The sequence below is a fragment of the Janthinobacterium sp. JC611 genome, from assembly GCF_018682595.1.
Classification (GTDB): domain Bacteria; phylum Pseudomonadota; class Gammaproteobacteria; order Burkholderiales; family Burkholderiaceae_D; genus Janthinobacterium.
Map to the genome: position 1 here is coordinate 115,344 of NZ_JAFLJN010000002.1, position 85,068 is coordinate 200,411.

The following is an 85,068-nucleotide window of genomic DNA, read 5'->3' on the forward strand; positions in this document are numbered from 1 at the left end:
CCGTCGACCGATGGCAAGTTGCGCGTGCTGGGCTTGGGCTCGTCCCTGCTATGGGCCGCCACGCCGCCTGCGCAGGCACAGGTGGCGCTGCCCGGCATCGACTGGATGCGCATGACCAAGCCCGGCACCGGCATGGGTTATTTGGTACCCAGCTTGGGCATCATTGACCGCCATCCACCGGATATTCTGGTCATTGATGAAAACCTGCTGTTGCCCGATCAAAACAACGTGATCATGGATGAACTACGGCAGGATCTCATATTAGCAAGCAAGGGACTGGCCTTCCAGCTTACAGGAAACGTACAACTGGCACCGCGACAGGCATATGTCGCACTGCTTGACCAACGCGAGCCTTTTGAGTGCGCCACCTTCCCAGCCCATACGCAGCGACGCGAAACTCTCAAGAATGCCGCCAATCTGCAACTCGTATTTAACAACGCAGCCATCAACCGGCAGCTAACTGAGCACCTGCAACGCCTGGCACAACGGGGTGTACGCATCGTGCTGCTTGAACTACGCCGCTCCGAACTGGTCGAGCAAACGACCGCGACGGAAAAACAACGCTGGTTGTCACGTTTACAGAAAGCACTGCCCCCGGGCCGCCATATTCGCTACCTCAGCTCACCGATTTACGTACAGCAAAACTTGCATTGCGACGGCAGCCATTTGAATGCCGCCGGCGCCCGTCTGTTTGCGCCCTGGTGGCAAGCCCAATTACAGCAACTGCGGGACGAACGTTAATATGGTGTGGATGACAACCTTCGGCATACTGAGCATGCTGGTGCTGATCCCGCTCTACTGGCGCTTGCCGCCTGCATGGCGGCCCTGGCTGCTGACGCTGGGCGGCGCCATTTTGCTAGGGCATGACGGTTGGAGCAGCATGGCAGCCTGGAGCGCCTTGCTGGCCTGGCTGGCCTTCATCTGCGGCCCGCAATGGCGCCGCCCGGCGCTGATGCAGGCGCTGGGCCTGGCCGGCGTGCTGCTCGCCTTTCTCGCTTACCAGTACGCCAAAGCCAGCCATGGCCTGGCCGCCTGGCTGGGCTACGCTTTCGTATCGCTGAAAGCCTGGCATCTGATCGCCGAACATGGCGGCGGCATCGCGCGCGATGGCCGCGCCGGCACGACCCTGGGCTATTTGCTGTTCCCGCCTACCCTGGCCGTCGGTCCAGTCCAGCGCTACGACGCCTTCCGCCTGGAATTGCTGCGCGCGCGCTGGGACGGGCAACTTGCCTCGCAAGCGCTGCGGCGCATGTTGTACGGCTATTGCAAGGTGGTCTTGCTAGCTGGATATATCCTCAACTTCAAGCTCAATGGCCTTCAACTGACGACGGGGCATGCCTGGCTCGAGGCCTACCTGCCTCTGCTGAGGTATGGCTTGAACCTGTATTGGCAATTTTCGGGCTATTGCGATATCGCCATCGGCTTCGCGGCGCTGCTGGGCATGCGCGTGCCGGAAAACTTCCATTTTCCGTTCGCCGCGCGCAACTTGCCCGATTTCTGGCGCCGCTGGCACATCACGGTATCGGAATGGTGCCGCGATTTCGTCTTCCGGCCCATCCTGACGCGCACGCGGCACTATCTGTTTGCCAGCCTGGGCAGCATGATCGTGCTGGGCTTATGGCATGAGTTGTCGCCGCGCTACCTGGCCTGGGGCCTGTTCCACGGCGCCGGCCTGGCCATCGTCCACCTGTGGGGAAAGTATATGCCATGGGCCGAGCTGTTGCGCCGCTACGCCCTGTGGCGTGCCTTCAGCTGGTTTCTGACCCTGCAATTTGTCATACTGAGCTTCGCGCTGACGTCGACGCCGGATCTGAAAACGGCCTGGTCTTGCCTGACGGTGCTGTTCGCGCCACTGTTACCTGGGAGTTAAGGTGTACCAATTTCTCTTGCGCTACCTGCCCGCACCGCTCGTGCACGGCCTCTTCACGCTATGGTATGGGGGACTGTTGCTGTTGTTGTGGCTGAAATGGCCACTGGCGCTGGGGACGGGATTTCGTTATGGGCAACTGTAGACGGGAACCGATGCAGGCATCGGCCCCGTTACCGCTTACAGCAAGACCATATTATCGCGATGAATCAGTTCATGGCCTTCCATGTAGCCGAGGATGGACTCGATCTCGGTGGAAGGCTTGCGCATGATGCGGCGCGCTTCGCCGCTCGTGTAGTTCGACAGGCCGCGCGCCACGGCCACGCCGGCCGCATCGACGCAGGTGATGACGGCGCCGCGGCCGAACTCGCCGTTTACGCCCGTCACGCCGATCGGCAGCAGGGATTTGCCTTCCTGGCGCAGCTTTTGCACGGCGCCCGCATCGAGCACGACGGCGCCGGCCGTGTGCAGATGATCGGCCATCCACTGCTTGCGTGCCGTCAATTGCCCCGTTTGCGCCAGCAACTGCGTGCCGATCGCTTCGCCCTGGGCCAGGCGGCTGAGCACGTCGCTGTCGCGGCCCCAGGCGATGATCGTATGGGCGCCGGACTTGGCGGCCCGCTTGGCGGCGAGGATTTTCGTCAGCATGCCGCCACGTCCCAGGCTGCTGCCGGCCCCGCCCGCCATCGCCTCCAGGGCCGGATCGCCGGCGATGCCTTGCGTGATCAGATAGGCGTTCGGGTCCTTGCGCGGGTCGGCCGAGAACAGGCCGTGCTGGTCCGTCAGGATGACCAGCGCATCGGCCTCGATCAGGTTGGCGACCAGCGCGCCCAGGGTGTCGTTGTCGCCGAACTTGATTTCATCGGTGACGACGGTGTCGTTTTCATTGATGATCGGCACCACGCCCAGGCGCAGCAGGGTCGTCAGGGTGGAGCGGGCATTCAGGTAGCGTTCGCGGTCGGCCAGGTCGGCGTGCGTGAGCAGCACTTGCGCCGTGCCGAGGCTGTGGGCGCGGAAGCTGCTTTCATAGATTTGCGCCAGGCCCATCTGGCCGACGGCGGCGCAGGCCTGCAATTCGTGGATATCGGTGGGGCGCTGCTCGAAACCGAGGCGCAGCATGCCTTCGGCGATGGCGCCGGAACTGACCAGCACCACTTCCTTGCCGAGGGCGCGCAAGCCGGAAATCTGCGCGGCCCAGCGCGCGATGGCGGCATGGTCGAGTCCGCGGCCATCGTTGGTGACCAGCGAAGAGCCGACTTTGATGATGATACGGTTAGCTTTTTGAATCACGGAATCCATGGGGCGGCGCTCTTCACTTGATAGACGTCAGCGCGCAGGACGCAGCAACAGCAAGGCCAGCCCCGCCGTCAGCTCCATTGCGCACATGAACAACACAAAACCCTGGGGCAAGCCGAAGCTGATGGCCGCGAACAAACGGCCGGCGGGCTGCGCCAGGACGAACATTGCTGTGATATCGCCGAGGACAGGCGCTTCGCCCTGCCGTGCCGCGAACAGCGCCAGGAGCGCGGTAGCACCCCAGACACCGACATGCGTGGCGTAGAACTGGCTGTAGCCATTGACGCCATTGAGGAAGATGCCCATGCCGGCCGCCATTGCATCGGCGAACAGCAGGCAGGCGACCGCGCTCAGCCCGTAAGCATACGCGATCAGATGCAATACACGGCGCTGCCACGCTTGCTTGCGCGCGGGCGTGACAGCGATCGTCAGTACTGGCATCAGGGTAAAGCCTTAGTCAAGAATCTTGAAACGCGGGTCATCCGGGTCGATCGACGAGATACCGCGTGCTTCTTCGGTCATCTGCGTTTCCTCGGCACGGCTTTCGCTGTGTTTCTTCTCTTCCAGATGTTGATAAATCGCATTCACCAGTTCCGGGCAACCCTGATGGTTCAGTGCGGAAATCTCGAAGACGGGCCCCTTCCAGGCGAAGCGCTTGAGGAAATCCTTGACGATCTTCTTGCGCTCTTCTTCCGGCACCATGTCGAGCTTGTTCAACACCAGCCAGCGCGGCTTGTCGACCAGCGACTCGTCGTACTTCTTCAATTCCTTCACCAGCGCCTTGGCTTCCTTCACAGGATCGACGTTGGTTTCAAACGGCGCCAGGTCGACGATGTGCAACAGCAGACCCGTGCGCTGCAAGTGGCGCAGGAATTGATGGCCCAGGCCCGCGCCTTCGGAAGCGCCTTCGATCAAGCCGGGAATATCGGCGATCACAAAACTCTTCTCGTGCGACACGCGCACCACGCCCAAGTTCGGGTGCAGGGTGGTAAATGGGTAATCGGCAACTTTCGGGCGCGCATTCGAGACGGCCGAAATGAAGGTGGACTTGCCCGCGTTCGGCATGCCCAGCAGGCCCACGTCGGCCAGGACTTTCAGTTCCAGGCGCAGTTCGCGACGTTCGCCTTCCTTGCCCTCGCCTTTTTGGCGTGGTGCGCGGTTGGTCGAGGATTTGAAGTGGATATTACCCCAGCCGCCCTCTCCGCCCTTGGCCAGCAGTTCGATCTGGCCGTGTTCGGTCAAATCGGCCAGGATTTCGCCGCTCGCGTTGTCGATGATCAAGGTGCCGACCGGCATGCGCAGGTGGATGTCATCGGCGCCCTTGCCATAGCAATCTGCGCCACGGCCAGGCTCGCCATTGCGAGCCTTGTGCATTTTGGAGAAACGGAAATCGACGAGCGTGTTGACATTACGGTCGGCGACAGCCCAGATGGACCCGCCCTTGCCGCCATCGCCGCCATCGGGACCGCCGAAAGGCCGGAATTTTTCACGGCAGAAAGATGCGCAGCCGTTGCCGCCATCGCCCGCGATGACTTCGATTTTTGCTTCGTCGATAAACTTCATAATTTTGCCGCCATAAAACTAAAAAGGCTCTACCTTGGGCAGAGCCTTTCGATTGAAGGCTTGCGCCTTACATCATGCGATCATTGCGGAGCGAACTGGCGCTCCGCGCTGAATTACGCTGGTACTGCTTCGTTTGGTACAACGGTCACGAATTGCTTCGAGCCGGCACCTTTGACAACGAACTTCACTTTGCCCGCGATCAGCGCGAACAGCGTGTGGTCCTTGCCCATGCCTACGCCTTCGCCGGCGCGCACTGGGGTGCCGCGTTGACGAATGATGATGCCGCCAGCGTTGATAGCTTGGCCGCCGTAGACTTTAACGCCCAGACGTTTTGATTCTGAATCACGGCCGTTTCGCGTTGTGCCGCCGCCTTTTTTATGTGCCATTTAAGACTCCTTGATAGCTGATTATGTAGACAAACTGCGTCAAACAGCGGCGATTAGCCGTTGATCGAAACGATTTGGATTTCGGTAAAATTCTGGCGATGGCCTTGATGCTTTTGGTAGTGCTTACGACGACGCATCTTGAAAATTTTGACCTTATCATGGCGACCATGCGCCACAACCGTAACCAGTACCGTTGCACCTTCGACCAATGGAGCACCAAACTTGATGCTGTCGCCCGCGCCTACTGCGAGAACTTGATCGATGGTGATTTCGGAACCAATGTCTGCCGGTATCTGTTCTACTTTAAGTTTTTCGCCAGCGACAACTTTGTATTGTTTGCCACCGGTTTTTATGACCGCGTACATGATTTGAAACCTCATCAAATGTTGAAAGAATTTGTCCCACTGCCATGAAAAGCAAGCCGTGCACAACAGGGGGAACCAGCGATTATACACGGACTGAGAAATTGCGTCAAAAACTATTCACAAAGCCTGACGATCGTGGTATGTCGACAACCTGACCATCATGTCAGGCTTGCGCCAGGCGGACAGGGGAACGCGCGCCAGTGCCAAGCAGATCAATCAATTGCTCTACAGTCATAGGCAAACATCACGCACGCGCAAGCCTTGTCGTATAATCGCGGCACCCACAATCTAATGCAGGTTCGCCTTGTCTGACGCTAACAAACACGTTAACCAAAACACCATCGTGCAAACGATTGCCGCCGATATGGACGCAGTCAATACGGTGATCCGCCAGAAGTTGCACTCCGATGTGATTCTGATCAACCAGATCGCCGAATACATCATCAGCGCGGGCGGCAAACGTATCCGTCCCGTGCTGATCTTGCTGGTGGCCAATGCCCACGCCTATCGCGGCACGGCGCACCATGAACTGGCCGCCGTGGTCGAATTCATCCATACCGCCACCCTGCTGCACGACGACGTCGTCGATGAATCGTCGATGCGCCGCGGACGCCAGACAGCCAACGCCCTGTTCGGCAATGCCGCTTCGGTGCTGGTGGGCGACTTCCTGCACTCGCGCTCGTTCCAGCTGATGGTGTCGCTCAATAATATGCGCGTCATGCAAATCCTGTCCGACGCCACCAACGTGATCGCCGAAGGCGAAGTGCTGCAGCTGCTGAACATGCACGATCCGGACGTGACGCAGGAAAGCTACCTGAACGTCATCCGCTCGAAGACGGCCAAGCTGTTCGAAGCGTCGGCGCAACTGGGCGCCCTGATCGCCGGCGCCAGCGAAGACGATATCGAAGCGGCCGCCGAATACGGCCGCTCGCTGGGTACGGCCTTCCAGCTGATCGACGACGTGCTCGACTATGCAGGCGACGCCGCCGAAATCGGCAAGAACGTGGGCGACGACTTGCGCGAAGGCAAACCGACGATGCCGCTGATCTGGCTGATGGAAAACGGTACGCCGGAACAACGCGAACTGGTGCGCAGCTGCATCGAGCAAGGCGACGAACAGCATTTCGATGCCGTCCTGACGGCCATCACCAGCAGCGGCGCCCTCGACTACACGCGCCAGCAGGCGGAAATCGCCGGCCAGCGCGCCGCCGACGCCATCGCCGGCTGGCCGGACAGCGTCTACAAGCAGTCGATGCTGCAACTGTGCTCGTTTGCCGTGGCTCGCAATCACTGATCGTGTTTTAATATAAGCAATCAGAAACGGCGCCAGTGGCGCCGTTTTTCATGCTCCGCTGCCGCGCTCATGCTCCATCGCCGCGCCCGCCAATGCCTGCACGATGGCCGGCGCCGCTTCCAGCCGCTCGCTGTAGCGGCTGCCCAGGTAATCGCGGCGGTCGCGCACCAGCAAGGTGAATTTATACAGTTCCTCCATCACGTCGACCAGGCGCTCGTAGTACGGCGACGGCTTCATGCGGCCGTCATCGTCGAATTCCTGGTACGCCTTGGCCACCGACGACTGGTTCGGGATCGTCACCATGCGCATCCAGCGTCCCAGCACGCGCAAGCCGTTGACGGCATTGAACGATTGCGAGCCGCCCGACACTTGCATCACAGCCAGGGTACGGCCCTGTGTCGGCCGCACGCTGCCCGTTTCCAGCGGCAACCAGTCGATCTGCGACTTAAAGACGCCCGTGACGGCGCCATGGCGTTCGGGGCTGCACCACACCTGCCCTTCCGACCAGAGCGACAGCGCGCGCAATTCCTGCACTTTCGGATGGTCGGGCGACACGCTGTCGACCATCGGCAAGCCGTGCGGATCGAACACGCGCGTCTCGGCGCCGAAGTGGCGCAGGATGCGCTCCGCTTCCAGCGTCAGCAGCTTGCTGTACGAGCGTTCGCGCAAGGAACCGTACAGCAGCAACATGCGCGGCGCGTGGGTGGACACGTTAACCGGTGCCAATTTATCCAGGCTGGGCAAGTCCAGGTGCGCGGCGCTGATGTTCGGTAAATCCTCCATCTCAGACCACCGGCTTGCCGTCGGCGTCCACCACGGCCTGGCCATCTTCCTTGGCGAACGCGCCTTGCTGCGGCAGCGGCAGGATCTCCAGTACTTTTTCCGACGGCCGGCACAGGCGCACGCCCAGTTCCGTCACGACGATGGGGCGGTTGATCAAAATAGGATGGGCTTGCATGGCGTCCAGCAGGGCCGCGTCGCTCAGTTCAGGATTGGCCAGGCCCAGTTCGTCGTACAGGGCGCCCTTGTCGCGCATGACGCCGCGCACGGACAGGCCGGCACGCTTGATCAGATCGACCAGTTCCTCGCGCGAAGGGGGATGCTTGACGTAATCGATGATGACGGGCTCGACGCCCGTATTGCGGATCAGCGCCAGGGTATTGCGCGAGGTGCCGCACGCCGTGTTGTGATAGATCGTGATCGTCATGTCGTCGTTTCCTTCAATAAATGTGGTTCGCTGACGCAGCAAGGCGCGCCAGCGCAGCAGTTCTCGGTCAAAAAGGCCAGCAAGCCGTTCATTCCCGCATAGTTGGCGGCGTAGATGATGGAGCGTCCCGTCTTGCTCGCCGTCACCAGATTGGCATGCGCCAGTTCTTTCAGGTGAAACGACAGTGACGAGGGCGCAATCGCCAGCGCCTCGGCGATCTTCGTCGCGGCCATGCCTTGCGGCCCCGCTTGCACCAGCAGGCGGAACACGGCCAGCCGCGATTCCTGTGCCAGCGCAGCCAGAGCCGCGATGGCGGCGGCATTCGTCAGCGGCGGCGCGCCGCTGGCTATTGTCTTTTCATTTTCCATACTTCAATAATAGTCGAATTATTGAACCATTTCAAGCGACACGCCTTGGCTACATATTTTACGTAACCCAGCGCACCGACCGTCGTGGCCTATCGGTCTACCTTGACGAAAAATTACCGCGACTGGCATCCCATGACACGCCCGACACCCCTGAAAATCCTCGGCTGGAGCCTGGCCGCCCTGCTGGCCCTGATCCTCCTCCTCGTCATTCTCGTGCTGACCTTCGACTGGAACCGCGCCCGCCCCTACATCAACGAGAAGGTATCGGCAAGCACGGGCCGTACCTTCGTCATCGGCGGCGACCTGCACGTCAAATGGCAGCAAGGGTTGCAGACGGAACCGGGCTGGCGACGCTACGTGCCGCGGCCCGTCATCAGCGCGCAGGATGTACGCATGAGCAATCCGGACTGGGTCACGATCGGCCCGCAGCTGGCCAGCGCCAAACGCATCGACGTGGCCCTGCATCCGCTCCCCTTGCTGCAGCACAAGGTGGTGCTGACGGACCTGGCGCTGGAGGCGCCGCAGATCGCCCTGCAGCGCCGCGCCGACGGCAGCAACAGCTGGACCCTGAAAGACAACGGCCCGTCGGCATGGGACGTGGAAATCCAGCGCATGGCCTTCGGCGACGGCGCCATCCGCTACCTCGACGAGGGCATCGCGCTGGACGTGCGCGCCAAGGTCAGCTCGACGGCGCCGGACGCGACGCCGGGCGGCGCGCCCGTGGAAAAATACGGCATCGCATTCACCCTGGGCGGCAGCTACCGCCAGGCGCCCGTGACGGGCGGCGGCAAGGCGGGCGCCGTGCTGTCCCTGACCGACAAGCACACCGTGTATCCGGTGCAGGCGCATGCCGTGCTGGGCAAGAACAAGGCCAGCATTGATGGCACCTTGACGGATCCGCGCTCCTTGTCGGGCATCGATTTGCAGCTAAGCCTGGCTGGCGCCAGCATGGCCGACCTGTATCCGCTGACGGGCGTGCTGCTGCCGGAAACCCCGGACTACGCCACCAGGGGCCGTTTGCTGGGCAAGAAGGACGGCGCCAGCTGGAACTGGACATACCAGGACTTCAAGGGCACGGTGGGCCAGAGCGACCTGGCCGGCACCTTGCAGTATTTGCCGCGCCAGCCGCGTCCCCTGCTGCGCGGCGAAGTGACGTCGCAGCAATTGCGCCTGGAAGACCTGGGGCCCAGCATCGGCGCCGACAGCAATGCGCAGAAACAGGCGCGCGGCAAGGCGCCCGTGCAACCCGACGGCAAAGCCTTGCCGGTGGAACAGTTCAATACGAGCAAATGGAATGCGCTCGACGCCGACGTGAAATTCACGGGCAAGAAACTGGTGCGCACGCACGATATCCCGCTCAAGGACATCCTCGCCAACATCCGCATGCAGGACAAGGTGCTGAGTCTGACGCCACTCAATTTCGGCATGGCCGGCGGCGACATCACTTCGAACATCACGCTCGATGGCCGCCAAAAGACCATCGCCGCGCAAGCCAAGGTGGCGGCGCGCCGCCTCAAGATACGCGAACTGTTTCCCAAGCTGCAATCGATGCAAGCGAGCTTCGGCGAAGTGTATGGCGATGCGGCGCTCACGGGCCACGGCAATTCCATCTCGGCCATACTGGCCAGCGCAAATGGCGAACTGGCGGCCACCGTCAGCGAGGGCTCCGTCAGCCAGTTCATGCTGGAACTGGCCGGGCTGAACCTGGCCAATGCCGTCTTCGTGAAAATCTTTGGCGACAAGCAAGTCCACCTGAACTGCCTGGCCAGCGATTTCGCCGTCAAGAATGGCCAGGCCGACGTGCGCCGCTTCGTGCTCGACACGGACACGGCCGTGGTGAATATCACGGGCAACGTCAACCTGGCGAACGAAACCCTGGACCTCGACGTGCGCCCCCGTACCAAGGGGCCACGCATCATCACCCTGCGTACGCCGCTGTACGCGAAAGGCACGTTCAAGCACCCGGACGTGGGCCCGCAAAAAGGCCCGCTGGCCCTGAAAGCGGGCGCCGCCGCGGCACTGGCGACCATCGTCACGCCGCTGGCCGCCCTGCTGCCGCTGATCAACGTCGACAAAGCCCCCGACACGGACTGCGCCGCCGTCATGGCGCAAGCGAACGCCACGCGCAAGGCGCCGACTTCGCCGGCAACGCATGCACCGGCAAAAAAGGTCAGCGAAGCGGACATCCAGAAAGCCCAGCAAGAGAAGAAGCAATAGACCTTGATGCAGCCGCTTGAAACCCACGCCGCCATCTGCTGTAATGAAGGAATGCGGGGTGTGGCTCAGCCTGGTAGAGCGCTGCGTTCGGGACGCAGAGGCCGGAGGTTCGAATCCTCTCACCCCGACCAACATTCCCGCCCCTTGACCCACGCGTTGGCGTGTTGCCGGGAAGTATGATATTAATTGCATCATTAATATCCTGCTCACTTCTCGCGCAAGGGCCTGACCGATGTCTTTCCTGATAGTTCTGGCCGCTCTGGCCTTCCTGATGCTGGCCGCCTACCGCGGCTACAGCGTGATCCTGTTTGCGCCCGTCGCCGCGCTGGGCGCCGTGCTGCTGACCGATCCATCGGCCGTGCCGGCCGTCTTCAGCGGCATCTTCATGGAAAAGATGGTGGGCTTTATCAAGCTGTATTTCCCCGTCTTTTTGCTCGGCGCCGTGTTCGGTAAACTCATCGAGCTGTCCGGTTTTTCCCAGTCCATCGTCGTGGCGGCCATCCGCTATATCGGCAGTGCGCGCGCCAATGCCGTGATCGTCGCCGTGTGCGCGGCCCTGACTTACGGCGGCGTGTCGCTGTTCGTGGTGGTGTTTGCCGTGTATCCGTTCGCGGCCGAGCTGTACCGCCAGAGCAATATCCCCAAGCGGCTGATGCCGGGCGCCATCGCCCTGGGCGCCTTTTCCTTCACCATGGATACCCTGCCCGGCACGCCGCAGATCCAGAACATCATTCCCACCACCTTTTTCAACACGACCGGCTGGGCCGCACCGTGGCTGGGCAGCATCGGCGCCGTGCTGACGGTGATCATGGGACTGGCCTTCCTCGAATGGCGCCGGCGTTCCGTCATGGCGACGGGCGAAGGTTACGGAGTGGAAGCGGAACAGGCCAAGACCGGTGGCGGCGACTTGCCCCATCCGCTGCTGTCGCTGGCGCCTCTGGTACTCGTCGGCGTGGCCAACTTTGCGCTGACCAAGCTGATTCCCCACTGGTATGGCGCCAGCTACGTGCTCACCGCCGAGGCCCTGCCGGGCTTGCATGCGCCCGTGTCGACGTCGATCGCCGCCGTGACCGGCATCTGGGCCGTGGAAGGCGCCTTATTGCTGGGTATCTTGCTCGTGTGCGTGACGGCCTTCGGGCGTATCCGCGCCGCCTTTGCCGAAGGCACCAGGGCGGCCGTCGGCGGCGCGCTGCTGGCGGCCATGAACACGGCCTCCGAATATGGCTTCGGCGGCGTCATCGCGGCCCTGCCCGGGTTCCTTGCCGTCAGCAATACCTTGCGCAGCGTGCCCGATCCCCTCGTCAACGCGGCCGTTTCCGTGACGACGCTGGCCGGCATCACGGGATCGGCCTCGGGCGGCATGAGCATCGCGCTGGCCGCCATGTCGGACAGCTTCATCCAGGCGGCGCAGCAGGCGCACATTCCGCTCGAAGTCATGCACCGCGTGGTGGCCATGGCCAGCGGCGGCATGGATACCTTGCCGCACAATGGCGCCGTGATCACCCTGCTGGCCGTCACGGGCCTCACGCACCGCCAGTCCTACCGCGACATTTTCGGCATCACCGTCATCAAGACGGTGGCCGTGTTCCTCGTCATTGCCCTGTATTACCTGACGGGTCTGGTATGACGGCTGGGCAAGCTACAGCCGCGACGACGATGCCGGCTTGGCCACCGCTTGCGCCGGCTTGAACACATGGCTGATGCCCATGCTCAGCAGCGGACCGGCCAGCGCCAGGTAGGAACTGTCCACGCCGTACGGATTGCCGGCCAGGAACCAGCCAATGGTGGCGATCACGGAGACGATCACGCCGACGAAGGCGCCGCGCGGCGTGCCGAACTTCGGCGCATAGAAGGCCATCAGCACCAGCACGGCCAGGGTGGCGCGCAGGGCCTTGCCGAGGAAGGCGATCATCAGCAGTTTTTCCGCATACAGCGCCAGCACCAGCGGCAGCAGGCCGGCAACGACGATGGCGATGCGCAGGAACATCAGCGATTTCGCGTCGTTCTTCGCCTTGTTGTACCAGGGATCATAAAAATCCTTCATCGCCAGGGTGGCCGATGCCAGTGTGGTGGCGGAAATGCCGCCGAACAGGGCGCCGGCCAGGCCGACGATCATGATGCTGGCGGAAAACGCCGGCATGTGCGCGATCAATGTCGGAAAGGCGTCGATCGACTTCATGCCTGGATACAGCACAGCGCTGCACATGCCGATCAGGGCCGCCATCAGGCCGAACGGAATCATCAGCGACGACACGTAATAGCAGGCGCGCTTGGCCACGGCCGGGTTGTCCGTGCTGACGAGGGCCTGGATCACGTATTGCGTGGCGAAGATGGAACCGATGCCGCCAATCATCCAGGCGATGATCTGGCCCCAGCCGATCTCGACCCAGTTGAACATCTTGGCCGGCAGCTGCGCCTGCAGCGCGCCGATGCCGCCGCTCGCTTCCAGCGCATACGCCAGCGCCAGGATCACGCCCAGGTACTTGACGATGGAGTGGGCGAAATTGGTGTACACCACCGAGCGCATGCCGCCCAGGCTGACATAGATCACGGTGATGGCGCCCACCAGCAAAATGGCCACTGTCTTGTTGATGTGCAACACGGCCGCCAGCACGGCGCCGCCGCTCGCGTACAGGGCCACGGCAACGATGCTCAGCGCGACGATGGTGAGGATGGACGCCGCATAACGCACGGGTTCGCCGTACGTTTGCGCAAGGATGCCGGAAATCGTCGACTGCCCGCTTTCCTTGTATTTTTTGACCAGCACGATGGCCAGCAACAAGAAGCCCAGCGACAGCGCCACCAGGTTCCAGGCGGCGGAAATGCCCAGTTCATAGCCCTTCTGGGCCGTGCCGATGCTCACCGAACTGCCGATGAATTCCGACAGCAGCAATGCGCCGATCAGGAAGGCCGGATAATTGCGCCCGCCCGCCGTCATGCCCTCGGCGCTGTTGGCATGCTTGCGCACGCTATACGTAATGTACGACATGAGGGCGAAATAGCCCACCGTGACCGCGGCGATAATCATCAATCTGTTTTCCATCTGTCTACTCCAAGTCTGCTTTTCTTCTTATTATTTTTTAAAAAGCTTCCCCTGCCGCATGCCGGTCTTGCCGGTGGCGGTGCTCAGGGGCAAAGCGAAATCTTACCCTGCCGGCGACGATACAAAGGCGCGCAACTCGGCCGTGAATGCCTGCGCCGCCTCGACGTTCGACAAATGCGACGCGGGCACCTCGGCCAGCTGCGCGCCTGCCAACCGCTGCTGCAACCAGCGCGCATCGTCCACCGTGGTGACGGGATCGTGCCCGCCGGCGATGAGCAGGGTGGGCACCGCGATCGTGGCCACCTGCGCGCGCAAGTCCGCCTGCGCCAGCGCCGCGCAGCAAGCCGCATAGCCTTCGGCATCCTGCCGGCGCAAGGTGGCGATCATGCGCGCCACCGTGGCCGCTTCCCGCGCGATGAAGGCGGGCGTGAACCAGCGCGCGGCGGCGCCGTCGGCCACGCCATCCATGCCGTCGCGGCGCACCTGCTGCGCACGCGCCAACCAGGCGTCGGCCGCGCCGATGCGCGCCGCCGTGTTGGCCAGCACGAGGTGCGTCAGGCGCCGCGGCTGGTGGATGCCCAGCCACTGGCCCGTCAGGCCGCCCATCGAGATGCCGCAGAACGCGGCGCGGGCGATATCGAGGTGGTCGAGCAGCGCCAGCACGTCCAGGCCCAGCCGCTCGATGCCGAACGGCGCACCGCCGCAGACGGACTGGCCGTGGCCGCGCGTGTCGTAGCGCACGACATAAAAGTCGCTGGCCAGGTCCGCCACCTGGCGATCCCACATGGACAGGTCCGTACCCAGGGAATTCGACAGGACCAGGCAGGGCTTGCCGCGCTCGCCATCGGTGCGGTAATGCAGCAGCGTATCGTCCCTGTTCCAGGTGGTCACGACTATCCCCGTATCCGTGTGTTTCATGGCGTGTCTCCTTGGCTCTTGCCGCATCGTGGGTCAGGCATCGCCGTCGCGCACCGACGAAGGATGGCGGCACAGCGGCATCACGTCGATCTGCATGTAAGGGAACAGCGGCAAGGAAGTGAGCAAGTTGTGCAACTCGTCCACGCTGTCCACGTCGAAGACGCTGATGTTGGCGTACTGGCCGGCGATGCGCCACAGGTGGCGCCATTTGCCCTCGTGCTGCAGGCGCTGCGCCAGTTCCCTCTCCGTCTGCTTGAGCTGCGCCGCCTGTTCGGCGGGCATGTCCAATGGCAGGTTCACGTTCATGCGTACATGGAATAACATGGTCTCTCCTTATTGACGCTGCATGGCGCGTAGTTTGTCCATATCGATCTCCACGCCCAGGCCCGGGCCCGTCGGCACTTGCAGCATGAAGTCGCGGTACACGAGCGGCTCGCGCAAGACTTCCTGCGTCAGCAGCAGTGGCCCGAACAGCTCCGTGCCCCAGGCCAGTTCCGCAAACGTGGAACACACGTGGGCCGTGGCGGCCGTGCCGACGCCGCCTTCGAGCATGGTGCCGCCGTACAGGCCCACGCCGGCCAGGCGCGCCACGGTGGCCACTTCCAGCGCCGGCAGCAAGCCGCCCGACTGGGTGATTTTCACCGCATACACGTCGGCCGCATCGGCCTGCGCCAGCGCCAGCGCGTCGGCGGGACCATGCAAGGCTTCGTCGGCCATGATGGCCACGTCGAAGCGCTGCTTCAGGCGCGCCAGCGCGGCGCGGTTGCCCGCCTTGACGGGCTGCTCGATCAGGTCGATGCCGCCCGCTTCCAGCGCGGCGATGCCGCGCACGGCGTCCGTCTCGCTCCATGCCTGGTTGACGTCGACGCGCACGCTGGCCCGTTCGCCCAGCGCCCGCTTGATCTCCAGCACGTGGGCCACGTCGTCCATCACGTCGCGCAAGCCGATCTTCAGCTTGAAGATGCGGTGGCGGCGCAAGTCCAGCATTTTTTCCCCTTCGGCGATATCGCGCGCGGTGTCGCCGCTGGCCAGCACCCAGGCCACGGACAGCGCGTCGCGCACGCGCCCGCCCAGCAATTCCGACAGCGGCACGTTCAGTCGGCGCGCCTGCGCGTCCAGCAGCGCCGTCTCGATCGCGCACTTGGCGAAGCGGTTGCCCTGGATGGCCTTGCGCACCCTGGCCATGGCCTTGGCCACTGCGCTCGCTTCCATGCCGACCAGCAGCGGCGCGATATAGGTATCGATATTCGTCTTGATGCTTTCCGGGCTTTCGCCGCCGTAGCCCAAGCCGCCGATGGTGGTCGCTTCGCCCCAGCCGATGATGCCGTCGGCGCAACGCAGCCGCACCAGCACCAGGGTTTGCGTGTTCATGGTGGCGACGGACATCCGGTGCGGACGGATGGTTGGCACATCGACCAGGTAGGTCTCGATATTTTGAATCATATTTATTCCGTATAATCCTGTGGAGTGGAGACACGATATTCCCCGAACGTTCCCACGTCCAACACCGAGTTGGTATCAAACCTATACCTGGAAGGTATGAAGATGGAATTACGGCACTTGCGCTACTTCGTCGCGGTCGCAGAGGAAAGGAACTTCACGCGGGCGGCCGCGCGCCTGCACATCGCGCAGCCGCCGCTGAGCCGGCAGATGCAGCAACTGGAAGAAACCCTGGGCGTGGCGCTGATCGAAAAGGGCTCGCGGCCGCTGCGGCTGACGGAAGCGGGCGAGTTTTTCCTGGCCCATGCGCGCCCGCTGCTCGACCAGGTGCGCGACCTGCAGGCGATGACGCAGCGCGTGGGCAAGCTGGAACGCACCCTGTCGATCGGCTTCGTCGCCTCGACCCTGTATGGGGAATTGCCCGACATCGTGCACCGTTTTTGCGAGCGCCATCCCGAGGTCGACGTGACCTTGCATGAAATGACGACGGTGCAGCAGCTCAAGGCCCTGAAGGAAGGCCGCATCGACGTGGGTTTCGGGCGCCTGAAAAGCGAAGACCCCAGCATCCGCCGCATCCTGCTGCGCGAGGAGCGCCTGGTGGTGGCCCTGCCGCCCGGCCACCGGCTGGCCAAGGGGGAAGGCGGATTGCGCCTGACGGACCTGGTGCACGAAACCCTGCTCGTGTATCCGAAAGCGCCCCGCCCCAGCTTTGCCGACCAGGTGCTGGGCATGTTCAGCGAAGGCAATGTCACGCCCGGCCCCGTCACGGAAGTGCGCGAACTGCAGATTTCCATGGGACTGGTGGCGGCTGGCCAGGGCATTTCCATCGTGCCGGAAAGCGTGCAAGCCATGCATCACCGGAACGTCGTGTACCGCAAGCTGGACGACAAGCATGCGTTCTCGCCCATCTTATTCAGCATGCGGCATATGGACCGCTCGCCGGAGCTGGACAACCTCCTCGCCGCCGTGTACTCGATCTACGATGAACACGGCATCGCGCACGTCAAGGAAAGCCTGTCGCAGTGATTACGCGGCGTCGGCCAGCAATTCGGGGCGCAGCGCGCGGATGCGCAGCTCCGTGAAATAACCGCCCGCCTCGTTGTAGCGCAGGTAGTGGCGGCCGCAGTCCAGGCAGCGGGCCACCTGGCTCAGGTTGGCGGGATAGTAGCGCGGCGCGATGGGCGCGTCGGCGCTGTCGTAGCGCGTGCCGCGCGGGTGATACTCGTCAAACGTCGGTTCCTCGTACGGGTCTTCGCGCAGGGTGCCGACCTCCTCGAATCGGTCCAGTTCCAGCGAGGTGGGCAGGCGCTGCCAGGCGTCCAGCGGGACGGCGCAGCAGCTGCATGGTTTGGTCACCAGCGCCGACGCGGCGGCCAGTGCGGACAGGGCGGGAAAGTCGATGAATTTCATGTTCAGCCAAGACAAAGGGGCGGCCTTTGGCAACGAGCCTGGCCGCGCCCCTTATTCTAGCGCAGCCACATGCGGCCGACACGCGGCCCGCATTTTGCCAGGCCCAGCTCCAGCAGCATCAGCATGCACGCGGAAATGAGCAGCAGCGGCATCAGCGCGCACATGAGCGCCGCCACCAGCCAGGCCAGCGCGGAGGGCGAGGTCCAGGCGCCGGGCAGCAGCTTGGGTAAACCCAGCGAGCCTGGCAAGCGGCGCTTGAAAAACATCACCCAGCCCGACACGAGCGAGAACAGCACGCTGGCGCCGAACAGCAGCAGCAAGGCCTGGTTCCACCAGCCGAATTCGCCGCGGTGGAACGGAATGCCGATGGCCGTGGCCTTGCCGAACGCCGTCTGCGCCTGCCACCCCGCATAGTACAAAGACTGGCCGCTGTAGGCGTCGAATTGCAGGTCGAAGCGCAAGGTGGGCTGGCTGCGGTCGGCCATGGTGGCGCGCCACACGTCGTCCTGGCTGGCCGGCGCCGTCAGCTGCACGGCGATGGCGGGCGCGTGGCTGCGCGCCACCTGCCAGGCGCCCTGCCAGTCGAGCGGAGTACCTTCCTCGCGCGAATGCAGGCCGCGCGGCACGGGCGGCGGCGCCTGGCCGCTGACGTCGCGCAGCGCGCGGATGCGCGCGCCCGATTGCTGGCTCCACGTCAGCCCCGTCGTCAGAATCACGACACTGACGACGCCGAGCGCCACGCCGAGAAACGCGTGCCACTGGCGCCAGCCATTGCGGCCCCGCGCGCCCCGCTTCGGCAAGCCCGATTGGGCGCCGCGCGGCCACCACAGCACCACGCCCGTCACCAGCATTACCATCAGCCAGCTCGCGGCCAGCTCGATCATCCAGCGCCAGCCATCGTTTTGCAGCAGGCGCGAATGCAGCTTCTTCGCCCAGTTGCCGAAGCGCTCGCCGCTCGCCAGCGTACCGAGTACGCGCACGTCATACGGATTCACATACACGATGATGGCTTGCGCGGGCAGGCCGAACTTCGGTTTGGCCGGCGCGGCATGTCCGCCATGGCCCGCATGTTCATCCCGCGCGCCGCCGGGCGGCGCGAACGCCACCTGCACCGCGTCGTCCTGCTGGAACGGCGGCACCACGTGCTGCACTGCCCAGCCGCGCGGCGCCGCCCGTTCCGCCGCCGCCACGGCGGCGTCCAGCGGCAGCATCGAGCCTTGCGGCGCCACGTGATCGAGATGCTGGTACAGCCTTGCCTCGATCTGCGGCGTGAACACGTACAAAATACCCGTCAGGGTGGCCACCAGGGCAAACGGCGAGGCGATCAGCGCGGCCCAGAAGTGGATGCGCCAGTACAGGCTTTTGCGGCGCGCGATAAGAAAGGTGTGATCGTCCATGACCATCCTCACAGTGCGTTGAAGGTATAGCCCAGGCCCAGCATCACGCTGCGCGGCGCGCCGGGCGTGTACTGATTCTGGTTGTTCGGTGCATAGCTGCCCGCGCCCGCATAGCTGCTGCTGGCCAAATCGGCATAGCGCTTATCCATCACATTGCGCACCTGCGCCCACGCTTCCAGGCCGCGTGCGAGCTGGTAGCTGGCGCGCAGGTTCAGCAAGGCGTGGCCCTGGTACTCCACCGTGTTGGCATTGTTCATCCAGTAGCGGCCCTGGTGCACGGCTTCGAGCGCGATACGCGCGCCCGCCACGGGCTTGTAGCCGATCTCGATCGAGGTGATGTCGCGCGGCGCCTGCGGCATGGCGCGGCCGCTGTAATCGAGAGTACTGGAGAGCTGGTAGCGCAGGTAGCGGTGGCGCGCGATGGCCGTGGCGAAGCGCGCGTCGAACGGGCCGCTGTCGTAGTTCAGGCCCAGCTCCAGGCCTTCGCTGCGCGTGCGTCCCGCATTGCGGTTTTCGCTGTTGCCCGGCGAGAGCGTGTAGCTGACGATAGTGTCGCGCCCGTCGAGCCGGTACAGGGCCGTGTCGAGTTTCAGGCGGCCCTGCAAGAAGGCCCAGCGCAAGCCCAGCTCATAGTTGTTGTAGACGGACGGCTGCAGGTCGGCGATGCCCGTCTTGCCATACAGCTGGCTGACCTCGGGCGGCGTGAAGCCCTGGCTGACGTTGGCATACGCGCTGCCCGCATGGCCAATGGCATAGGTGGCGCCCAGCTTCGGGCTGACATGCGAAAAGCTGCGCGACTCGTCGGGCGCGCCATAATTGACGCTGCCGCCCGGTGCCAGCCTGTTATGGTAGTCGTAGCGGATGGCGTCGGAACGGCCGCCCAGCACCACGCGCGTGCCGGCCAGCGGAGAAAATTCCCATTGCGCGAAGACGGCCGTGTTGAGGATATCCGTCTGGTAGTCGCGCACGCCCTGCGGATTGGACGCATTGGCCAGCGTGTAGCGCAGGTAGCGGCCCGTGGCGGCATCGCGCACGATGGACAGGTTATCACTGACAAAGGGATTGTCGCTCTTGTCCACGTAGACGCCGGCGATCAGGCGCGAGCGCAGCCACGCGAATTCCTGCTGGTGCTTCACATCCAGGCCCAGCGAATCGACGTGATTGTTGTTGATGACGCCCTTGCACAGCATGCCCAAGCAGCTGCCGATCGAATACGCGGGAATCTGCCCATGGTCGTTCTTGCGCGTAAACACGGTGACGGTGCTGGCGCCATGGGCCGTCGTCGCGCCCTCCCACGCCAGGTTCATGCGCGTGGTCTTGTCCTTGCGGTAGGTAAACGTGTTCAGGCTCTTGCCGGGATTGCTGCGGTAATCGTTCTCGAACAGGCTGCCCGTCATGGCCGCATCGAGATCCGTGTGGACGATGGTGGCGCGCAGCTGCGACGTGGGGCTGAGCGCATAGTCGGCGCGCAGCGAGAACGAATCCTTGTCGCCATAGCTGTACTCTTGCCAGTTGTCGCGCGAACGGCGCGAACTGTAGTGGGAAAAGCGCAGTCCCAGCGGGCCCCAGGTATCGCTGGCGGACGTGTCGTAGCGGGTGAAGCCGGCCACGCTGTCGCGTCGCACGCCCACCCTGGCCGTCGGCGTGGCGCTGGCGCCGGCCGTGAGGAAATTGACGGCGCCGCCGACCGCATTGCTGCCGTACAGCGAGGAGGCGGCGCCCTTCACCACTTCCACGCCGCTGGCGCCCGCCATGTTCATCTCGTTGAGCGAGTTGTGGTTGAAGACGCCCAGCGGGCGGATGGGAATGCCGTCCTCCAGGTACTGGTAGACGGCATTCGTGCCGATGGGCTGGCGGATGCTCATGCTGTGCTGCTCGTTGCCCAGGTCATTCCAGTACACGCCGGCGATGCGGTTGAGGATATCGCCCATGGTCTTGGGCTTGTCGCATTCCAGCGTCTTCGCGTTGACGACGCCGATGGCCTGCGGCGTCTCGGACAACCACGCTTGCGCGCGCGAGCCGGAGACGACGACGGTGTCGATGGCGTGGTCGGTGTGGTCAAGTTGCTGCGCCTGCGCGCACGGATAAGCCAGGGCGACGGCCAGCACCAATGATGTCTTGTTCATGTGATTCTCGTATAAGTGTGCGGATGCGGCGCGTCACACCGCGAGGTGGACAGCGCCAACATTGAAAAACAAAAGAACTTAGACGAGGCTTGGCGGCGCGCGCGACTGCGCGGCGGACCAGATGAACAGCGGTGCGGGAGACCGGTAGTACAGGGCCGGGAAAATGGCCGTGCCGCTGGCCACAAGCAGCGGCAGCACGGGGCTGGCGGGCGGCAGGCCGACGGAACCCGCATGCGTGGAACAGAAGGCGCAGTGCTCCATCTGCATGGCCTTGCCGCCAGACTTGCCATCGGCGGCGCCATCATCATCGACCTGAACGAAGCGGATGCCGGCCACCGAGCAGATTTCCGCCCAGCCGGAGCCCGACTCCTGCTTGGCGTTGGCGACGGCCCGGGAAATCGATGGCGCGAGCGCCGCCAGCAGGATCGCGAAACAGGCGATCCAGGCGGCAAAGCGGCGCGTGAACAAGGTCATTCCCATGGCCGCATTTTACCAGCGGCCGCCGGGACTGGGTAGCGCAAAGCGGCTCAGGCAGCCGGGCAGGCGGCGTTGCCGTTGTCAAAAGCACGCACCACGCTCGCCGTACCGGTGGCGATGCGGTTCACGGCGCGGCGGTGCCCCAGCACCAGCTCATCGTAGCCGGCGCCCACCTTTTCACTGGCTATCGTGCGGCAAGTGACCACCTTGTTGCTGGCCAGCTGGCGCACGCTCCACACGGCGTCGATCAGCGCGTACTGGCCCATCACCGACTCGAAGCGCTGCACATTGGTGCTGATGCGGTATACGGGCAGGTTGTCCGGATGCGGCGTGCGGAACACGTCGATGGCGCCCAGGTCGTTCGTCACGGCCGTCGACAGGGCCTGGCCGATCTCGCCGGCCAGCGGTCCCGCCCAGCGCTGCTGCTCCAGCAATTCGATGCGGCCCGATGGCGCCGTCACGACAAACTGGTTGCGGCTCACCTGCTGCGGCACGCTGACGGCCAGCACCTCCACATAGTATTTCACCGGCTTGGCCGGCTGCGCGTCGGCGCCGCCGCTGAGCGTATAGAAATGCTCGGGCTGGGGCGTGGAGCAGGCGCCCAGCAGGCTGGCCATCATCAAAAGCGCAAGAATTGGCTGCTTCATTTTTTCTCATCTCCTTTTTTACCGCGGATCAGGGACTCGGGGTGGCGTTCCAGGTAATCCGACAGGGCATTGAGCGATTGCAGGGTTTGCGTCAGCTGCTGCAAGGCCTGGCGCACGTCCGACTGCAGCGGCGAATCCTTTTGCAGCACCTGCTCGGCCGTGCCGAAGGTCTGTTTCGCCGCCGTCAGGGTATCGCGCATTTCCGGCACCACCTGGCCATCGAGCTGCTTGAACAGGGTATTGGCCTGCTTGATGGTGGCGTTCAGGTTGTTGCCGATCTCCGCGTACGGCACCTGATCGAGCTTGCGGGCGATGCTGGCGATCTGCGTCTGCAGTTCATCGAGGGTATTCGGCACGGTCGGCACTTCCAGCGGATACCTGTTCGGATCGAGCGCCACCTTCGGCGCTTTCGGGAAGAAGTCCAGCGCGATGTACAGCTGGCTGGTGAGCAGGTTGCCCGTGCGTAGCTGGGCGCGCAGGCCGCGGCTGACCATGCGTTCGAGCAGCTGATGACCGGCCGAGCCTTCCTCATCGTCGACGGCGGCCTTGAAGCGCATGCCCAGGCGGGCCGGGTACAGGTTGACGGTGACGGGCATGCGGAAGTTCTTCTTCACGGGATCGAATTCGATGCCTACCGAACGCACCTCGCCCAATACGATGCCGCGGAAATCCACCGTGGCGCCAGGCTGCAAGCCGCGCAGGGACTGGTCGAAATAGAACACGGTCGTAATCGCTTCGCCATCGGGCTCGCGCATGGCGCTGGCCTCGTCGGCCGCCAGGCGGAAATTGGTATTGGCCGGCGCCGGCTCTTCGGGCTTGCGGCCATTTTCCGCCTCGAAGGCGATGCCGCCCACCAGCATGGCCGCCAGCGATTGCGTATTCAATTTGAAGCCGTTCGAATCGAGGCGCACGTCAACGCCGCTGGCATGCCACCAGCGCGCATTCTTGCCGACGAACTGGTCGTACGGCGCATTCACGAAGACCGACATGGTGATGCCGTTGCCATCCTTGTCCAGCGCGAAGCTGACCACCTTGCCCACCCGCAGGCGGTGGAAGAACAGGGGCGAACCCACGTCGACGGAACCGAGGCTGTCCGCATGCAAGGTGTACAGCTTGCCCTTCTGGTCGCCGGCCACGGCGGGCGGACTCTCCATGCCGACGAAATTGTCCTTCTTCTGCTCCGACTTGCCCGTGTCGACGCCGATGTAGGCGCCCGACAGCAAGGTGCCCAGCCCCGTCACGCCGCTGGCGCCGATCTGCGGGCGCACCACCCAGAAACGCGAATCGGCGGTGGCGAAGCGGCGCGCTTCCTTGCTCATGTCGATCGTCACCAGCACCTTGCTCAAGTCGTCGCCCAGGGTGATGGCGCGCACCTGGCCGATGTCGACATCCTTGTACTTGACCTTGGTCTTGCCCGGCTCCAGGCCTTCGGCGCTCTTGAAGCTGACCGTCACCGTGGGTCCCTGGTCGAGGATGGACTTGGCCGCCAGGCCGGCGCCGATCAGCGCGGCCAGCAGCGGAATGAGCCACACCAGCGATGGCAGCCAGCGGCTGCCCTGTTCCACATCGGGTTCCGGCAACGGGGGGACGCCCTGGCCACCCGTTTCGGCAAGACCGCCCGCTTCTTTGTCAGACATGCTGTTCTCCAATCACTGTATTGTTTCCGGTATTTGCCACCACCACGGGTTCTTCCTCGCCAGGCGCCTGCCCGTCGACGGGGTCCCAGATCAGGCGCGGGTCGAACTGCATCGCCGCCAGCATGGTCAGCACCACCACGGCGCCAAAGGCCAGCGCGCCGGGACCGGCCGTGATCACGGCCAGCGACTTGAAGCGCACCAGCGCCACCGTCAGGGTGACGACAAAGATGTCGAGCATGGACCAGCGGCCGATGAATTCGACCATGCGGTACAAGATGGTGCGCTGGCGCGGCCGCCAGCGCGAACGCCGCTGGGCGGTGAACGCCAGCAGCGCCAGCACGCCCAGCTTGAGCATGGGGACGACCACGCTGGCGATGAAAATGATGATGGCCAGGCCCTTCGAGCCGCTGCTCCAGAACAGCACCACGCCGCTCATGATGGTGTCGTCCTGCGCGCCGAACAGCGATTGCGTCACCATCACGGGCAGCAGGTTGGCGGGAATGTAGAGGATCATGGCGGCGATCAGCAAGGCCCAGGTGCGGTTGATGCTGTCCGGCTTGCGCACGTGCAGGCCCGTGCCGCAGCGCACGCACGCCAGGTGCCTGCCCTTGCCCAGCGGCGGCGCCACCAGGCCGCAGGCGTGGCAAGGCAGCACCTTCTCGCCCGGCGCGAAAGCCTTGTAGCGGATGCCGGGCAGCGCTTGCCGGGTCAGGTCGTCGCCCAGGTTCCACAGGGCCTTCGGGTCGAACGAGACGACGATGGCCAGCATCAGGGTCAGCGCGCCAAACGCGAACAAGCCCGGTTGCGGCAGCACCGTGGCCAGGCTGGTCATCTTGACGACGGTGATCAGGATGCCGATCATCAGCACCTCCGTCATGCCCCATTCGCGCGCCGTCTGCACGGCGCGCAGCACGCGGTTGAAGCCCGGCACCTTCACGCCGCCGCGCAGGCCCAGCGCCACATACAGCAGCGAACCGAGTTCGATGGCGGGAAAGAGGATGGTAAACAGGAACACCATCGTCGCCACGATATGCATCTGCTCGGACCACAGCACGCGGATGGAACCGAGCAAGGTGGCGCTGGACGTCAGGCCATTGACGTCGAGTTCGACGATGGGGAAAAACTGGGCGATCAGGAAAACGAAGGCGGCGCCCAGGGTCAGCGCCACCACCTTGGTCAATTCGGCCGATGCGCCGCGCGCATGCGCGCCACGATACAGCACCGAGCGGCAACGGATGCAGCGCGCCTTTTCGCGGGGACGCAGCGGACGTTTGCGGTACAGCACGCCGCAGTCATGACAGCTAATCAGGTCGTATCGGTGCACAGTGTGAAGTTTGCCGGCGCGGCAAAGCGCGACTATCCCATGTCAATGCCAGCCATCATGACAGAGTTGGCATTTTCCTGCACTAAGGCACTATTCTTTTTCACGCCCCCGCAACAGCGCCTCCACGGCGCGGCCGATTTGCAGCACTTGATCGTCGGCGCCCGCCAGGGCGCAAATGCCCAGGCCCACGGGCAGTTCGCCGTCGGCATGGCACGGCAGCGACAGCGCGCAGCCATCGAGGAAGTTGATCACGCTGGCGTTGCGCAGCGCCAGGCCATTCGTGGCGAAGAAGGTGGCGTCGTCCGCGTCCAGCGGCGCGACTTGCGGCGCGAGAATCGCCACGCTGGGCATCAGCCAGGCGTCGAACGGCGCCAGACGCTGTTTGGCGACGGCGATCAGGCGCGCGCGCGCATCGAGCAGGTCGATGTAGTCGGCCGCGCCCTGCTGCTGGCCGCGGCGGATGCGCGCCGCCACGCGCTGGTCGTACTGCGCGCCCTTTTCTTCAAGCAGCCCCCTGTGCCAGTGCCAGGCTTCCGCCGCCACCAGGCCGCCGCCGCCATTGATGCCCGGCAGTTCCAGCAGTTCCGGGAAATCGAACTGTTCGACTTGGGCGCCAGCTTGCCGCAGCTTGTCCAGCGCGGCGTCGAAAGCCTGCTGGACCTGCGGCTCCACGTGCGTGCCGACGTAGTCCAGGGTAAAGCCGAAACGCAAGCCCTTTAATGCCGATGCGCCGTCGGCGATCTCATGGCCCGACAGCGCCGCGTACAGAATGGCGCAGCAATCGACGCTGTGCGCGATGGGGCCGGCCGAATCGAGGGAGCGCGACAAGGGCAGCGTGCCGGCCAGCGGCACGGAAGCGGCCGTCGGCTTGAAACCCGTCAAGCCGCAAAAGGCGGACGGGATGCGGATCGAGCCGCCCGTGTCCGTGCCCAGCGCGCCGGCCGCCATGTCCAGCGCCACCGTCACGGCGCCGCCCGAGGTGGAGCCGCCCGCCACGCGCGCGCCGTCGTGCGGGTTGCGCGGCGTGCCGTAATGGGGATTCAGGCCCAGGCCGGAAAACGCGAATTCGCTCATGTTGGTGCGCCCCAGCAGGATGGCGCCGGCCGCGCGCAGGCGCGCCACGGCAAGCGCATCGGCGTCGGCGGGCGGCGCGTCGGCCAGCGCCAGCGAGGCGGCGCTGCTGACCTGCCCCCTGACGTCGAACAGGTCCTTGATCGAGATGGGCACGCCGGCCAGCGGCGAAGGCACCCAGCCGGCGGCGCGCGCCGCGTCGCTGGCGCGGGCCTCTGCCAGGGCCTGTGCGCCATCGACACTGACATAGGCGTGGCCGCCCTGCGCCCGGTGCGCCTCGGCGCGCGCCAGCATCTGCTCCGTCAGCGCCACGCTGGTGATGCGGCCGGCGGCCAGGTCAAGCGCCAGTTCCCTTATCGTCCTCTTGCCAGTCAACTCCATGCTGCCTCCTCGATTTTCCAGGCATGCATCTTACCGGATGCAAGCGGCAAGGCCGCCGTCTCGTCAAGCGGCCAGGAAGTCCAGCAAGGTCAGGGCGACGATCTTGCTGGCCTTGCGCAAGTCGTCCAGCGCCAGGCGCTCGTCGGCCTTCTTCGCGTTCGATTCAGGCACCGTGCGTGGGCCGGCGCCATACAGCACGGCGGGGATGCCCCGTTCGCCATACAGGCGCGCATCCGCATACAGGGGCGTGCCGACGGCGGGAATCGTCTCGCCGAGGATGGCTTGCGCATTTTTCTGCAGGCTGCCGACCAGTTGCTCGGAACCGGGCAAGGGCCGTAGCGCGTGCGACAGCAGCAGGCGGCGGATCTCGATGCGGATGCCGGGTTCGCCCCGCACGGCGTCCTCGATCAGCGCGCGCACCTGCGCTTCCACCGCCACCGGGTCTTCTTCCGGGATCATGCGCCGGTCCATCTTCATGACGACCTTGCCCGGCACCACATTGGTGTTCGTGCCGCCGTCGATGCGGCCCACCAGCATGGTGGGCGAGTCGATCCCCGCCACCTTGGACTTGATCTTCTTCAGCTCCGGCAGCTGGCCATAGATGGCGTTGAGGATCTTGTTGGCCGCCTGCAGCGCGTCGTGTCCCGTCTCCGGCATGGAACCATGGCCCGACTTGCCGTGCACGGTGATTTCCAGCTGCAGGCAGGCGTTGTGCGCCGTCACGATGCCGTAGCTGAAACCGGCGGCGATGACGAAATCGGGCTTCGTCAGCTGCTGTTCCAGCAGCCAGCCCGGTCCCAGCAAGCCGCCGAATTCCTCGTCGTAGGTGAAATGCAGTTCCAGCTGGCCCTTGAGCGGTATGCCCAGCGCTTCCAGGGCGCGCGCGGCGAATACATAGGTGGCGAAATCGCCTTTCGACACGGCCGTCGCGCGGCCGTAGATATAGCCGCCGTCGATCTGGCCGCCATACGGCGGATAGGTCCAGTTGTCGCCGGGCGGCACCACGTCGCCATGCGCATTCAGGGCCACGGTCGGCCCGCCCGCGCCGTACGGGCGGCGCACGATCAGGTTGGTGATGCTTTGCATGCCATACGCCTCGACCTGGTCCGCTGGCACCGCGTGCTGCTCGGCGTTCCAGCCATACGCCTGCAGCAACCGCGCCACCAGCTCCGCATGCGGCGCGTTGTTGCCGGGCGGGGTATCCGTCGGCTGCCGCACCACCTGCTGTAAAAAGGCGACTTCTTCGTCGAAGTGTTCGTCGATCCAGGCCGTGATTCGTTCCGCGTGCGTAGTCATTTTGCTCCTTGCATGGTCAGTTGCAGCCAGGCGCCCAGTTCGCTGCGCTCGGCCTCCGTCATATTGGTCAGGTTCCCGATCGGCATGGCCTTCAATTCGATGGCCTGCTTGTAGATTTGCGCCGCGTGCTGGCGGATTTCCGTTTCATTATCCAGCATCATGCCGGCCGGCGCCGTGGCGAAACCCGCTTGCGTGGGCCGGGCTGAATGGCAGGTGGCGCAGCGCTGGGCGATGATGGCATGCACGCTCTTGAACTGCGCGGCCGGATCCACCGCCGGCGCGGCCGCCATGGCCACGGGCGCTTTCGGCGCGATGGCGATAGCTATGGCCAGCAGCAGGGCCACGCCGATGGCCGGGTAGCGCCACTCCACGCGCCCCTTGTGGCGCAGGTTGAAGAAGTGGCGGATGAAGACGCCGGCCGCCATGATCAGCGCCAGCACCAGCCACGCATGGTCGTTGCGGTAGGTCATCGCGTAGTGGTTGCTGATCATGATGAACAGCACGGGCAAGGTAAAGTAATTGTTATGCACGCTGCGCTGCTTGGCCTTCTGGCCGTGCTTCGGATCGGGCAGCTTGCCGGCGGCCATGGCTTCGACCATCTTGCGCTGGCCGGGAATGATCAGCATCAGCACATTGGCCACCATGATGGTGCCGATCATGGCGCCCACGTGGATGTAGGCGGCGCGCCCGCTGAGCAAATGCGTGAGCACATACGCGGCGCAGACGATCAGCGCGAACACCGTCACGCCGAACCACAATTCATATTGCGCCAGCTTCGAGCGGCACAGCAGGTCGTACACGGTCCAGCCGATGACGAGGGTGGCGATGCCGATGCCCACGGCCTGGCCGCTGGAAATGTCGGCCACGGCTTTGTCGATCATCATGGCCTGGGCATTGAAGTAGTAGGCGATGGTCAAGAGCGCAAAGCCGGACAGCCAGGTCGAATACGCTTCCCACTTGAACCAGTGCAGTTCCTTCGGCAGTTCGGCGGGCGCCACCAGGTATTTTTGCGGGTTGTAGAAGCCGCCGCCATGCACGGCCCACAGCTCTCCCGACACGCCCTTCTTCGCCAGCTCGGAACCGGGCGCGGGCGGTCGGATCGAGTTGTCGAGCCAGACGAAATAAAAGGAAGCACCGATCCAGGCGATGCCCGTGATGACGTGCAGCCAGCGGACGATCAGGTTCAGCCACTCCAGGCCGTACGGGATCAGGTAGGCAACTACTTCCATAAATTTCCTCTCGTCAGACCGAACCAATATTCGTGCCAATCTACACAAGATAAACGGATTTACCGCCCACCACATGAAAAATATCGTATATTTGACATATTCAAATCGATATACAACAGAGGCGCCGCCACATGTCCAGCCTGCCGCAACACCTCGACCTGCACCTGATCCGCATCCTCTACCTGCTGCTGGTGGAAAAGAATGTCTCGCGCGTGGCGCTCAAGCTCAATCAGCCGCAGCCTTCGATTTCCGCCTCCTTGCGCAAGCTGCGCGAACTGACGGGCGACCCGCTGCTCGTGCGCGGCGCGCGCGGCATGGTGCCCACCCAGCATGGCGAAAGCCTGCTCAATCCGGCCAAACGCATCCTCGACCAGACGGAGAGCCTGTTCGTCAAGAAGACGCCGTTCGTGGCGCAGGAAGAGGCGCGCACCTTCCATATCGCCGCGCCCGACTACCTGGACAGCCAGTTCCTGCCCAACGTGGTGGCCCTGCTGCGCCGCGGTTCGCCGAAAAGCCGCGTCGTGCTGCACAGCCTGGGGCCGGGCATCGACCATATCCGCCAACTGTCCGACGGGGGCCTGGACCTGGTCATCGCCAACTGGGACGAGCCGCCCGCGCACCTGCACATCTCGAAGCTGTTCGAAGACCCCATCATCTGCGCCATGCATGCGGAAAACGCCTATGCGCGGCGCACGGCCAGCGACGCCATGACGCTCGACGATTATCTGAGCCTGCCCCACGTGGCGCCGTCGCAGATGATGCCCGGCTACCACGGCGTGATCGATTCCTTCCTCGAACGGCAAAACCTGCAGCGCAACGTGGTGGTGGAATCGGCGTACTTCGGCCTGATCCCCTACATGCTGACGCAGACGGACCTGGTGCTCACCACGGGCCGGCAATTCATGCGCTTCTATGAAAAGACGCTGCCGCTGAAAACGTATACCGTGCCATTGAAGTTCCCGCCCATGCGCTTTTACCAGCTGTGGCACCAGCGCGTGCACCAGGCGCCCGAGCACAAATGGCTGCGCGACCAGGTCAGCGCGGCCGCCAAGGCGCTGGTGCAGCGATAGCCGCTATCAGCACGCGCATATAATAGAGACAGGAACGGGGCGCTATCATCACCGCTTGCATGATCGGAAAACCATGACCACCCTTTCAGACCTGAACGCCGGCAGCCAGGCCGATTTTATCGCCCACCTGCATGGCATCTATGAACATTCGCCCTGGATCGCCCGGCGCGCGGCCCCCGTCCGGCCGTTCGCCAGCCTGACGGCGCTCAAGACGGAACTGCAGCGCGTGCTGGCGCAAGCCTCGCCCGAAGAGCAGCTGGGCCTGATACGCGCCCACCCCGAGCTGGCCGGCAAGGCCGCCATCGCGGGGCAGCTGACGGCGGAATCGACGCGCGAGCAGGCCAAGTCCGGCCTGAACCTGTGCAGCGCCGACGAATTCGCCACCTTGCAGCGCCTCAATAGCGAGTACAACGCCAGGTTCGGCTTTCCCTTCATCCTGGCCGTCAAGGGACCGACGGGCGAAGGCTTGACGCGCCAGGACATCATCGCCACGTTTGCGCGGCGCCTGAAAAACCGCCATGCCGATGAACTGGCCGAATCGCTGCGGCAGATCAAGCGCATCGCCGAGCTGCGCCTGAACGACCTGTTCGACGTGCGCCTGGAATTCGGTCCGGCCATCATGCAGCAGGCGGAAACCCTGGCCGGCTGGAGCGACAGCGACTACAACCTGACCTGCGCCTACCTGACGCCGGCGCACCGGAAAACGGCCGCGCAGCTGGCCGACTGGATGCGCGAGGCGGGCATGCAGGTGCGCATCGACGCCGTCGGCAATGTAGTCGGACGCTACCTTTCCGACACGCCAGGCGCGAAGACCCTGATGACGGGCTCGCATTACGACACGGTGCGCAACGGCGGCAAGTACGATGGCCGGCTGGGCATCGTGCTGCCGATCGCCGTCGTGCGCCACCTGCATGAACGGGGTGAAAAACTGCCGTTCCACGTCGAAATCGTCGGCTTCGCCGAAGAGGAAGGCGTGCGCTTCAAGAGTACGTTCTTGGGCAGCACGGCCGTCACGGGCAGGTTCGACGTGTCGCTGCTGGAGCAGCTCGATATGGATGGCGTGAGCATGCGCGACGCGCTGGCCGCCGCAGGTCACGAGGCCAGCGCCATCGGCGCCATCGCGCGCGATCCGGCCGACTTGCTCGGCTATGTGGAAGTGCATATCGAACAGGGCCCCGTGCTGCTCGAACGCGACCTGCCGCTGGGGATCGTCACGGCGATCGCCGGCAGCTCGCGCTACCTCGTGACCTTGGGCGGCGTGGCCAGCCACGCGGGCACCACGCCCATGACCATGCGCAAGGACGCGGCCAGCGCGGCGGCCGAAATCATCCTGCTGGTGGAACGGCGCTGCAGCGAGGGCGAGGCGCTGGTGGGCACGGTGGGCCAGCTGCACGTGCCCAACGGCTCCGTCAACGTGATCGCCGGCGCCTGCACCCTGTCGCTCGACATCCGCGCGGCCGTTGATGCCGTGCGCCAGGCGGCCGTCGACGATATTCTCGACGGCATCGCCGCCATCTGCGCGCGGCGCCAGATCGACTATCAGCTCGAACTGCTGCTGTCGGCGCATGCGGCGCCGTGCGCGCCGTGGCTGATGGCGCAGCTGGCGCAGGCCGTGGAATCGGTGGGCATCGCCCCGTATGCGCTGCTGTCGGGCGCCGGCCACGACGCCATGGCGATGGCCGCCATCACCGACGTGGCCATGCTGTTTACCCGCTGCGGCAATGGCGGTATCAGCCACAATCCGCTGGAAACCATGACGGCCGACGACGCCGACATCGCGGCGCGCGCGCTGCTGGCCTTTTTGCGCAACTTCCAGCCAAAACCGTAGGGTTACACGGCCACCGCCCGCTCCAGCATCGCGTGCAGCAGCACGTTGCAGCCCGCTTCCAGGTGTTCGGGCCTGGCGTCCTCGATTTCATTGTGGCTGATGCCGTCCTTGCACGGCACGAAGATCATGCCGGCCGGCGCCAGGCGGGCCGCGTAGATGGCGTCGTGGCCGGCGCCGGAGACCACGTCCATCACGGAGTAGCCCAGCTTTTCCGTCGCGTTGCGCACGGCGCCCACGCAATCGGGGTGGAACGGGCACGGCGGATAGTAGGAGACTCTTTCCAATGAAATGCCCAGCCCAGTCCTGTCGCGCGTGGCGTCGATGAAGGCCGTGATCTCGCCATGCATGGTGTCGAGCAGCTCATCGTTCACGTTGCGCAGGTCGATGCTGAATTTGACTTCGCCGGGAATCACGTTGCGGCTGTTCGGGAAGACCTGCACCATGCCCACCGTGCCGCGCCCGTATGGCGGGTAGCGGTTGGCGATGGCGACGACTTCCTGCATGATGCTGGTGGCCACCTGCAGCGCATCCTTGCGCAAGCCCATGGGCGTCGGTCCCGCATGCGCTTCCATGCCCGTCACCACGCAGTCGTACCACGACAGTCCCATCACGGCCGGCACCACGCCGATCACCTTGTCGGCGTCTTCCAGCACGGGACCCTGCTCGATATGCGTTTCAAAGTAGGCGCCGATGGGATGGTGGCCCGGCACCTGCTCGCCCTTGTATCCGATGCGCGCCAGCTCCTCGCCCACCGTTTTCCCTTCCGTGTCCTTCGCCGCGTAGGCGGTTTCGAGCGAAAAGGCGCCGCAGAACACGCCCGAACCCATCATCACGGGCACGAAGCGCGAGCCTTCCTCGTTGGTCCAGAAGGCCACTTCGATGGGCGCCCGCGTCTTGATCTGCAAATCGTTCAGGGTGCGCACCACTTCCAGGCCGGCCAGCACGCCGTAATTGCCGTCGAACTTGCCGCCCGTGGGCTGCGTATCGATATGGCTGCCCGTCATCACGGGCGGCAGGGTGTTGTCCGTGCCGTCGCGGCGCATGAAGACATTGCCGATCTGGTCGATGGTGATGCTCATGCCGGCCTCCCTGCCCCAGCTTACCACCAGGTCGCGGCCTTCCTTGTCGAGGTCCGTCAGGGCCAGGCGCTTGACGCCGCCCTTCGCTGTCGCGCCGATCTGCGCCAGTTCCATCAGGGCCGCCCACAATCGTTCGCCATTGATACGCAATACATCCATCGTCAACTCCTTATGCGGCGGTGGCGGAAAAGGCGGGCCGTTCAACATAGCGCCCGGCTCCTTCGACGGCCATCAATTCGCCCTGGTGGAACACCACCTTGCCGGCGGCAATCGTGGTGCTGGGGATGCCGCGCACGGTGCGCCCTTCGAAGACGTTGAAGCCTCCCCTGGCGAACTGCGTGGCGGCGGAAATGGTGCGCGTGCCTTGCGGGTCCCACAGCACGATGTCGGCGTCGCTGCCTGCCGCGATGACGCCCTTGCGTGGATACATATTGAAGATCTGCGCCGCATTCGTCGACGAGACCTTGACGAATTCGGACGGCGTCAGCATGCCCGAATTGACGCCCGCGTCCCAGACGACGGCCATGCGTTCCTCCACGCCGCCGCAGCCGTTCGGGATGCGCGTGAAGTCATCCTTGCCGGCCGCCTTCTGCTCGGCGCAAAAGGTGCAATGGTCGGTGGCCGTCGTGTGCAGGTTGCCGCTTTGCAGGCCGTGCCACAGGGCCGATTGATGGTGCTTGCCGCGAAACGGCGGGCTCATGACGTGGCCGGCCACGTAGTCGAAATCCTCGCCCTGGTAGACGCTGTCGTCGATCACCAGGTGGCCGGCCAGCGCTTCGCCATACACGCGCTGGCCGTTGGCGCGCGCCCGCGTGATGGCGTCCAGCGATTCGGCGCACGAAACGTGCACGATGTACACGGGGGTATGTAAGACGTTGGCGATGGCGATGGCGCGGTTGGCCGCCTCCGCCTCGACTGCTGGTGGACGAGACAGCGGGTGCGCCTGCGGCCCGGTAATCCCCTTCTTCAGCAAGGCTTGCTGCAACTGGAAAACCAGCTCGCCGTTTTCCGCATGCACGGTGGGCAGCGCGCCCAGCTCCAGCGAGCGGCTAAAGCTTTTCACCAGGGTTTCATCGTCGGCCATGATGGCGTTCTTGTAGGCCATGAAGTGCTTGAAGCTGTTCACGCCATGTTCGCGCACCAGCACTCCCATCTCTGCATGTACCTGCTCGCTCCACCAGGTGATCGCCACATGGAAGGTATAGTCGCCGGCGGCCTTGGCCGACCATGCGCGCCACTGGTGATAGGCCTCGATCAGCGACTGCTTCGGCGCGGGAATGACGAAGTCCATGATGGTGGTGGTGCCGCCGGCCAGACCCGCCGCCGTGCCCGTGAAAAAATCGTCGGACGTCACGGTGCCCATGAAAGGCAAATTCATGTGCGTGTGGGTGTCTATCCCGCCCGGCATCACGTACAGGCCGCCCGCGTCGATCACCGTGGCGCCGGCGGGAGCCACCAGGTTCTCGCCGACGGCGGCGATGGTGTCGCCCTCGATCAGCACATCGGCGCGAAACGCCCGGTCGGCGTTGACGACGGTGCCGCCACGTATCAGTGTAGTCATCTTGTCTCCTTCTCGAAAAGATCAGGACTGCGGCGCCTGCTGCGCGTGCGCCACGGCCTTGCCCTTCATCATGGCGCCGTATACGACCGCGGCGATGGCCACGCCCACGAACCAGGCGTAGGTGTAGATGGTTTTAAACCCTTCGGCCACGCCGGGAAACGCCGTGGGAAAGGCCGCGTTCAAAAAGCCAGGGATGTTCGGCAGCACGGCGATGACGAAGGCGATCAGGGCCGCCGTGTTCCAGCCATTGCCATACGAGTAGACGCCATCGTTGCGGTACAGCTGCCTGACGTCGAGCTGCGTCTTGCGCACGAAATAATAATCGACGATGAGGATGCCGGCGATGGGGCCCAGCAGAGCCGAGTAGCCGATCAGCCACGTGAAGATATAGCCCTGCGTCGATTCGAGCACCTTCCACGGCATCATGACGATGGCGATGAAGGCCGTGATGTAGCCGCCCATCTTGTATGAAATCTGCTTCGGCGCCAGCGAGGAAAAATCGTACGCCGGGCCCACCAGGTTGGCCGCCAGGTTGACGCTGACCGTGTCGATCAAGAGGATGATCAGGGCGATCAGCACGGCCGCGCCCGTCATGCGGCTGGCCAGGTCGACGGGGTCCCAGATGGCCTTGCCGTACATGACGACGGAACCCGCCGTGACGATCACGGCCAGCATGGCCAGCAATCCCATCGGCACCGGCAAGCCGATCGACTGGCCGATCACCTGGTCGCGCTGCGTCTTGGCGAAGCGCGTGAAGTCGGGGATGTTCAAGGCCAGGGTGGCCCAGAAGCCCACCATGGCGGTGAGCGACGGCCAGAAGACGCTCCAGAACTGGCCCGCCTTTTTACCGCCGGGGATGAATTGCGATGGCTGGTCCAGCAGGCTGGCCACGCCGCCCGCCTTGCTGTGCACCCAGTACAGCAGCACGAAGCAGATGAGGATTTTCAGCGGCGCCGTATAGGTTTCGAGCTTGCGGATCGACTCCATGCCGTGCAGGATGTAATAGAACTGGATGGCCCAGAAAGCCAGGAAGCACAGCAGCTGGCTGCCATTGATGCCCAGGCCCGCGATCTTCTCGCCGCCCAGCTCATGGCCCACCAGCACGCCCATCAGGGTGTAGATCATCTGGCCGCCGAACCAGGTCTGGATGCCATACCAGCCGCAGGCGACGATGGCGCGCATCAGGGCCGGCAAGCGCGCGCCCATGGTGCCGAACGAGGCGCGCGCCAGCACCGCATACGGGATGCCGTACTTGGTGCCCGCGTGGCCGATCAGCAGCATGGGCAAGAGCACGATGGCGTTGGCGAGAAATACCGTGAGCACGGCCTGGTAACCGGACATGCCGCTGTCGATCAGGCTGGCCGACAGGGTGTAGGCGGGAATGCACATCACCATGCCCACCCACAGCGCGGCGAAGTGGTACCAGCGCCAGGTGCGCTGCGCCGCCGTGGTGGGCGCCAGGTCTTCATTCCAGAGTTGCGTGTTGCCTGAATAGTCGTGGTTCACAGGGTTGCTCCATCGGTTGGGAGGTTGGGCGTTTTAAAAACGGCTGCGGCCTAGCTTACTGCAAAGTTGGGCAACTGTTTATAAAATATACGTACGCAAAAAGCATGCCCTATGCCGTCTCCGCCAACGCCCGTGGATTCCTGGGATCCTGCGTCCAGTTCATGTATGGCTTGCCCGTGGCTTGCGGCACCATCGTGATGCAGCCCTGCACCGGACAGGTGATTTCGCACAGGTTGCAGCCCACGCATTCCTCCTTGATCACTTCATAGGTGCGCGTGCCGGCGGCGTCGATCAGCTGCGCAATCGACTGGTGCGAGGTGTCTTCGCAAGCCACATAGCACTTGCCGCACTTGATGCAGTCGTCCTGGTTGATCTGCGCGATCACCTGGTAATTCATGTCCAGGTATTTCCAGTCCGTCGTGTTGGCCACGGCCTTGCCGGAAAAGTCGCTGATGCGCGCATAGCCCTTCTCGTCCATCCAGCGCGACAGGCCATCCTTCATCTCGTCGACGATACGGAAACCATGCAGCATGGCGGCCGTGCACACCTGCACGCAGCCGGCGCCCAGGGCGAGGAATTCGGCCGCGTCGCGCCAGTTGCCGATGCCGCCGATGCCGGAAATGGGCAAGCCGCGCGTCTGCGGATCGCGGGCGATTTCCGCCACCATGTTCAAGGCGATGGGCTTGACGGCTGCGCCGCAATAGCCGCCGTGCGTGCTGGCGCCGCCCACGATGGGCAAGGCCACCATGCGGTCCAGGTCCAGCGAGGTGATCGAGTTGATGGTGTTGATCAGCGAGACGGCGTCCGCGCCGCCCGCCTTGGCCGCGCGCGCCGGCATGCGCACGTCCGTGATGTTGGGCGTGAGCTTGACGATGACGGGGAGTTTGCTGTGCTTCTTGCACCAGGCGGTCACCATCTGCACATACTCGGGCACCTGGCCCACGGCCGCGCCCATGCCCCGCTCCGGCATGCCGTGCGGACAGCCGAAATTGAGTTCAATGCCGTCCGCCCCTGTTGCCTCGACCTTGGGCAGGATGTCGGCCCAGTAGTGCTCTTCGCAGGGCAGCATCAGCGAGACGATCATGGCGCGGTCGGGCCAGTCCTTTTTCACCTGCGTGATTTCGCGCAGGTTGATTGCCAAAGAGCGGTCGGTGATCAGTTCGATGTTATTGAAGCCCACCACTTCGCGGTTCTTGCCGTACAGGGCGGAATAGCGCGACGAGACGTTGACGGCGGCAGGGTCTTCACCGAGCGTCTTCCACACGACGCCGCCCCACCCCGCCTCAAAGGCGCGCACCACGTTATAAGCCTTGTCGGTCGGCGGCGCGGACGCCAGCCAGAAGGGATTCGGCGCCTTGATGCCGCAAAATTCGATGCTGAGATCAGCCATTATGCAGCCTCCGCTTTGGAAAGAAGATCGTGATGGATGGCCAGTGCGGCCAGCTTGCCATGCTGGACGGCTTGCACCGTCAAGTCCTGTCCCGGCGCCACGCAGTCGCCGCCCGCGTAGATCCCGGGCAGTACCGTGCGAAAACCTGCGTCGACGGCGATCTTGTCGCCTGCGCGTTGCAGGAGCGACGCCATCGGATCATGCAGCACGTCCGTGTCGAGGCTCTGGCCGATGGCCTTGAAGACGGCGTCGGCCGCCACGTCGAAGGTTTCACCGGTGCCCGCCAGGCGCGTGCCCTGCATGCGTGTCTTCTCGAAGCGCATGCCGGCCACCTTGCCCTCGCCATCGAGCAGCACCTGCCGCGGCTGGGCCCACGTCAGCATGCGCACCTGGTTGGCCTTGGCGATCTCCTGTTCGTGATGCGTGGCCGTCATGGCGTCGAAACCGCGCCGGTACACGAGGGTGACTTCCTCGGCGCCCAGGCGCTGGATTTGCACGGCCATGTCGATGGCCGTATTCCCCGCGCCAATCACAAGCGCCCGTTTCGGCACGGGCAGCGCGGCCAGGTCGTCCGCCTGGCGCAGCGCGCTGATGTAGTCGACGGCGGCCAGCAAGCCCGGCGCCTCCTCGCCCGTCAAGCCCAGCTTGCGGCTGGCGCCCAGGCCGAGGCCCAGGAAGACGGCGTCGTACTGCGCATGCAGGTCGCGCAGCTGCAGGTTCTCGCCCAGCGCCTGCCGACATCGGATCTCGATGCCGCCGATGCCCAGCAGGAAGTCGATTTCCTTTTGCGCGAAATCGTCCGTCAGCTTGTATTTGGCGATGCCGTATTCATTCAGGCCGCCCGCCTTGCCTTCCTTCTCGAAGATCACCACGTCGTGGCCCAGCATCGCCAGGCGGTGCGCGCACGACAGGCCCGCCGGTCCCGCGCCGACGATGGCGATCGTCTTGCCCGTGCCTGCCGCCCGTTTGAAAGGGTGCGCCGCGAACTGCATGTGGTCGACGGCGTAGCGCTGCAACAGGCCAATCTTGACGGGTTGGCCTTCCGCGTCGTGGTTGCGCACGCAGACGTCTTCACACAGGATTTCCGTGGGACAGACGCGGGCGCAGCTGCCGCCCAGGATGTTCTGCTTCAGGATACCGGCGGCGGCGCCGTTGATGTTCTTGTCGTGGATGTTGCGGATGAAGCTGGCCACGTCGATTTCCGACGGACAGATACGGCTGCACGGCGCGTCGTAGCAGTACAGGCAGCGGGCGCTTTCGATGGCGGCCTGGCGCGCCGTCAGGGGCGGCGCCAGGTCCGTGAAATGCCCCGCCAGTTCGGCGTTGGGCAGGGCGGGATGCGGCAAATAGTTGAGAGACTCGATCATCGCGTTTTCCTTCTTTTGGCCTGCGGTGGACTGTTAGTGTGAAACCGTCACTTCATCTGGGGAAAAGCAAATTCCACGCCTGCGCTTGCCGTGTTCGGCCAGCGCTGCATCACGGCCTTGTGGCGCGTGTAGAAGCGCACGCCTTCGGGGCCATACGCATGGTGGTCGCCAAACATGCTGCGCTTCCAGCCGCCAAAGCTGTTGAAGGCCATCGGCACGGGCAGGGGGATGTTGACGCCCACCATGCCGACCTGGATCTGGCGCACGAATTCGCGCGCCACGCCGCCGTCGCGCGTGTAGATGGCCACGCCGTTGCCATACTCGTTGGCGTTGATCAGCTCCACCGCATGCACCACGTCAGGACAGCGCAGCACGCACAGCACGGGGCCGAAAATCTCTTCCTTGTAGATGCTCATGTCGCGCGTGACGTGGTCGAACAGGGTGCCGCCGACAAAGAAGCCATTCTCGCGGCCCGGCACCACATGGTTGCGGCCATCGACCACCAACGTCGCGCCCTGCTGCACGCCCGAGGCGATGAGTTTTTCGATGCGCTGCTTGGCGGCCAGCGACACGACCGGTCCCATTTCCGCGCCATCGGCCATGCCGTCGCGCACTTTCAGTGCGGCCGTGCGCGTCGCCAGTGCGTCGATCAACTTGTCGCCCGCGTCGCCCACGGCCACGACGACGGAGATGGCCATGCAGCGTTCGCCCGCCGAACCGTAGGCCGCGCCGATCAGCGCATCGACCGTCATGTCCATGTCTGCGTCGGGCATCACCACCATGTGGTTTTTCGCGCCGCCCAGCGCTTGCACGCGCTTGCCGCTGGCGCTGCCGCGCGCATAGATGTATTCGGCGATGGGCGTGGAACCGACAAAGCTGATCGCCTGCACGACCGGGTGGTCGAGCAAGGCGTCGACCGTCACCTTGTCGCCCTGCACCACGTTGAAGACGCCGTCGGGCAGGCCGGCCTCCTTCAGCAATTTGGCGTGCAGCAGGGAGGCGGACGGATCGCGCTCGGACGGTTTCAGGACGAAGGTATTGCCGCAGGCGATGGCGACGGGGAACATCCACATCGGCACCATCACGGGAAAATTGAATGGCGTGATGCCGGCCACCACACCGAGCGCCTGGCGCATGGACCAGGCGTCGATGCCGCGCGAAATCTGGTCCGTGAATTCGCCTTTCAGCAATTGCGGGATGCCGACGGCAAATTCCACCATCTCGATGCCGCGCGCCACCTCGCCCTGGGCGTCGGCGAAGGTCTTGCCATGCTCGCGCGTGAGCATGGCGGCAAACTCGTCCGTATGCTGCTGGCACAGCTGCAGGTAGCGGAACAGCACGCGCGCGCGCGTCAGCGGCGGCGTGGCCGACCAGGAGGGAAAGGCGGCGGCCGCCGCCTGCACGGCAGAGTCGACGTCTTCGCTGGTGCCCAGCGCCACCCGGGCGACGGGTACGCCCAACGCGGGGTTGTAGACGTCGCCATAGCGGCCGCTATTCGTGTCGACTTTGGCGCCGTTGATGTAGTGGGTGATGGTGTCGAGCGTGTTCATGGTGTTCCTTAGTCGAGATTTTTGAGTACCTTGGCCAGCTTGCCGAACAGCTCGTCGATATGCTGTTTTTCCAGCACCAGCGGCGGCGACAGGGCGATGATGTCGCCCGTCGTACGTATCAGCACGCCGTCGGCGAAGGCTTGCTTGAAGGCCTTGAAGGCGCGCGCACCGGGTTTGCCGGCGATGGGGGCGAGTTCGATGCCGGCGATCAGGCCGATGCTGCGCAAGTCGATCACGTGCGGCAAGCCTTTCAGGGAATGCACGGCGTCGCTCCAATACGCCTGCATACTTTTCGCGTGGCCCAGGATGTCCTGCTCCTCGAACACTTGCAAGGTGGCCAGCGAGGCGGCGCAAGCCAGCGGGTGGCCGGAATACGTGTAGCCGTGGAACAGTTCGATGCCGGGCGGCGCGTCCATGAAGGCGTCGTGGATGTATTTTTTGCTGAACACGGCGCCCATCGGCACCATGCCGTTGGTCAGGCCCTTGGCCGTCGTCATCAGGTCCGGCTCGACGTCGAAATAATCGGCGGCGAACGGCGTCGTCATGCGGCCGAATCCCGTGATCACTTCATCGAAGATCAGGAGGATGCCGTGCTTGGTGCACAGCTCGCGCAAGCGTTTCAGATAGCCTTTCGGCGGGATCAGCACGCCCGTGGAGCCGGCCACCGGTTCGACGATGACGGCGGCAATCGTCGAGGCGTCGTGCAGGGCGACGATGCGTTCCAGTTCATCGGCCAGGTGGGTGCCGTATTCGGGCTCGCCCACCGTGTAGGCGTTCTTGTCGAGGTTATGCGTGTGCGGCAGGTGGTCCACGCCGGGCAGCAAGGGGCCGAAGGTCTTGCGGTTGCCGCCGATGCCGCCCACGGAAATGCCGCCGAAGCCCACGCCGTGGTAGCCGCGTTCGCGGCCGATCAGGCGCGTGCGCGCCCCCTCGCCGCGCGCCCGGTGGTAGGCCAGCGCGATCTTCAAGGCCGTGTCGACGGCTTCGGAACCGGAGTTGGTGTAGAAAACGTGGCCGAACTTATGCCCCGTGTAGTCCATCAGTTTTTCCGCCAGGTCGAAGGCGGCCGGATGGCCCATCTGGAAGGTGGGCGCGAAGTCGAGCTGGCCCACCATGTCGCGGATGGCGCCGACGATCTTCGGCTGTGCATGGCCGCACGGCACGCACCACAGGCCGGCCGTGCCATCGAGGATGGCGTTGCCATCGACGTCCTTGTAGTACATGCCTTCGGCCGACACCAGCAGGCGAGGGTTGGCCTTGAAATCGCGGTTGTTCGTAAACGGCATCCAGAATGCCGACATCGATTCCGGCCTTGTTTCGTTCATGACCTTCTCCTTGGGATGGGCTGGCGCGGAGCCAGGATCGTTTTTGACGAAGCGTAAAATAATTTACCAGTTGGCAAAAAGCTGATGTAATAATAGACAGGCCATCCCCAATGGCACAGATACACAAACGGCAAAGTATCCCAACCGTACAGGTCGAAAAACCAATACAGTTTTTTTTGCGCAAGGCAGCATAAGGAGCCACCGGTGACGCACGACGTGAAACAGGACGAGGGCGAAGGTAACGCCAGTGGCTGGCCCGTGCTGGACATCGACCGCCAGAAAAAGGGCGGCCTCGTTGAGCAGATCGTCATCGCCATCAGCGTCATGGTGGGCAGCCGCGCCCTGCGCATCGGCACGCGCATGCCCTCCGTGCGCCAGTTCGCCCGCTGCAATGGCGTGTCGACTTTTACCGTCGTCGAATCGTATGACCGCCTGGTCAACCTGGGCCTGCTGTCGTCGCGGCGCGGTTCCGGCTACTTCGTCGCGCGCCACGATGTCGCCGCCTCACCGCAGGCAGCCCTCATTGCCAGCACCCTTGCCAGCCCCACCGCCATCGACGCCCTCACGCCGGACCTGTATTCGGGCGTGTCCGACGCCCTGCCCGTGGGCGCGGGCTGGCTGCCGCCCGAGATGTATGGCGAAGCGACCGTGCTCGATGCCGTGCGCCAGGCCATGCGCATTCCCGCCAGCCGGCTGCGCGGCTACGGCCACCCGCTGGGCTTTCCCTCGCTGCGCCAGCACCTGGCCGCCAGCTTGTCGGAAGAGCTGTTCCAGGTGGAGCCGGACCAGGTCTTGCTGACGCATGGCGCCACGCACGCCTTTGACCTGATCCTGCGCAGCCTGACCAAGCCGGGCGACACGGTGCTGGTGGAAGACCCCGGCTACAGCAATCTGCAGTCGCTGATCCGCCACCACGGCTGCATCCCCGTCGGCATTGCGCGGGGCGAGGCGGGGCTCGATCTCGAAGCGCTGGCCGTTGAAGCCGCGCGCACGCAGCCCAAGCTGATGTTCGTCAACACGGTGCTGCAAAATCCGCTCGGCACCTCGCTCAGCCAGGCGCAGGCGCACCGCCTGCTGGCGCTGGCCGAGCAATTCGATTTCTGGCTGGTGGAAGACGATATCTACCGCGAACTGGCGGCGCGCGGCGACGCGTCGCTGGCGGCCATGGACGGCTTGCGCCGCGTGATCCGCGTGGGCAGTTTTTCCAAGACCCTGTCGCCCGTGCTGCGCGTGGGGTCGATCTGCGCCTCGCCGCCGCTGGTGGCCGAACTGGTGCGAGTGAAAATGCTGGCGGGACTGACGACGTCGGAAATCAACGAGCGCGCCGTCTACCACGCCGTCTCCGCGCGGCCCTACAAGCGCATGGTGGAACGCCTGGTGGCGCAGCTCGAGGCGGCCCGCGAGCGCAGCATCGACTGCCTGGCGCAGGCGGGCATGGCGCCCGTGGCGCGTCCGCGCGGCGGCATGTTCGTCAGCGCCGGCTGGCCCGACGTGCAGACGCCGGAGTGGAATGGCAAGATCATCGCCGACATGGCCTTGAAGGCCGGCATCCTGCTGTCGCCGAACGAATTTTTCATGCTGCGCGCGCCCGAGACGGTGTGGTTCCGCTTCAACGTGGCCTACACCGATACCCCTGTGCTGCAGGCCTTCCTGCAAACGATCCGCCCACGCTGAGGAACCCGCCATGGCCAGCGACAAATCCCCTGCCCTTTCCATGAAAAATACCGGCGGCCGGCGCCTGCAAAACCGCGACCGCCTGGAGGCGGACATCCTGGAGCAAGCCGTGCGCGTGTTCGCGCAAAGCGGCTATGAGGGCGCGTCGATCGCCACCATCGCCGAGCGGGCCGGCCTGTCGAAGCAAAACCTGATGTATTACTTCCCGTCCAAGCAGTTGCTGTACCAGCGCGTGCTCGACGACGTGCTCGACGACTGGCTGGCGCGCATGGAATCGCTGGCCAATGAACACGACGAGCCGCGCGACGTGCTGCGCGCGTACATCGGCGCCAAGCTGCGTTTTTCGCGCGAACAGCCGTGGGCTTCGCGCGTGTATGCGCTGGAGGTGATCAATGGCGCGCCCCTGTACGGTGCGCAGATACGCGACAGGGTCGTGCCCCTGCTGCGCAAGGATATCGCCGTCTTCGAAGCCTGGATCGCGGCCGGCAAGATCGCGCCCGTCAACGCCACGCACCTGATGTTCGCCATCTGGGCCATGACGCAATCGTATGCGGATTTTTCGCCGCAGATGGCCCTGGTGCTGGAACGCAAGCAGCTCACGCGCAAGGATTACGAGGATGCGGAAACCCTGATCGCGCACATGGTGCTGGCGGCCGTGTCCATGCCGCCGGCAGGCGAAAAAAAACCGCCCTGCAAGGCGGTTTCCTGAACAGCGCGAACGCTTAGGCTGCCGTCCTTCCCTTGCGGCGGCGCGCCATGAAGCCAACCAGGCCCAGGCCTGCCAACAGCATCGCATAGGTTTCCGGTTCGGGCACGGCCGAGACATAACCGGCCACGTTGGTGGCGTTGAAATAATGGTTGGCGTTAACCTGGATGTTCGAAGCCCAGTTACCCACCACCACGTTGCCGTTGATCTGGCCATTGCCGCCGGCCAGGGTCGCCAGCGGCGCCAGGATGCTGCCGTACAGGCCCACGCCATTCAAGGTGATGCTTTGCGCTTCATAGAAGTTGTACAGCACATTGTATTTGCTGAAATCGCCGTAGCCGCCGGACAGGTTCACATTCTTGCCGCTGATATTGAGGATCAAGGTGTCGTTCGTGTGCAGGTTGCTGAACTTGAAGTTGTTCACCGAGCCCAACGTCGCGGAAGTCAGGTCGAACACTTGCACGCTGCCCGTGCCGCCCTTCAGGGTCATGCCGCCGTAGGCCACGGAGCTGCTGCCCGTGGACGCCACTTTCGCCAGCGAGGTCGAGGTGTTTTTCAGTTGGGCCGAGGTGGAGGCGAACGCGACGGGCGAGGTGCTCGTCTTCGTGGCTGTGTTCAGGCCCACGCTGCTCGTCGTCGTGCTGCCGCCCACATAGTAATTGCCGTTCTTGATGGAACCGGAGCTGTAGTTCAGGTTGCCGCCAACGACCAGCGCATAGCCGCTATTACCATGCGTGACGTAGGCGTCCTTGTTCTTGTCATTGATCGAATAGCTCGACGCCGACAGGTTACCGGCCACCAGCACGCCGCCTTCGACATCGCTGCTGGACGCGCTGAAGTTGCTCAGGGAATACAAATTGGCGCCACCGATACCCAGATCGACAACACCGGCTTGCGCGGCGCCGGCAGCGAACACGGTCGACAGAACGAGAAGGAGTGGCAATTTAGGCATGCTTGGCATTTTTATTTCCAAAAAGAAAATTAACTTGACGCCAGAATATCATATCTATTTGATTTGAGATGTCTCAAATCAACAACTTTTATAATAATTATGCAAACACAATTGCAAAATAAGAATCATTCTCCCGGCGCCGCCCGTAGAACGCCCGGGCCATCCGGATGACGCTTTGAACAGGCGGGAGAACAGCCGTCGGTTCCGCCCTTTCAATATTGCTTAGAAGCGCAGCCAACTTGGTGATACGATCGCGGCAGCGCCAGACCAGGCCAGCCCACAGAATATGAAATCATAAGGATGAAGCACGCATGAAACGATTGTCCCTAGGCGCACTGATGCTGGCATATGCCTGCGGCGCGCACGCCGATGTTGTGAGCATGATCGATAAGCAGCCGCTCAGCGAAACCTGGCTCAACGCGGGCTTTTATTCGTATCACTTTCAGCGCGACAAGAATCTGAACGACAGCAATCCGGGCCTGGGCGCCGAATACCGCTTTTCCACCGTCGCGTCGGTCACGGCAGGGCGCTTCTACAATAGCGACCGCGCCTATTCGAACTACCTGGGCGTGTACTACCAGCCGATCAAGGTGGGCCCGCTGCGCGTCGGCGCCGTCGTTGGCGGCTTCAGCGGCTATCCGAAGATGCGCGATGGCGGCTGGTTCCCTGCCCTGGTGCCCACCATCAGCTATGAATACCAGCGCGTGGGCGTGAATATCGCCATCGTGCCATCCTATAAGGACCGCCTGTATGGCGCCCTCAGTTTCCAGTTGAAACTCAAGGTGTTTGAATAACCGTTTGTCCCGGTTTGTCGCCGTTCGGTCCGCCATTCCTGCCATTCGTCGCATACGCGATATCTGCCAGCGGGGTTTTGCCTATAGTGGATGCATCGCCAGCCTGCATACGGCAGCGGCATCCACACGACAGGAGAACGGCATGAAAGACATCAATCCGGCACCGGGCAGCACTTCCTTCAGCGCTTTCTGGGACGAGCTGTGCGCTTACACGCGCCAGGGCATGGCCGCCCTGCGCGCCATGTCCTGGCCCATGCTGCTGGCGTGCTGCCTGGGCCTGGCGTTCCTGATCACCATCTTGCCGCTGGCCATCATGCTGTTTGCCCTCGTCATGCTGCTGAAATGGGCCAGCAACAGCGACGATGCCGGCGCGGACGAAAAAACACCGGGCTCGCAGCAGTCGCCGCAATAAAATTTGCGGCGTGGCAAGAGTGCAATGATTGTTCTATGGCACTATGAAGGGGCGCGGCACTGACGGGCATCAAAGCCCTCCCGACGGATGGTATTGAGACGGAACGCTACGCAAGATTGACAATCGAAGTTACTCCCCCTCAGCCATAGGAGTTTTCTGATGACCACGACTGCAAGAACGACCACCGCGACGACCATCCCCTGCCTGCGCTACCGCGACGCGCCCGCCGCCATTGAATGGCTGTGCAAGGCGCTCGGCTTTGAAAAACAATTGATCGTACCCGACGGCAACGGTGGCGTCGCCCATGCGCAACTCAGCTTCGGCAATGGCATGGTCATGGTGGCGCCAGCCATCGACAGCGACTATGGCCGCCTGATGAAACTGCCCGGCGACGTCGGCGGCGCCAACACGCAAAACTGCTACCTGGTCGTCAGCGACGCCGATGCCGTCTACCGCAGCGCGCGCGAAGCCGGCGCCGAAATCGTCCTCGACATCAAGGATGAAGATTACGGCGGACGGGGCTTCACTTGCCGCGACCCGGAAGGCCATATCTGGAGCCTGGGCACCTACGATCCATGGTAAAACGGAGAACGATGATCATCAGCACCCTCGCCGCCGCCAGCCTTGCGCTGATCGGCGGCTTCCTGTCCGCCCCCGTCCTCGTCGACGAGCACCTCAACCGTGTCCATCCTCCGTCTGGCAAGGCCCCATCGACAGCTGCTCTGGCCCTGCACCAGAGCCTGTGGATCGCCGACCTGCACGCGGACAGCCTGCTGTGGCAACGCAATCTGAACCGAGACAGCCAGCGCGGCCATGTCGACTTTCCCCGCCTGCAGCGAGCCAACGTGGCGCTGCAAGCCTTTTCCGTCGTCACCAAGACGCCGCGCAAGATGAATATCGAGCGCAATGGCAGCGACACGGACAACATCACGGCGCTGGTGGTGGCGCAAGGCTTGCCGCCCGCCACCTGGAACAGCCTGCTGGCGCGCGCCAGCTACCAGGCCGACGAACTGCGCCAGCAAGCGGCGAAAAGCCAAGGCAAGGTGCGGGTCATCGGCAGCCGCGCCCAACTGCGCAGCTTCATCGCCGCGCGCGAGTACGATCCTAGCCTGCTCGCCGGCTGGCTGACCCTGGAAGGCGCGCATGCGCTCGAAGGCAAGCTGGACAACCTCGATACCTTGTACCGGGCCGGCTACCGCATGGCCGCGCCCACGCATTTCTTCGACACGGAACTGTCCGGCTCCCAGCACGGCTTGAAGAAAGGCGGATTGACGCCGCTGGGCCGGCAATGGCTGCGCGCCATGGAGCAGCGCAAGATGATCGTCGACCTGGCACACGCCTCGCCGGCCACCATCGACGACGTCTTGACGTTGGCGAAACGCCCCGTGATGGTGTCGCACACGGGCGTGCGCGGCACCTGCGCCAATGGGCGCAACCTCAGCGACGCGCACTTGAAGCGCATCGCCGCCCAGGGCGGCCTGGTGGGCATCGGTTTCTGGAATACGGCCGTCTGCGGCAAGGACGTGGCGTCCATCGCGCGCGCCATCGGCTACACGGTAAAACTGATCGGCGCCGAACACGTGGCCTATGGCTCGGACTTCGACGGCGCCGTCACCACGGCCATCGACGCCACCGGCTTGCCGCGATTGACGCAGGCCCTGCTCGACGCAGGCTTGTCGGAAGCGCAGATCCGCCGCGTGGCGGGCGAAAACGTGCGCGACTTTTTACTGAAAAACCTGCCCGACGACGACGCCTAGGCTAGCCTAGCGCCTGGACCAGGGCCGGGCTCGCCACCTGGCGCGGCCGGATGCGTATCAGCTTGCGGTACAGCGGCGGCATCGTCTCGCACAGCGCCAGCAGCGCGTCTTGCGCCATGGCCGGGCGCACGTACTGGAATTGCGCCGGATTATTCTCCGGCAGCGCCCCTTCCATGGTGGAGCCGTAGGCGCCCAGGGTCATGAAACTGGCGGCGCCATCGTCCGGGCCGATGGCCAGCACGAAGGTGCCGTGCTTGGGGTGGCCCAGGTAGCTTTTGATCTCTTCCTGCAGCGCCGGCGCCGCATGCGCCATCAACTCAAAACGCAGCTGCGCGTACTGGCGCGTGCATTCCATGAACGGCGTGCGGATGGCCGATTGCGCCATTTTTCCCGGCATGCACAGCAGCAGGTTGCCGAAGGAATCGAGCAAGGCGGCCGCGTCGCCCTGGCCGCCATCGCGCACATCCTGCTCCATGGCCGCCTGCAGGAACGGCGCCAGGCCCGCATCGGGCGCATGCGGCGCGCAGCGGTAAGTCAGGGCGTCGGGATAGCGGCGGCGCAGGGCGCGCACCACGGCATGCTCGGACGGCAAGGTGGCCGGATCGCGCAGCTGCACGTCGTCGCCGGCGTTCAGCAGCTGCATCACCTGCGCCGAGGTCGCTTCGAACACGAGCGAGCACAATGCCTGCGTCGCCTCGTGGATGCTCTTGCCGATGAAAAAGGATTTGGGCGCGGCGCCGGACGGCGGGCGCGCGTACTCGGTGGCGCCGCGCACGGCCGGATAACAAAAGCTGCGGTCAGCCTGCGCCCGCAGCGGCGCCGGCAAGGCCGCGAAGGTGGCGGCGCCATCGTAATTGATGCCCGCCTTGACGTCGGGGGCGGCCACCACCACGTTGAAACCGGCCGCCAGAATCGCCCCCGTGCACATGCAGCAGGGGTCGAGCGAGGTGACGATGGTCAGTTCGCCCGGCGGCGGCAAGGGCGTGCCCTTGGCCCGCTCGGCGAAATACCAGTCCACCAGCTGGCGCTCGCCATGCGCGGTGGGGTCGAACACCAGGCCCTGGCGCACGACGTTGTTGTGCATCGATTGCAGCACGTTGCCGGCGCCATCGAGCAGCACGCCGCCCACGCCGAAGGTACCCTGCGTCTTGGCCGCCATGGCTTCGGCCGCGGCAATCGCCACGGCCGCCTGGATGTCGATCGTCTTGTTCAAGCGGATCCTGTTACTTCATGTCCAGGTCGGAATTGCCGAAGCCGTGCGGCAGCAGCCAGCCCGCCGTCACTTCCATGACATCGTTTTTCAGATTCGTCAGGATCACCGGCAGGTCGGCGCCGCCCAGCTCGAACATCACCTGGCGGCAGGCGCCGCATGGCGAGATCGGTTCCGCCGTGTCGCCCGTGACGGCCAGTTTGGCGAAGTCGCCTGGTTTACAGCCATGCGCGATGGCGCTGAAAAACGCCGTGCGCTCGGCGCAGTTGCACAGGCCATACGCGGCGTTTTCCACATTACAGCCACGGAAGACGCGGCCATCCTTGCACAGCAGCGCCGCGCCTACTTTAAAGCGCGAGTATGGCGCGTAGGCCAGTTCGCGGCCGGCATTGGCTTCGGCGATCAGTTCTTGGTTGTTCATTTTTTCTGCAATACCTTTGAAATCATTAAGGCCGGGGTCAGACCCTCAACACCGCTGACACATAGCTCAGCGCTATCGCAAACGGGGGTCTGACCCCAGTGTTACTTTACGGACGAATGGTACGGTAAATCACCGGATTGCCCGCCAGCGCCACCGCGCCGATGGCATATGCTTCCTGGATTTCCCTGACGGCTTGCTGCGCCGCCGCCTCCGTGCGCGCGTGCACCATGGCCAGCGGCTGGCCGACGGATACCTGCTCGCCCAGGCCAACGAGGTCCGTCAGGCCGACGGCGAAATCGATGCTGTCCGTCGGCCGGCGGCGGCCACCGCCCAGGGCGACGACGGCCAGGCCGATGGCGCGGCAATCGCGCACATTGGCGTAACCGGACGACAGCGCCGGCGCCGGCACGATGAACGGCGCCGGTTCCAGGTGCTTGTCCGGATGCTCGAGCAGGTCCGCCGGGCCGCCCAGGGCGGACACCATGCGCGCGAAGCGTTCGGCCGCCGCGCCCGAATCGAGGGCCGCCGTCAATCTCACGCGCGCCTCCTCTTCGGAGACAGCCAGGCCGCCCAGCACCAGCATCTCGGCGCACAGCGCCAGGGTCACTTCGTGCAGACGCGCGGGACGCGAACGGCCCGTCAGGTAATCCATGGCGCCGCGCACTTCCAGCGCATTGCCCGCGTAAGGCGCCAGCGATTCGTTCATGTCCGTCAGGATCGCCGAGGTCTGCATGCCCGCGCCATTGCCGACGGCGACGATGCTCTCGGCCAGCTCCACCGATTTATCGTAAGTCGGCATGAAGGCGCCCGTGCCCACCTTGACGTCCATCACCAGCGCGTCCAGGCCCGCCGACAGTTTCTTCGACAGGATGGAGCCGGTGATCATGGCCACCGATTCCACGGTGGCGGTGACGTCGCGGATGCTGTAGAAACGCTTGTCGGCCGGCGCCAGCTGCGCCGTCTGGCCGATGATGGCCACGCCAACTTCCTTGACCACCTTGCGGAACAATGCATTGTCCGGCACCGTGCAATAGCCGGGAATGGCGTCGAACTTGTCCAGCGTGCCGCCCGTGTGGCCCAGGCCGCGGCCCGAGATCATCGGCACGTAGCCGCCGCATGCCGCGACCATGGGACCCAGCAGCAGGGAGACGACGTCGCCCACGCCGCCCGTCGAATGCTTGTCGACGACGGGGCCAGGCAGGTTCAGCGCACGCCAGTCCAGCACCTGGCCGGAATCGCGCATGGCCAGGGTGAACGCCACGCGCTCGTCCATGTTCATGTCATTGAAATAGACGGCCATGCCCAGCGCCGCGATCTGGCCTTCGCTGACGCTGCCGTCCGTGATGCCGCGCACGAAAAACTGGATTTCCTCGGCGCTCAGCACGCCCTTGTCGCGCTTCTTGCGGATGATTTCCTGGGTTAACAACATGGAATAACTCCAATCATGAGATCTGAGGTCAGTCCCTGCGGATCTGACCCCAGCTTTGTAACGCTAGTGACTTATCAGACGCCGTAAGGAATCCACACGTTTTTCACTTGCGACGCATGCGCCAGCACGGCGCGGCCACCGCTTTGCGCGGCGCTGTACCAGTCGCGGCCCTTGGCGCCGCCGACCCAGGTGCGCTTCAGCGTGCCGGCCGACAGGCGCTCGACTTCCGCGCAACCTTCAGCGGAACCGTCATGGCGCCAGACGGCGTCGATGTCGGCGTGCGTGGCCAGCGTGCGCGCCAGTTCATCGGCGTTGCCGCTGATGATGTTGACGACGCCGCCCGGCAGGTCGGACGTGTCGAACACCTGGTACAGGTCCAGCGCGGAGAGCGGATGCGCTTCCGACGGCACCACCACCACGCGGTTGCCCAGCGCGATGGCCGGCGCCACCAGCGAAATAAAGCCCAGCAAAGGCGCTTCGTTCGGGCAGACGATGCCGATCACGCCGACCGCTTCGTTCAGCGCCACGGTGATGCCCTTCGTCGGCGGCTGGTGCGCCAGGCCGTCGTACTTGTCGGCCCAGGCGGCGTAGTAGAACAGGCGTTCGATCGAGGCCTGCACTTCCTTCTCGGGATTTTTACTGCCCGTCATGGCGGCGATGCGGGCGGCAAATTCGTCGGCGCGCGCGGCCAGGTTTTCGGCGATGTAGTACAGCACTTGCGCGCGGTTGTGCGCCGTGGCGCTGGTCCAGCCGGAAGCCTTGTGGGCCGCTTCGACGGCGTTGCGGATATCCTTGCGGCTGCCCACGCCCACTTCGGCCAGCAAGGCGCCGTTCGCGCCAAAGACGGGCGCGCTGTAGGCGCCGTCAGGGCGCGCCTGCTTGCCGCCGATGTACATCTTGGCCGTGCGGTCGATGGCGAACGGGCCGGCGGCCACCGGCTTCGCATTGCCCTTGGCTTTCGCTTCCACCACCGGCAAGGCCGGACGCGCATCTTCGGCCAGGGCCGTCATGTATTCCAGCATGCCTTCGCGGCCGCCTTCGCGGCCGAAGCCCGATTCGCGGTAGCCGCCGAAGCCGCACGCCGCGTCGAACTGGTTGGCGCTGTTGATCCACACCACGCCAGCCTTGATGGCCGGTGCGATATCGAGGGCCAGGCTGATCGACTCGGTCCACACGCTGGCGGCCAGGCCGTACACCGTGTTGTTCGCCAGCTGCACCGCCTCTGGCGGCGTGCGGAAGCTCATCGCCACCAGCACCGGGCCGAAGATTTCAGCCTGTGCCACGGCGGCCGACGTCGACGCGCCCGTGATCAGCGTCGGCGGGAACCAGGAGCCGTCTGCCGGCAATTCGCACGCCGGTTGCCATACGTCGCAGCCTTCGGCGCGGGCCGAATCGACCAGCGCGGCGATGCGCTGGCGCTGCACCGGGTCGACCAGCGCGCCCACGTCCATCGATTTGTCCAGCGGCGAGCCGAGACGCAGGTTTTCCATGCGCGCGCGTACCTTGTTCAGGAAGCGTTCCTGGATCGATTCCTGCACCAGCAGGCGCGAACCGGCGCAGCACACTTGTCCCTGGTTGAACCAGATCGAATCGACCAGGCCTTCCACGGCGCCGTCCAGGTCCGCGTCTTCAAAGACGATGAACGGCGACTTGCCGCCCAATTCGAGCGACAGCTTCTTGCCGCTGCCGGCCGTCACCTCGCGAATCAAACGGCCCACTTCCGTCGACCCCGTGAACGCGATCTTGTCGACGCCGGGATGGTTGACGATGGCCGAGCCCACGCGGCCATCGCCGGTGACGATGTTGACGACGCCGGCCGGCACGCCCGCCTGCACGCACAGTTCGGCGAACAGCATGGCGGTCAGCGACGTGAATTCGGCCGGTTTGAAGACCACCGTGTTGCCGGCCGCCAGGGCCGGGGCGATTTTCCACGACAGCATCAGCAGGGGGAAATTCCACGGCACGATCTGGCCCACCACGCCCACGGCGCGGTAGTCGGCGAATTCTTCCGACTGCAGCTGCGCCCAGCCGGCGTGATGGTAGAAATGGCGCGCGGCCAGCGGCAGGTCGATGTCGCGCGTTTCGCGGATGGTCTTGCCGTTGTCCAGGGTTTCCAGCACGGCGAACAGGCGCGCATGCTTTTGCAGCAGACGGGCCAGCGCGTACATGACTTTCGCGCGGCCATGGCCGCCCATGCCTTGCCAGACGGGCAGCGCGCGGCGCGCCGCCGCCACGGCGCGTTCGACGTCGGCATCGCTCGCCTGCGTCAGCTCGGCCAGTTGCGTGCCGTCGGCAGGATTGGTCGAGGCGAACAGCTCGGCCGGCTCGCTCCAGGCGTTGTCGATGAACAGGCCGAACTTGCGCTGGTGGCCGTCGAGCCACGCCTGTGCTTCTTTTTGACTTTCGGGAGCAGGGCCGTAGTCCATAGTAGTGAGAATCTCGTTAATTGTAGGCATGACGAATGTTCTTTAAGGTTGTGCGTGACGATGATTGGCCGAGTAGCTGCCGGTGACGTAGTGCTCGAGCTGGCGCTCGATGTCGGTCAGCAGGCTGGAAGCGCCGATGCGGAACAGGTGCGGCTGCAGCCATTCGTTGCCCAGTTCTTCCTTCATCAGGGTCAGGTATTGCAGCGCGCTCTTGGCCGAGCTGACGCCGCCGGCCGGCTTGAAGCCCACCTGAAAACCCGTCTGCTCGTGGTATTCGCGGATCGTGCGCACCATCGTCAGGGCCACGGGGATGGTGGCGTTGACGCCCTCTTTGCCGGTGGACGTCTTGATGAAATCGGCGCCGGCCATCATGCAGACCCACGAGGCCTTGGCCACGTTTTCCATGGTCAGCAAGTCGCCCGTGGCGAGAATCGCCTTCACGTGCGCTTCGCCGCACGCCTTGCGGTAAGCCAGCATTTCATCGTACAGCACTTGCCAGTTGCCGTTCAGGACGTGCTGGCGCGTGATGACGATATCGATCTCGGAAGCGCCGGCGGCGACCGACAGTTCGATCTCGCGCAGCTTCGTTTCCATGCTCGTCAGGCCGGCCGGGAAACCCGTCGACACGGCGGCGATAGGCAGGCGGCCCTGGATGACTTTCACGGCTGGCTGGATCATCTCGTGGTACACGCACACGGCGCCGGTGCTCAACTGCGTCAAGCCCAACGCCTCCATCAGGTCGGCGCGCAGCGGGCGCATGGCCTTCATGCACAGGCGTTCCACGCGGCCCGGCGTATCGTCGCCGCCCAGGGTGGTCAGGTCGATCATCTGGATTGCTCTGACCAGCCAGGCGGCCTGGTATTCCTTTTTCACCGTACGGCGGTTCGCCAGGCTGGCCGCGCGGCGGTCCGTCGCGGCGCGGTTGACGCGGATCTGGTTGATCCAGCCCAGGTCGAGGCCTACGGCCTCGTTACGCTTGAATTCGGGGTGCATGAGTGTCATAACAAGCTGGTTCCATTAGCAAGTGGTGGTACGCCAAGGTGCTTGGCGAGGGTTTGGCCAATATCGGAGAAGGTCTCGGAAATACCCAGTGCGCGCGGGGCGACGCCGGGGCCGAAGAAGATCATCGGAATGTGTTCGCGGGTGTGGTCGGAGCCGTGCCAGGTCGGGTCGCAGCCATGGTCGGCGGTGATCACGACCAGGTCGCCTTCCTTGAGCTTGGCCATGAATTCCGGCAGGCGACCATCCATTTCGCGCAGCGCGTCGGCATAGCCTTCGACGTTGCGGCGGTGGCCGAACGCCTGGTCGAAATCGACGAAGTTCACGAACGTGAGCGACTTGTCCTGCACTTCGTCGGCCGTCTTCAACAGCGCTTCGAACAGCGCCATGTTGTCGACGCCTTTGACGACGCGCGAGATGCCCTGGGTGGCGAAAATGTCGCTGATCTTGCCCAGGCCGACGACTTCGCCGCCCGCATCCTTGACGTGGTCGAGCAGGGTCTTGCTTGGTGGCGCCACCGCATAATCGTGGCGGTTGGACGTGCGCGTGTAGTTGCCATTGCTGCCGGTGAAAGGGCGGGCGATGACGCGGCCGATGTTGTACGGCTCGACCAGCTTGAAGGCCATTTCGCACACTTCGTACAGGCGTTCGAGGCCGAACGATTCTTCGTGCGCGGCGATCTGCATCACCGAGTCGCCCGAGGTATAGATAATCAGCTTGCCGGTGGCGACGTGCTCGTCGCCATGCTTGTTGATGATGTCCGTGCCCGAGGCATGGCAGTCGCCGAGGAAGCCCGGCACGCCGGCCATGGCTTTCAATTTGTCGGTCAGGTCGGCGGGGAACGATGGCGTGGTGCGGGGGAAGTATCCCCAGTCGAATTCGACGGGCACGCCGGCGATTTCCCAGTGGCCACTCTGCGTGTCCTTGCCGGTGGAGCGCTCGCGCGCCGCGCCGTAGGCGCCGGTGAAACCGTCGCGCTGGTCGAAGCCCGTGGCCCATTCGCCGCTGGCCAGGTGGGCGGCGGCGCCCAGGCCCAGGCGTTCCATGTTCGGGAGTTTCAAGGTCTTGCCGCTTTTGGCGACAGTGCTGGCAATATGGCCAAAGGTATTGGCACCTGCGTCGCCATACTTGGCGGCGTCTGGCGTCGCGCCAAGGCCGAAGGAATCAAGCAGGAGGATAAATGCGCGTGACATGATAAGGCTCGCTTTAGGGAATGATGCGGGGTGATGCGGACAGTGTAGGCCGGTTTTTGCCGGCCTGCCGCGCGGCAGCGCCGGTGCGTGGCGCGCCGCTACTGCGTAAAAAAGTGCTTAGGCTTGCGGCGTAGCCGATACGGTGGCGAGGAAAGCGAGGATCAGCTTGACCAGGTCTTTCGCGCCGATGGCCGCGTATTTCAGGGTTTGCTCGTGCGACAGGGCGAATGGCGACATGCCTTCGGCCAGGTTGGTGATGACCGATACACCCACCACTTTCAGGTCGCAATGACGGGCCGAGACCACTTCCGGCACCACGGACATGCCGACCGTGTCGGCGCCCAGGCGGGCCATCATGCGGATTTCCGCGGCCGTCTCGAAGTTCGGGCCCGGGTAGGCGACGAACACGCCTTCGTGCAGGGTGATGCCGCTGGCCGCTGCCGTGTCCTTGACCAGCTTGCGCAAGTCCGCATCGTAGGCGTTGGCCATGCTGAAGAAGCGCGGGCCGAAGCGGTCGTCGTTCGGGCCGACCATCGGCGTGCCTGGCAGCAGGTTGATATGGTCGCTGATGGCCACCAGGCTGCCGGCGTCCACTTCAGGGCGCAGGGAGCCGGCGGCGTTGGTGACGAACAGCATTTCGCAGCCCAGCAGTTTCAGGGTGCGGATGGCGCTCGTCATCACGCCCATGCCATAGCCTTCATAGAAGTGGCCACGGCCCTTCATGCAGACGACGGCGACGCCCGACAGGGTGCCGACCACCAGTTCGCCGGCATGGCCGTGCACGGTGCTGATCGGGAAGCCTGGCAATTCGTCAAAGCTGATGCTGACGGCGTCCGTCATCTGCTCGGCCAACACACCCAGGCCGGAGCCGAGGATCATCGCCACGCGCGGCTTGAAATTTGCGGGAGCGCGGGCACGGATGATTTCGGCGGCGTGGAAGGGGGCGTTGTTCGACATGGTTATCCTCTGATTGACTAATGATGATGGTTGCTGCCTGCGCGGCCGTGCCCGGTGAAGAAGTACGGCCCAGGTTACGGGTATGTATATGGTGTTACAGGTATATCGAAATGCGTATTGCCACTATTTGCCGCCACTATGCATCAAACGGAATATGTATGGCAAATACCATTTTTCTTGCCCATTTATACAATTCAAATATAAATGGCCGACATTATAGTCCAGGCAAGCCCATACCTGCCATGCCCCGAAAATGCATGCATACAAGCTCCATACGAGCGCTTTTCGCGCACGCCTGACACGGACTTGACATGGGCTTGACATGGGCTTGACATATGAAAGACAAATGTTTACAGTTTCAGACAAATGTTTAAACCTTTATCGAAGCCCTGTGACCGATACCAATAAAAAAGACCAGCTGTACACGCTGATCCGCAACAACCCCTTCATCTCGCAGCAGGACCTGGCGAGCGAACTGGGCTTGTCTCGCTCGGCCGTCGCCGGCCACATCGCCGGATTGATCCGCGAGCGCCGCCTGCTGGGGCGCGCCTACGTGCTGCCCGACAGCCGCCCCGTGCTGTGCATCGGCGCCGCCAACCTCGACCGCAAGATGCGCACCCTGGCCACCCTGCAGATGGGCACCTCGAATCCCGTGCGCTCGGAAGAAGTGTTTGGCGGCGTGGGCCGCAACATCGCGGAAAACCTGGCCCGATTGTCGGTTCCCGTGGCCCTGCTGACGGCGCTGGGCGACGACGCGGCCGGCCATGCGCTGCAGACGCATGCGGAAGACGCGGGCATTGACATGCGCGGCAGCTTGCATTTGAGCAACACCAGCAGCGGCACTTACACGGCCGTGCTGGACGAACACGGCGAAATGCTGCTGGCGATGGCCAACATGCAACTGTACGAACAGCTGACCCCGGCCTTTCTGCACAGCCGCCAGCCGCAGCGCGCCGCCGCCGCCCTCACCGTCTGCGACCTGAACCTGAGCCACGACAGCGTGCAGGCGCTGCTGGCCGACGCGCGCCAGGACGCGGCCCACGCGACGCCGCTGGTCATCGTCGCCGTCTCGCAGCCGAAGATGGCGCACCTGCCGCAAGACCTGACGGGCTTGCATTTGCTGATCCTCAACCGGGGCGAACTGGAAACGCGCGTGGCGCGCGCCTTGCCCACGGCGTTCGAGGTGCGCGCCGCCTGCCGCGAAGTGCAGCGCCAGGGCGCGCGCCAGGTGATCGTCACCTGTGGCGGCGAAGGCGTGTATTTTACGGATGGCGACGGCCTGGACGCGCCTGTCGTGCACCTGGCCGCGCGCGAAGTGGACGCCGTCGACGTGACGGGCGCCGGCGACGCGTTTTCCGCCGCCGTCTGCTGGTCGCTGTACCACGACAGCAGCGATTTGAAACTGGCATGCCGGCGCGGCCTGAAACTGGCCGCCATGACCCTGGAATCGGCTGCCACCGTTTCCCCCCTGATTTCCGCCGGCGCGCTCGACCACATCGACGACGCCGAGCTGGCGCCCCCACCCCCTACCCTCTTTCAACAGGACTGACATGACCCAATTACAGAATTTCCTCTTGTTCTCACAAGAAGTGCTAGCCGCGCGCGCCGCCGGCAAGGCCATCGTGGCGCTGGAATCGACCATCATTTCGCACGGCATGCCGTATCCGCAAAACGTGGAAATGGCGCGCGAAGTAGAACAGATCATCCGTGACGGCGGCGCCGTGCCGGCCACCATCGCCATCATCGACGGCAAGATCTGCGTGGGCCTGTCGCCCGAGCAGCTGGAACTGCTGGGCACCTCGCCCGACGCCATGAAGGTCAGCCGCCGCGACCTGCCGTTCGTGCTGTCGCAGGGTAAATTGGGCGCCACCACCGTGGCCGCCACCATGATCTGCGCGGAACTGGCCGGTATTTCCGTGTTCGTCACGGGCGGCATCGGCGGCGTGCACCGCGGCGCGGAAACGAGCTTCGACATTTCCGCCGACTTGCAGGAACTGGCGCACACGTCGGTGGCCGTCGTCTGCGCGGGCGTCAAATCCATCCTCGACATCGGCCTGACCCTGGAATACCTGGAAACCCATGGCGTGCCCGTCATCAGCGTGGGCCAGGAAGGTTTTCCCGCCTTTTTCACGCGCGAAAGCGGCTTCAAGGCCGATTTCCGCCTCGACACGGCAGCGGAACAGGCCGCCTTCATCGGCACCAAGTGGCAGCTGGGCTTGAAAGGCGGCGTGATCGTCAGCAACCCCGTGCCGGCCGCGCAAGCGATGCCCAAGGAAGAGATCGATGCCATCACTACGCAGGCGCTGCAGGAAGCCGATGCGGGCGGCGTGAAGGGCAAGCAAGTCACGCCATTCCTCTTGTCGCGCATCAAGCAACTGACGGATGGCCGCAGCCTGGCGACGAATATCGCCCTGGTCAAGCACAATGCGCAAGTCGGCACCGCGCTGGCCATTGCCATGCAGGCGGTCGTGGCACGATAATACGACTGCTGTAAAGAAGCGCGCGGCCTGTCATGGCTTGCGCGCCGTTCCCGCGCTTGGGTTCCCGCTTAGCATCAGGTAATGCAAGGAAAGCATGTCCATCGATCTGAAACAGTTAAAGTATTTTCTTGCCGTCGCCGAGGAGAAAAGCTTCAGCCGCGCCGCCGAGCGCCTGCATATCTCGCAGCCGCCCCTGAGCCAGCAGATCATGAAACTGGAAAGCGAACTGGGCGTGCGCCTGTTTGCGCGCACCACGCGCACGTTCGAGCTGACCGTGGCGGGCAAGGCGCTGATGAACGAGGCGGCCGAGCTGCTGGCCAAGATGCGCATGACCATCGACACCATCCGCCAGATCGACCGCGGCGAAGTGGGCCGCTTGCGCGTGGGCATCGTCGGTTCGGCCATGTGGGGCCCCATTCCCAGCCTGCTGGAAGAATTCCAGACCAAATTTCCCCGCGTCACCTGGACCATCCATGAATTCGGTCCCACGGTGCAATACGAAGCCTTGCGCGCCAAGCAGATCGATGTCGGCTTCTGGCGCGAACCCAAGCTCAACGATGACGACTTGCGCCACGATAATCTGCGCCAGGAACTGTGCTTCCGCGAAAACGTGTGCGTGGCCGTCAACGAACACCATCCGCTGGCCAAGAACACGGCGATCGAGCTGATCGACATCGCCCACGAGCCGATGCTGACCCTGAACCTCGACAAATCCGCGTTTCCCCGCTACCTGGTGCAATGCTGCGTCAACGCCGGCTTCGAACCCGTGATTTTCCAGGAAGCGAGCGAGCCGCAAACCCTGCTGGCCATGGTGGGCGCGGGCCTGGGCGTGACCCTGGTGCCGGAAACGACCAGCCGCATCGGCTGGCCCGGCGTGGTGTTTCTGCCGATCAAGACCAATCCGCCGTCGGCCAACCTGTACATCAGTTACACCACGCTCGACGACGCGCCCGTCGTGCGGGCCTTCCTGAATATCATCAATCCCCCGGCTACCTGAGCTGCGGCACCACTATTTATATGCGCCGCATATAAATACATAAACAAAAACGTATTTGTCATACATATCTGGCATGATGCATAGTGATTCGGACGCCCATCGCGGCGCCGGTCCCGTGCTTGCCCTGCCCGTCCACTGACGGCGCACCCCAGCCCGCTCCGGCAGCCCCTTCGATGTTGTACCTATAAAAGAGACGGGGCGCGACTGTTGCATGAGCCTCACACTGTCGACACAAAAGCATATAAGGCCAGCAATGATCTTGTGCAATACAGTGCAATGTTAATAAGGAATTATCACCTCGTGCATCAAAAACAGGCTAAATCGGCCCCAAATTATATGTTTCACCTATAAAAAATATACAATATCGATCTTCCAGGAGCCAATTCATGAAACTTACACAATTTAGTTTGACGATCGCAGCCGTATTTCTGACTGCTCAAGCGTCCGCGGCTACCCCAAAACTGGGTGTCGTGTATGACGCGGGCGGCAAGTTCGACAAGTCGTTCAACCAATCCGCTTTCGAAGGCGCCTCGCGCTTCAAAAAAGACACGGGCATTTCCTTCATCGAAGTGCAAGCCTCGAGCGATACGCAGGCCGAGCAAGTCATGCGCGGCCTGGCCCGCAAGAAGCTCGACATGATCGCCGCCATCGGCTTTGCGCAAACGCAAGCCGTGCAAAAGGTCGCCAAGGAATTCCCGAACGTGAAATTCGTGCTGATCGATGGCCAGGCCGCCGGCAGCAACGTCAATTCCGTCGTCTTCAAGGAGGAAGAAGGCTCCTACCTGGTGGGCGTGGCTGCGGCCATGGCCAGCAAGAGCAAGAAAGTCGGCTTCATCGGCGGCATCGATATTCCCCTGATCCGCAACTTCGCCTGCGGCTACGCGCAAGGCGTCAAGGCCGTCAATCCGAAGACGGAAATCACGCAAAACATGGTCGGCACCACGTCCGGCGCCTGGAATGACCCGGCCAAGGGCGGCGAACTGGCCCGCTCGCAATTCGAGCGCGGCGTCGACGTCGTCTTCGCCGTCGCCGGCGGCAGCGGCATGGGTACGCTGCAAATGGCCAAGGAAAAAGGCAAGCTGGCCATCGGCGTCGATTCGAACCAGAACCATTTGTATCCAGGCAGTATCCTGACCTCGATGGTCAAGCGGGTCGACAACACGGTCTATGACAGCTTCATGGAAGTCAAGAATGGCACCTGGAAGGGCGGCGTCAGCTATAAAGGCTTGAAAGAAGGCGGCGTGGACTGGGCGCTCGATGCGAACAACCGCAAGCTGATCACGCCGGAAATCGAAAAACGCGTGTTGGGTGCGCGTAAGGACATTATCGATGGCAAGATCAAAGTGATCGATTACCGCGTCGGCAGCAGCTGCCCGGTTTAATTTTTCTCCGTATCTTTTAGCGCGCCGCCGGAGCCTGTCTCCGCGCGGCGCGTTTCCATGAAACTATCCAGTTATGAACCTATGCAGCCAGCAGTAGAATTTCGCAGCATTTCCAAGCACTTTGGACATGTGAAGGCGAACGCCGACGTCAGCTTCTCCATCGCCAAGGGCAGTATCCATGGCCTGGTGGGAGAGAACGGCGCCGGCAAATCGACCTTGATGAGCATCCTGTACGGGTATTACCGTGCCGACGGCGGAGAAATCTTGCTCGACGGGAAAGTACAGCCCATCCGCAACAGCCAGGAAGCGATCAATCTCGGCATCGGCATGGTGCACCAGCATTTCATGCTGGTTGAAAACTTCACCGTCCTCGACAATATTATGCTGGGCACGGAAGGCGGTTTTCGCCTGGCCAGCCACCGCACGGAAGCGGAAGCGAAGTTGCGCGAGATTTGCGCGCGCTACCGCCTCGACGTCGACCCGCTGGCGAAGATCGAAGACCTCTCCGTCGGCGCGCAGCAGCGCGTGGAAATCCTCAAGCAGATTTACCGCAGCGCCAATATCCTGATCCTCGACGAGCCGACGGCCGTGCTGACGGCGCAGGAAACGGCCTCGCTGTTCGAGATCCTGCGCCTGTTCAAGGAGCAAGGCAAGACCATCATCCTGATCACGCACAAGCTGCAAGAGATCCTGGAAATCACCGACAACGTCACCGTCATGCGCGGCGGCACGGTGGTGGGCGCCGTGGCAACAGCCGGCACCTCGAAGGAGGAGCTGGCCAATATGATGGTCGGCCGTCCCATCCAGAGCCATTTGCCGCGCGCCCCCTACAATCCGGGCGCCACGGTGCTGGAAGTTGACGGTTTGCAACTGGCCGATGAGCAGCAAGTCAAATTGCTGGCCGACATCGGTTTCAACTTGCGCGCCGGCGAAATCGTCGCCATCGCGGGTGTCTCGGGCAATGGCCAGAGCGAGCTGCTGGAAATCCTGTCGGGCATGCGCTTGCCCACCTCGGGCAAGCTGCGCTTCCAGGGCAAGGACTTGCCGTTTGCCAAGCGCCACGATGCGGATGGCTTGCCGCTGGCCTTCCGCGAGCTGGGCATCGCCCACATTCCGGAAGACCGCTTGCGCGACGGCGTGGTGAAAAATTTCTCCGTCATGCAGAACACCATCCTCGGTTACCAGGATCACCTGAAGAACCGCTGGGGCCTGTTCAACTTCAAGGCCATCGGCGCCCGCTGCGCGGCACTGCTGAAGACTTTCGACGTGCGCCCGGCCAATCCGGACTTGCGCATCGGCTTATTGTCTGGCGGTAACCAGCAAAAGGTGGTGATCGCGCGCGAAGTGCTGGCCAAGCCGAAACTGATGCTGGTGGGCCAGCCCACGCGCGGCGTCGACATCGGCACCATCGAAAGCATCCACACGCAATTGCTGGCCCTGCGCGACGCAGGCGTGGCGATCCTGCTGGTGTCCGTCGAACTGGAAGAGGTGCGGGCGCTGGCCGACCGCATTCTCGTCATGTGCGGCGGACGCATCACCGGCGAACTGAAAATTGAAGAATTCGATACCACCCGCATCGGTCTGTTGATGGGGGGAATGCATAAATCATGAATAACGACTTGCCACGCTGGGCGACAGCCTTTGTCATGCCCATGTTAAACCTGCTGTCGGCCTTGCTGGTCGCGGCCCTGGTGATTTATATGCTGGGCGAAGACCCGGCCGAATCGCTGTCGATCCTGGTCCACAGCGCCATCCTCAATCCGGAAGGCTTGAGCTATACGCTGTTCTACGCCAGCACCTTCATCTTCACGGGCCTGTCGGTTTCCGTGGCGATGCAGGCCGGCCTGTTCAATATCGGTTCCGAAGGCCAGATGTATATCGGCGGCCTGGGCTTGACGGTGGCCATGCTGGCCTTCGACCAGACCCTGCCCGCCTGGCTCTTGATTCCCGCCGCCATGATCGGCGCGGCCCTGTTCGGCGCGCTGTGGGGTTTCCTGCCCGGCTATCTGCAAGCGAAGCGCGGCAGCCACATCGTGGTCACCACCATCATGTTCAACTTCATCGCCGCCAGCCTGATGAACTTCATCATCGTGAAGTACCTGATCCCGCCGGGCGAGCAGAACACGGCCAGCCGCGTGTTCGCGGAAAGCGGCGAAATGCCGCGCCTGTCCACCTGGTTCCCGTCGCTGGGCGACACGCCGCTGAACATCAGCTTCATCCTGGCGATTGCCGCGCTGGTGATCTATGGCGTGATGGTGTGGCGCTCGTCGTGGGGCTTCAAGCTGCGCGCCACGGGCCTCAACAAGCATGCGGCCCACTATGCGGGCGTGTCGATCAGCAAGATGATCATCGTCGTCATGCTGATTTCCGGCGCGCTGGCGGGCTTGGGTTCCGTCAATTCCATCATGGGTTCGACGCATTATCTGTCGCTCAACTTCGTCGGCGGCGCCGGCTTCATCGGCATCGCCATCGCCCTGATGGGCCGCCAGCATCCGGTCGGCATCTTCCTCTCGGCCGTACTGTTCGGCGCGCTGATCCAGGGCGGCTTCGACCTGTCGCTGGAAAAACCGAATATCCCGACCGAAACGTTCATTTTCATCCAGGGCTTGATCATCCTGTTCTGCGGCGCCATGGAAAACTTCTACGCACCGGCCATTTCCGCCCTGCTCAAGCGCACCAAAGGCTAACACCATGACACTCGACGACTTTCAATTCGCCAGCATCCTGGTATCGACCGTGCGCAATGCGCCCGTCCTGATCTTTGCCGCCATGGCCGGCCTGTTCGCCGAACGCAGCGGCATGATCGACATCGGCCTGGAAGGCAAGATCCTGGCCAGCGCCTTCGCTTCCGCCGCCGTGGCCTACACGACGCAAAACCCGTACTACGGCATGGCTGCCGGCATGCTCGTCTGCGTCGCCTTGGCCTTGCTGCAAGCGTATGTCAGCATCACGCAAAAGGGCAACCAGTTGGTGGCCGGCATGGCGATCAACATCGCCATGAGCGGATTGACGTTCGTGCTGGCGCAGTTTTTCTTCCAGCAAGGCGGCCGCACGCCCGACCTCGGTTCGGCGCGGCTGTTCGACGTGGTCTTGCCGGGCACGCAGTACGTGGAACACATCCCCTTCATCGGCTGGGTGTATGCCCACCTGATCGGCGGCCATTCCATCCTCGTCTACGTGGCATTCCTGCTGATTCCGCTCGTGCACTGGCTGCTGTACCACACGCGCTTCGGCCTGCGCCTGCGCGCCTGCGGCGAAAACCCGCACGCGGCCGACTCGGCTGGCGTGAGCGTGGAAGCGACGCGCTACCTGGCCATGCTGGTGGCCGGCATTTTGTGCTCGTTCTCGGGCGCGTACCTGGCCATCGTGCAAAGCGGCTTCTTCCTGCGCGACATGTCGGCCGGCGCCGGCTACCTGGCCCTGACGGCCATGGTGTTCGGCAACTGGCGTCCCGTCTACACCTTCCTCGGCTGTTTGATGTTCGGCTTCTTCGCCGCCATCCAGATCCAGATTGAAGGCGTGGACTTGCCCGTCGTGGGCCGCATCCCCGGCTCGCTGATCCAGATGGTGCCGTACGTCGTCACCGTGATCGTGCTGGCGGGCTTGATGGCGAAATCCATCGCGCCAAAAGCTATCGGTATTCCGTTCGTCAAATCGCGTTGAGCCTGGCTTTGACCTGATGCAGAAAAGCGAAGCCCGCAGGCTTCGCTTTTTTTACGCCTGAGCAATCTCGTCCGGCGAACAATACACGGGCAAACCAAGATCTTGCGCCACGGCCACCATCTGGTCGGCGCCTTGCGACGCGCCGCCGATCCGCAGCACGGCATCGCAATGGCTCAATAACCGCGTCGCATGCGCGTGGAACAATTCTTCATACACGGCGTCGCCCACCTGCGTGGAACCGGCCAGCGCCAGCATGGGCAAGGCCAGCCATTCGCCGAGCACGGGCATGTGCCCCTTGGCATACAGGGGCAGGCAGACGGCTTGCATGGCCGCCACATTCGCCGCCATCTTTGCGGGATCGTCGCCCGTGCCGGAACGATACGGGCCAGCGACTAAAATCTGCAGGCCACTTTTGCCCGGCATCAAGTGCAACTGCGCATGCTGCAGCAGCATGATGGTCTTGCCGTCGCAGATGCGGCCATCGGCCACCATCCGCAGCGCTTGCGCCAGCGGCAACTCCAGCACTTCGATGTCTTCTCCCTCGTGCACCAGGCCGCCACCGTCGCCGATGCGGCTGGCCGGGTCGTATTCGGCCACGAAAAAATGCAGGCGCTCCGTCACGGAACCGGGGCTCATGAAGGCTTCGAACACTTTGTGCACGTCGCCCACCGCGTAACCCGTTTCTTCCTCCACCTCGGCGCGGATGCGCTGCTCGGCGCTGGCCTGTTCCAGCAAGCCGGCCGCTGATTCGATGAGGAAACCATCGTGGCCGTCGCGATAGGTGGGAAAGCGGAACTGGCGGATCAGGATCACCGTGCGCTTGAGCTTGTTGTACAGCAAGATGGTGGCGCCATCGCCGCGGTCATAGGTTTCCCGCGTCTGCGTCTGCCACTGGCCATCGCGGCGCAGATAATCGAACGTAGTCTTTTGCAGCAGATACCAGTCGTGCGACAGGGTCTGCACCTGCTGAATACGCACCCGTTCCTGCTTGCTATTTTCTTCGCGCATAGTGTCTCCTTGTGCTTGCGTCAGATGACTTTATCATGCAAACTCGTGCAATATCAAGAAAATATAAGTAAACTCAAGAAAAACCATGCTCACACATCAACGCAAACAATATCTGCTGGACTTGCTCCAGCGCGAAGGACAGATCGTCGCCAAGGCCGTCAGCGATAGCCTGGGCTTGTCGGAAGACACGATACGCCGCGACCTGCGCGAACTGGCGAAAGAGGGTTTGTTGGAGCGCGTGCACGGCGGCGCCCTGCCCTTGCTGCCACGCTCTCCCGCGCTGGCGCCGTTTGCCGGGCGCGAACAGATTTCACTGGAAGCCAAGCCCGCCATCGGCCGCGCGGCGGGCGCCATGATACAGACGGGGCAAGTGGTGTTCATCGATGGCGGCACGACGGCCGTGCAACTGGCGCGCCAGCTGCCGCGCGAATTGCGCGCCACCGTCGTCACGCACAGCCCCTCGATTGCCGTCGAACTGGTGCATCACCCATCGATCGACGTGCTGATGCTGGGCGGGCGCCTGTACAAGCACTCGATCGTGGGCGTCGGCGCGGCGACCGTGGAAGCGATCGGCCGCATCCGCGCCGACCTGTATTTCATGGGTGTCTCCAGCCTGCATCCGCAAGCGGGCATCACCACGGGAGACCATGAAGAAGCGTGCGTGAAACGCGCGCTGAGCGAGGCGTCAAGCCGCACCATCGTGCTGGCCTCGCCGGAAAAGTTCAACACGGCCTCGCCATTCCAAATCGTGCCATTGAGCCAGGTCAACGATATCATCGTGCACCGCGACGTGGACGACGCCCTGCTCGCCCCCTACCGCGAGATGGGCATCGCCGTCACCCTGGCATGAAAAAAGCGGCCCGCAGGCCGCTCTCGCATGACATGTTTATTGCGGCCAGATCGATTGCAGCACGGCGGCCAGGCGATAGCCCGCCTCGATCAGCTGCTGCTTGGCCAGCGCCGAGCTGGGCACGGGATAATTGTCCGGCACGTTCAAGTTCCACACGTTGTAGACATCGCCCTTGCGGCTGGTCTGCTGGGTGGCCGGGCCGGCCACCACGTCCGTGAAGGCAATCTTGGACGCCGCCAGCGCGGCATCGGCCCACTGATACGGCCAGGTGACGGGGTCGCCAGTATTGCCGCTCACTTGTGGCCCGCTGGCGATCACGGTACGCGCGAACTGTTGCGGCGTGCGCGTGCTCAGGCGGCGCATGGCGTAATCGACCACGGTCGTGTCCCAATACGCATGCAGGGGCTTGCTGGGCGACTTCGGATAGCTGCTGGCGGGCTTGACTACGCCATCCTCGGCCGGCAGCGGCGCGGGAATCACGGCATCGGACAGCGCCGTCATCTTCGCATCGTCGAGCAGCAAGTCGTTGCCGCCGCGTGCATTGAAAATGGCGACGTCATCGATCTGGGCCTGCGTGGCGGGCACGAAAAACTGGCCATCCTTGCCGAGAAACGCATTGCCCACATGCAGCGGCTGGTGGATATCGCCCACCAGGTGGGTGATCAGGATCAGCGCTTCGCGCTGGCTGAAGCCATGCGGATTGCTGGCCGCATCAGCCTTGCCTTGCAACACGAGGATCGCCTGCTTGAGCGTCTGCACGATATCGACATCGGCCGTGCCCACGCCATGGTCGTGGTAATGCGCGTTCTGGAACGGCACGTTCGTGTAATGGTATTCGCCATGCCTGGGGTTGGCGGCCACATAGCTCAGCATTTCCGGCGATTGCGGGCCGCAATACGTGCCCTTCACGCAATCGGGCCAGTTGGCGATCTTTTCCAGGCTTTCGCCGGGCAACAGCAATTTCTCCAGCCGCGCCTGCGCCGCGCTGCCCTTGAGCAATTGATCGGCGATGGCGCCCACGGCGCGGTGGCCATCGTTGCCCCAGGCCAGCACATTGCCGGTAGCGAAAGCGGCGCCCAGCGCCAGCACACTCAGCAGTTTTTTCACGCTCACTCCTTGCCTTGCGGCGTCGCCTTGGCCGGCTTCGGATATTGCTTGTTGATGTCGATGGGCTGCGCATACGCCGAGCTCCACGTCTGCTCATGCAGCGCGGCAATACGCTGCGCCATGGCATCGTTGCGCAATACCACTTCCAGGTTGCGCGACAAATCGAAATAGCCACCCGCCCAGTTGCTCGTGCCGACCCAGGCCAGCTTGCCGTCGATGCTCATGGTCTTGCTGTGGATCACGCGTGCAAACGGTATGAAACCGGTCGACGCCGTGGGAATCGTCACGATGCGGATTTCCACGTTCGGCACCAGGGCCAGGCTTTTCAGGTAGGCGATGGCGGGCGCTTCCGTGTTCCAGGCGGACACCATCAGCTTGATCTTCACGCCGCGCTGGGCGGCCGCGCGCACGGCGTTGTCGATCACGGCGTAGTAAGGCCGCGTGCGGTTCGGGCCATACGACAGCGGCGCGTAATCGAGCAGCTGGATGCGCACTTCGTTTTTCGCTTCCGCCAGCAAGGCGGGCAAGCCCGTTTCCGAGTCGCCCACGCCAGCCGGGTTGTAGGCATTCGGGCTGGCCAGCAGGAAGGCGTTTTGCGCGTAGTTGGCCGGTACCACCTTGCTGTTGAGCACCGTGGCGCGGCTGCCCTGCGACGTCAACGCCTGGGCCTGCCAATCCTGTTCGAAAATCGCTTGCACCTGGCTCACCATGGCCGGCTCCGTGATTTTCAAGCCCGTCTCATGGATATGCTCGAACGAGCGCCAGTCGAAATTCTGGCTGCCGATGTACGCCACCTGGCCATCGACGGCCAGGTATTTCGCGTGCACGATGCCGTTGCCCGTGATTTTATTGAAATCGATGAGGCGCAAGTCCAGGTTGGGAATCGCCTTGAGCTGGGCGATGGTGGCCGCTTCCGACAGGCCCACGCCCTTCTGGTCCAGCAGGAAGCGGATTTTGACGCCGCGCTGGCCGGCGGCCGTCAAACTGGCCAGCACTTTCTCAAAGGCCGTGCCCGGCTTGCTGACGGCGTAGAACTGGGCGATGACGATTTCTTTTTGGGCGGAATCGAACAACTCCGTCCACACGGCAACAGGTTCGCGCAGGTCGGGATTGGTCAAGCTCGTTTCCACGGGCGAGGTATGGACGAGTTCAAAGCCGGGAATGGTGAAATCGGCGTGGGCCGTGCCCGCGAACAGGCTGGAAAGAAGAACGGTAACAAATAAGCGACGCATGGTTATTCCTTGTAAAGTTATTTGACGCGCACGATGCGGCCGGCCGCCGTGGCGCTGCCGGCCGGCTTGCCGGCGCGCGCGCGGGCGATCAGGTAATCGCTGAAGGCGTCGATGTCGCGCACGCCCGTGTCCAGACGGCGCGTGCCGGCCGCCAACACGGTGAAGCGGTCGCCGCCGCCGGCCAGGAAACTGTTGGCGGCGACTCGGTATTGTTGATCGTCTTCAATAGGACGACCATTGAGCATGATGCTGCCCGGCAGCACGCGCTGGCCTTGCGGCTGCGTGCTGTCCCAGCGGTAGCTAAAACCCTCGGACACTTGCAGCAGATTATTGTCCTCCGCTACGCTGCCCGGCCATTGCTGCTCGAGCAAGGTACGGATTTGCGCGCCGGACAGACTGACGACGATCAGGGTATTGCCGAAAGGTACAACTGCTTGGTTCTGCCCCACGTTCGTCATCAGGTCGGCGCCCGCTTCCAGGTCCTTGCGGATGCCACCATTGTTCATCAGGCCGATTTGCGCGCCGGCTGCGCGCGCGCCGAACAGGGTGCTGTCAGCCACCAGGTCGCCCAGCGGGGAAGCGCCGCCGCCCTTGGTGCTGCGGCCCACGGTGGGCACGGCAATGGCGGCCACGGGACGCGACAATTCTTGCGCGCTGCGCTGCTTGACCGATTCCAGGTAGGCAGCGACGGCCGGGTCCGGCTCATACATGCCTGGCAGCATGACGACGTTTTGCGCACTGGCATTGACGACGGCATTCTTGACGGGATCGACCTTGAGCTTGATGCGCGTCAGCATGTGTCCGCCCATCTGCGCCTGCGTCACCAGGCGGCCATCGACGCGGCACAAATAGCCTTGATGCGAATGGCCGCTGACGACCAGCTGGATCGCCGGGTCGAGGCGTTTCACCACGTCGACCACTTCGCCCTTCAGGTGGCTGCAGTCCGGCTGGTCGACGGCTTCCTTGGTCTCGCCGCCCTGGTGCAGCAGCACGACGAACACGCCCACGCCTTGCGCGCGCAACTGCGGCAAGGTGGCGTTGATGGCGTCCGCTTCATCGCCAAACTGCAGGCCGGCAATGCCGGCGGCCGTCACGACGGACGGCGTATCTTTCAGCACGGCGCCGATCAAGCCCACCTTGACGCCATGCGCCTCTTCGATGCGGTAGGCGGGCAGCAGGGACTTGCCCGTCTGCGTATCGATGACATTGGCCGCCATATAGGTGTAGCTGGCGCCCTTGAAATCGGGCGTGAACTTGCATGCCTTGTCGGCGCGCGAGGAATCGCAACCGCCGCGCTGCTGGCGCAGCAATTCCGCCTTGCCCTGGTCAAACTCATGGTTGCCGACGGAGCTGGCTTTCATGCCCAGCATGTTCATGGCGACGATGCTCGGTTCGTCCGCCCACAGCGCCGACATGGCGGGGCTGGCGCCAACCAGGTCGCCATTGCCGACAAAGATCAGCTGCGCATCTTCGCGGCGCCACGCCGTCAATGCGCCGGACAAAGTGTCGATGCCGCCCGCCTGCACCGTCTTGCGCTCGGCATTGGCGGCACTCGTGTAGGTGAATTTGCTGCGGTCGAGATTGCCGTGAAAATCGTTCAGGGCGACCAGATTGATATCGACGGGCGTCGCGGAAGGCGTGGGAGGGGTGGCACAGGCGGCCAGCAGCAAGGTCAGGGCCGCCGCGGCGGCCAGCGGTGTCAGATGATGTTTCATGGTCCCCACGTAGTCATCGTTGTCAAAAAAAATCTGCCTCATCCGGGGGGACGCCGCGCGCCGCAAGCCCGTTCGAGCACGATCAAAAGCTAAACATAAAACGAAAAAACGGCCGGTGTCGCCACCAGCCGTTTGCAACTTCAATCAAGCGTCGAGATTAGAACTCGTACTTGACCGTAGCCTGGATCGCCCATTGGGACTCACCCTTGTTTTGACGCACATCATAATTTTCCACTTTATCGCGGACTTGATAGATGTAACGGCCTTGAGCATCGAGACCTGCGAAGTCAACAAAGCTGCGTGCCTGACCGCCACCGGATTGGAAGCCGATTTCATTGATACGGCCCCACTTGCGGTTGATCATGTTGCCCACGTTGAAGAAGTCCATCGTGAACACGCCTTTATTGCCTTTGAAGAAGCCTGGTACTTCCTGGCTGATACGCATGTCGAAGCTGTTGGTCCATGGTGCGAAGCTGCCATTACGGGAAGCAACACCACCGGCGGATTTTTTCAGATCCGGATTGCTGTTGACGAAAGCCCAGAAACGGTCTTCGTTGGCATGGTTGGTCGCGGTGTCGTTACGGAACACAACTTCACCCGAACCTGGTTTCGATGGAATATACATCAGGTCGTTACCCTGCACGCCGTCGCCGTTCAAGTCATTGTTGACGGTCCAGCTGTAAGGCTTGCCCTTGCGGCCTTCATAGAACAGGCCGAAGCTTGTTTTATAGGTACCGAAGAAACGTTTTTGCCAGTTGATCATGGCATTGAAACGATCTTTTACCAGGTAGCCCGAGTTCGCCGCCACTTCTTCATTTGGATTGAAGATACTGCGGGCGTTGAAGTTCGAGTTCGACACCGACGACGTCAGTGGCGACACTTCCGTTGCATCCGTGTAGGTGTAGGCAACCGACCAGCCGAAGCCTTTGGTCATCGGCTGGCTCAGCGACAGAGTCACCAGATTGCCCTCGCCCTTGTCCGTTTTCTTGGCAACGAGTACGTTGTTATAGGACGTATTTTTGAGGGCCCGCGATACAGCACCCGAGCAAACAGGATTGGCCGATGAGCTCAGCGAGCCCGTGGCGGTCCAGCAAGCCGTATTGTAGGCATTGGCCGAATAGTACAGATTACGTCCATCCGAGCCCTTTGCCGTCGGTGTACCCAAGTTCAGGTGCTCATAGTAAATCGCATCCTTGTTCTTGGTGCGCAGGTATTCTGCGCCAAAAACCAGACCCATCCATGGCAATTCATGCTCGAATGCCAAGTTGGCTTTCCAGATCGATGGCTGGCGCAGGTTCGGCGACAGGAAGTCGACGTTAGCGGCGGCATCGCCCAGATTGGTTGGTTGCTTGTCAGGGTCGGTGCTAAACAGACCTCCGACGGTCGGGCACGGCTTGAAGCTGCCGCCGCAACCGACGACGCGGGTCGCCATGCCGGAATTGGCAAATGGGTTCGACATCCAGACGGTCGCTGCCGCACCTTGGAACAGGCCGGCACCGCCACGAATTTGCGTCGGACGGGCACTGTCAAACGTATAGTTGAAGCCGACGCGCGGCTGCACCAGGGTCTGACCATCGATGGTCTGGGTATTGTCCAGTCCGAAACCACCGGTCTGCGCCGTACCGCCCAGCCCCGTGCGGCCGCCCGTGGCAACACCGGCCACCATCGGCGCCGATGCGGCCACATTGCGCGTAGGACGCTCGCCAATGGCGGCTTTATCCACACGCACGCCGTACTGGACGGTCAGGCGTTTGTTGACGGACCACACATCTTGCAGGAACAAGCCATAATTTTTCAGGCTGAAATCGGCAGCGGCACCGTCAAGCGTGCCACCTGCGACGGGAATTTGTACTTGGTACGAGCTAGGACGGCCAATGCGGAAATTCTCCAGGATCGCTTGCTGGATAGTCTCAGGCGACGAAGCAGTCGCACCGCCACAGGTCACGTTACCGAACGAATACTTATAGGTTGCCGAACTATTCGTGCAATTGAACGTGTAGTTGCCGTTGATGTTTTGCGCAAACAGGTTATACACGTCGTTCTTGCTGTAATCGCCGCCGAATTTGACTTCGTGGTCGCCCAAAGCCCAGTTCGCGCCCAGATAGGCATCCTTGGTCTTGGTGGTCAGCACATTCAACTGACGGCTCATTTCCGTACCGAAGTTCAGGAAACGGTTATCGGTAGGAACGCCCGCTGGCGAGCCGGCAGGATTGGCGCCAGTAAATTGCAGGCCGATCGCAGGCAAGCGCGAGTTGTTCGTTGGCGTGCTTTCATAATCGCGCGACGACACCTTGAACTCGGTCGAGAAAGCCGGTGTCCAGTCAGCAAACCACTGTCCAACAACAGTCTCGATCTTTTTATTCTGTGTGTACCAGTAGGAATTGAGCGACAAGCCGGTAGCCGACACGCCAGGGAACATCGGTTCGGACTGGTCGGTTTTCGAATAGCGAACCATGGCACGATGGTTATCGTTGATATTCCAGTCCAGTTTCAACAGGGTATCATTTACCAGCAGCTGGGTACCCGCTGGTATCGCGTTGGTGCCGATATCGAGGCCATTGTAATTATTCTTGGCAATCGCTTGCGCAGCAGCAATTGCGGCATCGGAAATACCGACGTTGGTCTTGTTGCTGCCCAGTGGGCCAAACGATGGCGCCGTACGCGTGCTTTCCAGGCGCTCTTTGTTGGCGAAGAAGAATAGCTTATCCTTGATCAGCGGGCCGCCAACGGTCACGCCCTTGGTCGTTTCGCGGAACGGTTCAGGGGCGCTGTAGGTATCCTTGGTATTATCATAACGATCACCAGCCATCTTGTCGTTACGGAACACGAAGTAGGCGCTGCCTTTGAATTCGTTGGTACCGGACTTGGTTACGGCGTTGATGTTGGCGCCGGTATAGCCTTTTTGCGTCACGTCATAGTTGGCGACGTTCACTTGCACGGACTGGATGGCCTCGATCGAAATCGGTTGTTTGGCTGTCGGGCTGCCGTTCGATTCCAGGCCGAAGGTGTCGTTCACTGCCACGCCATCGATGGTCATCGAGTTATAGCGGGAGTTCTGACCGGCAACGGACAATTCGCCACGCTCTTTGTCGGTTTGCGAAACACGCGGGTCGGAACGGGCGTAATCTTGCAAATTGCGCTGGATCGACGCTTGCATGGCCAGTTCCGTTGGCCCGATGCTGGTGCCTGCGCCCATGTTGGACTTGCTGAATTTATCCGAACGGCCGGCGCTGCCGGTTACGCTCACGGTTTGCATCGGCGCGCCCAAGGTGGCGTCCACGTTGGCGATTTCAGCCAGTTGGACGAACACGCCTTCGCGTTTTTCAACTTGACCGTTCTTGGTTACGGTGATGGTGTAGGGACCGCCTGCGCGCAAGCCGCGGGCGACGTAACGGCCTTCCGCATCGGTCGTCACATTGCTGACGGAACCCGATTCGGTATGCACGATGGTCACAGTGGCGCCGGCTGCCGGCTGGCCGTCGGTGGAGGAAATGCGTCCGCCAATGGAGGAGGTAGTGTTCTGTGCGACCGATGGTATCGTCGCCAGTGCAATAGACAGGCTGAACGCGATTTGCGTTAGCCGAAGTCGTTTGTGATTGATCATCTTTAACCCCAGAAAAGACTATTATTTTTGAAAATCCTGGATTGCCCACCGTCCGGCTGCGCCACACGGCAAAACAAACACAACATTTCCTCTTTACGATGCTGCAACTGTTACGCCGGCTGGACTGGCTGCGGTCCTGACAAGACCGTCACAAAACGCCGCTCCACACATCACAACTATTCCTATCCAGACAATAACGGCGGAAAATAGCGACCGATCCGTACGACCCAGGGCGCTAGCACCTGTGTCATTCACCCGACATGCTTACCCGGCTAACATGGCAAGCCGCGAGTGTAATTGTTAAATATTTCAAGACTGTGACACGGCGGCAAAATGCAGAGGAATGTCGTCATTTCGTTGCGCGACTGTTTGTTTCACTCTGCATCTCACCTTTATTTACTGCAAATACCCATCTTCATACGCCATCAGCCATATGAATTGTGACTTTTTAATATCACATTCATCCCACTATGCATCATCAAAAAATGGATGACAAATACGTTTTTTTTTACATATTTATATATTTTAAGTATAAATAGCATGGGGTAACTCGCTGGATTGATATCGTGCTGACAGCGTCCGGGCTTATGGCGCGAGATTATAAATGAGCAATATGTACTTGAAATTGATTCATCCAGGAAATTGGATAAAGTCGTGCATCTGCCGTCATTTGTGTCGCATGGCCGCCACAAAATTAACAAAAAAACATTGAGGTGAATTGAAGGGACAAATGAAAAACGGCCGGAAGATCCGGCCGTTCCAAGAGTATCAGTTGCGAACGTCGCGCAACTTACGGTTTCATACTCTTGCCTGCCTTGTCGGCGGCGGCAATTTGCGCTTCAAAACGGCTGAAACGGGCATCGAGCGCCTTCAGCAGACGTTGCTTGTCCGCTTCCGCCAGGAAGGAGTACCGCAGGCTGTTGTACGACAGTTTTTTGATTTCCGCATAATCGGTCTTGTACTGGCTGGCAAACAGCACGTACTCATTCGACAGCGTATTGCGCGAGACGCCCGCGTCATCGGTGGAAATCACGAACGGCACGCCATATTTGCGGTACAGGGTAATCGGATGGGCCTGTCCTTTGATGCCAAGAATGTAATCATTGCTCGTCAGGTTCACTTCCACAGGAATGCCCCGTTCACGCATCTTTTGCATGGTCGCCAGCGCATTGTGCTCATAGGCGATATCCATGCCGTGACCGATACGGTCGGCGCCCGCCACCTCGACGGCTTCGGCGATATGGAAGGCCATGCCTTCCGGCGGCACCATGCCCAGCGCCAGCTCGCCCGCGTGCAGGGCGATCTTGACGTTCGGGTATTTTGCCTTGAGGAACTTGAACATTTCCATGTGCAGGCTGTAATCGCGCATCGACACATTCACGCTTTCCTGGCCCACGATGTTCACGCCCACCAGCAGCGGATTCAGGCTGGCCGCCTTGAACGCGGCCACCATGGACGAGAACACTTGCGATGGCGACAGGAATCGCAGCACGTACGCCTGGTAGCGCATGGTGAAGTTCGCATCGTCGATGCCGGCGCTGCTGGCGTTGACGTTGTCGTTGTAGGCGGTGATGCTTTTCTGGAAGCCGGCATCGTGCTCAAGGCTCTGCGTCCAGTTGGCCAGCACGGCTTGCAACGCTGCCGGCGGCAAGCCCGGCGCCAGCACCTGCTGGTCGAACTGCGTGTTTTGCACGAATGGCGACAGCTCGAAAATCGTTTCGATATAGCTGAGGTTTTCCGCGATGGCGCGCTGCTTCAGGGTTTTCAGGCCATCGGCCGTGTTCGTGGATGCCACGGGGCCGAAATAGCCGAAGGTGTCAAAAAAAGTACGGTCCGGCGGCGTCTGGATGGCGCCGTGGTTATAGAAATCCTTGGTCGACCAGCGCTGCAGCAATTCCGCATACAGGCCCGGGTCGGCAAACACTTCCGTGGACGACAGGCAGGCGCGCTGCGCGGCCGGCTTGGCGCGCTCGGCCGCCACGACGTCCTTGTTGCTTTCGATGCGGTAGGTTGTCTTGTTGACGCAATAGTTTTCCTTGTCGACCCAGTCGAGGAATTGCTCGGCGTAAATGGCGCCCGAATAATGGTGATGCAGATCGCCGCCCTTGGGCATCATGGAAAAGAACAGGCTCAACTCGGCCGTCTTCGGTTGCGCACCCGCAAGCAGGGCGGCAAAATGGCGCGCGGTGGCCGCTTCGTTGGAAGACGGTGCGGCCTGCGCCGGCCCGGTCAATGCCAGCGCGGCGCCAAGCGCCAGGCCAGTGAGTTTCTTGTGCATTCGCGTTCTCGCTCAGGATAATTCGTGTTGAACAACGGGTAGGTCAGCCCTGCCCCCGCACATGCACGCATTGCCCGCCAGAATAGGTGGCGGCCACGGCGCGGTCGTCGCCCAGCAGCGCAAAGGCAAACAACAATTCCTCCAGGCTTTGACAGCCGGCCGTGCGGCGCTCGAGCAGCGGCGTCGATTGCTTGTCGAGCACAATAAAGTCCGCTTCCGTGCCAGCCGCGAAATTACCCAAGGTGCCTTCCAGCTGCATGGCGCGCGCGGCACCCAGGGTTGCCAGGTAAAACATGCGCAAGGCGGGCAGATAGCTGCCTTTCAAGCGTGCTACTTTATAGGCTTCGTTCATGGTTTGCAACATCGAGAACGAGGTGCCGCCACCCACGTCAGTGGCCAGCGACAGCAACACATTCGCCGCATCGGCCCGCTCGAAGTCGAACAGGCCGCTACCGAGGAACAAGTTAGAGGTGGGACAAATGGCGGCCGCGGAAGACGTCTCCGCCATGCGCGCGCGGTCGCGCTCGTCGAGCCAGATGCAGTGCCCGAACATGGCGCGCGGACGCAGCATGCCATACCGGTCATACACATCGAGGTAACTGCGCGCCTGCGGATGCAGTTCACGCACCCAGCGGCATTCATCCGCGTTTTCCGACACGTGCGTCTGCACATACGTATCCGGATAGGCGCGCGCCAGCTCGCCCGCCAGATGCATCTGTTCATTGGTGGAGGTCGGCACGAAACGGGGCGTGATCGCGTACAGCGAACGGCCATGCTTGTGCCAGCGCCGGATCAGCTCTTCACTTTCACGCGCGCCCGACTCGGCCGTGTCGCGCAGGAAATCAGGACAGTTGCGGTCCATCATGACCTTGCCCGCCACCATGCGCAAGCCACGCGCCTCGCTGGCGCCAAAGAAGGCATCGACCGATTGCGGATGCACGCTGCCATACACCATGGCCGTCGTGGTGCCGCAACGCAGCAGTTCATCGAGGAAAAACTCGGCGACATCGCGCGCATGCTCGGGATTTTCAAACGCGCGCTCGGTGGGAAACGTATACGTTTCCAGCCACGGCAGCAAACCGGGGGCGGGCGAGGCGATCATTTCCGTCTGCGGAAAATGCAGATGCGTATCGATGAAACCGGGCACGATCAGCTTGCCGCGGTAATCGACGATCTGCGTGCCAGGCGGCAAAGTCGCTTGCAACTGCGCGTAATCGCCGGCCGCCACGACCTTGCCGTCCGCCACAATCAGCAAGCCGTCCGCATGCCAGGCATGCGCCTCCTCGGTGAAAGCGGGATCGGCGTGGAAGTGCAGCAAGCTGGCACGGTAAGCTTGCAATGTGGCAGGAACAATCGGCATGACTTCTTTCTATAAGGGGTGAATGGCGGCGCGTGGTTCGCGGCGCGGTGGCGCGCTGGCAGAGGCCAGCCGCAGCGGTGCGGCCAGGGCGGCAGCGGCAGCGGCCGCTTCCTCCCACACCATGAGTAGTTGACAGGCAACCGACGCGGCGATCACGGCCGGCGCCTTGTTGCGGATGCCAGGCATGCCGATCGGACAGACCATGGCGGCGATGCGCTCGTCCGGCACGCCGCGCGCGCGCAGCCGGTGCTCGAACTGCTTGCGTTTCGTGTGCGAACCGATCAAGCCGAACCAGCCCCCATCCTCGCGCTCCATGATGGCTTGCGTCAAGCGCTGATCGAGCGCATGGCTATGCGTCATGACGAGAAAACTGCCGCCCGGCGGCGCCATGGCGACAAATTCCTCGGGCGTGTCGGTGGCGGCGATGCAGACGTTACCTGGCAGTTGCGCGGGAAACATGTCTTCGCGTTCATCGACCCAGGTGATATTGCAAGGCAAGTGGCCCAGCGCGCGCACGATGGCGGCGCCCACGTGGCCGGCGCCAAACAAGGTCAGGTGGGCGCGCGGCGCCAGGCAGGGATCGACCAGCCAACGCCGGCCGTTGCCATCTTGCGCGACATGGGTACCGCGTTCGCGCGAAAACGTATCGGGGGCCTGTGCGCCAGTGCCGACGATCAGGCGACCGGCAACGTCGAACAGCGCCGTCGCCGTCGTACCGTCGAGCGCCGTCAAACGCCAGCTATCTTGCTGGCGGCGTTCGCGCAAGGCGGCCAGCAATTCTTTCAGGCTGGCATCGACATATTCGAATGCCAGGTGGACGACGCCGCCGCAGCATTGTCCCAGGCTGGGCCCCAGCGCGAAACGCGCGAGCCGCGCACGCGTGTCGCCCGTGGTCAGCATGGTCTTGGCGATCTCCACGGCGCGCAATTCCAGGTGGCCGCCGCCGATGGTGTCCACCTGGCCATCGACGGTGACGCGCATCTTCGCGCCCGCCTCGCGCGGCCCCGAGCCTTCCACCAGGGCCACCGTCACCAGCACGGATGCCTGCGTGTCATTGTCGATTGCCGTCAGCCAGTCGCTCATCTTCTGCTCCTAGGCGCCGGCATGCGCCGCTTGCACGGCCATGACCGCCTTGAGGATTTCCTCGCTGGTGGCCGGGGCATTGAGCGGTGGCTGCACGGCGTGATTGGCCACGCTGGAAATGGCGTCGCGGATGGCAAAGAAGACGGAAAACGGCAACAGCAGCGGTGGCTCGCCCACGGCTTTCGAGCGGTGGATGCTGTCTTCCACATTGCGGTTCTGGAACAGCTGGACGCGAAAATCTTCCGGACAATCCGAAATGCCGGGAATCTTGTACGTCGATGGCGCATGCGTCATCAGTTTGCCCGCCGCATTCCACCACAACTGCTCCGTCGTCAGCCAGCCCATGCCCTGGATAAAGGCGCCTTCCACTTGACCCAGATCAATCGCGGGATTCAATGACTGGCCCGCGTCGTATAAGGCATCGGCACGCAACAACTTCCATTCGCCTGTCAGGGTATCGACCACCACTTCAGCCACTGCCGCGCCATACGCGTAATACGAAAACGGATGACCCGTCATCGTCTTCGCATCCCACGACAGGCCGGGCGTGGCATAAAAACCGTCCGACCACAGTTGTACGCGCGCCAGATACGCCTTCTGCACAAGCTCGGCAAACGCGACCACATGGCCATTCACGTGAACGTGATTGTCAAAGAAGCGCACAGCAGCGACGTCGCCGCCATACAGTTTGACCGCGTAATCGGCCAGGCGTTCACGGATCTGGCGCGCCGCATCCTGCGCCGCCTTGCCATTCAGGTCGGCGCCGGTGGAGGCTGCCGTAGCCGACGTGTTCGCCACCTTGCTGGTATCGGTGGCCGTGGCCCGCACGCGCTCCAGGTCCAGTCCCAGCTCGTGCGCCACCACCTGCATGACCTTGGTATTGATGCCCTGCCCCATTTCCGTGCCGCCATGGTTGACCAGCACGGAGCCATCGACGTACACGTGCACGAGCGCACCGGCCTGATTCAGATGCGTGACGTTGAAGGCGATGCCGAATTTCAAGGGCGTGAACGCCAGGCCCTTCTTCAGGACTGGGCTAGCCTCGTTGAACGCATCGATGGCGCGGCGGCGCGCGCGGTAATCGCTGCTCTCTTCCAGTTCGGCGACGAGTTCATGGATGACGTTGTCGACGATTTTTTGCCCATACGGCGTGACGTTGCGTCCCTCGCCATCGTTGCGGCCATAGAAATTGAGCAGACGAATATCGAGCGCATCGCGCCGCAAATGGCGGGCGATTTCATCGATGACATACTCGATGGCAATGGCGCCCTGCGGCCCGCCAAAGCCGCGGAATGCCGTGTTCGACTGGGTATTCGTCTTGCCGCAGGCGGCACGGATATCCACGTCGGACAGGTAATATGTGTTGTCGAAATGGCAGACGGCGCGCGTGGCGACGGGGCCGGACAAGTCCGCCGAATAGCCGGCGCGCGTGGTCATGTCGACCTTGGCGGCAAGGATCCTGCCCTCGTCGTCGTAGCCCACTTCGTATTCATAGTAAAAACAGTGGCGCTTGCCCGTCACCAGCATATCGTCGTCGCGGTCGGCGCGCAATTTCACGGGACGCTTCAGTTTCGCCGCCGCAATCGATGCGGCCGCCGCCCACAGGGCCGACTGCGATTCCTTGCCGCCGAAACCACCGCCCATGCGCCGGCATTCGACGGTGATGTTGTGCGAATGCACGCCCAGCGCATGCGCCACCACGTGCTGCATCTCGCTCGGATGCTGGGTCGAACACAGCACCAGCATGCCTTGCGCTTCCTTCGGGATGGCGTAGGAAATCTGTCCTTCCAGGTAAAACTGTTCCTGGCCGCCCACATACAGCTGGCCCTTGACCACGTGCGGCGCGCGCTCGAACGCCGCCTGATAATCGCCGCGGGTCAGCTGCATCGGCGGCAGCACGTATGATTGCGCCGCCTTGGCCGCTTGCGGTGTCATGATCGCGGGCAATTCCTCGTACGACACCCGCGCCAGACGGGCGGCACGGCGCGCGTGATCGTGCGTATCGGCCACGACGATGAAGATGGGCTGGCCCACGTATTGCACCAGTTCCGCAGCCAGGATGGGGTCGTCATGGATGATGGGACCGCAATCATTGGTGCCGGGAATATCCTGCGCCGTGTAGACGGCGACGACACCGCCAGCGGCGCGGACGGCCGACAAATCCATGGTCGTGATACGCGCATGGGGCTTTTGCGACAGGCCCAACGCCGCGTGCAAGGTACCCTGCAATTCGGCGATATCGTCCGTGTACGTGGCTTGCCCCAGCACATGCAATTGCGCCGATTCATGGGGACTGGGCTTGCCCACGGCGGCCCAGACGGCCGCTTGCAGTTCGGGCGTGGCAGGATGGTTCATGCTGGTCCTTTCAGGCGCGGCAAGCGTAGGCATTGACGGCAGTGCGCGGCAGTGGCGCACCGGGGCGTGTTTCCAGCCAGAAGCGGCGCAACAGGTTTTGCGCCGTCGTCATGCGGTAGATATTCGAGGCGCGCATGTCGGACAGCGGTGCGTAGTCGTCGGCCAGCAGACGCATGGCAATGGTCAGATTTTTTTCACTCCAGGCTTGCCCCCGCAAAAATGCTTCCGTTTGCGCGGCGCGCTGCGGCGTGGCCGCCATGCCGCCGAAGGCGATGCGCGCATCGACGATGCGCTCGCCGTCGAGCTGGAAGGCGAAGGCGGCGCACACGGCCGAGATATCCTGGTCGAAGCGCTTCGCCAGTTTATACGTGCGGAATTGCACGTCGGCACGCGGCAAGGGCACGCGCACGGCTTCGACGAATTCGCCGGGCTGCAGATCTTTCTTTTGATAAGCCAGATAGAAGTTTTCCAGCGGCATCACGCGCTGGCCGGCGGGGCCACGCAGCACGATCTCGCTGCCCAGTACGATCAGCCACGGCATCGAATCACCGATGGGAGAACCATTGGCCACATTGCCGCCCAAGGTGCCCGCGTTACGAATCGGCAAGGAGGCAAAACGCTGCCACAGTTCCGACAATTCTTGCGGATAATGCTGGCACAGTGCCGCATAGGCATCGTTCAGGCTGGCGCCGGCGCCAATCTGCAGCTTGCCATCATCCACGACGATGGTTTGCAGCGCGGCCACGTTGCCCAGATAAATAATGTCGCCCAGGTCGCGCAGTTGCTTGGTGACCCATAAGCCCACATCCGTGGAGCCGGCCAGCAGGCACGCTTGCGGCTTTGCCGCGCGCAGCGCCACCAGTTCATCGATGCTGCGCGGCGCGTGGAAGTGCTGGCCGCCGTGTTCATAGGTGCTCAAGCTGCCGCGCTGCAGCGCCTGCAGTTGCTGCGCCAGGGCATCGCGGTCAAATGTCACCTGCGGCAATTCCCCCATGCGTTTGGCCGCGTCGATGATGGGCCGATAACCGGTGCAGCGGCACAGATTGCCCGACAGGGTGTCGTCGATTTCGCAGCGCGTGGGCGTCTCGCCGTTTTTCTGCAGATACATGCCCCACAGCGACATCACGAAACCTGGTGTGCAAAACCCGCATTGGGACCCGTGGCACTCGACCAGCGCCTGCTGCACCGGGTGCAGGGCGCCGTCCGGCTGCTGCAAGTCTTCCACGGAAAACAGGGCCTTGCCATCGAGGGTGGGCGTGAACTGGATGCAGGCATTGACGGCCTTCATCTCGACCTGGCCATCGACCAGGCTGCCGATGACGACGGTGCAGGCGCCGCAATCGCCTTCGGCGCAGCCCTCCTTGGTGCCCGTGCAATGCAAATCCTCGCGCAGGTGCTGCAACACAGTCTGCGTAGGGGCGGCGTTGCGTACTTCCTGTACGGCACCACGGTAATAAAAGCGGATCGGTTCTGACATGCTGGCCTCGGTATAGTCCCAGTATAGGAGATTAACACCGGCATATGGGACAACTATATGCAAAGACTGATTTTACTTATCATCCAATATCAATACCCTTCAAGCTGCATAGGGATGCGTCGCATGCCAGTGCTCGGCGATATCGATGCGGCGCGTGATCCATACCTGCTCATGGCCCTGTACATAGTCGAGGAAGCGCGCCAGCGCCGCGGCCCGTCCCGGACGTCCCACCAGGCGGCAATGCAAGCCCACCGACAACATCTTCGGCTGATTCAAGCCGTTCGGATCGCCTTCCGCATACAGCACGTCGAAGGCATCCTTCAGATAATCGAAAAATTGCGTGCCCGAATTAAAGCCTTGCATGGCGGCAAAGCGCATGTCGTTCGTGTCCAGGGTGTAAGGCACGATCAGCTGCGGCTGCACGGCCGGCATGCCGGCGGCATCCGTGTACGCCACTTTTTCCCAGAATGGCAGATCGTCGCCATAGTAATCGGCGTCGTAGCGGAAACCGCCATGCTCGACCACCAGTTTGCGCGTATTTGGTGAATCGCGCCCCGTGTACCAGCCTTGCGGGGCGGAGCCCGTCAATTCGCGAATGATTTGCACGGCTTCGCGCATGTGTTCGCGTTCCGTCGCTTCATCCATGTTTTGATAGGAAATCCAGCGCAAGCCATGACAGGCGATTTCATGCCCCAGTTGCTGGAACGCGGCTACCGCATCCGGATTGCGCTTCAAGGCCATCGAGACGCCAAACACGGTCAGCGGCAGGCGCCGCTCCTCGAACATGCGCAGCAGACGCCACAGCCCGGCGCGCGAACCGTATTCATAAATCGACTCCATGCTCAGGTGGCGCGCAGGAAAAGCGGCCGCACCGATCATTTCCGATAAAAACGTTTCCGAAGCGGGATCGCCATGCAGCACGCTGTTTTCCGCGCCCTCCTCGTAATTGAGGACGAATTGCAGGGCGATGCGGGCCTTGCCCGGCCATTGCGGATGAGGTGGCGTGCGGCCATAGCCGATCAAGTCGCGTGGATAATGTTCGTAATTGTTCATGCGGAGGCGCGCCTATAGGAGGACAATGTTGGCTATATGCCCAATCATATAGCCGGGCGCAGTCACCGGTATATGATTTGCACGATAAGCACATTCACTCACCCTATATACAGGATAGCAAATGGGAAAACTCAGCACGCATGTACTCGATATCGCCCACGGCAGGCCGGGAGCCGGCGTCAAGGTGGCCCTGTTTTCAGTCGCGCCGGAAGGAAAAGTTTTATTGAAGATGGATATGACCAATAGCGATGGCCGCTGCAGCACGCCCTTGCTGGAGGGCGAGAGCATGAAGGCGGGCCAATATGAGCTGGTGTTCAACGCAGGCGACTATTTCGCCGCCCAGGGCGTGGAATTGCCAACACCCCGCTTCATCGACCTGGTGACCCTGGCCTTCGGCATCGCGCATACGGATGAAAACTACCACGTGCCGCTGGTGGTGTCGCCGTGGTCGTATTCGACTTATCGCGGAAGTTAAGCGACGTTAGACGACAAAGGCAGCGCACAGCGCTGCTTTTTTTATGTCCGCACGCGGTTATTGGACAAAAGCAGCAGACGTAAAAAAACCCCAACCGGATCACCGGAAGGGGTTTTTCGAATAACAAGCCTGACGATAACCTACTTTCACACTGGTTGCAGCACTATCATCGGCGCAAAGTTGTTTCACGGTCCTGTTCGGGATGGGAAGGGGTGGGACCAACTTGCTATGGTCATCAGGCATAACTTGTACTGGCGTTTGTCCTCGGTGGAGCGACAACGCCTGAATCTGGAAGAAGCAAAGATCGGGGTAATGAATAGTAGTATCAACACACACGCAACGTTGTACCGTCTTATCCACTGTACCTGCTAAGGTTATAGGGAC

At 63.0% G+C, this 85,068-nt stretch carries 70 protein-coding genes, 1 tRNA gene, 1 rRNA gene and 1 pseudogene (1 of these 73 cut by a window edge); 24 read left to right on the plus strand and 49 right to left on the minus strand.

The annotated features are described in order from the left end of the window. Together J0O65_RS02550 and J0O65_RS02555 are read left to right on the plus strand one after the other, a co-directional pair. Window positions 1-741, plus strand: partial view of a hypothetical protein gene (locus J0O65_RS02550; protein ID WP_215403827.1) — the 3' portion only. The gene continues 96 nt to the left of window position 1, outside the view; the window shows 741 of its 837 coding nt (coding positions 97-837); the start codon falls outside the window, past its left edge; its stop codon occupies window positions 739-741. Between the two features lies 1 nt (window position 742). Continuing rightward, complete coding sequence (locus J0O65_RS02555; protein ID WP_215403829.1) at window positions 743-1,870, plus strand: MBOAT family O-acyltransferase; 1,128 nt, start codon at window positions 743-745, stop codon at window positions 1,868-1,870. A gap of 177 nt (window positions 1,871-2,047) precedes the next feature. Here J0O65_RS02555 and proB read toward each other — a convergent pair whose 3' ends face one another. The 5 genes from proB to rplU form a co-directional block, all read right to left on the minus strand. After that, window positions 2,048-3,166 (minus strand): glutamate 5-kinase, encoded by a 1,119-nt coding sequence (gene proB / locus J0O65_RS02560; RefSeq protein WP_215403831.1) that lies wholly within the window; start codon window positions 3,164-3,166, stop codon window positions 2,048-2,050. A gap of 27 nt (window positions 3,167-3,193) precedes the next feature. After that, the gene (locus J0O65_RS02565) at window positions 3,194-3,604 is read right to left on the minus strand and encodes a hypothetical protein (protein ID WP_215403833.1); all 411 of its coding nucleotides are present in this window, start codon (window positions 3,602-3,604) and stop codon (window positions 3,194-3,196) included. 12 nt (window positions 3,605-3,616) lie between these two features. Then, entirely contained in the window at window positions 3,617-4,726 is a 1,110-nt protein-coding gene (obgE, locus tag J0O65_RS02570; RefSeq protein ID WP_215403835.1) for a GTPase ObgE, read from the minus strand. Between the two features lie 113 nt (window positions 4,727-4,839). Then, complete coding sequence (gene rpmA / locus J0O65_RS02575; protein WP_070219281.1) at window positions 4,840-5,112, minus strand: 50S ribosomal protein L27; 273 nt, start codon at window positions 5,110-5,112, stop codon at window positions 4,840-4,842. A gap of 53 nt (window positions 5,113-5,165) precedes the next feature. After that, on the minus strand, window positions 5,166-5,477 hold the full coding sequence (gene rplU / locus J0O65_RS02580) for a 50S ribosomal protein L21 (RefSeq protein WP_034754730.1): 312 nt from the start codon (window positions 5,475-5,477) through the stop codon (window positions 5,166-5,168). A gap of 304 nt (window positions 5,478-5,781) precedes the next feature. Between rplU and ispB the strand changes: the two genes are divergently transcribed. Then, window positions 5,782-6,771 (plus strand): octaprenyl diphosphate synthase, encoded by a 990-nt coding sequence (ispB, locus tag J0O65_RS02585; protein WP_215403837.1) that lies wholly within the window; start codon window positions 5,782-5,784, stop codon window positions 6,769-6,771. A 48-nt stretch (window positions 6,772-6,819) separates the two neighbouring features. Here ispB and arsH read toward each other — a convergent pair whose 3' ends face one another. From arsH to J0O65_RS02600, 3 genes are read right to left on the minus strand one after another with little or no spacing between them, the layout of a single operon-like run. Next, the gene (arsH, locus tag J0O65_RS02590) at window positions 6,820-7,554 is read right to left on the minus strand and encodes an arsenical resistance protein ArsH (protein WP_215403839.1); all 735 of its coding nucleotides are present in this window, start codon (window positions 7,552-7,554) and stop codon (window positions 6,820-6,822) included. 1 nt (window position 7,555) lies between these two features. Next, window positions 7,556-7,978 carry an arsenate reductase (glutaredoxin) gene (gene arsC, locus J0O65_RS02595; protein ID WP_215403841.1) on the minus strand — a complete coding sequence of 141 codons (423 nt, stop codon included), beginning with the start codon at window positions 7,976-7,978 and terminating at the stop codon, window positions 7,556-7,558. Further along, window positions 7,975-8,346: an ArsR/SmtB family transcription factor gene (locus J0O65_RS02600; protein WP_193316836.1), complete on the minus strand. Its 372-nt coding sequence runs from the start codon at window positions 8,344-8,346 to the stop codon at window positions 7,975-7,977. The genes arsC and J0O65_RS02600 overlap by 4 nt, the downstream gene beginning before the upstream one ends. 132 nt (window positions 8,347-8,478) lie before the next feature. Between J0O65_RS02600 and J0O65_RS02605 the strand changes: the two genes are divergently transcribed. The 3 genes from J0O65_RS02605 (at window position 8,479) to J0O65_RS02615 (ending at window position 12,190) form a co-directional block, all read left to right on the plus strand. After that, window positions 8,479-10,563, plus strand: coding sequence for an AsmA family protein (locus tag J0O65_RS02605; protein WP_215403843.1), 2,085 nt, complete (start codon window positions 8,479-8,481; stop codon window positions 10,561-10,563). 54 nt (window positions 10,564-10,617) lie between these two features. Beyond that, a tRNA-Pro gene (locus J0O65_RS02610) sits at window positions 10,618-10,694 on the plus strand. A gap of 101 nt (window positions 10,695-10,795) precedes the next feature. Next, window positions 10,796-12,190 (plus strand): GntP family permease, encoded by a 1,395-nt coding sequence (locus tag J0O65_RS02615; RefSeq protein ID WP_215403846.1) that lies wholly within the window; start codon window positions 10,796-10,798, stop codon window positions 12,188-12,190. A 12-nt stretch (window positions 12,191-12,202) separates the two neighbouring features. Here J0O65_RS02615 and J0O65_RS02620 read toward each other — a convergent pair whose 3' ends face one another. The 4 genes from J0O65_RS02620 to J0O65_RS02635 form a co-directional block, all read right to left on the minus strand. Further along, window positions 12,203-13,591 carry a sodium:solute symporter family protein gene (locus J0O65_RS02620; protein WP_215403847.1) on the minus strand — a complete coding sequence of 463 codons (1,389 nt, stop codon included), beginning with the start codon at window positions 13,589-13,591 and terminating at the stop codon, window positions 12,203-12,205. Window positions 13,592-13,708: 117 nt separating this feature from the next. Next, the gene (gene pcaD, locus J0O65_RS02625) at window positions 13,709-14,524 is read right to left on the minus strand and encodes a 3-oxoadipate enol-lactonase (protein ID WP_215403849.1); all 816 of its coding nucleotides are present in this window, start codon (window positions 14,522-14,524) and stop codon (window positions 13,709-13,711) included. A 33-nt stretch (window positions 14,525-14,557) separates the two neighbouring features. Continuing rightward, the gene (gene catC / locus J0O65_RS02630) at window positions 14,558-14,848 is read right to left on the minus strand and encodes a muconolactone Delta-isomerase (protein WP_215403851.1); all 291 of its coding nucleotides are present in this window, start codon (window positions 14,846-14,848) and stop codon (window positions 14,558-14,560) included. Window positions 14,849-14,857: 9 nt separating this feature from the next. After that, window positions 14,858-15,967 carry a muconate/chloromuconate family cycloisomerase gene (locus J0O65_RS02635; RefSeq protein WP_215403853.1) on the minus strand — a complete coding sequence of 370 codons (1,110 nt, stop codon included), beginning with the start codon at window positions 15,965-15,967 and terminating at the stop codon, window positions 14,858-14,860. Between the two features lie 102 nt (window positions 15,968-16,069). Between J0O65_RS02635 and J0O65_RS02640 the strand changes: the two genes are divergently transcribed. Beyond that, on the plus strand, window positions 16,070-16,990 hold the full coding sequence (locus J0O65_RS02640) for a LysR family transcriptional regulator (RefSeq protein ID WP_215403855.1): 921 nt from the start codon (window positions 16,070-16,072) through the stop codon (window positions 16,988-16,990). On the opposite strand, the gene J0O65_RS02645 is transcribed toward J0O65_RS02640, so the two are convergent. The 10 genes from J0O65_RS02645 to J0O65_RS02690 all read right to left on the minus strand — a co-directional run bounded on the left by J0O65_RS02645 (window position 16,991) and on the right by J0O65_RS02690 (window position 28,959). Continuing rightward, on the minus strand, window positions 16,991-17,374 hold the full coding sequence (locus J0O65_RS02645) for a hypothetical protein (RefSeq protein ID WP_215403857.1): 384 nt from the start codon (window positions 17,372-17,374) through the stop codon (window positions 16,991-16,993). A 56-nt stretch (window positions 17,375-17,430) separates the two neighbouring features. Next, the gene (locus J0O65_RS02650; RefSeq protein WP_215403859.1) at window positions 17,431-18,771 is read right to left on the minus strand and encodes a PepSY-associated TM helix domain-containing protein; all 1,341 of its coding nucleotides are present in this window, start codon (window positions 18,769-18,771) and stop codon (window positions 17,431-17,433) included. Window positions 18,772-18,779: 8 nt separating this feature from the next. Then, window positions 18,780-20,897: a TonB-dependent receptor family protein gene (locus J0O65_RS02655; protein WP_251373310.1), complete on the minus strand. Its 2,118-nt coding sequence runs from the start codon at window positions 20,895-20,897 to the stop codon at window positions 18,780-18,782. A 78-nt stretch (window positions 20,898-20,975) separates the two neighbouring features. Continuing rightward, window positions 20,976-21,377, minus strand: a complete 402-nt coding sequence (locus J0O65_RS02660; RefSeq protein ID WP_251373313.1) for a DUF2946 domain-containing protein — start codon at window positions 21,375-21,377, stop codon at window positions 20,976-20,978. 47 nt (window positions 21,378-21,424) lie between these two features. Then, window positions 21,425-22,021, minus strand: coding sequence for a PqiC family protein (locus tag J0O65_RS02665; protein WP_215403861.1), 597 nt, complete (start codon window positions 22,019-22,021; stop codon window positions 21,425-21,427). After that, window positions 22,018-23,658, minus strand: coding sequence for a PqiB family protein (locus J0O65_RS02670; RefSeq protein WP_215403863.1), 1,641 nt, complete (start codon window positions 23,656-23,658; stop codon window positions 22,018-22,020). The genes J0O65_RS02665 and J0O65_RS02670 overlap by 4 nt, the downstream gene beginning before the upstream one ends. Continuing rightward, on the minus strand, window positions 23,651-24,943 hold the full coding sequence (locus J0O65_RS02675; protein ID WP_502793532.1) for a paraquat-inducible protein A: 1,293 nt from the start codon (window positions 24,941-24,943) through the stop codon (window positions 23,651-23,653). The genes J0O65_RS02670 and J0O65_RS02675 overlap by 8 nt, the downstream gene beginning before the upstream one ends. 129 nt (window positions 24,944-25,072) lie before the next feature. Further along, window positions 25,073-26,434, minus strand: coding sequence for an amidase (locus tag J0O65_RS02680; RefSeq protein WP_215403867.1), 1,362 nt, complete (start codon window positions 26,432-26,434; stop codon window positions 25,073-25,075). A 63-nt stretch (window positions 26,435-26,497) separates the two neighbouring features. After that, a complete protein-coding gene (locus J0O65_RS02685; protein ID WP_215403869.1) occupies window positions 26,498-27,730 on the minus strand; it encodes a M20/M25/M40 family metallo-hydrolase in 1,233 nt (410 codons plus the stop codon). After that, window positions 27,727-28,959: a urate hydroxylase PuuD gene (locus J0O65_RS02690; RefSeq protein WP_215403871.1), complete on the minus strand. Its 1,233-nt coding sequence runs from the start codon at window positions 28,957-28,959 to the stop codon at window positions 27,727-27,729. Before J0O65_RS02690 ends, J0O65_RS02685 begins: the two co-directional genes overlap by 4 nt. Before the next feature lie 131 nt (window positions 28,960-29,090). Here J0O65_RS02690 and J0O65_RS02695 point away from each other — a divergent pair, with 131 nt between their 5' ends. Both J0O65_RS02695 and J0O65_RS02700 read left to right on the plus strand, forming a co-directional pair. Next, entirely contained in the window at window positions 29,091-30,029 is a 939-nt protein-coding gene (locus tag J0O65_RS02695) for a LysR family transcriptional regulator (RefSeq protein WP_034754583.1), read from the plus strand. Between the two features lie 73 nt (window positions 30,030-30,102). Next, a complete protein-coding gene (locus J0O65_RS02700; RefSeq protein ID WP_215403874.1) occupies window positions 30,103-31,857 on the plus strand; it encodes an allantoate amidohydrolase in 1,755 nt (584 codons plus the stop codon). Window positions 31,858-31,859: 2 nt separating this feature from the next. Here the strand turns inward: J0O65_RS02700 and J0O65_RS02705 are convergent, their stop codons facing one another. From J0O65_RS02705 to aptA, 7 genes are all read right to left on the minus strand, one after another. Continuing rightward, the gene (locus J0O65_RS02705) at window positions 31,860-33,095 is read right to left on the minus strand and encodes a Zn-dependent hydrolase (protein WP_215403876.1); all 1,236 of its coding nucleotides are present in this window, start codon (window positions 33,093-33,095) and stop codon (window positions 31,860-31,862) included. A gap of 10 nt (window positions 33,096-33,105) precedes the next feature. Beyond that, entirely contained in the window at window positions 33,106-34,497 is a 1,392-nt protein-coding gene (hydA, locus tag J0O65_RS02710; protein WP_215403878.1) for a dihydropyrimidinase, read from the minus strand. A 21-nt stretch (window positions 34,498-34,518) separates the two neighbouring features. Next, window positions 34,519-36,003 (minus strand): NCS1 family nucleobase:cation symporter-1, encoded by a 1,485-nt coding sequence (locus J0O65_RS02715; RefSeq protein WP_215403886.1) that lies wholly within the window; start codon window positions 36,001-36,003, stop codon window positions 34,519-34,521. Between the two features lie 109 nt (window positions 36,004-36,112). Further along, window positions 36,113-37,393, minus strand: coding sequence for an NAD-dependent dihydropyrimidine dehydrogenase subunit PreA (gene preA / locus J0O65_RS02720; RefSeq protein WP_215403888.1), 1,281 nt, complete (start codon window positions 37,391-37,393; stop codon window positions 36,113-36,115). Continuing rightward, the gene (locus J0O65_RS02725) at window positions 37,393-38,760 is read right to left on the minus strand and encodes an NAD(P)-dependent oxidoreductase (RefSeq protein WP_215403890.1); all 1,368 of its coding nucleotides are present in this window, start codon (window positions 38,758-38,760) and stop codon (window positions 37,393-37,395) included. Before J0O65_RS02725 ends, preA begins: the two co-directional genes overlap by 1 nt. 47 nt (window positions 38,761-38,807) lie before the next feature. Continuing rightward, window positions 38,808-40,310 (minus strand): CoA-acylating methylmalonate-semialdehyde dehydrogenase, encoded by a 1,503-nt coding sequence (locus tag J0O65_RS02730; RefSeq protein ID WP_215403892.1) that lies wholly within the window; start codon window positions 40,308-40,310, stop codon window positions 38,808-38,810. 8 nt (window positions 40,311-40,318) lie between these two features. Then, complete coding sequence (aptA, locus tag J0O65_RS02735) at window positions 40,319-41,635, minus strand: omega-aminotransferase AptA (protein ID WP_215403894.1); 1,317 nt, start codon at window positions 41,633-41,635, stop codon at window positions 40,319-40,321. A gap of 204 nt (window positions 41,636-41,839) precedes the next feature. Between aptA and J0O65_RS02740 the strand changes: the two genes are divergently transcribed. Continuing rightward, the gene (locus J0O65_RS02740) at window positions 41,840-43,309 is read left to right on the plus strand and encodes an aminotransferase-like domain-containing protein (RefSeq protein ID WP_215403896.1); all 1,470 of its coding nucleotides are present in this window, start codon (window positions 41,840-41,842) and stop codon (window positions 43,307-43,309) included. A 10-nt stretch (window positions 43,310-43,319) separates the two neighbouring features. Next, window positions 43,320-44,018, plus strand: a complete 699-nt coding sequence (locus J0O65_RS02745; protein WP_215403898.1) for a TetR/AcrR family transcriptional regulator — start codon at window positions 43,320-43,322, stop codon at window positions 44,016-44,018. A gap of 13 nt (window positions 44,019-44,031) precedes the next feature. Here the strand turns inward: J0O65_RS02745 and J0O65_RS02750 are convergent, their stop codons facing one another. After that, window positions 44,032-44,967: a choice-of-anchor A family protein gene (locus J0O65_RS02750; RefSeq protein ID WP_215403900.1), complete on the minus strand. Its 936-nt coding sequence runs from the start codon at window positions 44,965-44,967 to the stop codon at window positions 44,032-44,034. A 311-nt stretch (window positions 44,968-45,278) separates the two neighbouring features. Here J0O65_RS02750 and J0O65_RS02755 point away from each other — a divergent pair, with 311 nt between their 5' ends. The 4 genes from J0O65_RS02755 (at window position 45,279) to J0O65_RS02770 (ending at window position 47,930) form a co-directional block, all read left to right on the plus strand. Next, window positions 45,279-45,761, plus strand: a complete 483-nt coding sequence (locus J0O65_RS02755; protein WP_226939789.1) for a hypothetical protein — start codon at window positions 45,279-45,281, stop codon at window positions 45,759-45,761. Between the two features lie 142 nt (window positions 45,762-45,903). Further along, on the plus strand, window positions 45,904-46,173 hold the full coding sequence (locus J0O65_RS02760) for a hypothetical protein (protein ID WP_215403902.1): 270 nt from the start codon (window positions 45,904-45,906) through the stop codon (window positions 46,171-46,173). A 159-nt stretch (window positions 46,174-46,332) separates the two neighbouring features. Then, window positions 46,333-46,755 carry a VOC family protein gene (locus tag J0O65_RS02765; protein ID WP_215403904.1) on the plus strand — a complete coding sequence of 141 codons (423 nt, stop codon included), beginning with the start codon at window positions 46,333-46,335 and terminating at the stop codon, window positions 46,753-46,755. A gap of 11 nt (window positions 46,756-46,766) precedes the next feature. Then, window positions 46,767-47,930, plus strand: coding sequence for a dipeptidase (locus J0O65_RS02770; protein ID WP_215403906.1), 1,164 nt, complete (start codon window positions 46,767-46,769; stop codon window positions 47,928-47,930). Between the two features lies 1 nt (window position 47,931). Here the strand turns inward: J0O65_RS02770 and J0O65_RS02775 are convergent, their stop codons facing one another. From J0O65_RS02775 to xapA, 7 genes are all read right to left on the minus strand, one after another. Continuing rightward, on the minus strand, window positions 47,932-49,149 hold the full coding sequence (locus J0O65_RS02775; RefSeq protein WP_215403963.1) for a nucleoside deaminase: 1,218 nt from the start codon (window positions 49,147-49,149) through the stop codon (window positions 47,932-47,934). Window positions 49,150-49,153: 4 nt separating this feature from the next. Then, window positions 49,154-49,561 carry a cytidine deaminase gene (locus tag J0O65_RS02780; protein ID WP_215403908.1) on the minus strand — a complete coding sequence of 136 codons (408 nt, stop codon included), beginning with the start codon at window positions 49,559-49,561 and terminating at the stop codon, window positions 49,154-49,156. Between the two features lie 106 nt (window positions 49,562-49,667). Beyond that, on the minus strand, window positions 49,668-50,990 hold the full coding sequence (gene deoA / locus J0O65_RS02785) for a thymidine phosphorylase (RefSeq protein ID WP_215403910.1): 1,323 nt from the start codon (window positions 50,988-50,990) through the stop codon (window positions 49,668-49,670). 74 nt (window positions 50,991-51,064) lie between these two features. Beyond that, the gene (locus tag J0O65_RS02790; protein ID WP_502793533.1) at window positions 51,065-53,446 is read right to left on the minus strand and encodes an aldehyde dehydrogenase family protein; all 2,382 of its coding nucleotides are present in this window, start codon (window positions 53,444-53,446) and stop codon (window positions 51,065-51,067) included. Window positions 53,447-53,458: 12 nt separating this feature from the next. Beyond that, window positions 53,459-54,418 (minus strand): deoxyribose-phosphate aldolase, encoded by a 960-nt coding sequence (deoC, locus tag J0O65_RS02795; RefSeq protein ID WP_215403912.1) that lies wholly within the window; start codon window positions 54,416-54,418, stop codon window positions 53,459-53,461. After that, window positions 54,415-55,608, minus strand: a complete 1,194-nt coding sequence (locus J0O65_RS02800; RefSeq protein ID WP_215403914.1) for a phosphopentomutase — start codon at window positions 55,606-55,608, stop codon at window positions 54,415-54,417. The genes deoC and J0O65_RS02800 overlap by 4 nt, the downstream gene beginning before the upstream one ends. A 117-nt stretch (window positions 55,609-55,725) precedes the next feature. Beyond that, the gene (gene xapA / locus J0O65_RS02805) at window positions 55,726-56,565 is read right to left on the minus strand and encodes a xanthosine phosphorylase (RefSeq protein WP_215403916.1); all 840 of its coding nucleotides are present in this window, start codon (window positions 56,563-56,565) and stop codon (window positions 55,726-55,728) included. A 391-nt stretch (window positions 56,566-56,956) separates the two neighbouring features. Here xapA and J0O65_RS02810 point away from each other — a divergent pair, with 391 nt between their 5' ends. The 7 genes from J0O65_RS02810 to J0O65_RS02840 all read left to right on the plus strand — a co-directional run bounded on the left by J0O65_RS02810 (window position 56,957) and on the right by J0O65_RS02840 (window position 65,087). Beyond that, window positions 56,957-58,114 carry a carbohydrate kinase gene (locus J0O65_RS02810; protein WP_215403918.1) on the plus strand — a complete coding sequence of 386 codons (1,158 nt, stop codon included), beginning with the start codon at window positions 56,957-56,959 and terminating at the stop codon, window positions 58,112-58,114. A 1-nt stretch (window position 58,115) separates the two neighbouring features. Next, on the plus strand, window positions 58,116-59,045 hold the full coding sequence (locus J0O65_RS02815) for a pseudouridine-5'-phosphate glycosidase (protein ID WP_215403920.1): 930 nt from the start codon (window positions 58,116-58,118) through the stop codon (window positions 59,043-59,045). 94 nt (window positions 59,046-59,139) lie between these two features. After that, window positions 59,140-60,042, plus strand: coding sequence for a LysR family transcriptional regulator (locus J0O65_RS02820; protein WP_215403922.1), 903 nt, complete (start codon window positions 59,140-59,142; stop codon window positions 60,040-60,042). Window positions 60,043-60,428: 386 nt separating this feature from the next. Further along, window positions 60,429-61,424 (plus strand): BMP family lipoprotein, encoded by a 996-nt coding sequence (locus J0O65_RS02825; RefSeq protein ID WP_215403924.1) that lies wholly within the window; start codon window positions 60,429-60,431, stop codon window positions 61,422-61,424. Window positions 61,425-61,505: 81 nt separating this feature from the next. Then, complete coding sequence (locus J0O65_RS02830; RefSeq protein ID WP_215403926.1) at window positions 61,506-63,035, plus strand: ABC transporter ATP-binding protein; 1,530 nt, start codon at window positions 61,506-61,508, stop codon at window positions 63,033-63,035. Next, on the plus strand, window positions 63,032-64,111 hold the full coding sequence (locus tag J0O65_RS02835) for an ABC transporter permease (RefSeq protein WP_070219324.1): 1,080 nt from the start codon (window positions 63,032-63,034) through the stop codon (window positions 64,109-64,111). Before J0O65_RS02830 ends, J0O65_RS02835 begins: the two co-directional genes overlap by 4 nt. Before the next feature lie 4 nt (window positions 64,112-64,115). After that, window positions 64,116-65,087 (plus strand): ABC transporter permease, encoded by a 972-nt coding sequence (locus tag J0O65_RS02840; RefSeq protein WP_034754516.1) that lies wholly within the window; start codon window positions 64,116-64,118, stop codon window positions 65,085-65,087. Between the two features lie 423 nt (window positions 65,088-65,510). Here J0O65_RS02840 and J0O65_RS27790 read toward each other — a convergent pair. Beyond that, window positions 65,511-66,095, minus strand: a pseudogene (locus J0O65_RS27790) (ADP-ribose pyrophosphatase); the annotation flags it as partial. An 85-nt stretch (window positions 66,096-66,180) separates the two neighbouring features. On the opposite strand from J0O65_RS27790, the gene J0O65_RS02850 reads away from it, so the two are divergent. Beyond that, window positions 66,181-66,945 carry a DeoR/GlpR family DNA-binding transcription regulator gene (locus J0O65_RS02850; RefSeq protein ID WP_215403929.1) on the plus strand — a complete coding sequence of 255 codons (765 nt, stop codon included), beginning with the start codon at window positions 66,181-66,183 and terminating at the stop codon, window positions 66,943-66,945. 36 nt (window positions 66,946-66,981) lie between these two features. Here J0O65_RS02850 and J0O65_RS02855 read toward each other — a convergent pair whose 3' ends face one another. The 10 genes from J0O65_RS02855 to puuE form a co-directional block, all read right to left on the minus strand. Then, window positions 66,982-68,052 (minus strand): S1/P1 nuclease, encoded by a 1,071-nt coding sequence (locus tag J0O65_RS02855; protein ID WP_215403931.1) that lies wholly within the window; start codon window positions 68,050-68,052, stop codon window positions 66,982-66,984. Between the two features lie 2 nt (window positions 68,053-68,054). Further along, window positions 68,055-69,284 (minus strand): phospholipase D-like domain-containing protein, encoded by a 1,230-nt coding sequence (locus J0O65_RS02860; RefSeq protein ID WP_215403933.1) that lies wholly within the window; start codon window positions 69,282-69,284, stop codon window positions 68,055-68,057. 17 nt (window positions 69,285-69,301) lie between these two features. Further along, complete coding sequence (locus J0O65_RS02865) at window positions 69,302-70,999, minus strand: bifunctional metallophosphatase/5'-nucleotidase (protein WP_251373321.1); 1,698 nt, start codon at window positions 70,997-70,999, stop codon at window positions 69,302-69,304. 157 nt (window positions 71,000-71,156) lie between these two features. Then, window positions 71,157-74,603 carry a TonB-dependent receptor gene (locus J0O65_RS02870; RefSeq protein WP_215403935.1) on the minus strand — a complete coding sequence of 1,149 codons (3,447 nt, stop codon included), beginning with the start codon at window positions 74,601-74,603 and terminating at the stop codon, window positions 71,157-71,159. A gap of 790 nt (window positions 74,604-75,393) precedes the next feature. Next, on the minus strand, window positions 75,394-76,881 hold the full coding sequence (locus J0O65_RS02875; RefSeq protein WP_215403937.1) for an adenosine deaminase family protein: 1,488 nt from the start codon (window positions 76,879-76,881) through the stop codon (window positions 75,394-75,396). A 43-nt stretch (window positions 76,882-76,924) separates the two neighbouring features. Continuing rightward, window positions 76,925-78,241, minus strand: coding sequence for a guanine deaminase (guaD, locus tag J0O65_RS02880; protein WP_215403939.1), 1,317 nt, complete (start codon window positions 78,239-78,241; stop codon window positions 76,925-76,927). Between the two features lie 9 nt (window positions 78,242-78,250). Further along, a complete protein-coding gene (gene xdhC, locus J0O65_RS02885; RefSeq protein ID WP_215403941.1) occupies window positions 78,251-79,324 on the minus strand; it encodes a xanthine dehydrogenase accessory protein XdhC in 1,074 nt (357 codons plus the stop codon). Between the two features lie 9 nt (window positions 79,325-79,333). Then, entirely contained in the window at window positions 79,334-81,679 is a 2,346-nt protein-coding gene (gene xdhB, locus J0O65_RS02890) for a xanthine dehydrogenase molybdopterin binding subunit (RefSeq protein ID WP_215403943.1), read from the minus strand. A gap of 10 nt (window positions 81,680-81,689) precedes the next feature. Then, the gene (gene xdhA, locus J0O65_RS02895) at window positions 81,690-83,156 is read right to left on the minus strand and encodes a xanthine dehydrogenase small subunit (RefSeq protein ID WP_215403945.1); all 1,467 of its coding nucleotides are present in this window, start codon (window positions 83,154-83,156) and stop codon (window positions 81,690-81,692) included. Window positions 83,157-83,255: 99 nt separating this feature from the next. Next, window positions 83,256-84,209: an allantoinase PuuE gene (gene puuE, locus J0O65_RS02900; protein WP_215403947.1), complete on the minus strand. Its 954-nt coding sequence runs from the start codon at window positions 84,207-84,209 to the stop codon at window positions 83,256-83,258. 121 nt (window positions 84,210-84,330) lie between these two features. Here puuE and uraH point away from each other — a divergent pair, with 121 nt between their 5' ends. Next, the gene (uraH, locus tag J0O65_RS02905; RefSeq protein ID WP_215403949.1) at window positions 84,331-84,684 is read left to right on the plus strand and encodes a hydroxyisourate hydrolase; all 354 of its coding nucleotides are present in this window, start codon (window positions 84,331-84,333) and stop codon (window positions 84,682-84,684) included. Window positions 84,685-84,811: 127 nt separating this feature from the next. On the opposite strand, the gene rrf is transcribed toward uraH, so the two are convergent. Then, window positions 84,812-84,924, minus strand: a 5S ribosomal RNA gene (gene rrf, locus J0O65_RS02910). Window positions 84,925-85,068 lie beyond the last annotated feature (144 nt).

Coding starts and splice junctions, on each gene's coding strand:
- xdhB (WP_215403943.1), bottom strand. CDS start 81,679: ATGAACCATCCTGCCACGCCCGAACTGCAAGCGGCCGTCTGGGCCGCC.
- J0O65_RS02565 (WP_215403833.1), bottom strand. CDS start 3,604: ATGCCAGTACTGACGATCGCTGTCACGCCCGCGCGCAAGCAAGCGTGG.
- J0O65_RS02765 (WP_215403904.1), top strand. CDS start 46,333: ATGACCACGACTGCAAGAACGACCACCGCGACGACCATCCCCTGCCTG.
- J0O65_RS02650 (WP_215403859.1), bottom strand. CDS start 18,771: ATGGACGATCACACCTTTCTTATCGCGCGCCGCAAAAGCCTGTACTGG.
- xdhC (WP_215403941.1), bottom strand. CDS start 79,324: ATGAGCGACTGGCTGACGGCAATCGACAATGACACGCAGGCATCCGTG.
- J0O65_RS02665 (WP_215403861.1), bottom strand. CDS start 22,021: ATGAAGCAGCCAATTCTTGCGCTTTTGATGATGGCCAGCCTGCTGGGC.
- rpmA (WP_070219281.1), bottom strand. CDS start 5,112: ATGGCACATAAAAAAGGCGGCGGCACAACGCGAAACGGCCGTGATTCA.
- J0O65_RS02730 (WP_215403892.1), bottom strand. CDS start 40,310: ATGAACACGCTCGACACCATCACCCACTACATCAACGGCGCCAAAGTC.
- J0O65_RS02700 (WP_215403874.1), top strand. CDS start 30,103: ATGACCACCCTTTCAGACCTGAACGCCGGCAGCCAGGCCGATTTTATC.
- rplU (WP_034754730.1), bottom strand. CDS start 5,477: ATGTACGCGGTCATAAAAACCGGTGGCAAACAATACAAAGTTGTCGCT.
- J0O65_RS02770 (WP_215403906.1), top strand. CDS start 46,767: ATGATCATCAGCACCCTCGCCGCCGCCAGCCTTGCGCTGATCGGCGGC.
- J0O65_RS02655 (WP_251373310.1), bottom strand. CDS start 20,897: ATGAACAAGACATCATTGGTGCTGGCCGTCGCCCTGGCTTATCCGTGC.
- J0O65_RS02680 (WP_215403867.1), bottom strand. CDS start 26,434: ATGGAGTTGACTGGCAAGAGGACGATAAGGGAACTGGCGCTTGACCTG.
- obgE (WP_215403835.1), bottom strand. CDS start 4,726: ATGAAGTTTATCGACGAAGCAAAAATCGAAGTCATCGCGGGCGATGGC.
- guaD (WP_215403939.1), bottom strand. CDS start 78,241: ATGCCGATTGTTCCTGCCACATTGCAAGCTTACCGTGCCAGCTTGCTG.
- preA (WP_215403888.1), bottom strand. CDS start 37,393: ATGGCTGATCTCAGCATCGAATTTTGCGGCATCAAGGCGCCGAATCCC.
- J0O65_RS02865 (WP_251373321.1), bottom strand. CDS start 70,999: ATGAAACATCATCTGACACCGCTGGCCGCCGCGGCGGCCCTGACCTTG.
- pcaD (WP_215403849.1), bottom strand. CDS start 14,524: ATGAAACACACGGATACGGGGATAGTCGTGACCACCTGGAACAGGGAC.
- aptA (WP_215403894.1), bottom strand. CDS start 41,635: ATGAACGAAACAAGGCCGGAATCGATGTCGGCATTCTGGATGCCGTTT.
- J0O65_RS02815 (WP_215403920.1), top strand. CDS start 58,116: ATGACCCAATTACAGAATTTCCTCTTGTTCTCACAAGAAGTGCTAGCC.
- J0O65_RS02705 (WP_215403876.1), bottom strand. CDS start 33,095: ATGGATGTATTGCGTATCAATGGCGAACGATTGTGGGCGGCCCTGATG.
- J0O65_RS02830 (WP_215403926.1), top strand. CDS start 61,506: ATGCAGCCAGCAGTAGAATTTCGCAGCATTTCCAAGCACTTTGGACAT.
- hydA (WP_215403878.1), bottom strand. CDS start 34,497: ATGACTACACTGATACGTGGCGGCACCGTCGTCAACGCCGACCGGGCG.
- J0O65_RS02645 (WP_215403857.1), bottom strand. CDS start 17,374: ATGAAATTCATCGACTTTCCCGCCCTGTCCGCACTGGCCGCCGCGTCG.
- J0O65_RS02780 (WP_215403908.1), bottom strand. CDS start 49,561: ATGAACAACCAAGAACTGATCGCCGAAGCCAATGCCGGCCGCGAACTG.
- J0O65_RS02690 (WP_215403871.1), bottom strand. CDS start 28,959: ATGGAAGTAGTTGCCTACCTGATCCCGTACGGCCTGGAGTGGCTGAAC.
- J0O65_RS02640 (WP_215403855.1), top strand. CDS start 16,070: ATGGAATTACGGCACTTGCGCTACTTCGTCGCGGTCGCAGAGGAAAGG.
- J0O65_RS02660 (WP_251373313.1), bottom strand. CDS start 21,377: ATGGGAATGACCTTGTTCACGCGCCGCTTTGCCGCCTGGATCGCCTGT.
- J0O65_RS02615 (WP_215403846.1), top strand. CDS start 10,796: ATGTCTTTCCTGATAGTTCTGGCCGCTCTGGCCTTCCTGATGCTGGCC.
- J0O65_RS02555 (WP_215403829.1), top strand. CDS start 743: ATGGTGTGGATGACAACCTTCGGCATACTGAGCATGCTGGTGCTGATC.
- J0O65_RS02605 (WP_215403843.1), top strand. CDS start 8,479: ATGACACGCCCGACACCCCTGAAAATCCTCGGCTGGAGCCTGGCCGCC.
- deoA (WP_215403910.1), bottom strand. CDS start 50,990: ATGTTGTTAACCCAGGAAATCATCCGCAAGAAGCGCGACAAGGGCGTG.
- arsC (WP_215403841.1), bottom strand. CDS start 7,978: ATGACGATCACGATCTATCACAACACGGCGTGCGGCACCTCGCGCAAT.
- catC (WP_215403851.1), bottom strand. CDS start 14,848: ATGTTATTCCATGTACGCATGAACGTGAACCTGCCATTGGACATGCCC.
- J0O65_RS02685 (WP_215403869.1), bottom strand. CDS start 27,730: ATGACTACGCACGCGGAACGAATCACGGCCTGGATCGACGAACACTTC.
- arsH (WP_215403839.1), bottom strand. CDS start 7,554: ATGGAGGATTTACCGAACATCAGCGCCGCGCACCTGGACTTGCCCAGC.
- J0O65_RS02600 (WP_193316836.1), bottom strand. CDS start 8,346: ATGGAAAATGAAAAGACAATAGCCAGCGGCGCGCCGCCGCTGACGAAT.
- xapA (WP_215403916.1), bottom strand. CDS start 56,565: ATGTCGAACAACGCCCCCTTCCACGCCGCCGAAATCATCCGTGCCCGC.
- J0O65_RS02820 (WP_215403922.1), top strand. CDS start 59,140: ATGTCCATCGATCTGAAACAGTTAAAGTATTTTCTTGCCGTCGCCGAG.
- J0O65_RS02800 (WP_215403914.1), bottom strand. CDS start 55,608: ATGTCACGCGCATTTATCCTCCTGCTTGATTCCTTCGGCCTTGGCGCG.
- J0O65_RS02745 (WP_215403898.1), top strand. CDS start 43,320: ATGGCCAGCGACAAATCCCCTGCCCTTTCCATGAAAAATACCGGCGGC.
- J0O65_RS02875 (WP_215403937.1), bottom strand. CDS start 76,881: ATGCACAAGAAACTCACTGGCCTGGCGCTTGGCGCCGCGCTGGCATTG.
- J0O65_RS02870 (WP_215403935.1), bottom strand. CDS start 74,603: ATGATCAATCACAAACGACTTCGGCTAACGCAAATCGCGTTCAGCCTG.
- J0O65_RS02725 (WP_215403890.1), bottom strand. CDS start 38,760: ATGATCGAGTCTCTCAACTATTTGCCGCATCCCGCCCTGCCCAACGCC.
- J0O65_RS02755 (WP_226939789.1), top strand. CDS start 45,279: ATGAAACGATTGTCCCTAGGCGCACTGATGCTGGCATATGCCTGCGGC.
- J0O65_RS02760 (WP_215403902.1), top strand. CDS start 45,904: ATGAAAGACATCAATCCGGCACCGGGCAGCACTTCCTTCAGCGCTTTC.
- J0O65_RS02695 (WP_034754583.1), top strand. CDS start 29,091: ATGTCCAGCCTGCCGCAACACCTCGACCTGCACCTGATCCGCATCCTC.
- uraH (WP_215403949.1), top strand. CDS start 84,331: ATGGGAAAACTCAGCACGCATGTACTCGATATCGCCCACGGCAGGCCG.
- J0O65_RS02635 (WP_215403853.1), bottom strand. CDS start 15,967: ATGATTCAAAATATCGAGACCTACCTGGTCGATGTGCCAACCATCCGT.
- J0O65_RS02840 (WP_034754516.1), top strand. CDS start 64,116: ATGACACTCGACGACTTTCAATTCGCCAGCATCCTGGTATCGACCGTG.
- J0O65_RS02850 (WP_215403929.1), top strand. CDS start 66,181: ATGCTCACACATCAACGCAAACAATATCTGCTGGACTTGCTCCAGCGC.
- proB (WP_215403831.1), bottom strand. CDS start 3,166: ATGGATTCCGTGATTCAAAAAGCTAACCGTATCATCATCAAAGTCGGC.
- J0O65_RS02860 (WP_215403933.1), bottom strand. CDS start 69,284: ATGCGTCGCTTATTTGTTACCGTTCTTCTTTCCAGCCTGTTCGCGGGC.
- J0O65_RS02670 (WP_215403863.1), bottom strand. CDS start 23,658: ATGTCTGACAAAGAAGCGGGCGGTCTTGCCGAAACGGGTGGCCAGGGC.
- xdhA (WP_215403945.1), bottom strand. CDS start 83,156: ATGTCAGAACCGATCCGCTTTTATTACCGTGGTGCCGTACAGGAAGTA.
- J0O65_RS02825 (WP_215403924.1), top strand. CDS start 60,429: ATGAAACTTACACAATTTAGTTTGACGATCGCAGCCGTATTTCTGACT.
- J0O65_RS02790 (WP_502793533.1), bottom strand. CDS start 53,446: ATGCCTACAATTAACGAGATTCTCACTACTATGGACTACGGCCCTGCT.
- deoC (WP_215403912.1), bottom strand. CDS start 54,418: ATGACACTCATGCACCCCGAATTCAAGCGTAACGAGGCCGTAGGCCTC.
- J0O65_RS02835 (WP_070219324.1), top strand. CDS start 63,032: ATGAATAACGACTTGCCACGCTGGGCGACAGCCTTTGTCATGCCCATG.
- J0O65_RS02620 (WP_215403847.1), bottom strand. CDS start 13,591: ATGATTATCGCCGCGGTCACGGTGGGCTATTTCGCCCTCATGTCGTAC.
- puuE (WP_215403947.1), bottom strand. CDS start 84,209: ATGAACAATTACGAACATTATCCACGCGACTTGATCGGCTATGGCCGC.
- J0O65_RS02750 (WP_215403900.1), bottom strand. CDS start 44,967: ATGCCTAAATTGCCACTCCTTCTCGTTCTGTCGACCGTGTTCGCTGCC.